We start from the raw sequence: 115,343 nt of genomic DNA on the forward strand, positions 1-115,343 counted from the left end.
TATACGACCCCATTGCGCATATGGGGTCACAATTGAATCACGCAGTCCTTCTCATTGGTCATGGCAGTCGCAATTCTGACGCGAATCGAGAGTTTGAACAACTCGTGGAGCAGGTGCGCCTTCGCTTTGAAGGTGAGCTTCCTATATTCCACGGCTATGTAGAGCTCGCAGCCCCGTCGTTTGTCAAAGCATTATCTGACCTAAGTATGCAGTACGACAAGATCACAGTAGTGCCGATTAGCCTATTTATGGCAGGCCATGTAAAGAACGACATTCCTTTGGCCATTGCCAAACTAGTTAGCTTGAACCCGAAAACTAAATATATCGTCACACCTGCACTTGGGGTCGAGCAGGAGATGGTCAACCTTTTCTACGATCGGGTGACTGAGGCTATTCAAAAGGATGATGCGGATGCAGCTGTGATTGTCGTGGGGCGTGGTTCTAGTGATCCAGACGCCAACAGCAACTTTTTCAAGCTGGTGAGATTGATTGGTGAAGGAGCGAAGCTCTATCGGGTATTCCCTTGCTTCGTGGGCATCACATCTCCTCGTCTGGCTGAGACTCTGGACTACGTTGCTCGAATGAGGCCGCGACGAGTCTTCGTGATTCCCTATTTCCTGTTTACGGGAGTCCTTATGAATCGCATCGATGCTATGATTCGGGAGGTACAAGAGAAGTCTCCTTGGATTAAGGTTTCGATGCTGTCCTATATCGGAGTCGATCGACATCTTGTGGACCTTGTTGAGAGGCGAGTACGAGAAGCTGATGAACAACGCCCGAACCTAGATTGTGTCACCTGTCACTATCGAGCGCCGCTCGGCAAATTGAGTGAGCAAGTGGGTGGATTAAAGTCTCTGCTTTGGTCTTTAAGGCACACGATCACCCACAATCAAGCCATGCCCCATAGCCATGCACACACACCGATGAAAAAGCATGTGCTGGTGTGCACCAATAATGATTGTGCTGACAAGGGCGCTTTGCGAGTGCTCCGACGCCTGCAAAGAACACTTAAAGATAAAAAAGTCTTCAAAGACTATAAAGTCACGCGGACCTCCTGTATGGGGCGCTGCGGAGAGGGACCAACAGTGGCTGTCTATCCCGACGGAATTTGGTATCGCGAGCTAGACGAGGCAAGTGCTGAACGACTTGTTTGCGAGCATCTACTCAATGATCAACTTGTCGCTGAAAAAGTCGACAATATTATGCAATAGGAGAAGCAAATGGCTTGTCATGAAATCGCTGCCCTCAGGCTGGGGATGATGAATGTTATTGGAATCGACAACGAGGCCGAAAAACAGCATGAACTTGAAGAACTAGGGCCTATAGGTCTCGATCACGGGCCCCTAAAATCCCTCACTGAAGCTGCGACCATGGGCGAGTTGCAACAATACTTTGAGAGCAGCTTAACTCTGCTAGAAGAAAAGGTGTCTCAGATGAGTGCCAACGACAAGAAACTGCCCTATTACCGATCTTTGCTGGTAATGACCAAAAAGGTCGAGCTGGATTTAAGAAATCAAATGGAAAGCGTCAAGCGACTATATGAAGACCTGGAAGAGATGCATGACTTCATGCACGAAATTTATCCAGCGAACTAGTAGTTGGCTTAAAACCTTATTAGGAGAAAACTGGTGGCAAAATCTAAATCTGCACTTGTTACGAATACAGTAAAAATAAACGATCGCTGTCAACTAGTAAACCTCAGGCTCAATAACGAAACTGAGTTTTCCTATGCAGGGGGCAAGTACATCATCGTTAATTCAGGTATCGAGATTGCTCCTGAAAAGACTGCGAAACGAGCCTACTCAATCATAAAGAAAGAGGGAGATAACGTTCTCCTCTCAGCCCTTCAGCTCAAAGATGGAGTTGGCTCTCAGTTTATTAATAAGCTAGTGGTCGGCGACGAGGTTCCTTTCTCAGGACCATGGGGCAAACTAACTTTACAGAAGGATCATAGTCACCACCAAATTATTGCGACTGACACCGGCATCTCTGCAGCACTGGGGCTCGTTACCAGCAATGAGATTCAACCTTACCTTAGTAAGAGCAAGCTTTTCTGGTTCAGGCCCGAAACAAATCAGTTTTTAAGCGATAACTTTGTCCTTGAAACTCTACCAGAAGGGCTAGGTGACGTGACGATCCAGTCGATTGCTGAAATCAATGATGAAGAGCGGCAGGGTCAAGCACAAGAGATTGCCAATCATATCCATAGGGAAGCAGGTACTCACTACTATCTAGTTGGCGATGGCCATATGGTTTTGACTATTAAAGATAAACTTATCTCATTGGGCGTCACAGAAGAGCAGATCAGTATGGAAATATTTTTCAATAAACCAGCAAAGCCTTAGGTTTCTTTCATGGCGATGCAACATGCCATCAATAAGTCTGGCCCTGACAAAGGACTACGCACTGGATACACTACTGGAGCCTGCGCAGCCGCAGCAGCCAAGGCTGCCACCCGTGCGCTTCTTTATGGTGAGAGACTAAACCATATCATAGCAACCATCCCCAATGGCGAACGCGTGGAGTTTTTACTTCACCGCTGCGAGATTGAGGGCAACATAGCCCGTTGCAGCATCATCAAGGACGGCGGTGACGACCCAGACTGCACCCATGGAGCAGAGATCATCGCTGAAGTCGAGCTTAACCAAGAACCAGGGGTCGCTTTGCAGGGAGGTATAGGAGTTGCGCAAGTGACCAAGCCTGGCTTGGGGCTTGAGGTCGGTGGCCCAGCCATCAACCCAGTACCAAGACAGAACATCACGGCTATGGTCCAAGAGGAGCTGGAGGATGGGCCATACTGTGGCGCGACTATCAAAATCACAGTCCCAGATGGTGAAGAACGAGCGAAGAAAACCATCAATGCGCGACTCGGGCTTATGGGTGGCATCAGCATACTAGGCACCACCGGCATCGTCTTGCCCTATTCAACAGCTGCCTTCATCGCTAGCGTTGTACAAAGTATCGCACTAGCTGCCAGTGAAGGAGAGCCTTCCGTCGTATTCACTACAGGGGGACGATCGGAGCAATACGCAATGAAGCTCCTACCCTCTATTGGTGAATCAGGATTTATCCAGGTGGGCGACTATATTGGAATCGGCATTCGCAATAGCATACGCCAGAAGAGAAAACGAATCTATATTGTAGGAATGATGGGTAAGCTTTCTAAGATGGCTGACGGAAGAATGATGACTCATGCTTCAGCAAGTGAAGTTAATATGCTAATGCTTGCCGAACTTGCTGCGGACATCGGTGCATCTCAGGAGATCTGTGATCAAATTCGCAAAGGTAACACGGCGCGCCACGTCCTTGAAATTTGCGAAGCCTCAGGTCTTATCCATATAACTCAGAGAATCTGCGAAGAAGTCATTCACAAGTGTCACAAATTCGCTCGGGGACTCATCACGTTTGATGTCACCATGGTGTCGTTTACCGGGGAAGTTCTGGCACGGGCCAAGCAGGAGGAACTTGATTTATGAAAGATATGAGACAGATGACTGAACTCGGTCGTAGCATCGAAACGAGTAGCTTTGGTATCATTGATGCAGAAGTTGGAGAACATAACTTTAGCCCCGACCAATGGCAGGTCGTACGTCGTGTGATCCACTCCACTGCCGACTTTGAGTTCAAAGCTTTAACCAAAATTTCAAGTGATGCCATCGATCAAGGAATCAAGGCACTACAGAATGGGTGCCCGATCATCGCCGATGTAAAGATGATTCAAGTCGGTCTCAACGAAAACCGATTGAAGCAGTATGGCTGCCAGGTTTATAGCTTTATTTCAGATGAGGATGTCATTCGCGAAGCTAAGGCGAAGAACTCCACCCGCGCCATAGAATCCATTCAGAAAGCTCATCGGCAGGGGCTACTGGACGGCGCTGTAGTTGCAGTAGGCAATGCACCTACCGCCCTTCTAGAGACAGTCCGATTGATCGAAGAGTTAAACGTACGACCAGCATTGATCATAGGAGTTCCAGTGGGCTTTGTTTCCGCAGTAGAGTCCAAGGACGAGGTGATCGAGTCTTCTGTACCCTATATTGTCACCCGAGGCCGTAAGGGTGGTTCGACCATCGCAGTTGCTATTATCCATGCCTTGCTATTCTTGGCTGCGGAGCGTGAAAATGGCTAAATTTAAAGCCATTCGACTCATCGGCATCGGTGATGATGGTTGCCTAAGTCTGAGCAGTCGTGCCTATAATGCAAGCATCGATTGCCAAATCCTGGTTGGCGGAGAGCGACAGCTAGCTTTCTTCCCCGACCATCCTGCGCGAAAAATAGTTATCAAAAAAAACCTCAAGCAGCTTGCCAGCGATATCGACGAGATGAGTCATGAGTACAACATTGGTATTCTAGCGTCTGGCGACCCTCTATTTTTTGGTATTGGCACTTTGCTGATCAAGCGAATTGGAATCGAAAATATCGACATCATTCCGTCGCCTAGTTCAGTTCAGCTGGCCTTCGCAAAAATTGGCAAACCCTGGCAGGACTGTCGGTTTCTCTCCGTCCATGGTCGCCCCTTAGATGGGTTCGTCAATAAGGTTCAAAGCCATCGAAAAGTCGCTGTTCTCACAGATCAGGACCGTTCCCCCCAGCAGATTGCACGCCGACTAATAGACTATAAAGATGAAGCTTGGGCTTTTTGGGTCTGTGAAAACCTTGGTGGAGTTGATGAAAAAGTCACCCACTTTGATCATACTAGAGCCCTTGAAATACACCCTAGCTTTAGCCCACTTAATGTATTGATCATGGAGCGCCCTCCATCGTGGCAGCCAAGACCCGGGATTTCTTTTCAAAGTGAGGAGGCATTTTCTAAACGAATGCCTAGGAAAGGCTTGATCACCAAAAGTGAAGTTAGATTGCTAACGCTCGCCAAGCTCCAGATTCAGCAAGCCGATGTGGTCTGGGACATCGGAGCCGGATCTGGCTCCGTAGCCATCGAAGCAGCCAAGTGCTGCCCTGAAGGCTTTGTCTATGCCGTAGAGTGTGATCCTCAGGGGATTCCTTTCTGCCAGGAGAATATATTTTCGCATCAAGTAGACAACGTTCACTTGCTTGAAGATCGTGCCCCAGAATGCTTCGAAAAGCTGCCTGACCCAGACGCTATATTTGTTGGAGGTAGCAAAGGTTCCTTGCAACAGATTATATCTAAAGGCATGGAGCGACTAAAACCGCAGGGGCGATTGCTTGTGAATGCAGTGACCCTCGATAATGTTGCCGAAGCTCGACAAGCATTTCAGCAACTCGGAATCCTACCTGAAATGGTCATGATTCAAGTATCAAGGGGCGTTCCATTGGCCGGCAAATACCTCAAGTACGAAGCGCTCAATCCCATTCACATGTTTTCAGTGACCAAAGGAGAGTCATAATGCAGATGCAGAAAGGCAAACTCTACGGGGTCGGAGTGGGGCCCGGTGCTCCAGACCTTCTCACCTTGCGTGCGCTTAAGGTTTTACAATCTGTTGATGTCTTAGCCATTCCCCGACCAAACCCTTGGTCAAAATCCTTGGCTTGGCGGATTGCTGAACCCAACCTAGAAGATCGAGGCGATCAGGAGAAGCTATTTCTCACTTTCCCTATGACGAAAGACCCCGATGTTCTTGTCCCAGCATGGCAAACGGCCTTCGATGAGATTGGTGAGCGCCTCGATCAGGGAAAAAATGTGGCTTTCCTAACTCAGGGCGACTGCATGGTCTATAGCACCTTTATCTACCTTTACGATCACGCCCGAGAAAACTGGCCGGAAGTTACTATTGAAGTTGTCCCTGCTGTGTCATCGATCAGTGCTGTACCTTCGGCCATCGGCACTCCCCTAGTGGATGGTCAAGAGCGAGTCGCAGTGCTACCTGCGACTTACGGAACTGAGGACTTGAAAAAAGTCTTACAGGACTTTGACTCTGTGGTGCTGATGAAGGTTGGGTCGGTGATGGACAAGGTTATAAATGTTCTCGAAGACGAACAACTCCTAGAGAAGGCAGTTTATGTGGAGCGGGCAACAAGCAATCAAGAGCGTATTGTCAGAGACCTCAGGTCGCTAAAGAACGACAAATGCGTTTACTTCTCAATGGTCGTAGTAAACAAAAAGGAAAGAGCTGGAATACTTCAGGGGAGGGTCCATTGAGCCTACGGAAGCCTTTTGCAATCTATGGAATTACAAAGCATGGCTTAAAAACCGCTGCCCGCATCAAAGCCGCCTTTCCAGAGGCAGATCTATATGTTTCGAAGAAACTGATGGGTCAAGCCCCAGCGGACAGCTTGGAACTACCACTTCCCTTCAGCCCTTTGCTTAGAGAAACTTTCCCAGCTTATGACTGCCATATTTTTGTAGTGAGCGTCGGGGCAGTGGTTCGGATGATTGCACCACTGCTTCAGAATAAAAAAACCGATCCCTCAGTTCTTTGTATTGATGACGCCAATCGTTTCACGATTTGTCTGTTATCGGGTCATGTAGGGCGAGGCAATGAGTTTACGAGTCGGGTGGCTGAGGCTCTAGGCAATCAAGCCGTGATCACTACCGCTTCGGATTCCATCGGAACCCTTACTGTTGATATTTTGGGACGTAAGCTTGGCTGGGTCTTGGAAGACGATCATCACAATGTCACCCGTGGTTGTGCTGCGGTTGTCAACGAAGAGCGGGTACTGATTGTTCAAGAAACAGGTGAACCAGATTTTTGGCCTCTCGATAAGAAGCTACCACCCGGAGTAGACTACTGTCATAGCCTAGATCATGTACCAGCACAAACGTTTGATATGCACCTCATCGTATCGGACCGGGATATCCCCAATTTATATCCATATCTCTACAGAAATGCTGTGGTCTACCGCCCTAAGAGCCTGATCCTAGGTATTGGCTGCGACAGAGGGACTCCATTTGAACTCCTAGAACGTGGTATTCATGGGATCCTCAAAGAATTTAAGCTCAGCTGGAAGTCAATAAAGGGGTTAGCTACCATCAGTATCAAAGCCGATGAGCCGGGTCTAGTCGAGCTCGGTAAACGCTACAACTGGCCTTTGATCGCCTACGAACCGAAAGCACTGGACGATATGGAAGGCGTCGAGAACCCATCAGAACTTGTTAAGAAGTATACCGGCAGCCGAACCGTAGCGGAGGGTGCAGCACTCAAGCGATCAGGTGCAACGAGTTTACTTGTCAGTAAACAAAAATATACGGAGCCAAACATCGCTAAGAACATGACTCTAGCTATCTGTAGACTCCCGTTTGATAAAAGGAATTAGCATGGAGCAAAGCAAAATGGGCAAACTCTATGTTGTGGGTATCGGACCTGGTGCTCATGAGCATATTTCGCCAGCAGCCCTAGCAGCGATCGAGGAAGCTGATCTCGTCGTCGGCTATCAAACCTACATGTTACTCGTGAGAAAGCTTATCAAAGGCAAGGATAAGGTACAAACTGGTATGACCGAAGAAATTGGTCGGGCTCGAATGGCAGTTGACGAAGCCGCGAATGGTAAGGTTGTCGCTATTATCTCATCGGGAGATGCTGGGGTATATGGCATGGCGACTCTGATGTTTGAAGTCCTTAAGGAACGAGGCTGGCAGCAGGGTGATGCACCTGACATTCAAGTGATCCCTGGCATGACAGCGCTCAATGCCTGCGCATCCCTGGTAGGAGCACCTCTAGGTCATGACTCTTGCATGATCTCGCTTAGTGATCTATTGACACCATGGGATATCATCGAGCGTCGCATCGAAGCTGCAGCTTCGTCAGATTTTGTTATCGGTCTCTATAACCCCGCAAGTGGCCGGCGCCAACGGCAAATTGTTCGCGCCCAACAGATCGTGTCTCAATACCGCGACCCTACGACTCCAGTAGCGCTTATTAAAAGCGCTTACAGACATCGTCAAAAAGTAGTTAAAACTGATCTCGAACATATGATCGACTATGAAATTGGGATGCTAACCACGGTGCTAATAGGTTCGACCCAAACCTACATGTACGAAGGCTATATGGTCACTCCCCGTGGGTATCACCATAAATACGATTTGGAAAGCGGGACTGCAAACCCTGGACAACGGCCTGGCTTCGGCCTAAACACTGAGACTTTATCATAGTAGGAGAATATTATGGCGTTGATCGGACGTATCGCTGGCGCGATCTTGCTTAGAACAGAAGAGAAGTCCTATCTTATCGGCGATCTCAAAGAACCCTGTTCTTTCGAGGATCGAGGGTTTCACCCTCCCCTTGAGCGAGATGTAATCAAACACCCCTTTGTTGAAATCCAAACCAACGGTAAGGATGTGATTTGCGATGATGACTACGAGCTAGTGGTAACTGAAGATAGCTCTCTCCCATCGAAGATCGTTGATCGCTTTTTGATATTCCGCAATGGTTCTATCAGTGAAAGACTCTGGGGGTTGGTCACAGAGTCTTCAGAGGCTGAAGGAAAAAGGGTCAACGCTGAATGGCTCATGCAAACTCCCGATGATGTTTGGGAGATCGTTAGAGATTCAGTACTGCGCTGCTAGGAGATTAAGATGAAGGTATATATTATCGGAGCCGGGCCAGGAGACCCAGAGCTAATCACGGTGAAAGGTCAGAAGCTGATCAGCACTTGCCCAGTGGTCCTCTATACAGGGTCGCTAGTTCCCCCTGAGGTTATCACCATGGCGAGTGGTGATGCAAAGGTACTCAATTCAGCTGGGATGACACTCGATGAGATCATGACCGTGATTCAAGAAGCTGCCGACAGTGGTCACGACGTCGCTCGGGTGCACACCGGTGATCCCTCAATATTTGGTTCAACAGCTGAGCAAATGCGGCGGATGGATCGACTTGGAATCAGCTATGAGATCGTTCCTGGTGTTTCTTCATTTGTCGCGGCAGCCGCAGCATTGAACAAAGAACTTACCCTACCGGAAATTTCACAAACGGTGATCATCAGTCGCGGCGAAGGACGAACCCCAGTGCCTTCAAGCGAACGTTTGGAAGTGCTTGCTCAATCAGGAGCAACCCTTGCTTTGTTCCTAAGCATCACGTTAATCCGAAAAGTGACCCGACAACTGATTCCGTTTTATGGCGAAGACTGCCCTGTGGCAGTCGTCCATAAGGCAAGCTGCCCTGAACAGATCATCGTGAAGGGCACTTTGAAAGATATTACAAAGAAAGTAACAGAAGCTAGGATCACGAGCCAATCGATGATTCTGATTGGCAAAGTCTTGGATACTCACGACTTCGCGGAGTCACGCCTCTACGCAGCCGACTTCAGTCACGGCTATCGCAAGGCTGAGGTCCAAACTGTTGAGTCTAAATCATGAGCCTTGTTTATCTAGTTGGGGGCGGCCCTGGAGACCCGCGTTTGCTGACTCTGAGAGCCAAGGACCTAATAAGTAAGGCAGACCTACTTGCTTACGATGACTTGATTCATCCCCAGATTCTTAGCTTTGCACCTCCCAGTGCCAAACTACTTGCCATTGGATATCGGGGTCTTCGTCAGCGTCATGGCTCGGCTCCATTGCTGCATCCAGAAGTGATCGAGGCTGCAAAGGCAGGCAAGACGGTTGTGCGCCTCAAATCTGGCGATCCGATGATTTTCGGGCGCGCATGGGATGAAGCGAAACTTCTAGAACAGCATAGTATCGCCGTAGAAGTAATTCCGGGAGTCACTGCGGCTGCAGGAGCGGCAGCTAGTTTCGGCTTGCCGCTGACCCTAAGAGGGATCAGCTCAGGAGTTACCATTGAAACAGGCCATCAAGGAACACAGCAGAGGGACCTCCAAGAGAACACTCGGGTCGTGTACATGCCTAGGGCAGGAATCAAAGACTATTGCCAGAAGCTATTGGCCAGCAGTCGTTTTTGTTATGATACTCCAGCGATTTATGTTACAGCTGCATCGACTCCCCTAGAAGAGCAATACCCGACAACACTTGGTCAGCTTGCTAGCACTATTCATAACTACCGCGGCGGCAGCCCAGGAATCGCGATTATTGGTGAAACTGTCAGCTACCGCTTGCGATCTCGGCAACAGGCCCCTCAAGATCGCCCTCTTAGATCAAAACGAATCCTGGTTGGGCGCTTAAGACCAGGGAATTCTCGCCTCGCAAGAAAGCTGCGAGATCTGGGGGCTGATGTGATTGAAGCGCCTCATGTGAAGTCGGCTCCATTGCAAGACTATGATTCCTTTGACAAAGCCATCCAGAATCATCACACAAACGAAGTTTGGTTTTTCGCGTCCTCAGAATGTGTGGTGATGTTTTTTCAAAGGCTAGAAAGCCTTCAACAGGACATCCGAAACTTCAAGGCTGAGTTTGCAGTTGCTGGGGAGGAGGCCAGTCGCGAACTTAGAAAATATGGAATTCAAGCCAACTCAACAAGCCATGGCCTTTGTGAAGACGATTTAGCAAAACACAAGGATACATGTTTCAATAAGTCCATCAAGATCCTTAGCTCTACAAATAGCAAGCCTCTATGGTTAGAGCATATTCGACCATGGGCCGCCGAAATCGAGACAATCCCATGTTATGAGCGCACCTTCCAAGCGACAAGGCTAGTATCTCCACCACCGCACTACCTAGCGTTGCCAAGTTCAACGGTAGTAAAGGCTCTCTGCGACTTCGACTATGGGTTTGATATAACTCAAGTGACCGCTTTTGCTATCGGCCCCAAGACTTACCAAGCAGCAAAGGCGCGAGGCATCAAAGATGTTTTTATGAGCGAGCATGATCAAATTGAAAGTCTCGTCGACTCCATTGTCAAATATCAACAAACAAGCATGAAGACTATCGAGGAAACTTATTATGAATGAAAGCCAGAAAGGGCTGCTCGTCGTATACACAGGACCAGGCAAAGGCAAGACCACAGCTGCATTTGGTATGGCATTCCGTGCTTTAGGAAGAGGATTAAAGGTTGGTATTGTTCAGTTTATCAAAGGCAAGTGGCCCACGGGAGAACGACGGTTTGCCGAAACTCTGGATGGAGTGGACATGTTCGTTATGGGCAAGGGCTTCACCTGGGAGAGTGATGACATCTCTCAAGATAAAAAAGCTGCTGCTGAAGCATGGCAACAGAGCCTCAACTTAATTAAAAATGGTCAACACCCGATCGTAATCCTCGATGAAATTACATACGCCATGAATTATGGATTTATTGATAAGAATGAGGTCAAAGACGCTCTGATGAACCGACCACCCCACGTAACCGTGGTTGTCACCGGCCGCAATGCGCCTCAGGCGATCTTAGATCACGCTGACCTCATTACAGAGATGCAAGCTGTCCGCCACCCTTTCACTCAAGGAGGCAAGGCGCTTATAGGAGTCGATTACTGATGGCTCAAATTCCAAGGTTGGTCGTTGCTGGTTTATCCAGTGGCGTCGGCAAAACAACTTGTATGGTTGGTCTAACCATTGCTTTGAGACGTCGCGGACTAAAGGTCGCGAGTTTTAAATGCGGCCCTGACTATCTTGACCCAAGTTACCATCATCGAGCCAGTCAACAGACCTGTCACAATTTAGATGGCTGGATCATGGGGCAAGATGCCATTCTCGAAACCTTTCAACGTGCTAGCCGAGACGCAGATATTGCTCTGATTGAAGGAGTGATGGGTTTATTTGATGGTGCTAGCCCTCGTAGTCCCGCTGGCTCTTCGGCGGAGATTGCACGCTGGCTACAAGCCCCTGTTCTCGTCACAGTTGACGCATCAGGCATGGCAAGAACCATTGCCGCCATCGAATCGGGTTTGTTGCATTTCGAGCCTGATTTGCCGGTGGCAGGCCTTATTACCAATTTCGTAGGTTCCCAAAGCCATAAAAATCTGCTGCAGGAAGCGCTTCGCCAACTTCCAGTGATTGGTGGTCTACCAAAGAGGCCTGACCTCGCTTTTCCGGAGCGACATCTGGGCTTGAGCACCGCTAGGGAGCAAGCCGTCCCCCAGGCACAACTGGAAGCGTGGGCAGATATGGTGGAAGAATGGTTTGATATTGAGCAAATCCTGGAGATTGCTGGAAACGCACCATCCCTCCCTACCGCAAGTGACGTCATGGAACAGCCTTCTTCTACTCGCTGCCGTATTGCCTACGCTTGGGACGAAGCCTTTCACTTCTATTACGAAGATAACCTAGCTCGCTTGCGACGCTTAGGCGTTGAACTCGTCCCATTTTCCCCAATCCATGACTCAAGAATTCCAGACGCTGATGGCCTTTATCTAGGAGGAGGTTATCCTGAACTTTTTGCCACCGAGCTGGCAAACAATAGTGCAATGCTGGCTAGCATTCACAGCTTCGCTGAACGAGGCAAGCCCATTTACGGAGAATGTGGAGGATTGATTTACCTTTGTGAAAGCCTCCAAGACCTAGATGGCAAAACCCACTCTATGCTTGGGCTTTTGCCCGGCTATGTAACGATGAAGGACAAACTACAAGCCCTTGGTTATGTTGAAGTTGAAACTCAAGACCCAAGCTTCTTAGGGGATGCAGGAACCCGATTCCGTGGCCATCAGTTTCGGTATTCCACTATTGTCATGGATGGTTCGATCACAGAAAGCTATAAGCTACGCAAACGACGAAACCAGGAGCTTAGTCGTGAAGGCTTTCGCAAGGGACAAATCCTTGGCAGCTATGTCCATGCTCATTGGGCATCAAACCCTCAGATATGCGAGAATTTCATCCAAGCCTGCGAGGCTTTTCGATGATAGCAGAATCCGAACAAACCAAAAGCTCAACTCAAGAGCACATGCAGCGGCTGCTGCACGTTCCCTTTCAAAATCCTTGCCGCGTGGCCTCCTGGGCGATCCTCAACGGCGGTCTGAAACAAGCTTCAGGAGTCGCTTGGCTAAGAGTTTGCTCCGATGACTTACAGCCTCCCGTTGATCCAGCCGCTTTCTTACACGATCAGCTCAGTTACGCTGGTCTAGGCAACTGTGTGGGCCTAATGACTAGTGCCCGTTTGGAAAACGCATGCCATCGCCAACAATCATTTGGAAACTACTGGATCAAAGCCACAGCAACAGCAGGGCTTGGCAATGCCATGAGAATCGGGGATAACCCGTCACCATCGGGCCGCATTGGAACCATCAACATTGCTGTTGAGTGTAGCCATGGACTAACGGATGAAGCCCTTATAGAAGGGCTTGCTATGATTACTGAGGCGAAGGTCGCAGCTGTCTTCGATCATCGTATCAGTAGCTACATGAGCCCTAGACAGGCTACGGGTACAGGAACTGATTGCTGCGTGATAGCTGCCCCCATCACCGAAAAACAGCACTATTACTGCGGCAAACACACAACTTTAGGCCACCTTATCGGCGAAGGTGTCTACCATGCTGTTGCCGGTAGCATTTCCAAGTGGATCAAGGACAACCCAAACCATCGCCTTCTAGGAGGATTCTGATGTCCCAGATCTTTCTCGTTAGCGGTGGTTGTCGATCCGGTAAGAGCCGCTTTGCCCTAAGCCTTGCCGAGACTTATGAGCGAGCCATATACCTGGCAACTGCTCAAGTCTATGATGATGAAATGGCTGATCGGGTTCTGCGTCATCAACAGGAAAGACCCTCTCATATGCGAACCATTGAAGAGCCTTTGAAGTTAGAGGCTCTGCTCGAAACATCTTTGGATTGCGATGTTCTCATCTGGGACTGCTTGACTCTTTGGCTATCGAACATGCTCTGTGAAGGCCACAGCATCGATCAAACCCTTGAGCAACTGCAAGGGATTTTAAGCATTCTCGGTAGCCAATCATACGATAGCATCATCGTTAGCAACGAGGTAGGTCTCGGTATCGTGCCCGAATCAGCACTGGGCAGGCAATTTAGAGACCTCGCTGGCTGGGCGCACCAAATGATTGTGCCACTTGCTAAGGAGGCCTATTTACTAGCCATGGGTGTACCGATAGGCTTAAAAGCCTTGCAAAAGAGTCAGCAGTTATGAATGATCCAAGTCTTCTGCTTACTATCTTAGCGCTTAGCCTACTTCTAGATCAAGTGATTGGTGAATACCCGAATCGCTGGCACCCAGTGGTATGGATTGGCCGAAGTATCCGTTGGATGAGACAGCTTGTTCCACATGGAGACCCCGTCATTGCCTATTTATGGGGATTGGTGATCGCCTTATTCGTACCTGCTGTCTGGGCAGGCCTCGTTGCTCTTTTGTCATACCTATTCGATCATTGGCCATGGCTATGGGTTTTGCTGGGTACCTATGTTCTCAAAGCCAGCTTTGCTCTCGAAGCCCTTGGCCTAGCCAGCAAAACTGTAGGGCACCATCTAGACCAAGGGCAACTGGAACAGGCTCGCTTTGAGCTGCGTAGTCTCTGTAGTCGCGATGCCAGCCAACTTTCAGAAGAACAGTTGATTGGAGCCTCAGTGTCTTCCATTGCTGAGAATTTATCGGATAGCTTCGTCGCACCCCTATTTTACTTTCTTATATTTGGATTACCAGGTGCTATTGCCTATCGAGCCATCAATACTTTAGATGCCATGCTTGGCTATTGGGACGAACGGCGTTGGATTGGTCACTTCTCTGCCAAACTTGACGACTTGGTGAACTATGTGCCAGCTCGTATCACCGCCCTGCTCATCACGGCAGTTGCCACCATAGAATCAAGAGACTCAAAGAGCTTTCCAATTATGATTCGCGACCATTTTTTAACACCGAGCCCCAATGGTGGTTGGCCCATGGCCGCCATGGCTGGAGCCCTAGGGATCCAACTGAGTAAGCCTGGCGCTTATAAGCTTGGAGATCCTGAGCAAGGTCTTAGCTTCCAATCCTTAGGTGAATCATGGCGGCTCGCTAAACGTGCTGGCCTACTATTTTTCGGCGTCAGTGTCATGTTACTGGGAGTACAGCTTGCAACTTGAATCTCGCATACATGGAGGCATCGCACAGTATCAGGCTTCCCATCATACTTTGGATTTTAGTGTTAACATCAACCCATACGGCCCCAGCCGTAGAATGGAACAGGTCATCAGGCAAGCAAAATATGATGAGTATCCAGATCCACATTGCTTCAAACTTAGAAAGGCTATTAGCCAGTGGCATCACTGCGATATTAATCAGATTCACATCGGTAATGGGGCTGCTGAAATTTTTTGGTCTCTAGCATCCACAAGGCAGGAGAGTGGCGGCATCGCTTTAATCTTAGAGCCCACTTTCAGCGAATTTTCTGTAGCCTGTCGTCAAAGGGGTTATGACCTTAGGGAAGTGAGAAGTCAATCTTCTCACGGATTCAAGCATGGGATCCCTTCGATTGAGCAAGCCCTGACGTCCTTCAAACCAGTATTTACCTATATCTGTAATCCCAATAGCCCCACTGGGACATATATACCAGGCCATCAGATCCGCTCTCTCGCCACTCGTTTCTCAGAAAGCATTTTTGTTCTTGATCAAGCATTTATTCATATGAGTCCCTTTAGCCAAGATGCAAGGCAAGACTACCCTGAAAATGTGGTTCAAATTTTTTCATTTACTAAGGATCATAGCATTCCTGGAATTAGGCTAGGCTACGCTAAGGGATCTCCATCAATAATTCGAAACATAAGTCACCAGACGCCAACATGGAATGTTAGCTCTCTGGCTCAAGCAGCTGGATTGCAAGCCTGCCGGGAATCAAACTTTGTCAGCCAATCCTACCTTCAGGTTCAAAGCAACCAAGACTACCTATTGCGTGTCATCGAAGACCTCGGCATTCCCTGGCACGTTGGTCATTGCCCCTTCGTTCTACTTAATGTTGGAAATGCTGATAGGCTGCAACAAAATCTGTTACACCATGAGATCTTGGTGCGATCTTGCTCCTCTTACAAGCTACCGGGCTGGATAAGAGTTTTCCCAAGACCCAAGCCGGATATCGATCAGCTAATCCACGCTTTGAAAAAGGTAGTCGAATCATGAAATGCCCTGTTTTGATGGTACAAGGAACCGCCTCATCGGTGGGTAAAAGTTTGCTAGTAACCGGCCTTTGTCGCTTATTCAAACAGAGAGGTCTTCGTGTTGCCCCATTCAAAGCGCAAAACATGGCTCTTAACTCATACGTAACTCCTGATGGCGCCGAAATCGGACGCGCTCAAGCAGTGCAAGCAGATGCAGCCGGAGTGACTCCCACCGCTACGATGAACCCCATTTTACTAAAACCAGAAGGAGACCGCTGGTCTCAGGTGGTGATCCTTGGCAAGGTTCACCAAAGCATGACAGCCCTTGATTATCACAGACTGAAGCCTGAACTTCGTCAAACAATCGGTCAGAGCCTCGATCAGCTTCGGGAAACTCATGATCTCGTCATCATTGAAGGAGCTGGCAGTCCTGCTGAAATCAATCTGAAAGCCAATGACATCGTGAATATGTTCGTCGCCAAACAAGCTCAGGCCCCGGTGCTGCTTGTGGGTGATATTGATCGCGGGGGAGTATTTGCATCTTTTGTGGGAACAATGGAGTTGCTTGATGCCGATGAACGGAACCTTGTGGCTGGTTTCGTGATCAATAAATTTCGCGGCGACAAGAGCCTGCTCGACCCTGGGCTGGACTTTCTCGATGACCGCACCGGTCGCCCTAGCCTGGGCGTGGTTCCTTATGTGAAGAATCTGCGCTTGGCTGAAGAAGATTCTATCGCCTTAAGCGAACGTCCCAACTTCTTAAGTGACTCTCCAAGGAAGATCGATATTGCTATTATCAGGCTTCCCAGAATCTCAAATTATGACGAATTCGATGCTTTGGAACATGAACTGGGAGTCCATGTTGCTTATGTGAGTGATGGCCAAAGTATTTTGGATGCCGACCTCCTTATCATCCCTGGTTCAAAGTCGACGAGTACAGATCTCGCATGGCTTTACGAAACTGAGCTGGCTGCGGCGATCCAAGAGCGAGCACGACAACAGCGCCCCATCATAGGAATCTGTGGGGGCTGTCAGATATTAGGCCAACGTGTAAGTGATCCTAATGGCATCGAATCATCAATCGCTGAAATTCAAGGCCTGGGCGTCTTACCCCATGAAACCGTGATGGAAAGACACAAGTTGACCACCCAAGCCCGAGTTAAACTGGAGCAATCGATGTTTGGCTTAGATACGGGCCAATCCTATAGAGGCTACGAAATCCATTTGGGCAAACTGATTCGTCACAATCAAGCAGGGCCCATTTTTTCCATACATGAGCGCAACCAAGAAGACTGTCTGGTGACTGATGGCAGTTATCAAGATTCTGTCATGGGCACACTGATCCATGGATTGTTTGATGAGGATCATTTCCGTCGTCCCATTCTCGCCTACCTAGCGGCACTAAAAGGACTTACATGGGCAGGCGCGGAAGCTCTTGTCAGCCGTGATATGGAATATGATCGCCTAGCAAAAACTTTGGAAGAACACCTCGATATGCATGCTATAGATGCGATTATCGAAAAACAGAGGACCACATGATCAAACCGTTGAATCGATCCTTAGAGACTGAAATTCAAAAACGAATCGATGAGAAAACCAAACCACTAGGATCTCTGGGTCAACTAGAACACCTAGCAAAGCAGATAGCTCTGATACAAGGCACCTTGAACCCGAAATTAAACATGCCCTCTCTCATCCTTTTCGCAGGAGATCACGGGCTTGTGGATGAGGGCATTAGCCCCTATCCCCAGCAAGTTACTGTGGAGATGCTAAAGAACTTTGTTGCTGGTGGTGCTGCCATCAACTGCTTCGCTAGGCAGCATGACTTGGACCTCAGCTTGATCGACTGTGGAACTAAGATTGCTTTTTCTCACCCACAAGTCATTCCCGCACGCCAAGGGCCTGGTACCAAGAACAGTTTGAAAGGCCCTGCGATGACAAATGAACAGCTCAAGTCTGCCGTTGAACACGGACGAAAGCTGGTCCTCGCCCGAAAGAAGGTTGGTAGCAACGTGATTGGCTTTGGGGAAATGGGCATCGGCAATTCTTCTGCAGCCGCCCTTATCACCAGCCGACTTTGTGATGTACCCCTAGAAGCCTGTGTCGGCCGGGGAACTGGCTGCGATGATAGGCAGCTAAGGCAGAAGAGTCAGGTTCTTCGAGCTGTTCTTGAGAACCATTCTACGGCTCAAAGCCCACTTGAAGTGATGCAAGCCTTTGGAGGCTTCGAAATGGCCACAGCTCTCGGAGCCATTCTAGCTGCTGCGGAAGAAGGCATCTTGATTCTGATGGATGGTTTCATCATGAGTGCTGTCGGCCTTGCAGCGGTTACGCTACAGCCACATGTTTTAGAGTACATGGTCTTCTGTCATCGCTCTGCCTCTCCCGGGCATCGCATCATCTTAGAAACCCTCGGTGTCGAGCCCGTTCTCGATCTAAGCATGAGACTCGGCGAAGGTACGGGCATTGCCGTTGCCTACCCCCTTTTGGAGTCTGCGGTTTGCTTCCTTAATTCCATGGCAAGCTTTAAAGAGGCAGAAGTGAGCCGATCACTATGAAATTTGGTCAAAATTCACGATGGCTGCTTGTGAGCCTTAGCTTTTTTACACGCATACCAATAGACCTTTCAGAGTTGCAAAAGGAGGACCTAGAGCGCTCCCTGCGATACTTTCCCTTAGTTGGGCTGATCCTAGGAGCCATTCTAGCCCTGAGTTATACGGCCATGATTCAGATTTGGTCTCGTGATATTGCAATCATTCTTACATTGATTCTGAGCCTCGCGTTAACAGGTGGGCTCCATGAAGACGGCCTTGCCGATTCCGCCGATGGCCTATTCGGGGCATTTGAAAAAGAAAAAGTTCTCGCTATTATGAAGGATTCTCGCCTCGGTTCGTACGGAGCCTTATCTCTCATTGCTAGCTTTATTTTGAAGTATCTTTGCTTAAAGGAGATGGCCGACCCACTAGTGCCCTGGGCTTTTGTGATCGCCCACCCTCTGAGTCGGCTCGCTGCCTGTACTCTTACTTGGTACCTGCCCTATGCTCGATCGACTCCCAGCTATGCGAAGAACCTATTAAGCCATAGCCAGAAGCAGGACCGCTGGTTTCAAGGTGTCGCAGGAACGACTCCTCTTATACTACTACCCTTTACTCAGATTGCAGCCCTACTGACACTTGGGCTTGGCCTTATCCTAGTGACTAAAATGTGGCTATCTAAACGAATTGGTGGTTACACGGGTGACTGCCTCGGGGCGACTCAGCAGTGTGCCGAAATCACAATTTTTCTCTTTTTATGTTCAAACCTTACTGGTTGGAGCGGGGTTTTTTAAAGCCTTGTTGGAAGGCTTGTGACGCCATTTTATGTTCATTTTGAGCGCTACACTGAGTTCAAGTCTTGAACAAGCAACCCCTCCATGGTAACCACACCGCATCGTAACACACAAGTTTAGGAGTCTCTGCTTATGAAAAACATCCTTCTCTCAATGATTTTAGTAGCTTCTGCAAGTGCTGCAAGTGCAGGGTCGAAGGTAGATGCTGTGAAATTCAAGCCCGGCAAAGCCCCCAAGCTCGAGGGCGCTCTGGCACCCAACCAACTGCTCAAAGACGCTGAGTATTTAGGTGCTGGCCTGCTGGATGGCCCTGAAGATATTGCTATTGGCCCCGATGGCTGGATCTACACAGGAACCGCTGATGGTTATGTGAAACGTGTTTCATTCGACGGCACAGTAGAAAATGTAACCTACACAGGTGGTCATCCCTTAGGAATGGACTTTGATGCTGAAGGCAACCTCATTGTTGCGGAGCCATATTCTGGACTTCTCAAAGTAACTCCCAACGGTGACGTATCAGTTCTTGCAGATCAAGCTGAGGGCGTCCCTTTCCGCCTTACAGATGACGTAAAGGTTGCTTCAGATGGCATGATTTACTTTACTGATGCCAGTTATAAGTTTCCTCTTGAAGACTTCGAACTCGATGTTCTTGAAGCTCGCGGCAACGGTCGTTTAATGAGCTATAACCCTGGCACAGGCCTTGTTGAGGTTCTTGTAGAGGGCCTTTACTTCGCCAATGGTGTTGCATTGAGCCAAGACGAAGACTTCATTCTTGTGAATGAAACATCACGCTACCGAATGACTCGCTACTGGCTCAAAGGTGAAAAGGCTGGAACAGCTGAAGTATTCTTGAGCAATCTACCAGGAAGCCCTGATGGACTAGCTCGGGATAGCGATGGCAACTTCTTGATTGCCTTCTTCTCGACTCGTAGCAAGTTGATCGACTTTCTTCAGATGTTTCCGAAGCTCAAAAACCTACTTTCAAATTTACCTCGAAACCTATTCCCTCAGCCTGCTGCCTATGGATTCGTGGTCGTTGTATCACCGGAGGGAGAATTCATCCGGAGCTACCACGATACCAATGGATCTGTCGCTTCTGCCGTGACTGCTGTGGAGGAGTACCAAGGACAATTGATCATGGGCACCCTAAGAGGTGAGCAAATCATGATCGTCGACAAATAATTAGAGCATCGCTGCCTCGTCCGATCTTGGGCGAGGCAGCTTTTTTACGCTGGTTTTCTGCTTATGATTTTTTATCTTCGTCATACTACAATCGAAAACCTCCAAAGTCTATGCTATGGGCAAAGCGAAATGCCGCTCGCTGACAGCTACCTGCAAGAGCTTGATCATATTGCAGAGGAACTTAGTAAGCTTAATATCGAACAGGTTTTCTCTAGTCCTTCCAAGCGATGCCTCAGGCTCGCTCATGATCTTTTTCCACAAAAGCAAGTTTGTGTTGACGACAGGCTTCGTGAGCTAAATTTTGGGCGCTGGGAACAGAAGCCCTGGGGTGAAATTGCCAAAGACCAAATCGATGTTTGGGCAAGCAACTTTGTGCATCAAAGTCCTCCAGGTGGAGAATCATTTGAAAGTTTAGTTAATCGACTACAGGATTTTCACGAGGAGCATCGACAACAATCCGTTTCACTAGCGGTTTCACATGGTGGTGTGCTACGAGCAGTTCACTGCCTCAAGCATCGTCGCGGACTTGAGAAAGCATTCGATCATACTTGCAAATATGGCTCAATTATTGGCTACGAGTCAGATCTTTCCTCAGAAGTGCAATAGCTGCAACGATCAATTGGTCAAATACTTTTGTTTTTCCTATCTGCCGGAACCCCAAAATCACCAGCAAGCAGTTGCGCAGAATTTGCTTTTTGTCACCGATCAGTAGGACCCGCTCTGGAGAGCTTGAAACTGTGATCGCCTTATGGGAAAACACTGTATACTCACGATAGAAACCTTGTATATACGAGATATTCACCTCATCAAGCTCTCCTGTGAGAGAGGTGGATGTGTGAACTTCAACCACCCCATTGAAGGATGAATAAGAACTCCAGGCAGGGCTTTGAAAAAAGGAGCTAACCTGGCTCTTTACCAAGGTCTTGAGAAATAGACCTGCATCGAGGTAGTACAAGGCTTCATCCAAAAGCTTGCGAAGCTCGGGCTGGTCGGGAAAGGCAAAACCGATCAATTCACCTTGAACATAGTGGATCGACATTGGGAGTTCAGTACTTTTGCCAAGAATATAGAGATTCGCGCGGTAGACTTTTTTTTCCAGGTAATCGATGGCGAAGCGCTTTTCATTTGATTCGATACATGTCCCGCCATTACTAACATTCACTAGTGGGAAGGATGATCCCTCTAAAACAAGGTAGAAGCCATCGATTCCTCGCAGGTGATGACGATGAAATTGTCTCTTGCTCGCCCCCGACCACATTGTATCGGGTGCTGCCTCAAATTTTCCTTTTTGCCTCAGATAGCGGCCAATATTCTTTGCAAATCGCGTGAAATTCGACATGAGTCCTCTATTATCTATTTCTTAGAATTCTATCGAATGTCGCGAAGCTTTTCTATATCAAGGCTGGTAGGAGAAATACGAACGAGCTCAGGCTTGAGCACTCAATCCTTCTAAAAATCGATCCAGCGATTGCAGGGTGCGCTGGTAAGACTCATTCAAACGCTGCAGGTTCCACTGCCTTCGGGCCATGTATAGCTGACTATCATGAAGGACCTGCTGCTCTTGGCTTTCAACCAACTCTGCAAAACGGGTCGCCCCCACATTCAACGCACTGCCTTTCATTCGATGGAGCCAATAGGATATATTCGCTCCATCGTCATCCACCTGGATGGATTTGATCGATGCCAGCCCTTCTTCGGAAGAACGACGAAACAACTTACAGATATCCAGGATTAAACTCGTGTTCTTTCGCAAATTCCAAACACGCAGCAGTACGCTCTCGTCTAGAAAGTACTCACTTGGCTGATTCACAATCTCAGGGCCCACGATAACTCCCACTAGACCAAGCTTTCATGGCAGAGTTCGCCGGAAACGAACCTTTAATCAAGCATTTTCGGTAGTTGGCAATCTAGCATGGCTTTCCTCGCTAAGCAATAGTGGCTGAATTAGTCGGCGATATCCGCTTGTTACGGACAACAGTCAACTATTTCCCATAAATTCCGAACTAAAGAAGCAACGAGAAGCTCTACAAGATAAGTGGCCGGACTGACACTATGCAGAAGAATCGCATATTATTCTATGACTCTGACAACCGAAACCGACGGGATGGCGTTCGTATTCTCGCTGCCTCAGGCAGTCAGGTTATTGCCGCTAAGTCCCTTCGGGAACTCGAAAGCCTGAGTCTCCAGTATAAATACAACCTTTACATTCTTGATATCGAAGGCCATAAGCACCTGAATTCCAAAGGGCTACTGCAACCAGAGCCTCATGCAATCATCATGGCGAAATCTGGCCTCAATTCCATCTATCCCTATTTGGAGAATATGGAAAGATTTACAAACTTCATCGCCAAAGATCGTCATAATCGCCTCAGTAGCCGCGATCTTTTAGGAACAGTGTCAAAGATCCTCCACCGCGATATTTTTGGTATGAAGAAGTACTTGGGCTGGGGTGCTCACACCATGACCTTCCACGTCCGAGACTCCGAAAATCGCCAAGAATATATTGAATGTCTGAAGGATCAATGCCGGAATATGGGCCTCAGGCGCTCGATTTTAAACGACGTTGAGACGGTTACTGAAGAGTTTCTGATGAACGCGATTTACGATGCACCAGTAGATAGGCAAAGAAATAGGCTCTTCAATCACCTGAAGCGAACGAATCGAATCCAGCTGACTCCCGAACAGGCTGCCCGCCTTGAGTTTGGCAGCGATGGGAAGCGGCTGGCGATTTCAGTTACCGATCCATTCGGCTCGATTACAAGAGACCACGTGATGAGCTACTTGAGCAAATGTTTTCAAGGAGAAAACATCACCAACCTTGACGACTCCATTAGTGGTGGTGCTGGCTTAGGGCTCTACTTCTGTTTCAACCATGTTCACAGCTTGATCATCAATGTGGACCCTTTAAATCGTACTGAATTCATTGGCATCATTGATATCGACAGCTCTGTCCGCGAATCGAAAAAGCAGAAAACCAATTTTCACTTCTTTAATACTAACAACAAATCGAGAGAGTTCCTCTTAGGCGACGACCATAACGAAGAGTCAGACACTGCAACTCACCCCGATTCAGTTGCCTAACACATCCCGTACTGCAACTCTCCGCTAGGGCCTGATAGCACCGGGAAAGCTCTTGTCACAGATCTTGATTGATGCTGTAATGGCGACTCACATTTGCAGAGGAGCCAGGGTTGAATTTTCCGAGTGAAATCAAATTGTTTCAGGATTACATCGAAGTCCAATTGCGACAGCTTGCTCAAACCCGCTACAACAGCGCGTCGCCCGTTCACGGTGCTTGTCAATACGCACTAGATGGCCGTGGCAAGCGAATACGCCCCCTTTTAACGCTCCTAGCCAGCAGCGGGCTCGAAGGCAAGCAAAGTGCTGCCTTAGGGCCAGCAATGGCGGTGGAAATGATTCACACCTACTCTTTAATTCATGATGACCTCCCATGTATGGACGATGACGACATGCGCCGGGGGCGACCCACCGTCCACAAGCAATTTGACGAGCCCACAGCCTTGCTGGCCGGAGATGCACTGCTCACAGACGCTTTTCACATAGCTCTAAACCCGGATATTCCACATAAGTTTCAGTCACAGATTATATCGAGCCTCGCTGATGCTGGGGGTGGTCGTGGAATGGTTCTCGGTCAGGACCAAGATATGTTCTGGACCGGAAAAGACTCCTTCACCATCGAGAATCTTAATTTCATCCATAGTCACAAGACAGGGAAGTTAATTGCCTGTGCTTGTAAGGTGGGAGCCCTTGCAGCCGAAGCAGATGATGATACTGCAAATCGCTTCTATGATTTCGGTCTCAATCTGGGGATTGCGTTTCAGGTCATCGACGACTTGCTCGACGACACTGAAGGCACCGGGAAGTCAAAGGGCAAGGATTTAGCTCAGGGTAAGCTCACATATCTTGCCTTGATGACTGCTGCTGATGCTCGCAAGATGGCCGAGGAATTGACCCAGAAGGCCTTTGTTAATTTAGAGCCGTTTGGGGATCGTGTGAAGCTCATCAGAGGCTTGGGAGAAGCCCTACTCAACCGCAGCTACTAAGAAGAGCTATTGAGATGTTCTGCGCTAGCTTTTCCACCTGTTATGAAGCCAGAAATAATGGTCTGGATACTTGCGGACTGCTTTCTCGACTTCCTTGTTAAACAAGACTGAGTGATCGAGAATATCTTGCTCGGTATTATCACTAGTCTCAAGGTTGATAGCCGGCATCACTTCCAGAACATGCTTGCCTACCGACTTGCGGTGCATAAAGGCAGGAACAATCGGAGCTTGTCGGCGTTGCCAAATGGCAGCAAAGCTGGTGTTCGTCTTGGCTGGAGTCCCGAAAAAAGGTAGTCTCGGCTCCCCCGGACGTGCCTGATCCATGACAAACCCAACGATCTCATTGCGATCTAAGATATCGACTATTGCCTTGAAGCCATCGCCTTTCTTTTGTCTTTTGACCCACAAGAACTCATTGTGCTCACGATTCTCCTCGACAAAACGATTCATCCCTCCACCACCAACCTTTTTGACCAGAACGTGGGCTGGAGCAATGTTTCTGGTGATGTAGGAACCCATAGCCTCCCAATTTCCAAGGTGGAAGCACAGTATGTAGACCCCCTGCCCCTGCTCTAAGGCTTGACGGAGATTCTCCTCTCCTTGAATATCTACATTGGCAGAAATGTCATGGTACTTGGATCGGATAAACTCAAAGGCTGTCAAGACGAAGTTCTTATAGGAATCACGAGCTATAGCCAAACGTTCGTGGGGTTCATAGACGTCCCCCAGTGCAATCTCTAAGTTTTTTACGACCAAAGCCCGACGCAGGCGCAAGATGTCAAAGCAAAGGGTGGCAAGGCCACCTGCGATACGATCCAGCCAAGAAGCCGGAACAGCAGAGAGGAGTGCAGCAAACAAAGACATTACAACGTACATGGAGATCCCTCTAAAGTGTTTCGTAGGCATGACGCATGTTGGTTTATTTCACGGATTAGTCAAGTCCTTGTTGAATCCATACAAAAATATGGTATTCTACCTAGCTCATAATGGAGGCGGAGTATGACACGCAAGAAGACAGGCTTCGATGATCAACTCGAAGTTAAGGGAGCTGAAGAGCACAACCTTAAGCACATCAACCTTACCATCCCCAAACAAAAGCTCGTTGTCTTTACCGGCGTTTCAGGATCTGGCAAATCTTCCATGGCCTTCGACACTATATTCGCCGAGGGGCAAAGGCGCTACGTAGAGTCTTTAAGTTCCTATGCCAGGCAGTTTTTAGGGCAAATGGACAAACCCAAATATGAAACAATCCGAGGCTTGTCTCCCACCATATCAATTGAGCAAAAAGCTGCCAGTAAAAACCCACGGTCCACTGTGGGAACTATCACTGAAGTTTATGATTATTTAAGGGTCCTCTACGCTCGCATTGGCATTCAACATTGCCATAAATGCGGTGAAGAGGTTGGCCGTGGAGACCCGGAATCCATGGCCAATCAGATTTTAGAGCTGGAACCGAAGACAAAAGTTTTACTCCTTGCTCCCATTATCGAAAATCGAAAGGGGGAGCACAAAGATTTGCTTGAGGAGCTGAAAAAGGAAGGCTATCTCCGTGTTCGCGTCAACGGTGTCGTCAGCAACATCGACGATGTACAAGCTTTAACGAAACATAAGAAGCACACCATCGAGGTCGTGGTTGATCGACTAGCCATCAAGAAGCGAGCCCCTGAGTTTCGTACCCGCCTCCGAGATTCTGTAGAAACTACTGTAAAACTTGGCAAAGGCCAGCTGGTGGTGCATGTCGTCGACGGTAAGGACATGCGCATGAGCGAGGCACGGAGCTGCTGCGGCTTTGCCTTCCCTGAACTTGATCCACCCTTGTTTTCCTTCAACTCCCCCCAAGGGATGTGCACCGACTGTAACGGGCTTGGTACGGTGATGGCCATGGACCCCGACAAATTCATTCCTGACCAGAACTTGAGTATCCGCGAAGGGGCCGTTGTACCCTGGCAGAACTACTTTACCAATGGCGGTGAAGATAAGGGCGGATCGTGGAGTAAGGAGCGCTTCCTAGCGATGGAGACACAATGGGGAATAGACTTTGACACACCTTGGAAGAGTCTACCTAAGAAGCAAAAGGATTTGATCCTCCATGGTGGCGATAAGACTCTCACCATCTCTTGGGAAGGAGAAAAGAGTGCCGGTACTTGGACGCACGAGTACGAGGGGCTGCTCCACAGCTATATGCGTCGCTACTTGAAGACTAAGTCAGACTCCATGAAAACCTGGTATCAGAAGTATATGTCTTCAAGTCCTTGCAGCAGCTGTCAGGGTATGCGATTGAAGGACGAGGTTTTGACAGTCTTTGTCGCTGAAAAATCCATCATGGATATCTGCGCTTTATCCATCGAAGACGCGCTCAAGTTCTTCAAGAGCCTGAAACTCACGGGCAATCAACAACTCATTGCTAAAGAATTGATTAAAGAGATCATCAACCGACTTGAGTTTTTGGTGAACGTTGGGCTTGGTTATTTGAATATGAATCGCCACGGGCCAACCTTATCCGGTGGCGAGGCTCAACGGATACGTCTGGCATCTCAGATAGGTTGCGAGTTGACAGGTGTCTTATACATTCTCGATGAGCCGTCTATCGGGCTTCACCAACGTGATAACCGAAAGCTGCTGCATACCCTTTGCAAGCTCCGCGATTTGGGTAATTCCTTGATCGTCGTAGAGCACGACCAGGAGACCATTGAAGAGGCTGACTACGTTGTCGATTTCGGCCCTGGGGCCGGGGTAGAAGGTGGACAGATTACAGCACACGGTACACCAGCCCAGATCAAGCGAGCACGGACTTCAGTTACAGGCAAGTATCTCAGTGGCAAGCTGAACATCGAAGTTCCTGAAGAGAGACGTCATGTGACGCCGTCTAGTCCGCGAATTAGAATCATCGGCGCCAAAGAAAACAACCTGAGAAATATTACCGTCGATATTCCCTTGGGAGTCATGACTGCAGTAACTGGAGTCTCGGGTGCAGGCAAATCGACCTTGATCAATCAAATCCTCTACCCCGCTATTGCTAAGAAGCTCCATCATAGTGAGCGAGCTGTGGGCTCCCACGATAAGATCGAGGGTATCCAGCATATCGATAAAATCATCAACATCGACCAGAAGCCCATTGGCCGAACCCCTCGAAGCAATCCAGCTACGTATACTAAGGTATTTGACTTGATTCGAGACTTCTACGCCTTGCTTCCAGAATCGAAGCTGCGAGGCTATAAAAAAGGCCGTTTCAGCTTCAATGTCAAAGGAGGCCGGTGCGAAAACTGTCAGGGAGATGGTTCTATTAAAGTCGAGATGCACTTCCTTGCAGATGTTTTCGTGCCTTGTGAAGTTTGCCAAGGCCGCCGCTTCAATGATTCGACCTGCGAGATTTTGTACAAAGGACGTTCCATTGCAGATGTGCTAGATCTTTCGGTGGCCGAAGCCTGTGACGTTTTTGCCAACCACCCTAAGATTCTCGAAGTCTTAACCACCCTTATGGATGTCGGTCTGTCCTATATCAAGTTAGGTCAATCGGCAACGACGCTTTCCGGAGGAGAGGCCCAACGAATCAAACTCGCTCGCGAGCTTGCGAAGCGCGACACAGGCCGAACCCTGTATATTCTGGACGAGCCGACCACTGGCCTTCATTTTCATGACATTGCTCAGTTGTTGAGGGTCTTACAAAGATTAGCGGACAACGGTAATACTATCGTGATTATCGAGCATAACCTTGATGTTATTAAATGCGCTGACTGGATCGTCGATATTGGCCCTGAAGGCGGACACCGTGGTGGCAAGCTGGTGGCCCAAGGGACACCTGAGAAAGTAGCAAGGTTGAAGCGATCTGTGACTGGGGAATATCTGAAAGATTATTTGTGAGCTGCTGTAGTACGACCAAGCTTGCGGAAGACCCGATCGATAATAAGCGTTCTCTGCTCCAAGGGAACTTGTTGAAAGCCACGATTAAACTCCTCTATGAGGACGTCGTACTTTCCTTTTTTTCCAGCGAGGTAGAAATCAACTCTCATATCCTGAAATGAAATGATATTGAGCTTCTTAAAGGCTTTTGGGTGGTCGAGCTTCAGAAGCTTGGCCGTTTCTAGATTCAGGGCTATGGCGGATATGCGTTTTTTCAAGAGCCTTTCCAGGTTCACCTCATGACTGCCATAAACCAGATCCACCAAGCCTTTTCTTACCTTACCCTCCAACGGCTCCGGGAAGCGGAAGCCTAGCTTTGTTCCCACTGCTTTACCATGAAGTTTGACGAGAGCGTCTTTTTGGAACTTATCCTTCTGACGAGTTATCAACCCAATATAGCTGTAGAAAATCGGTGCTGAAAACTGAAGTGATTTCCGTCGCTCCGGAGTTGAAATAATCCCAGCTACTAAACCTCGACCCAGTGTTGCTTCGGCGAGAGCTCTTTTAAACGGCAGAACTTGAAACTGCGACTTAATCCCTACCCGATCGAATGCAGCGCTGATCAAGCTTGGAATGATTCCCTCAACGGTTTCTCGACCATCAACTCCCGAGATGGGCAGATTGCCAGGATAGACATAGACGGTTTCACCTTGGACAAGCGATGCCCAGAACCCCCAAACAAAGAAACAAAGATACCTCAAAGTTTGTACCTACCACGCATAATAGTCAGGTTAAGATATTCTGAGTATAGACTATCACTAAACCTGTGAATACACGAAAGAGTCCTGTATGGGATTGCCGATGGTGTGTAGGACCAGCCCTACAGTGGGCAGACAATGACTTCGTAATTTCAATAAGTTACGTTCATGGAACGGCTGTTGCAAAATCCATAGTAGCGGGCGAGCTGCTCGCAACCCTTAGACGCAATGCAGGAGGAATCAGTATGACTAGCGAAGAACTTATCAAGAGTGTCGAGACGACGCTAGACGAAGCCAACAGTCGTGTGGCAGAACTATCAAAAAATATCGCGACTAAATTTGACGAAGCAACTGAAGCGAGCAAAACGAAAATTACCGGCACCATCGCGGATCTTAAAAGCAAACGAGACATCGCGGAAGAAAAGCTAGAAGAACTCCGAAACTCTTCAGCGAGTGCTTCTGAAGATGTCAAAATTGGGGTCAAGTTTGCATGGGACGACCTGAAGACCGCTGTAAATAGCGCAAGCGAAAGATTCTAAGTCGGATTCGTTTCGATTTTAGATCTGTATACTTTGGAACCTAAGCTAATTTCGAATAAGGAGCCTAAATTATGACTATGGCACTTAATCACTTTCAACCTAAACCATCCGATAAAATCGGTCAGGACAGCAAACGATTGGCTACGGCAAAGGTCCTCAACCAAGTGCTTGCCGATTCGTTTGCCATCTACACCAAAACGCTAAATTACCACTGGAATGTGGAGGGTGGCAAGTTTATTGGGATTCACGAACTCACCGATAAGCAGTATCATAACCTGTTTGAGGCGATCGATGAAATTGGGGAACGTATCCGAGCCCTAGGATTCTATACGCCAGGTTCGATGAAAGCATTCCTGGACCTAACCACAATTGTCGAAGCTGATGCTGGTGAGACCAATGCTCAGACCATGCTCGAAGATTTGGAACGGGATCATATGCATATTGTCTCAAAACTTCGAGAGGGCGTGGCTATTGCAGAACAAAATAATGACTCCACCACCGCCGATATGCTCAGTGAGAGGAGTGAGTTCCACGAAGAAGCAGCCTGGATGCTTCGTAGTTTAAGCAAGTAACTTTTCGAAGCTCATGGCCGTAGTTTGTACTGAGGTGACAAGATTCACCAGGTAAGTGGCATGACTTCAAGAGCGAGAGAGCTTAGAAGAGCTTGAATTAAATATATTGGCGTCAGAGTACTTCAAGCTGGAAAGCTCTCTCCCCGACTTACTAATGGAGACACAAGGATGCGGATCATCACAGTTAACCTCATATCATTATTCGTTCTAGTCGGCTGTTCTAGCCTTCCCAAGAACTCCCCGGAAGAATTCTATGAAGCTAAACAAGCTATTTCAGCAATGGAGCGCCATGACGTTGACGAGATCTTCCCGAGACTGGCCAAGGAGAGTAAAAACACTTACGAAGAATCTTTAGACCTCCTGAACCGGTACATTGCAACTGGAGCCCTGAGCACACGCGATTTGGCAATAAAAAAAGCTGATGAAGCACGGGAAATGGCAACTGAAACCAGGCTCATGACCAAGGCCGTTCAATCTTGGGATCGAGACTACGGCGAGTTTCGAAAAGCCAGTGAAGCAGCACCACGTGTATCCAAGAACTCTGACTTAGAAGACATTCAGAACCACGCCTTTGTTTCGACCATCGCATTCTTTGAGTCTGGGGATGCTACACAGGCAGTTATGAATCATAAAGAACTATCAGCACTCACGAGCTTACTCAGCATGGACAGCCGCGCCCGAGTCGAGCTTACAGGCTATGCTGATCCTAGAGGTACAATGCCTCAAAATAGACAGCTCGCCTTAGAGCGCGCCACTAAGATATCGCAGCTACTCCAGGAATCGGGAATTTCAGGTGACCAGATCCGAGTAAGTAGCGCGGGGGAAGTCACTCACTTAAGCCCTAAAGCCAGTGACGCGACCCTACAGTTGGCAAGAAAAGTAGAAGCAAAGCTCACTTTCAATAACAGTCGAAATAAATAGGAGTTGACCATGGATTTTGTCGATAGATTTATAGAACACCGCCGTGGAGCTAAGAAAACGGTGGTCCAGACTCAAAATAAATTCGAAGAGTCTAAATCTTTAAAGGAATCTATGTCAGTCAAACAAAAAGCCGAACAGAGCATAAGAGCAAAACTCCGGCCCCTATTTTTGAGGCCATTGGAGCTTTTATCATCCTAACCAGAAAGCCTGGCCCTTACCAGCCGTAGTTTGGCTTCTTAGAGAAATGATGACGGCTTGTAATTTCCCGAATGGTGCCTGACTCAGAACGCATGACGATCGAGTGGGTCGTGGCACCATAAGAGTTATAGCGAACACCCTTTAAGTAACTGCCATTGGTAACCCCAGTAGCCACGAACATAACATTACCACTAGCAAGCTCCTCATGAGAGTAAATCTGGTCGAAGTCTGTGATGCCCATCTTTCGAGCCCGCTCTTTCTCGTCTTCTTTACGGAACTTGAGGATACCCTGCATTTCGCCACCAAGACATCGTAGCGCTGCTGCTGCAATCACGCCTTCTGGAGCCCCTCCAACTCCCATGAGTAAGTCAACTCCCGTTTCACCTTGGGCCGTCGCAATTGCAGCTGAAACATCACCATCACCGATCAAGCGAATTCGCGCTCCAGCCTCTCGTACTTCTGCAATTAGATCTTCATGTCTGGGGCGGTCCAAGATGATAACCATAAGGTCTTCCACATCCCGCCCTGTAGCCTCTGCTAGCTTCTTTACATTCCAAGTCGGCGATTCGCGGATATCAATAACCCCGCGCCCTTGAGGGCCGCAGGCCAACTTTTGCATATAAGTATCGGGTGCGTGAAGAAAGTTCCCTTCTTCTGCAGCAGCAATCACAGCCAGTGCCTCACTTCGACCCTGAGCTGTGATTGAAGTTCCTTCCAAGGGGTCACATGCAATATCAATTTTGGGTCCTTGACCAGACCCCACCTTTTCCCCAATATACAGCATAGGAGCTTCGTCTCGCTCACCCTCGCCTATTTTGATGGTGCCGTCGAAACTGATTGAATCAAAAGCCTTTCGCATCGATTCAACGGCTGCATGATCCGCCGCCTTTTCATCTCCACGACCAATCCAACGACCACAAGACAACGCCGCCGCTTCCGTAACCCGAACAAATTCTAACGCTAAGTTTCTATCCATCTGCCAACCCTTTTTAAGAATTATGGAAGTTGCTCCGCAACCAGACAAAGCATGACCCTGTCACATGTCCACCTTTATCGCGAATAATGACTCAAAAGTCAACGAACGAGCCTTTTGTCAATCGCCTTGGCACGAAAGCTCTGAAAACTTACAACATTCTCACCCAAGTTCATCAAAATCTACTCCCATCAAGGGTTTTAGCTGGAAATATTACAAGTAATAGATCGTAACTCAGCGGCTTCCATTACCCTCTTCGCCAATGTATTTCCTATATCTGATCAATTCTTTTCCGAAGCTTTTCTGTGATCTTTTTTCCCTGGACGACAAACGCTTCCTTAGTTTTACCCTGATAATCTTCTCCGAAAAGGTCGTAGTAGCTTTCAAAAATCGGCATATTTTGATTCATGAGGTCTTTGTCTGTACATGAGAAGCGAAAGCTAAAAAAGTTGGTATAGTCCCCAGGATAGATGACCATTCCCTGGAGAGCCCTAGCTGTGATCGAATAAAAGTTCTCCCGAGAAGCTTTGTGGGGCCTAGAATAGTGGATCAAATCGCTTTTTAGATCTTGATCGACCTGGTAAAAGCTAATGGAATCGTAGCGCATCCTAAGGCAAACATACTTGGCGATAGCCTTCCCTTGATTTGTCACACCGATCCGCAAAAGACAGTCGTAGTGATTACCATTGCTGGTGTCTGCCTCAACGTGCTCGACCTCAACCCCCCAAAAGACACCTATTTCAGGAATATTCCGCTTCCCGAAGATAAACTCTAATTCGAAGTGTTCAGCAATCTTAAACGACTCTCCATAGCGCATGTAATAATGCTTCAAACCCTCGGATTCCGCACGGTGAGGAGCCCTTGAAGACTTAGGAATATAGGAGACGACATACCCCAAGTCTCGCCGTTCATCCTCGAAGATGACTAAGTTTTCTGCTCCTTCCACGGATGGAGAAACAAGCCGAGAAATGTAGCTGTCTAGGTACTCTGCGAAACCACGGACATAGTGAATGGGATGTTTGGTACGCTCACTATTACCACTGCCAGGGGCACCGATTCCCCAGATGATAATACCGCTATCACTGTTGGCAAAGCCCGACAGCGCTTTCGAATAGTTTTTTCGATCTTCATCTGACAACCTAACCTCTCTAGGATGAGCCTTCCTTTTGAAATCGAGATGAAGGTCTTCCCGAACACCTTCCGCAACCCAACGATTGAGAAGTGAAAGGCCTTGATCAACAAACTGGTCAAAAAGGTCCCGCGCAGCATCCATAAGCTAGATCCCAAACATCGCAATCATCGTGTGAACTTGTTTTTATTCTAGGGTATCTATAAGCAAAAGAAAGACAAAGAAACATTTATGAATGATTCAATGAACTTACAAGTAATGCTGTCTTTTATGCCCTCATCTGAATCTGGAAAAGAGCCGTGTAACCAGCCTTTTTAACACTGTAAAGTAGGAGGCACTCACTTCTTGAAGATAAATTGCCGATAAATAAGAAGGGAGGATTCCGCAATGAAAGCCACTTTGACCCATATTTTCTTGGGCCTTAGCCTAATCGCGTCTTGTCAGCCAAAGATCGAAGATCAACGAGACTCGGAGCCGAAGGCAATCCCAGTCGCAGCCGACAGTGAAGCTGCGATTGCCCCCAGTAATGTGAGCGGTGCCTACCTTTCTTGTGCAGAGCAAGAGGGCTCCTCTGAACTAACAATGAAATGCTCCTTGAGGGAAACCCAAAGTGGGCGACAGATAGCCTTTCCCGAAGCATACGACAGCTTCTACTGGGATATTCAACGACAAGATCCACGCCTTAGACTGACTCAACGAGTCGGTGTCAACAGTGGTGAGCTTACTGTAACCTTCCAGGGAGTCCCGTTAGACGAAGCTCGACAGCTCGCTCAAAATAGCCAGATCAAACTTCAGCTTTTCGGTAACCTAGGCAGCTACTTCGTGTCCGACATCATTGGCTCGGAATATGGAGTTCCCGCAAGCAAGGACTTCATTATTTTCCAACTGGGTGGCGCTGTGTTCAATCACTACGTGGAAGGCTCTACTCCTCTCAAACTACCAACGGCCTTTGCTCCTTACTCTGGTATTCAAGGTTGCTACTTAGCCTGTTACTCCAATAACAACTCAGGTGCGATATATGAGATCGATCAAGGGATTTTCGTGAAAGGTCAATACCGTGTGGAAGGGTATTATGACAGTAATATCTGCCGCCCGGTTGGCGATGAAACCCAGGAGATTTCGGAGATTCAGCTATACTCCAACTATTGCCGCGATCACGTGCCTGCTTGTGCTGATGGTGAATGTTGGGCGGGTGGTGATACTGGTGGATGGTTTGGGCTTCTGCCACCTCCTGTGACAGTAAGCTCTCGCTAAGCTAGGCCATTTAACATACTTGCCTAGACCCCTAGGCGATCATACCAACCATATCATAATCGTTTAGAGCAGCCCTAGCTTGCTCACGATCCTGACTGCGGACAGAAACGGAAAACGATTTAAAACCGGCGAATGCCATATTAAGAGAGTTGCCCATGCTTTCGTAGACTTCTGAAACACGGGCTTGCAAACCTGCTCTGACTAGGTAGGAATGGACGACTTTCGCTTTTTCCATGCTATCGGACTTAAACACGATTGTTTCCATAAGAACCTCTTTGCGGTTGCTTTGCATCAGAAACGGTCATATCACACAAATGGTTGAGGTAGCTATTTAAGAATATGAAATCATTGAATAAATACACCCAGTTTATCTTAACCAAACAGCCAATAGAATGTAAAAAGGGAGGTTTAAAAACCTCCCTCCAAACAGGAACTTAAGTGCCTAAGATCTAGGAATTTTGCTTCTTGAACTTCCTAGGGTCGATTTTGTATTTCTTAGCACGCAAGCCCATAACTCGTTCTGTCAGCCCCAGTTCTCTAGCTGCTTTCGCCATATTTCCTTTTGTTTCTTTTAGGGCATCCAAAATAAGTTCTTTTTCCATGGAATCTAAAGTTGACTGCAGGTTGCTGCCTGCGTTCTTAGAGGTGTTCTCAGCCGTCTGCAAGCTTGGGGGCAGATGGTGACCACGAATCACTCCTTCATTGCTAAGTAAGACGGCTCGCTCAATACAGTTTTCTAGTTCCCGCACATTACCAGGCCAGTGATAGCTGCTAAGCATGTCGATTGCTGGAGTTGAAATCCTGCGAATCGTTTTGTTGTGGACCTTACGATACTTTTCAACAAAGTAATCGGTGATGGGAATAATGTCTGTCTTGCGCTCCCGCAATGGTGGAATGCTAATGGGGAAAACATTCAGGCGGTAGTAAAGATCTTGACGAAAATCACCTTTGTCGATCATCACTTCCAAATTTTGATTGGTTGCTGTTATCACTCGTACATCACACTTGATCGTGCTTTCTCCCCCAAGCCTTTCGAACTCCCTTTCTTGAAGAACCCTAAGCAACTTGATTTGCGTTGTAAGAGAGATATCGCCTATCTCATCAAGGAAAATCGTACCACCGTTGGCAAGTTCAAAGCGGCCTTTCTTTTGAGCCTGCGCTCCAGTAAATGCACCTTTTTCATGACCGAACAACTCACTTTCAAGAAGGGTTTCCGGTAACGCTGCACAGTTTACTTTGATAAAGGGCTTCTCTCGCCTCGGGCTGTTCTTGTGCAAGGCATCAGCGATCAACTCCTTGCCCACTCCGCTTTCCCCTAAAATTAAAACGGACGTGTCTGTCGCAGCAACCTGCTCTAGAAGGCCAAAGACGCGCCCCATAGACTTTGAGTTGCCTATGATTGGCGACCGCTCAAAATCCCGAGGCATTGCTTGTTCATTGGCCTTTTCAGGTTCCAATTGCTGATCCGGGTAGAAGCGATTGATCATAGCGCACTGAGCAAACATTAGCGCCAGAACCGACAAAAAGTTCATCTCGGCCTTAGGATCGAATGGTCCATAGCAGACTTTGACAAAACTTAGGGTTCCCATTTTAAGCTCGCCAAGCTTGATAGGTAGACATAAGGCGTAGAGTTGAGCCTCGCGATCAACTTTGAACAAGCCTTGCTGTTTAACCTTGCTGACGGTTACGGGAACCATTTTCTGACGCCAGGTACTAAGAACTGATTTGGTTGCCACGCTCACTGTGTCCTCGATGGCAGGATCGATAGGGCTTTCCCCCTTTAATCGAATCTCCTTACCAATATCAACGACACCGTCGATGAAATTGATACGGCCGCCAATAAGGTTGCAGCGCTTTTCCAAGATGGTGAGAACGTCACGAATAGCTGCTTTGAAGCCATCGTTTCGTTCCAAGACGTGAGTTGCTAGCTTTAAGACCTCGATCTGGTTTTCTCGACCAGAAAAATCATCGAACGTACGGGCTAGCATCGAGGTCGACTCTAATTCAGGGTTCATAATAAACTCCCTTTATTTGACCTGATCTTGTTTCCGAACCATTGTTGTGGATTGGCCAACCCGTCACAAAAAATCCAACTAATTTGTTGTTGTACTTATAGCCTCAATTTCTGCCGCGATCGACCAATTTATGGAAAAAAGCAACAATTTTATATCAGATTTATCTACATTCTTGTAGGTTTTAATCTGTGAAAAGTTCAACAGTCCCGTGTTTTACAAAGATTTTCCTAAATCTACATCATTTTGCCTGGATAAATGTTGTAAATTTTCAGAATTTCCGTGCTGTAAGATGCTATATTGACTAGCTGTTTTTTTGATCTTCACCTCGTTAAGATTCAAATGCTTTTGATAACTGCGAGGTAGTAGCCAATGTCCCAAAACATGTCATTTCAAAGTAGTAATTCATACATAGCTTCAGACGAGCTAATAGAAATTGTTAATGTCGCGGTTGATTTAGAGCGCCCCCTTCTTATTCGCGGTGAACCAGGTACTGGAAAAACCCTACTAGCTAGAGCAGTGGCAGAATCCCTGCAAATGCCGCTACTAACTTGGCATGTAAAGTCCACGTCAAAGGCCCAGGATGGGCTCTACGTTTACGACACCGTGCAACGTTTGAATGACTCACGCTTCGGCAGTGGAGACGTGAGTAATATAAAGGACTACATCAAGCTAGGTCCTCTAGGCCAAGCATTTCAAGGTGATCAACGAACCATCGTTCTCATTGACGAAATCGACAAGGCTGATATTGAGTTTCCTAATGACCTGCTTCACGAATTGGATGCAATGAGCTTTCACATCCCAGAAACAGGAGAAACGATCGCTGCACAGAAAAGGCCGGTCATCATTATCACATCCAATGCTGAAAAGGAGCTTCCCGACGCATTTTTGCGGCGTTGTGTGTTTCATTACATATCGTTTCCTGATCAGGCGCAAATGGAAAAGATAGTAAAAGTACACCATCCGGACATCGAACAAAAATTGATCGATCAATGCCTAGTCAAGTTCTACTGGCTCAGGGAGCAGGATCAAATTCGCAAAAAACCTTCGACATCAGAGTTAGTCGATTGGATCGGTGCCTTGGCGCGATCAGGAATTCCCTTGAAAAGGCTCGAAAAGGACATTCCTTTCATGGGTATTCTGCTGAAGAAAGAGCAAGACTTGCAGGCACTCAACAATCGCGGTGCCCCGTCCGGCCGATCACGGTTTCTTTAACAGCACTTCCGGAAAGGCTAACTGATGTTCATTGAATTTATGTTCCACTTAAGGGACCGTGGCCTAAAGGTAGGAACAAGCGAGTGGCTTACTTTAATTGAAGCCCTTGCAAGGGGGCATGCAGATGAGTCGGTGACCAAATTCTATTTTTTAGCACGTTCGATTTGTTGCTTGTCAGAAATGGAGTTCGACAGCTTTGACCAAAGCTTTATGGAATTTTTTCACGACGTGGAAGTGACTCAATCCATCAAAGACGACTTTTACGAGTGGCTTAAAGAGGCGAAACCACCCCGCCATCTGACAGAAGAGCAAAAAGCCATGATGGAAGCGCTGAATCTGAAAGAAGTGCGCGATCTATTTGAACAGCGTCTGAAGGAGCAGCAGGAAAGACATGATGGTGGCAACCGGTGGATCGGCACTGGAGGAGCAAGCCCCTTTGGACACGGAGGCTTTAACCCTGCGGGTATCCGTGTGGGCGGTCCAGGCAAACACGGCATGGCCATGCAAATTGCTGCCCGAAGGCAGTTCAAGAATTTCCGCAAGGATTTGGTTTTAGACACACGGCAGATTGGGCTGGCCTTAAAAAAACTTCGCCAGTGGGGTCGCGAAGGCAGCCGTGAGGAGCTAGATATTGAAGCGACAATCGACGCGACTGGCAAAAATGCTGGTGAGATTGAGCTTATTTTTAAACCAGAACGCCGAAACACTGTGAAGCTTCTCCTATTGATGGACGTCGGTGGTTCCATGACCTACCATAGTCGGGTCTGTGAACTGCTATTTTCTGCCGCTTTTAACTCTGCACATTTCAAACAGTTCAAACACTACTACTTCCACAACTGTCCCTACGAGACTCTCTATAGCGATATCGAGATGGAAGAAGGCAGCCAAACTCTTGATGTCCTAAGGGAACTGGATGATTCCTGGTTTGTGTTTGTTGTGGGTGATGCAGCCATGAGCCCCTATGAACTAACGGAAGTAGGTGGTGCCATCGACTATTACCATCAAAATACCGAGCCTGGAATCCTTTGGGTCAAGCGGATCAAGGACCACTTTCCGAGGTCTGTATGGTTGAATCCTGAGCCGCGGAGCTATTGGCAAATCCCTTCCAATATGATCGTCCGCAAGGTGTTTCCCGAAATGTTTCCTATGACTATTGAAGGTATCGAGGAGGCAATTGCTGAATTAAAACGACCTCGCTAGAGAAAATTATTCGCCTGCCAGTCATTTAAAAGTTTAAGGATTGCGTCGCGGGCTATGCGATCACCACCGGGTGGCATTGGATTGACATCATCATTGACTCTACCCAAGAATCCGTTTGTTACTGGGTCAGGGTCGCTTCCAAGGGCAGCTTGTAGCGTCGCTTGAGTATCGAGTGGTAGGAAAGCTGCGGCTCCGGCACCGTTATGACACCCGACACAGGCATCCTGTATGATAGGTGCAACAACTTCGACGTAAGTTACGGTCAACACCGCATCGTTATCCACATTTTCTTGATTGCCTTCATCAGCAGTATCTGCCGAGTCTTGGTTGGTATCGGAATCTTGCTGGCCAGCTTCAGCGTCAGAGCTGAGCCCGCTAGGACGCGAACTTGATGATGGAAGAACTCTTTGGTTTTCGCCTTCTGCACAGGCGCTCGCCAAAAGCAGATAGATAAGTAATAAAGATAGCTTCATATTGGTCCCCATGTTACCTCTCGCCATTCACGTTATCGGGCAGCTAGGGCTGAAGCTTGAAAACTTCCTCTAAGAGGCTGCTATCGCTGTCTTTTTAAGACAGAATCCAAACTTTTTTTCGCGTTTTTAAATCACTGGCTAAGAGGCTTTCGAAATCCCGCTGGTAAGGCCTCTAATTGCTGGGTGCTTTCAAGAATAATAAGAACCTGGCTTCGATTCTCATACCCTTCCAACGCCAGGAAATCGGGAAGAAATAAACAGAAATCACGGCGAGTTATAAGGCTATATAGGGGGTAGAAGAGAGGTAGTGTTGATTGGATCTTGTCTTCCTGCTGACAAGCCATCGCCAAGGGGTGTTGGGACTCTACAACCAAAGTTTTTTCTTCTTCAGGGGGAGAGCTGAGAAAGTACGGACTCATTAGCAATAAAACCAAAACAACCCCCAAGCTCCGTGCGAGATTGGAGTCATTGGAAAGCCTCTTGCCAGCCCTATAAATGAGAGGTGAGATGGCAGTCGCTAAAGCTACACCTGCCAGAATAAAAAACCATCGAAAGCTGGTGCCCGCCGCTCCTTGGCGATAGTAGCCAAGAATCAATGCAATGTAGGCAACGATTGGAGACCCATGGAATAAGAAAGCAAAGCGGGGGCTTCGATCACGCCAAAAATATCTAAACCCGCGAGCGAGGGCCATGCAAAAAACAAAGAAAAGAAGGCTTGGAAACGCAATAATCACGATTTCAACAAAGGAACTCTTAGGGTTTAAGAGCAATTGAAAAAGCAGCAAAACAAAGAAAATAATCGGACTGATGAAAGTCTGCAAACACTGTACTCCCGGTTTCCTGATTGAAGCGCCAAAACCGAGACGCTACCAAAACCCTAGCCACGAAACAAGCATTTGCAGCGTGGCCCCAAAGGGGTCACGGTTATTTCCAATAAAATCAGTAATTTATTATGCAGCTAAACTAACTTTCGCGCTGGATATTGCGGTGTGCTCGATATTCGAAATGAGATGATCCCATGCGACCTGCTCATCATGGGTGAATTCAACAAACCTGACAGCATAATAGCGAGTGGCCGTATCTCGAACCCCTTCCTGATAATGGCGAACCACTTTACAAAGAGATTGCAAAGGCTGAGCGCTAAAGGTCCGATCGGTGTCGAGCCTAACCTCAAGTAACGTATTATCGATAAATGGGATTGTACCAAATGGATGAGGAGAGCAAAGAAGCATCCCCGTCTTTGAGATATCAACCCCTTCCAGTAAATAAGAGTCTGCTGAACCAAAGGTTTTTGATTGCACGTGAATCCTCGGGTTCATGATAAACCGAGCGTATTGCAAATGACTTCCCAAGCGCTCAAATTTGATTCGCCCAGAACGGGGGTCGATCTCTAAAACCCTACTGAGATCCACATCTTTGTCGACGCAAGTCAAACGATAACGATAGAGTTTCTTGTGCTGATGATGAGATTTTGCGATGACCTGAAAGAGAATTCTACCACTTCGGTGGGTTTCCATGACTACGTGGGTCCCCTCAATCATATTCTCGGGAGAGATAATACCGAGACTGAAGGTCGAAAACTCAAATGGCTCGTACTCAATCACTTCGTCAGAGATCGCTCCTCGCATATTCCCTAACGATTTGTCTAGATTTACTAAGCTCATGGACGCACTCCTCTAGTTCCAGCCTACACTTAGATTCGGCGTTCTGAGTTCCTAACTTTAATGAATTAAAATGTGGTTTTTAAAGGGAATACCAAGCATCTCGTCTAGGGTGGGGCAAAAAAAAATGCTGAAAGCTCAAGCTTTCAGCATCGGTCTTATTCGAACCTTGGATTCAGCTACGCAAGTCTAAGCTTCCTTACTTGCCTAGCAGGAACGTCATCAATGCGATGAGCGTTCGGCTTTGGATTAACATTCTTGAAAGCCTTTGGCTGAGTGCCATAAAGAGCTTTCACAGCATGCTCATCCTTTTCAATGATGGGCCGGGGAGGAAACCAGCTTGAGTAGCTGTTAAAACTTGAGAGCTGATCCCCGCCTTTCATTCGCCTGATAACGTCCGCATTCCTGTCTTTACGTAATGTTTGAACCTTGGTGAATGATGTCTTAGTCATATACGCCTCTCCTACCATAAAAGACGTAAATCTCATCGGAACTCTTACCAAAGGCTTTAGAGCTGCGATAACCCATGTGGACGAGTAAGTCAGATTCTCCCGCAACTCTCGCTAGTTAGGCGATTCATTTCATTTGAAAACATTTCGCTCAGGACCCTAAATTCCGACTCCTACCCCGAGGAGGATTCCTAAATTGTCCGAACTCTCGCTGATACCGTCCGCCTCCAGCTCGATGGTAGACTTTTCAACTTCCAGCATCAGACCCACTAAAGGGATGGGTGAATATTTTAAACCAGCGGCCAATTTCGTGCCGCTAGCATCAAGGTCCGTATCAACCGAAGCTAAGGTTCGGGTGTATTCACCAGATACAACATATGCAAGTTTTGCATATGGTTTTAGTCCTGCGATGCCAATGGGTAACCATGCTGTTACGTCGACGGAGATCTCTGAACCTTTCAAACCACTGACAAGTCCATCTTCCCCGAGATCAACATTTGCCATGGTGAGACCAAACCCAACAGGGACTAGAGGTATAGGATCAAGGTAAACGGACATTTTAGTTTCCGTACCTGAAAAATCGTAGCTAGTATCACTAAAGTCAATTGATGCGGACCGCTGCCCGACAAGTATCTGCCCTTCTATTAAACCGTAACTTTGACTCGACATGACCAGGGCAGAAACTACTGCCAAACCACGCAACATTCGCATATTTGACCTCCTTAAGAAAGTTAGTACTCCTTATTTAACATGACCCATGGATTAATATCTAGAATCTTTGGCGGTTTTTATTGAGAAAAGAGGTAGGTTAGAACCGATGGTGGCAATGAAAATAGTAACCAAGCCTGGTGATGCCAGGCTTGGTTAACTCAATGAAGAAGGTCAGGAGAACCTTTCACAATCAACGGGTCTGATAAAGTTATGCCGCACCACGGATTAAAAACTGATGAATTAATTTCGAGAGCATTGTATCTGAATCTTTTAAACTACTTAGAAAGTGCGCCTCCGTCATGATCCAAGATGAATCACTATTAAGAGTCCTTCACATCGATACAGAATCAACTTGGAGAGGCGGAGAAAACCAGATGAGACTTCTGATGGAAGGGGGCCGCAATGACGCAAAATGGTATCTGGCCACTCCACCAGATAGTGTCGCTGCAACGAAACTCAGTTCCATCGCTACTGTGCTTCCCACAGTTTTTCGAGGCCTGCAATTTCTTGCCAGCGCCCGGCGATTAGCAGGTTTCTGCCGCGAACAGAACATCCAGATCATCGACTGCCAAACCTCGAAGGCCCACTCTATCGCTCTTCTCATTCGTAAATTCAACCCACTGGTGAAAGTTGTGGTTCATCGGCGAGTAGACTTCACACCTTCTGGCTCCTGGATCAATCGGAAGAAGTATCTCAGCACAGCTATCGATCGCTACGTTTCCATTTCGGATGCGATTCATGAGATTCTTCAAAATTATGGGATCCCCGATAAGCGTCTATCAGTGGTGAAAAGCGCTGTGGATCCGAGCCCGTTTAGAGCACTGGATCATGAGACCTGCCGGAAAAAATTAGCCCATGAGCTGAATCTACCAAGCGACATTCCCTGGATTATTAACGTCGCCTACCATACCGAGCAGAAGGGCATGGAAACTCTGATCAGAGGGCTACAAAAACTCAAGACTCGCACTCCAGATTTTGTTTGCCTTCTCGCGGGTAGTGGCCACCTAACAGAGCAACTAAAAATCATGACTCATGAATACAGACTAGATTCGCAGGTTCGATTTCTCGGTATTCGCAAAGATGTTCCAGAGCTCTTAGTTGCTGGTGATATTTTTGCTTTACCCTCGAATTACGAGGGCCTTGGCACAAGTATCCTCGATGCCCTTCATAGTCGTTGCGCTGTGGCGGCGTCACGGATTGGTGGAATTCCCGAAATGATCCAGCATGATCGCACTGGCCTTCTCTCAGAGGTGGGGGATGACTCACAGTTAGCCATTAACTTGGAGCGGTTGATACGTGATCCGCTCACCCGGCGGGAGCTGGCTGCTGCTGGAGAAGCGTTCATCAGCGACAAGTTTTCAATTGCTCGCATGGTCGAAGGCAACTTAGCTGTCTATCGCGACGTCCTTGCCACCTGATGCCAAGGCAAGCATTGCCTATCAAACCATAGACTCACCCACCGAAACGCCCTACTGGGACAATGTCGGAGTTTATGTCTGTGAACGTCTTACTTATCATTGGGATTTGGCTAACCTCTGCCCTTGCACAAGGTCAGGCGAGCACGCTACTTGTCGATGAAAGGCCGATCACCTATCGAGACATGACGCCCTATATGGAGTTCTTTTGCACCCAAGATAGGCTGAACCTGCAGCAAGCTATGAGCCACCCAAACTATCAGAGCAGTCTGTCCCCAGTGCATTTTAGCTACCGCATTAAAGAAGAGTGTTGGATGAGAGTCACGGTCGACAATCAATCCGCTGTTCGCAAAACACTTCTCTTTGAGCATCAGCAGGCCCTCACCAGTGAGATTCAGCTCCTCCAAGAGCAAAGACCAATCCAAACTATTGGCTACGAACACCCCTTTGACCAGAGGCAAGTGAAGTTCTCTCGCCCAACATTCTCGGTGGACATAAAGCCAGGTTTGCAAACGATTTATTTCAAACAGCGCTCAAAAGATCAAATGTGGCTCCACTTTCATATTTGGACTCCCGAACCATTTCACGAAGCCTTAGCGCTCCGGTACTTTGTCAATGGTGGTTTCGTTTTATTAGCTCTGGGCCTAGCTTGCTATAACCTGATTCAGTTTTCTATTTACCCCAAGGTATCCCTGATCTTCTACGTCTCCTATCTCATTTTTTCTGCGATGAGCCATAGTTTTGTGAATGGCTACCTAAAGCAGTTTATATGGCAAAACCAGAATCTCTACTCCAATCACTTCGGCCTTCTTTCAGTGCAATTGGCATTCCTATCAGCCTACGGCTTTGTCTATACGTTTCTTAACCTCAAACAAAAAATGCCAAAAGCAACCTGGGGAGTTTTGCTATTTTCAAGTATTGCAATCGCTGCCATCTTTTTGAATAGCTTGGGTTACTACACCATTATTGGTGCTATCAACTTAGTCCTTCTGGTCTTCGGCTCGTTCTATCTCTTATTTCTAAGCCTCATACTGGCAATTCGTGGCGATCGTCAGGCCAAGTATTTTTCAGCATCTTGGGGCTGCATGATTGCAGGTGTCATTGTGATTTCATTGACCCTATTTGGTGTTTTGCCTTCCCATCCCTTGACAAGTCACGCGAATCTTTTGGGCGGTAGCCTGCAAATGATTCTTATGAGCTTCGGGATCGCTGACCAGGTGAAGCAGTTTCAGATTCGGATGAAACAGGAGAAAGAACATGCATTCGACCAACTGCAAAAGATGGTCTACCCTCATCAACTCAAAAAAATCAGCCAGGGGATCAACATCGAAGATACCATGCCTTGTCGGAGTGCAAGGGCTGTGGTGATATGTTTCGATATTGTCAACAGTAGCCAGCTAGATCCTAGTTGGTCCAAAGAATTTGTCTCTAAGGTGCTTGGGCGATGCCAAGAGTTGATGGAAGCCAATTTCGACAGCGATACCCTCAGTGCTCGTGCCTATAGAATTAAGGAGCTTGGTGATGGTTTCTTATGCTCCGTTGGCTTCCCTTTCCAAACTCTCGACGACAACAGTCTCGAAGACTCTGCTATAGACCTAGCCCTGGAGTTTGTAGACGCTTTCGAAGAGACAGCACAGGCCTACCAACACACCAACAATCTTTTGTGCTCCGTTGGCATCGCCCGCGGTGACATTGAAGGTTTTTTTACGGTCTCTGGAGCTTGTCACTACGAGCTTTTTGGTAAGGGTATTATCCTGGCTACGCGCTATGAGAACATTCGCAAGAAGTTTGGTATTCAGCGGAGCAAACACCTTGTTACCCTACAAGAAGAAGTCTATATGGCCCTCAGCGCAGATCGCGGAAGTGCTTTCAAGCGCTACGATTTGCACCGAGACCTGATCAGGGACGATCATGGGGCCACTTGTTTCTATTTTAGAAATATTAAGGCAGCAAATCGCTCGTTCACCCCCCTTGCACTTGCAGATGGATTCTAAGCTGGCCAAACCTCAACCCTGCAAAAAAAGGTTAACGATTCAATGACTTGAGGAACTCCTATCATCGCTCACTCAAGCTTCACCTGAAGTGGCCGATCAGAAAGAAGAGTCCCTCACTCCGAAATGGGGCCGGATATAAGACAGGAGGTCTTATGGATCTTAAGATAAAAAATAGAACCTATGTCGCGGCACTCCGAGCGCAGCGTCGTATCGCGCGCCAAACGTCTAGACCCAGTCTAGAGTATGACGATATATCCAACCTTTCTCAGTCATCTAAGACGTCAGACAAAAAAAACCAACATACCAACCATGACGCTGGAGACATCAAACAAGCCCAAAAAACTGCAGGTTTAATCCAAAAACTCAGGGATCTAGCAGAAAGCCAAGACCCCGCCAGTACAGAAGCGGATACCGAGGCTGCAAGGGAATATATGGGTCTTCAGGACGAGATCTATCGCATTGCCCACACGATCGACAAGAACGCTAAGTGGATAGAGCACAGTAACTACGAGGATAGCTTTGTGGAAATTCGCGAGGATTATGGCAACAACTCCTTTAGCTTCGAAGAGCAGCAGAGCTCCAAGGTTATTCGAATCGACCTCAATGAAGACAAAGGCTTTTCTGCAAAGGAGTTTCCGCACCAAGCTAGCAAGGAACCTCCCCAAGAGCCCATTTATCGATTGGACAACGCTCTTTTCGATCTAAACTCTTATCGTGAGTACATTGGTAACCTGAACCAAAAAGCTCGTGATGCAAAACCACAAAAACGTCAAATCGACCAGGATCTTGACTTCTCCAAAGAGTCGGCGTCGTTCATACACGAAACCCTCCGTTGCCCCGTTGAGTCACGAGATGGTAACGGCACCGAAAAGCCAACCGATCTGGCTTTAAGCCTTCTGAACAATACCTAAACCTTCTTAGATCTACCTTGAGCTATCCCGAAGAAAAGTCTATGTTGCCAAGCTAGCCAAGATTATCTTGCTGATATTTATTAACGGAACAAAAACGGGGTCGACGTTGAGCCAACTAGACTTAATGACAAAAATAGTATCACTTTGTAAACGCCGGGGATTTGTTTTTCAAAGTAGCGAAATCTATGGTGGTTTAAAATCTTCTTACGACTACGGCCCCCTTGGTGTTGAACTCAAACGCAATATAGCCGCGGAATGGTGGCGGTCCATGGTGACAGAGAGAGAAGACGTTGTCGGCTTGGATGCCTCGATCATCATGCATCCCAAGGTATGGGAAACTTCCGGCCATGTGTCTGGCTTCTCTGATCCATTAGTAGACTGCTTGAATTGTAAGGAACGTTTTCGTGCTGACAAGGCACCAAAGAAAGAGCCTGGTGAGTCTGTAAGCTTCCGCGAAGGAGGGCGATCCGATGGCAAGAAACTCGAAGCCGCGGTCACCGACAAAGGGTATGTTTGCCCCGTATGTGGTAGCCCCCATATGAGCGATGAGCGACAGTTCAACGGCATGTTTAAAACATCCCTTGGCCCTGTCGATCCACTGGATAAGTTTATCAAAGGAATTCAAGGTAAAGACTTGAGTCAGAAAGAGCTTAGGGCTCAGTTAGAAGAAGCATTGGCATCAACCAATGTCTACTTACGCCCCGAGACAGCCCAAGCGATGTTCGTTCAATTTTTGAACGTGCAACAAACATCGAGCATGAAAGTACCCTTTGGAATCGCTCAGCAAGGAAAATCGTTTCGCAACGAGATTGTAGTTGAGCACTTTATCTTCAGATCCTGCGAATTTGAACAAATGGAAATGGAGTTTTTTGTTGAGCCTGGTACTCAAAAAGAGTGGCTTGAGTATTGGACCAAGACACGACTCGATTGGTACAAGTCTTTTGCAAACTCCCCAGAAAAGTTCGTCCTTCGTCGCCACGATTCCGATGAGCTAGCCCACTACTCTGACGATTGCTATGACGTTGAATACGAGTATCCTTGGGGATTCGACGAGCTTGAAGGCGTGGCGTCCCGTACCGACTACGATTTGAGCCGTCATGCAGCTGCTACTGGAGCAAAACTGAGTTACTTCGATCAAAGCAAGCCAGACCCGGAAACCGGTAAGAACGGCTGGCGCTATACTCCTTATGTGATCGAACCTGCAGCTGGACTAACACGATCCCTCCTCGCCTTTCTTCTTGACGCTTACACAGAAGAAAAAGGAGTCGATAAGAATGGCAAGGAAAAGGTTCGAGTGGTACTCAAGCTTCATCCGAAACTTGCGCCAATTAAAGTCGCAGTTCTGCCATTGATGAAGAAGGACGGGCACCCCGAAAAGGCCCGAGAGATCGTGCAGGCATTCCGCAAGGCTGGAGTTGCTGTGAAGTATGACGAGCAGCAGGCAATTGGCAAGCGCTATGCTAAACACGATGAAATTGGAACACCGTTCTGCCTCACAGTTGATGGCGACACCATGGAAGATGGAACCATAACAATCCGCGACCGTGATACCACTGAACAAGAGCGCGTCTCAGTCGAGGAAGCGATTGCAAGAGTGGTACAACGCCTCAATTCCTGATATTATAGAACAAGTCTAGCTATTTAAATTTGTAGCGCTCACAGTGTGAGCTGCTACACCAGGTTTTTGCCTGGCAATAGGCATTTGAATAGAACGCCTCGGCTCTGCCGAGGGCGCAAAATAAGGTTAATATGAACCAGCGAAATCAGCAGCAGCGGAACAAGGACCGACCCAGCAAAGAAAAGTCGAGCAACTCTAAGGAACGAAGTTCCCGCAACAGACGACGTCGACGTCCGAATCGAGGCCGAAGTCGCGACCCACAAAGTGCTCCCAAAGCTGACCCTGCACCAAAACCAGTGAAGCACATCCCGAAACGTTACGGCGTTGTGTTTTATGATTCGTTTAACGCTGCCAAAGAAGACAGGGAAAACCTCCTCGAAAAAGCCCGAGAGGTTGATCAGCTGAATATCGTCGTGCGGGCTGAGGGACCGATGGATGATCCTGAGCTACTTCAATACGGCAAGCTATACGCTGGAGCCGCTTGGGCCTTGATCCACGATCGAAGGGTTGAGGAAGGCTGGTATAACGAACCTCACTAAACTGCAAAAAATTCTGGGCTGCTATGGCTCTTATAGCAGCCCATGAAGACTAGTATAGCAAGGAGTCCTATATCATCTAGAAATGCTTCTATATGATAATAACCAAAGTTGGCCAATTGGCCAAGCAAACTTAGTATTCCTGAACCATATCGAATTCTTGACTATCTTCAGGGACACTTTCTGACTCTTGGGAAAGGCTCTCGTACTCTTGCTCCACGGGCTCACAAGGCGGATTATCACAGGAGCTCTCAGCGCGGTTAGGAAAGGCGTCCTTCGGAACCGGTTTAAAAATATCCAAGGGCTTACGCTTGGCTTTATCTTCCAATCGCTCCCACGCTAAATTTGTTTTCACAAGAATTTCATCCGGCTCAATATCGTCTAGAGTGTTCGGTGACACAGCGACATTAGTATCCTCGGCAGGTCCTTCAAGCTGCGTGATTTGGAAGTCTTGGCTACCATCAGATACCACAATAAAGTTCCTTCCCAGCTCTACCAAACGCAGGTTTGTGTTAGGTATATAGTCGGCCCCATATAGCGTGTAGGTCTTCCGCTCCCTTTGATCCCGAAGGACTAGCACACTTCGTTCGAGCGGTTGATTTTGATCTACTATCAAACCCACAAGCTTCAGACCAGGCAAAGTTGGCGCAGAGTAAGCCCAAGCATTCGGATCACTACCAATCAACATGAAAAGAACGACGAACTTTAGCACAGCTTAACTCCTTTGGTTCCTTAAACGCGTCGGCAAAACCAGGAGAAACCTAATAGGGAAAAAGTTCCGATCGCCAAATTGAATCGTTGAAATTCACCTAAAATGAGATAAGATCCACCGCAGAATTAGTCTATTGACGGGAGCCATCGTTGGAGCAAAATACATCCACGCGGCGCTTTAAGCTGCTGGCAAATGAACACCGCTTGCAAACCATGCAACTGCTATGGACGAAGGAAATGAATGTTTCTGAGCTTGCTTTGCGGCTAAATATCGAACAAAGCCTTCTGAGTCATCATCTCAGCCTTCTGCGACAAGAAGGCCTTGTTGACACCAAGCGAGATGGCAAAGAAATTTACTACTCACTTCCCCAGGACATCCGCGGCGCTTCACCGGGTGCCCTCAATCTTGGCTGCTGTGAAATTGCCTTCGATCCAGAAAACGAGAAGGAAGCCAGTTTACCTACGCTAGAAAGTTAGGGATAATAGCATTCGATATCGCAGGCCTGATCATTACCAAGCTTGGAGTGAGAAATGCTATTTTACGAAGAGGCCGGGTTTCGCATCTATTGCTTCGTTTTACTTTGCCTCTACCTCATCACCGGGTTTTATGGTGTGCTTTGGGTTTCAGATGAATTTGACTACGAAAGATCGTTATTTTACGGCTTTTTCGCAGTGCCCTTCAGCCTACTTTTTTACGCCCAGACGTGGTATCGACCTCGTTGGTGGCAAACCCACCCCGTTAGTTTTTGGACAACCATCATCATCCTCCTGCTGAGTTTTTCTTGGGGTAATTTTCTGTGGCTCAATGGTATCAGTGGCTCAGAAAAAGCCGTTGTCAACGTCACGATCAACGATGCAGCCTACGAAATTACCCATAGGCGCGGGGGCTTGGATTGGCTCTACAAGCCCCGTTGGTAAAGTTCAACCTTCTTTACTTGCTAAAGAAGTCCTGAGTTATCTGAGACACCAAGCGCACCCCATAGCCAGTACATTCGGTTCCCACATGGGCAAGACCACCTGAGTTTTCAGAAGCTGCTAGATCTATATGAATCCATGGAATGCTGTCGTCCACAAACTCCTTCAAAAAGTAGGCCGCTTCAATGTGATCAACCCCTCCTGAAACTCGACATTGCTTGAGATCAGCAATATCAGATTTCAGACATTCACCGAAATCCTCGTCAAGGGGGAATGGCCAGACTCTTTCTCCAGACTTGCGGCCTGCTTCGATAATCAAAGAGTGCAAATCGTCTCGATTGGTGAAGGCTCCCGAATAGGTCGTGCCAATTGCTCCTACACAGGCTCCGGTCAGAGTCGCGAAATCTAGCATGAGGTCAGCCTTTTCCTTTGACGCTAGGTGCAAGGTATCAGCAAGGACCATCCGACCTTCAGCATCGGTATGCACCACTTCAATAGACTTGCCATTCAAAGCCACCACAACATCATTGGGTCGATAGGCTCGATCACCAATCGAGTTGTCTGAAATTGCCAGATAACAAGTTACGCGATAAGGCCAAGCTTCTTTCACAGCGAGCTGAAATGATGCTAAAGCAAGTGCTGAACCGCCCATATCACCGTGCATCCCGAACATCGAGCCCGCAGATTTCAGGTTGGTTCCTCCAGTGTCGTAGGTGATGCCTTTACCCACTAGAACTAAGTGCTTGCTAGCTCCGTCTGGCTCATAGCTGAGTTTCAATATGCCAGCGTCATGCTCAGGGGAGCCTTGAGCAACAGCGATAAAGGCTCCAGCCTTCATGTCCAGAAGACGATCGAAGTCGTAGAATTCAACATCAACATTCCACTCCTTCGCCATGTCTCTCACATCGTTGATGTAGGTCTCAGGAGTCAGATCATTGCCTGCTCGCAGCGAGAGATGCCGAACGAGGTTCGTGGCCTCTGCCGTGGCCTGAGCCTTTTTTACAACTGCTGATAGTGCGTCGGAATCATGCCCGACCACATCCCATTGGAAGTCTTTTTCCTGCTTACTTTCCTTCGTTCCGTACTTTTTGAATTTGTAATCTTGAACGACTAATGCCGAGGTGAAGACATCAGCGATACCCTCTGCATTCTTCACAAAACGTAAATCTAACAAAAGGTTCTTGGCCCCCCCGTCTTTCACTTTACCAAGAAGCTCTCTGGCATCGCTCAAGCTTTGGAAAGTGTTTCTTTTCTCGCTGGTAAAGACCACCCCCACACGGAGAGTAGGACTCAGATCGAAAGAAAGGGAGTCACCGGATTTACCCTTGCAGTCTGCCCGCTTTGCTACGGTCATAATTGCATCTTTTAGTTCTGCGGGTATTGGTTCAAGCACCTCATCCATAGACTGCCCAAGTTCTGGCAACGTCAGTAGTACTGCGTCATAGGACTCCAGGTCAGGATTGGATTTTTCGTCCAAGACTCTACAACTTTTCACTGTCATCAAATTCCCTTTCTCTTTATGATAAGGTTGTGTAGGTAGTCCCCAAGTGAGGCCGTTCGTATGCTGTCGGCACCCAATTTCAAGATGCGTCTCCAGGAACAGAGTGACATAATAAATCCCACGAGACTGAAGCCAAGTGAAATCTCAGGCGGCTCCTGGAAGAGCAGTTTGCCAGGGTTGACTCATCATCACAAACCATTACGTCGATAACGGTTGGAACCCATAGAATGGTTAAGTTAACAAGAAAACTCAAGCAAGAGCTGACAGAGCCAAAAAGTCAAGATCCTGACTTACTTAAGCAGTCCTACTGTGCTCTACAGCAAAAGCTTAGCTGTTGCGACGGTGTAGGCTACCGGCTCAACCTGAAGGGCGCTTACACTCAAGCAAGCCTATGCGACTGTGTCAGTTCATGCAAGTCTTGCTTTGGTCGAGTCCGTCGCATGGTGGACGGCGTTTCATGTCCCTGCCGTACTCCTAACCCATCTCGAATTGTCAATATACTCAATATGGCTGGCATCCCGTCTCGATATGGAACTGCCAAGCTTGATAAATTTAGCAATTTTACAGGCAACGGTCGTGAGATCCTACAAGCCATCGCAGTGTGGCTCAGGGAGTTTAGCTTAGAGCAACCCAAAGGTCTGCTCCTTGGTGGCCCTGTGGGCGTTGGGAAAACATTTCTTCTATCGGCTATCGCCAAGAACTTCGCTGCTCGGGGACTCACTGTCCGCTTCGTTGACTTCTTCCAGCTTCTCAACGAGCTAAAGGCGGCTTACTCTGATGCCAAGTCTGACGCCAACGTTCTCAAGCCTTTGATCAATGTGGATGTTCTTATCATTGACGAGATGGGCAAGGGCCGCAACAGCGATTGGGAGATGTCCATTCTGGATCAGGTTGTCATGGGGCGCTACAATCAAAACAAAATCGTCGTAGCCTCCACCAATTACGACTTGAAACCTCAAAAAATGGTGCCTTTGGCTCAAAAAGACCTGCTTAACGAAGGTATGAGTGGTGGCTTTAACCTTGATAGTTATGAACCATTAGAAACACGGATCGGTCAGCGGATATACTCCAGGCTTGTGGAAACCTGTATGATCATGGAGCTTTCTGGTAACGATTTCCGAAGGCAATTCATGGAAAGCCATAAGTCTATGTTAAAATCATCGCCCCAGCCAGTGGAGCGGCGAATCACGTGATTTCTCAACGGGGCTGCATTCTCAAGTCCCTCGCCAACCCAATGCTCAATGGGATCCTCTTGGGCCTTGAGTGGCGAGACTATGAACTGCTTGCAAATGACAAACTTTTACCCTGTTGTGAAGGCCGCGGCTTCACCGAAGACCCTCAACACGCGACTCAAATCCGTTGTTCCCTGGTTAAGCGAGTGCGAGCCACAGAAGCCATCCTATACCAGTATATGAAAACGTGGTCCCACTGCCGAGACCTAGCACCGCACAGCATCCACGCCAGCCATAGCGCGCGACTTCTACGACAAGTTGCAGAATCCTTGAAAGGCTATCGTCCACAAGGCTCTGTTGTCAACGGCCGGCAAGGAAAGCCTTCCGACTTTTGGGCCATGGCTCTTGCATCCACCTGGCGCTTTGGAATTCACTCCCATGTGGTTACCCTGAGCAAGGCAACCCCAAAGACCTTGCTCCCTAGCCCGGATAAAGAAAACGATACTCTAGCTATTTTTGTCGAACAGGTGGATAAACTCTGGGACGACAAACAGGCTGCAGCCTTGGAAGCAATTGTAAACTACGCTTACAACAGCAACGCCCTGCTATGGATTGAATTCTGTAAAGAGCAGAGCCACAAGGTAGAGGCCGATAGTTTCTCTTTAGAAGCTAACTTCAAACGACGGATTTCCAACGTTAAGAGCCGATCTCCTTATGAGTTCCTTGATCAGGACTGTGTCTCTAGGCTAAAAAGCCTTTGCTCATTTCCCAAGTCATTTGCTGAAGAAGGATTTGTTTATGATTGAATGGTATCGAGAAATACTTGCACTCCATGTTGTGGCGATTATCAGTTGGATGGCCGGAATTCTCTATCTCTATCGACTCTTGGTATACGCTGCCGAGAGTAGCAAGGATCATGAAAAGGTTGAAAGCCTGCTACAAATCATGTCGCGCAGGCTTTTGAAAGCGATCACCTTGCCAGCCATGGTCGTATCCTGGATCGCTGGGCTTACCATGATTAGTATCAACCCTGGTCTACTTTCGATGCCTTGGATGCATGTAAAGCTTACTAGTGTGGTTTTATTATCAGGATTCACAATGTATGCGGGCAAGCAAGTTCGCTTGTTTAATGAAGGTAAGCCTATTCTATCAGGAAAGGCTTTTCGATTTCTTAATGAAGCCCCTACCCTACTCATGATCATCATCGTAATTATGGTCATCGTCAGGCCTTGGGCTTAGGCCTGACTCTAAAAGCCAGACCTAAACAAAGATTACTTCATTGCTACACATTCTAATGCTGATTGGTTGGTATCGATCAGCTTTTTGGCTTTTTCCTGGCAGAAGGATGGATCAGAATTCGCGGACCAAAGAACATGGTCAGGCTTGTTCTCTGATGGCTTATCATAGTGAACCTCACATTTCTCGCCTTGGTCATTGGCATAGCTGATCCATATGCGGCGAACGATTTCAACCTTCTCTTTTTTGGTTTCTTGGGTGTTGGGGTCCGTTTTCTGCTCCCAGCGAAATCCACGACACTCAGTTTTCATTGTCGGTAGGCTGCCACTAGCCTCTTCTGTGCTTGCTTCGGTGCTTGTTGCCTCTTCAGAGCTTTCCTGTTCCATAGCGTTATCGTCACTCTGACCTTCTTGAGCTAAACTAAGGCTTGATAGGCTCAAGCCAAGAACTAGTGCAATTTTCCGTTTCATATCGACTTCCAACTCTCCATTGTTAAACGAGACGCCTTATTTTTGCATAAGACATAGTCACAGCGAAGGGCAAAAACTACCCAATTCTCGAACAAAGTAACGTTTGGTGGGCATTAGGGCAAGTCGAACTAGAATCGATCAGAACAAAGCCGTGTTCAATACATAGTATTAGATAGACGTCGATAAATTCCTAAAACAAGGAACCGAATTCAAACTGTTTGCCAGAAACTTCAAAATGTATTTAGAATTTTCGAAGTGAGGCTAAAAAACTCCGCAATCACTTAATTTCAATCATTTCCTTTTTATCGAACCACGAACATGTGGTGAATCAAAGCTAATCAAGAAGCACTTTTCGGTTAATTGATCAAAATTTCCAATCGCTCCTGGGCCATACTTATGTTGTTATAAGGAGAGAGTTATGGCGCCATTCAGAAGATCACATCTGTGAACAACTGTCACTAATGTTTAATTTCAAGCGATCTAGCTTGTCATACGAGGTGTCATATGGATTTTCAGTTCTATTTTAAAAAAATGGAAAGCTCCGAAGCACTCAAACTACTCGCCCGCAAGAAACTAACTGATCAACTATTTAAAATCATGGGAACCCCTTCAAAAGTTCATCTAACCTTTTTTGTTGAAGGCAATGCACAAAGCGCTCACTGTTCCATCACAACACGAAACGGCACGAAGTTATATGCAGAGGCAACAAGCGATAATATGTACAACGCCATTGACCTTCTCTGCCATAAACTCTTCGCTCAGGTTCAACGATGTAAAACCAGGGTCCTATCCAAGCAGAAGCGGCGATTTCCCCAGATCGCCCTGCTCAACACTGAATCCGCAGAAGCTACCAACGACGAGTACGCTATCGACGCTGGTGATATTATTAAAATGGAAGCTGCACTAAGGCCTTATCGCGAGAGATTTCTCAACTAGAATCGTAGTTTATCAATAAAATCCTTACATTTTTTGAGCTTTCTCCGATGACCAACAAGACACCATAGCAAAATCGGAGAAAGCTCTTACATGGGAAAGGATGCTTTAGGAAAGGCTCTTATCGTAGCGAACTCTGCTGAGAACCTGATGTGCTACAACCAGATCCTTCGTCGCACGTTTAAGACTAAAAACTCCCCTACCTTTGATAGTACTCTCGATCTGCTCGATGATTTCGAGCCTGATGTAATTATCATAGACGAGATCATTTTCAAATCTTCCGCACTAGAAATATCTCAGGCAATTCGTAGTGATACCGTAGCTAAACACTATCAAGGAATTGTAATTATCGCGGAGCCAAAGACTCCGGATTTGGAAAACCTCAAGCGAGAGAGTGGTGCTGATTATGTGATTCGGCAAAGCCATGTTAACGATATCCTAGAGATGATAGCCCTATCCGCATTACGGGTGAAAGATTTAGAAAATACAAGCCAGGCCTTAATTACCAAACTCGCGATGACTAAGGAAATGGTGAAAGAGCTTGAGGGACAAGACAGTATCACCCGGCTGTACAACCTTCCTTACATCAATCTACTCCTCGAAAAAGAATTTGTTCGCACCATTCGATTCAATGCTCCACTATCAGCGGTTATCATTAGTATCGACCAATTTATTCAGATTAGTCATACAGAAGGGCCTAAGGTGTGCATCAAGATCATTCAGCAGCTCGGAGAAGTACTCAAGAATGAGTTCCGAGACGATGATAAGTTGGGTCGAAGCTGGGGCGGAGAGTTTGTAGGAATTCTTCCGGAAACCGATCATGAAGGTGCTATGATTCTTGCTAGAAGAATCAAAAATATGGTAGCTGAGCGGCAGTATGGGCCCGAAGAAAATAAACGTACCATCACCATTTCTCAGGGCATAGGCAGCTTCAATCCAATGCGGCCAGTTATAAGCGATATTCACGACCTTCTGCTAGAGGCAGAATCGAACCTTTCCGAAGCCAAGAAGATTGGTGTGAATCTTATCTGCTATCAGAAAAATACAGCCTAGGAGCTTCTTTAAAGACGTGAAGACTCACCACCTAGACGATAAAGGATGCTGATATTTACCCCAGACCAGCTCGAAGCTCCTTCTACTTGCTTCTTGACGTTATCCCGGGCTTCTGCTGTGTTGTTGGTGTAGGCTTCATCAAGAAGAAAAGAGCGAGACATTTGTAGCAAAGAAAACTCGATTCCCCACTTATCCCAAAAGTAGGAATAGCCGAGCTTGGCGCCGAGAGTCATGCCCAAATGTGAATAGTCACTGGTCAGTGAGCTCGTGACAGAATCATCTTCCGAATCCGAGCCCTGGGGACGAATATCGCCACTCCAAGTATTCAGCTGACCACCTACTTCGTAGTAAAAGGAGCCAAAACTGGTGAAATAGTGGCGAAAGCCGAGGGATAAAGTTCGCGCCTTACTGTCTATGTAATAGCTCGTCCCCTTGCTGTCTGTGTCGGTAAATTCAAAATTTCCTCCTCCTAGGCTCGCCACCCAAATCATATTGGGGCCCTGAGACCAGGCTGCCGACAGGTTGAGAAATTGCCAGGGGTTGACGTTCCCAAAGCCAAGACTGAGCCAGGACTGAAACGACTGCCGGAGTTCGGACTGAGTATAACCGAGAATCTCATCATCATCAGTCAGCTCAACTGCTGATGCATCCACCGGACCTGACTGATCAGCATAGCAAATTGACGTAAAATCAAGCTGAAGTATTAGCAAGACAAAGACAAAAAAACGGTGCAAAATCATCCCCCTGTATGGTTGAACACCCTGATTTTAAGGGAGATAAGGGATTTTGTCCTTTTATTTTTGAAGATTAGGCGGGAGCCTTGACCTTTTGCCCCCTGATGAGTTCCCCCATCACTTCAAACGAGCGCTTATCCAGATATTCCAAAGCATTCTGCTCGATGAAACTGAGAGCCTGTTCGAACTCAACTGGCTTCTGATAAGGGCGGGGGCTAGTCAGGGCATCGAATACGTCGCAAAAAGCCACGATTTTAACTTCCTGTAGTAACTCTGAGCCTTTGATACCATGGGGGTAGCCATGTCCATCGACGCGTTCATGATGATGAAGCACGATCTCGCTGGTAACCGGGCTTAACGGCACCTCCCGAAGTAGCTCCATGCCGTGGAGAGGGTGTTGCTTGATTTCAAACCATTCCCGCTCGTTCAAGCGCTCGCTTTTTTCCAATGTTTCCTTGCTCACTTTCAGATGGCCGATGTCGTGGACCAAACACCCTAGGATGATATCGTGAAGATGCTGGCTAGTTTGACACCCTAACTTAATGGATATGACAGCTCCGTAGGCTGCTGTTCTCATGCTGTGGTGAAAGGAGTAGTAGTCATGTTCGCTCAGGGCTTGAAGCAGCTCGATGAGGGTCGGATTTTGACTGACGGTTTCCATCACCAGGGTTGTTGCTTCCTCAGCCATCTCATGCTGCTCGGGGGCCAAGTCCACATTGGAAACCCAGTCACGATAGGTTTGCAGCAGTAGAGATACACGATCCTGTTGTTCCTGCTGAACGCGATCGCTATGAAGTAGGGTTACAGGGTCCATGGACTGCTGAGCAAGCAATTGTAAAACCTTATCATCGTTAGATTTACTATAGAACAAGACGCTAAATCCATCATGATTCAACCGCTCAATCTCGCTCAAAGACCATTCGTAGGGCCCTTCGGCATAGAGAACAGGCTTGCCAGCTATATCGAGGTAGAGTTCAAAATCTGTTTTCCGCCCCTTCAGCTCGGTGACGTCTAAAGGGCAGAGATTCTCAATATTTTCATGGGTCTCACTGGGATTCATACTCTTCATCACACACCTTGTCTTTGTGAAACGACAGCAATTTCAAAACTGCTTTCTTACCATCCGCGTACAGACCCTCTATCGGATCGCGCTTTAGCTAATATTAGTGGCGTTGCCGCCACGGGAAAAACCAGCCTCAGGAGTCATCCCTTGAGACTAAGGGAAATCGGTGGAGAGCGGGAATTGTGATTGTTTTACCGTTTCAAAATAGGGGTATAGAAGGTTCTCTTGGGAGTTCCTGGAAAGTATTCTGATAGTTAGAATTTATAATTCTTACTGATAGGTATAAGTTTCAGCACACAATTTCGAGACTGAGGTAAAGTATAGGTTCTTTCGCGCTGAAAGAACCAACAAAAAAGCTTCCCTTAATAGTCACCGGCCTTTGGAATTACATGGTAATATACTTTTTATTCCTCCCGTTGATCGGATTAATAAAGTATCTTGGTATGGAAAGTCTTTACTCCGCCCACAATGTTATTGTTCAAGTGAGTGCATTCGAGCTGTCGACCAAGGAAAGAATGATCGCAGCACGGTGTTATCTGAACTATCTGATTTAGAAGCGATGTAGACGATCCAATCCCAAAAGCCCCCGAGAAAAGACGGCAGTAGCGAATAGACCTATACAACGACTATTGTGCCTCAATACATCTAATTATTGGTCAGATGTTTAATAGTCAAGCAGCACTAAAACATTTTAATCCACGACGGCTAAGTTTCTTCATCTAAAACCTTGCTCTAGAAGGTGTCATCAATTACTTTTACCCAGTCTAGAGATATGGACCACTTGGTTTGGGGTAAGGGATGTTGAAATATGTTTTGGGAACCATAATTGTACTCTTAGGGGTTGCTTGCGAGCGAGGCGAGACGGATATGCCAAGCTCCTCAAACGGATCAGCCTCCAATCAATCGCAGGGTTTGTTTACCCTAGTAGAATCGCTTCCTGAAGGAGAGATACTCCGTACCAGTAAGATTGAGGTCAAGTTCAAGAAACCCATCCAAGAGTCTTCAACGGGGACTGTAACCCCTAGCTGGGAATTCGAACCCAAGATTGATGGTACGAGTCAATGGCTAGACGGAAAAACACTTCTATTCAGCCCAGATAAACCGTTAAAACCAAGTCAAAAATATATAGGAAAGCTGAGGCTGGGGGACTCCCCTAGTCAACTCCTTAACTTCAGTTTTCAAGTTCTACGGCAGAACATAGATCTTAAATTCGAAGATCTCAAGCTGCTCCCAAATTCACAGTCTTATGTTCTTCAAGGAGAGGTGAGCACATCCCAATTCAGCGAAGACGGATTGGTGGAAGATTTCATTAAAGCTCACCAGTCGGGCACTCCCCTAGCCCTCACTTGGGATCATAGAGAAGGTGGTCGATACCACCGATTTACCATCGCTGATATCGCTCGAAAAAATGAAGTTAGTGCCCTAGAGCTAGAGTGGAACGGTGAAGCTCTGGGGGCGAAGACTTCTGGACGCAAACGAATCGAAGTTCCTCCTCTCAATATGCTCACTGTTATTTCGGCAAAAACATTTACGAGAGAGCAAAGTTATGTAGAACTGTCGTTTTCCCAAGCTGTTGACCCAAACCAGGACATGACTGGCCTCGTTCGCTTGGATGGTGTGTCTCTCAAGCCAGTGGTGGAAGGCAGCATTATCAAACTTTTCGTAGATGAAACTTTCAATGAGACGAAGACGTTGCGGGTGTCGGAAGGGCTCAAAGGGGCCGATGGCTCAACCCTTAAGGCTCCTTTTGAACAAGCTCTCACCTTCCAAGCTTTAAAGCCAGGAATCCGATTTCACGAACAAGCGAACATTATTCCTTACGCAAACCAAGCCCTTTTGCCGTTTGAGTCAGTTCAGCTTCATTCCATCCAAGTCACAGCCTTTAGAATAGACGAACGAAATATTCCACAATTTCTTCAAGTCAACAATCTCGACGATGGATATGAACTCAAGCGAGTGGGACGCTTCGTGTGGCGCAAAACAGTAACCTTGCAAGGTGATGTTTCCAGCTGGCAGAGACGGTTCATCGATGTTACAGAGGTTACACAGAAATACCCTGGCAGCTTATTCCGATTTATCTTGACAGCCAATCGAGGGAATTCCAGCTATAGCTGTCAGCCTAACGAATCTTCACCATCTACGGAACCTGGATATAAAGACAGCGATCAACAAGCTGGATATAGCGCTTGGAACTCCTATGTGCCTGTCCAAAGTTGGAACCATCGACACGATCCTTGTCATGATAGTTACTATCAAAGTAAGCAATTCCTTCGTAAAGAAAAAAATATCTTCGTTTCAGACATAGGAGTCATTGCAAAAGCTAATGAAAAAAATCAATTTGATCTAGTTGTAAACAGTTTCCGAGACTCTGAGCCAGTTTCAGGGGCTAGCTTGGCATTCTATAATTTTCAAAATCAACTGATGCATACTGGTGAAAGTGACCAGCAGGGCTTCTACAGTGTCGAGCTGCCCTCTAGGCCATTCCTCATCGTCGCTTCAAAAGGTAAGAACAAATCTTACTTGAAGGTCAATAGCCGATCCCAGTTATCGGTAGCACACTTTGACGTTAGCGGACACAAGGTCCAAAAGGGACTCAATGGCTTCATCTATGGAGAACGCGGTGTATGGCGACCAGGAGACGATATTTATCTAACTTTTATCGGCTTAGGTAAACCTCAGGGTAGCCAAGTGACCCTAGACTTCTTCAACCCATCTGGGGTCCTCGTCAACACTTACAATCCCAGTCGAGCTTTGAATGATTTTTATAGCTTCAAAATAAGTACTGATAAAGGGGCCAAAACAGGCAACTGGAAGGCTACTGTCAACTACGGTGGTGTTGCGTTCCACAAAACCATAAAAGTTGAGATGGTGAGACCGAATCGCTTGAAGATGAATCTCAGCACCGAAGACACCTTAGTATTGGGCCGTGAGACCTCGATGAAACTCGAAAGTCAGTGGCTTCACGGGGCACCCGCGAGCCAACTAAAGGCTGACGTTAAAGTTAAGCTCAAACCAAACGGCTTAGGATTTGAAAGCTTTGATAGATTTACTTTCCAAGATCCTTCGCGACGTTTTGAGCTTTCTCAAGCCAAGACAATATTCGAAGGCAAGCTCAATGAGACAGGAGCCGCTTCATTTAAGACCCGCCTTGTAAAAGTTGAAGATGCTCCAGGTCGCTTGAATGCGTCATTCGAATTACGAGTCTTTGAAAAGTCTGGTGCCTTTAGTATTGGAAGCAAATCGGTGGATGTTCACCCCTATAGCCACTATGTAGGCATTCAAGTTCCCAAAGGGGACGAAGCCCGAGGGATGTTACTCACAGATAAAGAGCACCCTCTTAGTATCGTGACTGTCGATCGATTTGGACAGCCAAGCCCCGGCAGGAAGATTTCTGTGAATCTTTTCAAGATTTCTTGGAAGTGGTGGTGGGATAAATCAAAAGACAATTGGGCAAACTTTTCCAGTTCGAGGCATGTTCAATCAATCCTAAGCGGTCAGCTCCGGTCAAAAGGTAAAAACGCACAGGCTAATTGGCCATTTCAGATCAAGTATCCAGACTGGGGACGCTATCTTATCAAAGCATGTGATGTTGAGTCGGGGCACTGCGCGGCAAAAGTTATCTATATGGACTGGCCTGGTTGGGCTGGGCGAGCAGCTGAAAAAGGCTCCGACGCTGCCACGCGACTCCAGATAAGTAGTAGTAAGAAATCGTGGACAGTGGGTGAAGACGCCGAGGTGTTTTTTCCTGCAACGACTCATGGCCGGTTTCTGCTGAGCCTGGAAAACGGTAGCGAGGTACTCGATAAAAGGTGGATCGAGGCAAAGCCAGGAAAGAATCGCGTCAGCTTTAAGATTAGTCCGGAAATGGCGCCAAATATCTTTGCTCATATCACGTTGATCCAACCCTATAGTGATCGAGAAAACGATCATCCACTGCGGATGTATGGGGTTATTCCCATCCTTGTCAATAATCCCGAAACAACTCTTTCGCCTGTGATTACTACAAGTGATGTTTGGAAACCTAATTCACCCGTTGAAATCGAAATTTCAGAAGAAAATGCCAAGGCTATGACATACACCATAGCAGTGGTAGATGAGGGGTTGCTGGGACTTACAAATTACTCAAGCCCAAATCCACATGGCCACTTCTATCAAAAAGCGGCACTGGGGGTAAAAACTTGGGATCAATTTGATCACGTAATAGGAGCCTACGGAGCAGAACTAGAACAGATCATCGGGATTGGTGGTGACGGCAACGCAAACAAAGAAGCCACTGAGAATGATGCCAATAGATTTCCCCCTTTTATAAGGTTCTTAGGCCCATTTAGTCTAGCAGCAGGCGATAAGCAAGAGCACCTTGTTGAAATCCCGAACTATATGGGAGAAGCCAGAATTATGGTCACTGCGGGGGCTGAGCGAGCATTTGGCAATCAGGAAAAGTCAGTTCCAGTTAAAGATGATGTGGTTTTATTGGTAGATGGTCCCCGAGTTCTAAGGCCGGGAGAAGTCGCCCACTTACCTGTTTCGGTATTCAACACCGCGGATGTAGATAGTCAAGTAAATCTTAAGTTTAAGTCTAACGCAAGATTAAAACTTTTGGGTCTCGCAGATATGACACTAGATATCAGAAAGGGTGAGGATAAAGTCGCATTGATTCCCGTACAAGTATCCGAGGGAACCAAACCTGGCACTCTGGAAGTGATTGCTGAAGCGAGAGGCCAAGTCTACCAACAAAAGATATCCATACCCATCGAGATACCCAATCCAGTTATACAAAGGGTTTCACAACAAGCCATAGAGAAGGGTGGCTCTTGGAATGTCGACCTTGAGCCGTTTGGAATTGAAGGAAGCAACGAACTTTTGGTTGAAGCATCCAGCATTCCTCCGTTGCAACTAGATCGACGCCTTCATTATCTCATAAAATACCCTCATGGCTGCTTGGAGCAGACCACATCAGGAGCGTTTCCTCAACTCTATGTTGATCGTCTCATGGACTTGGATGAAACCGTTAAAAAAAGTATCGAAGTTCATATTAAGTCTGCCATTGCTAAGATAGCCAGTTTTCAAACCTCATCCGGTGCGTTTACACGGTGGATGGGAGATGATGAAATTGATCCTTGGGCCAGCATCTATGCGGCCCACTTTCTTCTAGAAGCAGAAACTGCTGGATATCATGTTTCAGCAGAGCTGCGGCACCGTTGGGTTAATTTTCAAAAGGATCAAGCTAATCGTTGGACTCCTCTGCGTACCGGCCAGTCACAGCTCATCCAGGCCTATCGACTGGCAGTTCTAGCTCTCGCCAAACAAGCCGATTTAGGGGCCATGAATAGATTGCGTGAGATTATACGACCTAGGAGTGCTGCGAGCGCTCAGCTAGCGACAGCGTACGCCATCATTGGTCAGAAAGAAGTGGCTACCGACCTACTCTCCAGCGATAGCATACATCTTAGCAGCTATCGAGAACACAAAGAAACCTACGGTTCAAGACTTAGAGATCAGGCTATCCTACTAATGAGCTATGGCGCACTCAGTAATCGGACACTGGGTATGAAACTTGTAAAAGAGATGAGCGATGAACTAAATAGCGGGAGCTGGCTATCCACCCAAGAGACCGCATTTGCACTCATGGCCATTGCCAAGTTTTTGGGCCCAGAAGAGATGTCGAAGAAACTTTCTATAGCAATGAACATTGGTGAGCAAACGGAAACAATCATAAGCGATCGAGCCATATGGCAGAAACAATATCCTGACTTTAGGAAACCACTTCTAGCTGTATTCGAAAATAAGTCCACGAACCCTGTATTTCTTAACATCGTTCGTCGCGGCACTCCTCCTATGGGAGACGAACAAGCATTAAATCAAGGCCTTGAAATGACTTTAAAACTGGTCGTTGATCAAAAGGAGCTTAACGCTCTAAGTGGAGATCTCAGAGTTAGGCATGGCTCAGATCTACAGGCTAAAGTCACGATCAGGAACCCTAGCCGCAAAGATTACAAAAGCATTGCTCTAACTCATATTTTTCCATCTGGATTCGAAGTCAAGAATGAGCGGCTTCAAACTGAAAAATCCGAAACAGACCAAGCTGATTATGTCGACATCCGGGACGACCGAACTCTCACCTACTTTGATCTTCCTAGCGGTGGCCAGAAAAGTTTTAACGTGGATTTTAATGCCGCATATCCTGGGCGATTCTACTACCCTGCAATCCAGTCTGAATTGATGTATGAGGGAGAAATCAATAGCAATACAAAAGGTTTTTGGATTGATATTGAGTAACATGATAAGGACGAAATCTTGCTTTCTTTGCTTGGTGCTCGCAATGTTATGCCTGAGCTACATTTGCATAAGCCCGAGCAAGGCAAGCTACTTTGGCAAAACGGCCTACAGCAAAGTCCTCCTCTCAGACAAAGATCAACTGATTAGTGCAAGGATTGCTGCTGATGGTCAGTGGCGTATCCCTCATGTGGGGAACCTTTCCGATAAGTATAAGAAAGCAGTTCTCCTATTCGAGGATAGGAATTTTTCCTGGCACTGGGGATTCGATCCCATTGCTCTCGCCAGAGCTGCGTTTCTAAACTTAAAACATGGAACAATTGTCAGTGGTGGCTCTACAATTACTATGCAATTGGCACGCTTAGCTCGAAACAACCCTCCACGCACCTATTGGGAAAAGTTTCGTGAGGTCCTCTTGGCAGTCGACTTAGAGATCAAATTTAGCAAAGACGAGATCTTAGAACTTTATAGCAATCACGTGCCTGTAGGAGGTAATCATATTGGGGTCACCACAGGTGCTTTCTATTACTTTGGTAGGCCTCTTGACCAGTTAACCTGGGCGGAATCAGCACTTTTAGCTGTACTTCCTAATAGCCCTGGCCTTCTGCATTTATCGAAAAACCGAGATATCTTGAAGGCAAAGCGAGATCGGCTGCTAACCCGACTCCAAGATGAAGGGTACATGAGTTTGCAAGATCTGGAGCTCTCAAAACTCGAACCATTGCCTATTCGAAACTTCCCAATTTCGCAAGGTAGCCACCACCTTCTGAACACGTTGTCCGCTCAGAACTTGAAAACGAATACATTTCATAGCTATATCAATCAACCTCTACAGAATCGGCTCTATCAGATAAGTAAAAGTTTTAGCGGTGTGCTCTCTGGAAACCACATTAATAATCTAGCTATTCTTGTTCTAGATCAAAAGAGAAGGGTTATAGGATATATTGGTAATAGCCCTCTGGATGAACTGAAAGAAGGTCGTTTCGTCGACATCGTTCAACGGCCACGTAGCACAGGCAGCCTGCTTAAACCCTTTTTGTATGGCCTCATGCTTGATAGTTCGTTAATCACGCCAATGACCTTGGTACAGGACATCCCTCGCAGCTTTGGGCGTTTTAGGCCAGAGAACTTCGATCGAAGCTATCGAGGTGCTGTGCCCAGCCAAGAAGCGTTGATAAAGTCTCTTAACATCCCCTTTGCCAATATGCTCAAATCCTATGGTATTGATCGTTTTCACTACTTTTTGAAATCTAGCGGCATAACGACTCTTAACCAACCAGCATCTCACTATGGTTTATCGCTAATTTTGGGTGGTGCAGAAAGCACATTATTCCAGCTCAGTGATTTATATAGTCGTATGGCATACCAGGTTTCAAACCAAGATAAGGATACTATACCTGCGATTTCATTGCACAAAGGACAAACAGAAAAACAATCCGTAGGCTTTAAGATGAGCCTCGGAGCGTCTTTCCTAACCATTCAAGCGATGCAAGAAGTCGTACGTCCTGGAGTGGAAGCTCATTGGCAAAAGTTTCTAGGGGGGCGAAATATTGCTTGGAAAACAGGGACAAGTCATGGATTTCGCGATGCCTGGGCAATCGGTGTCAGCCCTGAATTTACCGTGGGTGTTTGGGTTGGCAATGCTGATGGCACTGGTCGTCCAGAACTCACGGGAATAAAGCAAGCTGCCCCAATTCTATTTCAGGCTCTTCATTCTCTTCCTGACCAAAAATCATTTGATATTCCTTGGTTTGACCTGAAAACAATTGCGGTATGCCGTGAGAATGGATATCGAGCAAGCCAAGGGTGCGAGGAAGCCGACGTTGAAGTACCCGCCAAAAGCAGATTTCAAAAAACTAGCCCGCACCACAAACTTGTACAATTGGATTCTAGCGGACAGTATCAGGTGCATAGTCAGTGCGAGTCGGTCTACAATATGAAACAACGTCTGATATTTAGCCTCCCACCAATAGAAGCTCACTATTTTCGTCGATATCACAGCTGGTATAAAGGCACTCCACCTTTTCGCAAAGACTGTAACGACTCGCTATCGGCTGTAGAAGTTATGAGCTTTATATACCCTTTCCCCAGCAGTAACATCTATGTGCCAAATGACTTTGGTGGAAGAAGCGCCACAGTTTTCAAAGTCGCACACAAACAGTCTAAACAAACCTTAGAATGGTATCTAGATCGAGAATATCTTGGAAAAACCAAACTCTTTCATGAAATGGCGATCGATCCCAAGCCTGGTCGCCATAGAATAACGGTAGTGGATTTGCAAGGCCGACGAATCTCTAGATTCTTTGAGATTCTAGATTGAACAACAAAACACATTTTCCGGCAGCTCGTCGACTTGCTTGTATTGTAAATTCATCGGATGTGATACTACCTATAGCAGACCTAAAGATTTCTGTATTTTAAAGGCCCTCTTTGCTACTGACTTTCGAGAATCTTCAGTATAGCTTTCTAACATGGGTTTCAGCCACCTTCTTAGCGCTGCATCATCCGCAGCCCAGTGTCCTAAAGTCTCAATTGTATTATTGATGACAATCCAATCATCACATGCCTTCAGTATCTCTTTTAGATTAGCTACAGCATCCTCCTTATTCTTAGCGCTAAGTTGTTCTTCTAACTTAAAACAAAGTAGAGAGTATGTCCAAAGAGCTGATGGTTGCTGTAGTCTCATGACTCGCTTCGAAAATTTCGGGTACCACTTCTTAAACCAATCCGGATGTGCCAGGAAAAGTCGTTTAAAAGAACTCGATATCCTAAGCCTTACGACTTCATCATCACTATTATAGCCTTGATAAAGTTCATCTATTCTTTCGGGATTTTTCAAAATCAGCTTCACAACTTCTTCCGTTCGCCCCAGGGAATTTGGATGCCCTCCTGCTAGCATCTCGCAAATGGATTCTGTCATACTTAGCCTCCCGTCAAAATTACCAATTAGCTTTTCCAATTCCCTTGAATCCTCCAGCATTCGTAACTACCCAAATGAGGATATAGGACCAATCTCATATTACCCAACTATGGTTTTGCTCGCAGAAAATTGTAGGCGATAGTAGCGTCTCTAGCTTTCTTGTGAACCGCAATGCTTCATCTCCGGTGCGTACGGATTATGAACTTTCGACATTTTCTTAGAGTTCTGAACCCATTTCATCTTAACCATGGGACAAGTGTACCCCTTGTAAGTGTTTCCGAGGTTATAGGTGTGGATCAAGTGAATTAATGTCATTGAAACTGAATGGTAGCTCATATTATTAATCTTACGGTCATTCTGAGCTTTAATGTCATTCAACTTCTGCAGTGAATACTGGAGCTTCCTCGAAATTTTGGGATCTTTGATTTGGGATAGAGATAAACTTAATTCACCGGCATATTTCTCTACCTTCCCAGCATTATAGTCAAAAAAACTAGTATGTAGATTTTCATTTATTTCTAGGGCTGCGAGTAAATACTTCTTGGTCTCGGGGTCAAGGTTTATCCTATCCGCATTTTTGGCACTCGTCGCAGAGCTTTGCTTTTTTAAGTAATGATCATGGTCATGATCATTTTGTGCGAAAGCTGTAGTGTAAGCTAATAAAGCACTGGAAAAAAAGATCCTAACCCTTGATTTCATCATGTCTACCTTCCATAGATTTCTGTTCAAAAAATGAAAATGTCACAGGAACTACAAATAATGTTATAAGTGCGATAAGCATTCCTCCTAGAGTTGGAATAGCCATTGGCTTCATAACCTCGCTACCCGCAGAAGTTGACCACATTACTGGCAATAGAGCGACTACGGTGGTGGTCGTCGTCATTACGAGAGGGCGTATCCTTCTAGTACCCGCCTCGACGATGCAAGACTTTAAAGATTCCCAGTTGTTTGGTTGATGCGCCTTAATAGCTTCTTGCAAATAGGTCATCATCACGACACCATCATCGACAGCTATTCCAAAAAGAGCGATAAACCCAACCCAAACAGCAACTGAGGTATTAAACCCACCGATCCAAAGCAGGATTAATCCACCAGCCATCGCAATAGGTACAGCACTAAATATAATTGCTGAGTTTCTAATATTTTTGATTCCGAAGTAAATAATGAAGAGATTGATCACAAGTGCTATAGGAATCAAAAAGCTAAGACGTTGATTAGCTCGAATTTGATTCTCATATTGTCCAGCCCAAACGATCGAGTAACCTTTAGGCAGCTCTACGGAACTTGCTATCAAGTCTCTGGCCTCTTCAACAAAACCAATCAAATCACGGCCTTTAACGTTAAGCAAAACCACGCTTCTCAGTAGTCCGTTTTCTGATTGAATGGCCGCAGGACCAGTAACAATTCTAATGTTCGCGAGCTGCTCTAGGGGGATATGCTGCCCAAGTGGACTAGGAACGAGAACTCGTCTCAAATCGTCGATACGGTCACGCAGTTCTTTTTTATAGCGTACCCTTATAGAGTAGCGTTCCCGTCCCTCATAGAACTGTCCAATAGGCATTCCACCGACGGCTGTTTGGAGAATTTGATTGATTGTTCCCGTGTTGATGCCAAACCTTGAGGCGGCAACCCTATCGATGTCAAACTCAATATAGGGCTTGCCAGTGATCTTCTCAGCATATACTCCATAAGCCCCATCGATCTGTTCTACCCTATCACCCACTTCCGCAGCCAGTCTCTCAAGCTGTCCTAGGTCAGTTCCAAATATCTTGATTCCGATTTGAGTTTTGATTCCAGTCGATATCATTCCAATGCGAGTTTGAATTGGAAAGTCCCATGAATTCACAAGACCAGGAATTTGTAGCTCCTGATCCAAATCTTCCATAATATCATAAATACTCTTTCCCTCTGGCCACGAATCTTCTGGCACTAACTTAACTATCGTTTCAAACATTGCCACAGGGGCCGGATCTATCGCGGAGTCAGCACGGCCAAGCTTTCCAACAGCAAACTCTACAAGGGGGTGATCGTTCAAGATCTTATCAGTATACGACAGCAACTCTCTTGCCTTCGTCATACTTACATCAGGCGTTGTTACGGGCATGTAGAGTATGTCCCCTTCGTTTAGAGACGGCATAAACTCTTTTCCCAGTTTAGTATAGGATAAAGCCCCCAGTAAAATAGCTGCTATAGGTGCAATGGTGAATAGCTTTCTATGCTCTAATACCCACTCAAGGGTTGGCTGATAGATCTTAACAACCGATGAGCTAATAACATTTTTTTCGATTGGCTTTAACTTACCCTTGAGTAAAAAAACCGAAAGAGCCGGTACGAGTAAAATGGCGACAGCAACGGAACCGAACATCGCGAGAGTTTTTGCCCAAGCCAGAGGGTGAAAGAGCTTTCCTTCCCCTCCCTCCAGAGCAAATACGGGCAAAAAGGTAACAATAGTTGTCATGACAGCTGTCAAGATTGCTGGACCTACCTCTCTAGCCGATTGGATGATAATTTCTATTCGCTCCTTGGAACGAGCATTTGGTTTGGAGGCTAAGTGAGAATATATGTTTTCAGTCATAATAATTCCCATATCGACCATTGAACCAATTGCAATGACCATCCCTGAAAGACTCATCACATTAGAGTCAATGTCGAGAATCTTCATCAGAATAAAACTGATACCTACTCCAAATGGCAGCGTAAGGGATACAAGTATCGACGCTCGAAAATGAAGTAGAAACACCAAAATAACTATCACAGTAATCAGAATTTCCTGTGATAATGCGGAATAGACTGTTCCCATCGTTTTTTGAATAAGTTCCGTACGATCATAGAAAGGAACTATTTTTACTCCACTCGGGAGCCCATTGTTAATAACTTCTAAGCGCTCTTTAACTCGATTGATGACCTCTTGAGGATTTTCACCAAAACGCATCGTAACCACGCCACCAACAGATTCCTTGCCATTTTTATCAAGAGCTCCCCTGCGAAAAGCTGGTCCTGTTCCTACAGTAGCAACATCACGAACTCGAATGGGTGAAGCATTCTTTACAGCGATGACTACATTTTTTATATCCTCAAGAGACCTAAAGAACCCCCTCCCACGGACAATAAACTCTCTATCGCCGTCTTCAATAATTTCCGCACCTACATCAATATTGCTCGACTTAACAGCCTGAAGTAGCGTGCTGAAGTGTATATCGAGGGCAAACAACTTATTCGGATCTACATCGATCTGGTATTCTTTTAGAAAACCCCCAATACTAGCAACCTCGCTGACCCCTTCTACGCCTTGGAGCAAGTATCGAACGTAAAACTCTTGGATCGACCTTAGTTCGGCCAAAGATTTTGGATGGAGAGATGAGTCCTCGTTTTCAATAGTGTACCAGTACACTTGCCCCAAGCCTGTAGCATCTGGCCCCATAGTAGGCAAGACTCCCTGTGGCACACTTCCAGACGCTGTGGAAAGCTTTTCCAGGACTCTTGAGCGACTCCAGTAGAAGTCTACATCATCCTTAAAAATAACGTAGATTATCGAAAAGCCAAAAGCAGAAATCCCTCGAACCTGCTTCACTCCTGGAATTCCCTGCAAAGAAATACTCAGGGGGTATGTGACCTGCTCTTCGATGTCTTTCGGGGAGCGACCAGGCCACTCGGTAAACACAATTTGTTGGTTCTCACCAATATCAGGGATAGCATCTATCTTCGCATTTTTTATGCTAAACACGGATACCAAGCCAATGATCAAAAAGATCATGACAACTAGTATTCGATTGCGAATAGCTTGTTCAATGAGTCTCTGGATCATAGGTCCGTTCCTTAGTGCGGATGGGCGTTTCTAGGGTTTCTTGTCATATCACTATACCCACCGAATAGTTGAGCCTGTGCATCAAGCAGAAAGTTGCCATCCATAACGACTTGATCACCAGCCTTTAGCCCCTGTTTAACTTCAACATAGCCTTCAGACTCAAATCCAGTGTGAATAATTTTTGCTTCGAACTTTTTGTTAGTAAGTTTGACCCAGACAACTTTTCTCTTTCCCGTATCGATAATTGCAGTTCTTGGGACAACCAAAGGCTTCCCATCGAAGACAACGGTAAGGCTAGCCTCAGCAATCATTCCTGGCTTCAGCGCTCCCTCTGCATTTGGAATTGTCGTTCGAACTTTCAAAGTTCTAGATTCTGAATCAAGTATGGGGTTGATAAAGTCAATTTCCCCTCGCACTGGCTTACCTGGAGCCGATGAAAACTCTAACTGAACCTCTTGACCTAATTTGACAATGGAAGAGTCATGTTCATAGACATCCATCTCAACCCATACCTCTGAAAGGTCTGATAGCTCAAAGAAATTTTGTCCCTCCTTAAAGTAGCCTCCCACTTTTGCATTATGCTTTTGAACAATTCCTGTAGAAGGTGAATAGACAACAATTTGCCTAGGCACTTTGCCATTGCGATACCACGACTCATACTGCCATCTTCTTATGCCCCAAAGTTCAAGTCGCTCTTGCGCCTTCGCTAATAATTGCTTAAAGTCGTCCTTCCCATTTTTTTCAAAGCTTCGCCGCGACACAAGATACTCTTGACCAGCTGTAATCAGTTTGGGGCTGTAGATTTCCAGGACAGGATCGCCACGCTTCACAAAACTGCCAGTTGATTTGATATAGACCTTTTCAACGCGACCTCCCACTCGCGCAGGAATAGTACTTTGCTTGTCTTCCGATTGTAGGACCGAACCAAGAAGCCTCACATTTTTGGTCATTTTCATCGTTGAGACTGGAAAGAAGCTTGGAACAAAGTGGGACATTTGCGATTTTCTAAGCTTGACCTTGGCAATCGCTTCACCAGCAGATGGTAACACAGCCTGTTTAATCATTGGAGTCCCATCGATTGGACAAGTTCCTTCAATTGCACTAGTAACATCCGGGTAGTCCCTGCACTGCCATTGCTCAGCAAGTTGACTCACAGAGTGATCCGATGTTTCGTCATCATCAAGCTCAAACTTAGTCAGTGTCATCCCACAAATAGGACATTTGCCTGGTTCGGATTGCCTAATCTCTGGATGCATCGCGCAGGTGTAATAAAAGTCTGGGTTATCTAAATGCCGATGACCTTCATGACCATCAGACTGCACCGTTTCAGCCTTGGATGAAGCTCTGCTACTTTTATCAGACTTCGTACAAGAAACGGTAAGTCCTGCGAGTAGAATCAATAGTTTCTTATTCATAGAGCTCTTCTCCAAGTGATGTCTTTAGGGCTAAATTCACTTCTCTTAAAGTTGCTGTGGAGGCCACCTCTTTCATTCTTAAGTTTTGAAGCTTTAGTTCTGATTGCAATAGCTCAAGATAGCTAGAGTCTCCCAATTGATAGGATTTTGTAGTAACCTGCCTTGCATTATCAGCAAATGCGATCGTTTCTGAACGCAGGATCTCTAATTCTGTTTCTATTCTTTTCTTCATGAGCTGTAACTTTGCCAATTTTGAGCCTTTCTCCTGCCTATAGTCTTGTAGAGCTAGCTCGGACTGTCTTTTTTCATGAAGTGATTTTCTAAAATCGGCATGTCTCACACTAGAGGTTGGCAGAGGGATTGTCGCAGCCAAGGTCACAAAATCACCATTTTCGTCAACATTAGATCGCTTGGTATAACCAAATGAGACCATTAGATCGGGAACTCTAGACTTGCTTTTGGCCGTCAATGCAAAATCTTTTGCCCTAACATTTGATTCCAACGATTTTTCTGCGGTATCAGTTTGGGGAGTTGGGCGTTTTAGTATTTCCCATGGAACTGACGATAGATCGATTTCAGAGGGCGTGCCAATGATGTACTTGATCATTTCCTTAACTTCTGAAATTTCAAAATCCTTGCTTTGCACCATACTTTTGAGCTCCGACTTACGGATTTTGAGTTCTAATATCGCCTGTTGATTTTGTTTACCGGTGGAATATAGATCTTGCGATACCTTGATAATATTTTCTAACCAAGTTAGGTTTTCTCTAAGAATTCTAACTTCATCAGATAGTTTTCTAATTGATATCAGATAGCTCCACAATGCTGACCTAAGCCCCTCTAATCTGCTTTTGGACTTCCAACGCTCAGCTTCAGAAAGGTTTTTAAATGCCAACTCAACATCACTGTACTTTGATGTTAGTGGAACCTTTTGTGAAAGAACGAAGTCAACTCCCGTCATTGGGGTTTGGTTTGGATCCAGAGTATCAACGGGATAATTCTTAGCAGAGACTTTTAAGGTTGGATCCCCCCAAGACCCCTTCATATTAGCAACTTCAGCAGTGGACCTGCTTTTAAGCTCCATTTCCGCTACTTTTTGGTGATTCTCTATGGAACTCATGGCCTCTTTAAAAGTCATACTATAGGCCGGGGAGGCAACGACTTGGAGCAAAAATACCAGCAAAGTCGACCGCATTTAAACCTCTTCTTTCTTCATCACGTCATTTCACGCCAATGGCTTTTCCACCTGACGCAAGAATAGACAACAACTCGCACACTCTCTGTTACGAAAGAGACCATATAATTGTGACAAATCCATAAATAGACACACCCACCCATTTAATATCAATATTATCGATACCTTACGATACACATCCCTGGACTAGCTAGTAATTTTGATCTCTGAGAGGCTTGGGTTTGCGCCCATAGGGCCTTTCTATCTAGGGCAGGATTCAGCCTTTATGATCAGATCGATGGGTATGGATTGGCTAGGTATGGTTTCCAGGAGACGGTTTTTTACCAGAAGGAGCCTTCAACTACCTAGAAATATTATACTTATTTCGTAGATACTGCATAAACTTCGCTCCACTGTAATTTAGAAGTCTTTGGCAAGGGGTCTTTTTCCAGGTAAATATTGCAGAAAAAACATGCCAAAGCTTTTTTTGGGAGCCACTATTTTTGAAAGAGAAACTTTTAAAGGCTGGGCTTAGTCAGAGAAAGATAAGAACTTGATAGAATGGCACTTTCTAAAGTTGATCAATCTCAGCCAGAATGCGTTTCACACCTAATCTTCTCATACCGTCAGGCTCAAGTGACAATTCTTTAAAGCAGGCCTTTCTATACATGTCCCTGACCCCATTAAAAGCATCTGATTCTTCGAGAGGAATGCTTTCTCCCTTAGGGACAGCAGCAACTATTGCTACCCTTGCCATCTCATATCTAGGAACTTTATGGGGATGATTCGGATCGAACTCTTCTTCTTCAAGATCAGAATCAAGATAGATGACAAAGTCTTGCATGAGAATCCGTGTACCGTAAAAGTCAACGTCATAGACTGGAATGACTTTCTCTTTCATAATAGCTCCGAGAATATAGTAAATTTGACAGTAGTAGTGCTATGCAGCCACAATACCGCTACCACCTACGAGGAAAATGATCAAATATTCAGCCACTGGTGAAAAACATGCTTAAAGCTCACGGCTTCTTCAAAGACAAGACAAAATCCCCTTGCGAATTCAACATTCAGCAAGATGGAATCAAAGTTCGATCAACTGAAAAAAGTATCCAGGAGCACTGGCCTTGGTCGCAAACATCCATCAAGATTGGCGGAGCTGCGGATAAACTATTGTTCTTCACTCCCAAAAACATCAAAGAAATTGAATCGATCTACACAGAACGCAATCGCCTCATAGTACAGCAATTAAAAACTATTCCGGCAGTAGAGGTTCAAAGTTTTTTAAAAGACCTCAAGATGCACCGTGTTTCATCCCTGAGTATCTTGGTGACTGCAATGGCTGTTCTTTTAGCATTGGTGGCCTTCGTCTGGATCGGCCGGGATCCGATTATAGATGCTGTAGTTGATAGAGTTCCCTACGAATGGGAACAGGAGTTAGGCTCCCGTCTTGTGGGTATTACCATCCCAGCTCAAAACCTTATATCGTCGGGCCCAGCAATTGAAACCCTCAAGCCCTATATAAAGCGCTTACAGGATGTTCTACCTCAACCCATGAATGACGTAAAAATCTATATCGCAAAAAGTTCGGACATCAATGCCTTTGCCCTCCCGGGAGGGCATGTCGTATTCAATGAGGGTTTGCTAAGAGCAGCGTCAAACATCGAGGAAATTTTAGGGGTAGCAGGCCATGAACTGGCACATGTGGAGAAACGTCACGTATTGCGGGGTATTGTTCAAGCAATTGGCCTCTATCTTGTTGTCGATCTAATTATGGGTGACATGACGGGAATTCTGGCTGTCATCAGTGAAAACAGTCAGCTACTCTTACAGAGCGGCTTTTCCAGAGAACAAGAAAGCCAAGCCGATGAGGTTGGATTCAATCTATTGGTTGCAGCGAACATCAATCCACAAGGCCTTGTGTCATTTTTCCAGATCATAGAAGAAACCCAGAAAAAGCAGAATGAAATGCTGGGAGACTTAGCCAAACCCCTTAGCTTTCTGAGCACTCACCCAGCAACAGACGAGCGAATCAACGCCATCAAAGATCGGATACGAGAAGAAAAGCTCGATATTCCGGCAATAGATTTTGACTATGAATCATTTAAAGCTAAAATCATTAGTAACTAGTGCCTAGTCAAGTTGAATTTTCGGCTAGGCGACAAGGAGCGAGCGAGGAGACAGTACGGCTGGGCACGGTGACGAGCGAGTGACAAAGTCAACAACGCCGAGGCTTCAAATCGACTAGGCAGTAGCTGCTGCAAGGAGGCAACGAAGTGATAGAAACAATCAAGGGGGGTCATGGGTTTTCTTATATCGAAGCTCCCCTTCCACCAGGCGGAGAGGTGATCACTGAGTCAGGAGCTATGGCTTCTATGGATGATGGAATCGAGATGCGGACCAAGTTGAACGGAGGATTCTTCAGTGGATTGCTGATGAAATTTCTGGGAAATGAGTCTCTGTTTATCAATCGCTTTTCTAATCCCAGCAACAGCCAAAAGACCATCATTCTGACCCAAAACACTCCTGGGCAAATCTGCATTGCGGAGTTGAAAGACGAAACTCTTTTTATCCAACCGGGTTCTTTCATAGCTGCTACTAAGACTGTTAAATTCGGTCTACGCTGGGCTGGCTTCGCCTCATGGATCGGGGGCGAAGGGCTATTTCGTATTAAGATTTCTGGCTCAGGCCTTGTCTGGTATGGAGCCTACGGAGCTGTCGTAGAAAAAGAAATCAACGGTGAATACTTAGTAGATACAGGTCATTTACTTTCATACCCCAAAACAATCGACCTCAAATTTCAACTCTCTGGAGGTATATTTTCAAGCTTCTTTGGGGGAGAAGGGTTCCTGTTAAGGCTGGAAGGTAAGGGCAAAGTCTTGTTGCAGGCGAGAAGCTTAGGTGGCTTGGCCGGTTGGTTGAATCCAAGATTTTGGGGGTAGCAATGAACGTCAGTTTAGAAATGGGGCCCACCAACACCGTGGCAAAGTTAGAGTTCTTATCGGGAGAAGCTTGGACCACCGAGGCGGGGGCTATGATTGCCATGAGTTCTGGCCTTCAAATTGAAACCTCAACCCACAAGAAAGGGAAAGGAGGGGTTCTCAAAGGACTCAAACGAATGTTCGCCGGCGAGAGCTTCTTCATGAATCATTACACCGCCCAATCAGAAGCCACACTTTGGCTCGCGCCGTCTATGCCTGGAGACATAACATTGCATGAGCTACAAGGGGATCGCATCGTGGTGCAAGCAGGATCTTTCTTGGCGTGCGACTCTGGTGTTGATATTAGTACAGGCTGGCAAGGCTTTAAGAATATTCTTTCTGGAGAAAGCCTATTTTGGATCAATCTGAGCGGTACTGGTCCCGTTCTATTTAGTGCCTATGGTGCAATCTATACCATTGATGTGGATGGTTCCTACATTGTCGATACGGGGCACATCGTCGCTTTCGAAGAAAGCCTCAATTTCAATCTATCTAAAGCTGGCTCTAGTTGGTTGCACTCCGTTATGGGGGGAGAAGGAATAGTCTGTCGATTTCAAGGGAAAGGTAAAGTTTGGTGTCAGAGTCACAACCTCTCCGCCTTTGGATGGAGCTTACGCCCGCACCTAAGGGCTAAGAAGCGTTAAGGAGTTTTTATGTCAGGTCAATACCCTTTTCAAATCGAGTGCTCGCCAGAATATGCACTATTAACGGTTCAGATTCCTGCTGATCAGATGTTAAAAGTTGAAGCTTCAGCCATGGCATCAATGGATCGTCATATTCAGATGAAGACAAAGCTTAAAGGAGGACTGAAAAGATTCTTAACAAAAGAATCGATCTTCATCAATGAGTTCACAGCCCACGATGCTGCAGGTGAGATCAAGATCGCTCCTGGTCCTTCCGGAGACATGTCTCACTTCGAAGTAAATGCCCAGAAATCGCTGTTTTTGACAGGATCGAGCTTTGTCGCATGTACTCCTGATGTCCAGCTAGATACCAAGTTCCAAGGCTTAGTCAAAGGATTCTTCTCTGGTGAATCTCTATTCCTCATGCGTTGTAGTGGTGACGGAAGCCTGTGGTTCAATACCTTTGGAGGCCTCTTCTCAGTCGATGTCAAAGGCGAGTACGTGGTCGACACAGGACATATAGTGGCTTTTACTGAAGGCTTAGAATACTCCGTGTCTAAAGTGGGAGGATACAAGAGCCTATTCTTCTCGGGAGAGGGGTTTGTATGCCGCTTTCAAGGCGAGGGCAAAGTTTGGATTCAGAGCCGCAACCCTCTGAGCCTAATTTCCTGGGCTGATGGCTTCAGACCCATAGAACGCAGCAACAACTAAGATCCACTTTTAGCTAGGGGCTGGAATTTGTGCGAATTGCCAGACTCCTACTTCCACGACGTACATTGTCAATCAATTGCCAGATGTATTAATCGATTTCTTACAAAAGGTATTGTCGTCCAGCTAGCTTTTTTAGACCGACATACCTAACTAATACTATGATTAACAATATCCTCTATGGATTTAAACAGGCACAGTGCCTCCAAGGAAACTATTCAACCTATTACACTAATGGGCTCCAAGCTGGGCACTCTTTGAAAAAGCCGCTATTTATGGGGGAACAGTTCTAAGGATCTGCCACAGACTCTATCGGTTTCCTCAAAATTTAGAGATAAACTTAAGTTAATTGGCTGCAAAAATCGCAGATTCTGGACACCTTCAAAGAAATGATTTGAACATAAGAATGTTGCAAGGATTTCTTCATCAAAAATCGATAGGGTCGATTTCGAGTTCGCCAAGCACGATGTTCGGCCTGCTGTTGCCAATTCAGTTTACCAATTATCGATAGAAAATTAGACGAGGACCCAGATGGACTGCTAGCGCTTTTTGCGAGTACCTCGAATCTAACTGAGACTGCTGCGTATCTCCGCTGTATTTGCGAAAAATTTTTTTAAGGTTCTGTGGCAAGGAAGCACAATAAATTAGCTCATATGCAATACTATTCACTATCGCTTTCAATCAATATTACACCCTATTATCATATACCGTTGAGACTATGTTCCGTTTAAAAAGAATAATATCATGATGACTCGCTCTTTTTTAGGTGAAAATATTCTTATCGGGATATAACATCACTAATAGAAATCTTAATGAAGAAGGAGAGGCACTAAAAATATCTATCCAAGCAAACCGATCGTAAATTTATAAGAGGTCCCCACAGTTGCTCGGATTTCAAGATTCCTAGTTTGCCTACTCATCAGGCGCCGATTTCTTGGTTTAATTGAGAAAATATGGGTAAGGCCTCAGATATACTTAAAGAGACATAAGTAGCTCATACTGATAGAAAAATGGAGACATTGAGGTGTCAATCTCGCTCTTTCGACTATTAACTTTTGCAATTCTGATTTTAGGAAAGTCGAAGAGCAACCTCTTTGCCGAAGTAAAGTCGCTCACGATGGTAACTCTTGATTGGTCGCCCTACTATGGTAAAAATCTAAAGAACCAAGGAGTCATAACAGATATCGTAAAGCATGCTTTCCAAGGATCTTATGCCACCTCTCTTGATTTTATGCCATGGAGTCGAGCTATGGTAATGGTCGAGACAGGAGAGTATGACATTCTAATGGGAGCTTATTACACCAAGGAGCGTGCACAGCGATACTTCGTAAGTGACTGTATCTATAGTGTCAAGGTTCGACTTGCAACCCTTAGTGACTCAAAAATCCTGTCCTACAGTGATTTAAGAGATTTAAGCGGCTATAAAATTGGTGTATCACATGGCTTCGCAAATAGTGAAGTTTTTGATAACGCAGACTACTTAACAAAAGACACTGCGAAGAACCCACTATTAAATATCCGAAAACTATTGACCCGAAGGGTCGATATGATTGTAGTAGCTGAAGAAGTTCTAAACCATCAATTTACCAAGTCTAAAAAATCAGACCGAAAAAAACTGGTTTTCATCGATCCAATTCTTAGTATCAATACACTTCACATAATGGCCAGCAAGAAGAAAGATTCTAATCTACTTATCATCAAAGACTTTAACGAAGGTTTGAGGAAAATCAGAGAAAATGGTACATACGCGAGCATCCTTAAAAAACATGACTTCCCATAGCAGGGCTTCAGTGAGAGGAGATAATGCAATTGGGCAATCCTATTCACTATATCCCCCACGCTTATGTGTATTCAGATTAGCTGCTTCTTTCAACACGCACAAAGATTAGAATTTTCTTTTTGATATAAACCATGAATTAAGCCGCCTTCGATGATTGACTGATTTCCTTTCTCGAGCAGCTTTGCTATTCGCTGGTCTCTGGTTCCAATTGATGGAGTAACGCACAAGCATTCCAGCTGAGGTGTTATCTGTGTCCCAAAAATCCAAACAACTTATCTGCTTGCCATCAACCAAATTGAGTAAATAGAAGTCAACAATTATTACAGCATCGGGATCGGAGAAAAAATTTCCATTTTCAGCAGCCGAAGGGCTGTCTCCCTTGAGACAAAAAAAACCATTTCCATCTTTGCTAATATTGGGGTTTCGGCACAACTTGGCAATTCTGTTTGACAATGGCCTACCAACCGATATCTCATATGGCTTTAATACACCAATTCCGCTCATATTTAAGGGTATTTCCACCTCACTCAGACCTTTCAAAGTTGTTTTATGACAATCAGGTTTAACATGCATGCTTAGTTGTTCGATAAGTATTGGCGTTATCGCTTTTTCTAGAATCACAGCATCATCAGTAGCATTCATAGCCCTCAGGGTCATATGTCTACTTTTTGAAAAGCTAACAAAGGCAGTTAATCCTATTGACAATAGTCCAAGTGATATTAAGATTCCAAGGAGGGAGAATCCTTCTTCGCTTTTCAAATTAAATATCAATCTTCGCATCATCGTCTCTCCTCAAAGCTTTTTCTACCGCTAGATTTATATACGACTTGGATAGAATATTTTTTTTGGGGATCAAGCTTACCGATAAGATCTCTAGCTTCCCACCCCCCATCCACAGTATCAGGTATTTCAGCAAGTGCTTTTCCATTGACTTTCACTTCTATGATACTTTGGGGAAGATAATTGAGTTGGATACGCCTCGAACTCATAGAAACACTATTATCAGCCATATTTCTGAAAAAATCCTGATAGTTGAAGTCACAGATATCGTGCTTTGTACCACCGCTGGGTGATATCCAATTCTGATAGGATTCACCATATAAGTTCTCTCCTGTGCACCTTTCCTCCCAGGGCACGAGACCGTGGAATTTTATCCCAGATATGGATGGGCTATTTGAATAGACTATCGAGCGAATGCTTGAGTAACCTGTATATGCCCAATCAACTTTCCTACCAGGTTCGTGGGTATCAGATATGAAAATCACATTCACGACAGCATGCTTCCGAAATAGCGGCCCGTCCTGAAGCCTCATAAGTTGACTAAATGCCTTCATACCTGCTTCAATGCCAATTGGTGAAAAATTTGCTTGTAAAGCACGTGTCATACAAAACGAATCTTGAATTTTTTCCATTGGATGGAACCAACTAGAACAAAGCTCTTCTCTGTAGCTTCCACGAGCTTGAGGGAATACCTCAATATACCTTTCTACACTTGTTTGGGAAACAAGCCTTAAGAATCCTGGATCAAACCTCAGCTTGTACCTATTGATTCCATTAATTCTAGGATCTGGTTCTCGCGATCTTGGTGTTTTAGTAGCAGCCAAAGTGTGCAGGACTGCCATTCTCGAATCCAAAGGGAAGGGGTTCTCCTGCAATACTTTCTCAAGAGAATAGCTGACTCGTTCTAAGATTCTCTTCATGGAGGAAGAAGTGTCGAAAACTATAAGATAGTCAACAGGACGATTTAGGTCGACTGGTTGGATATTGAAGACTTCTTCTAGCCGTTGGCCAGATGCTCCATCACTGAACGGCATAGAGATAACTGCATTGGTCTTAACAGACAGCCCTTTAATTCTAGGAGAGAAAGCTTCAATGGTTAAACGACCATTACCAGAGTTAGGACTCCCAATAGCTTTGATAGTTACATAGTCGTCAAACCTTGGTCGTCCGACTTGCTCCTCGATATCTGCCAGGAACTGCTCAGTTGAAATTTCAAGCTGAGGAATCTTAACGAGCATACCCTCGTGAGGTATATTAGCTTCCCCGGGCTTAATCCTTTTCTTATCAAGCCATGCTTGAAGCCGGGTTATAGCTGAAAGATTTGCTCTTTCAAGGCGTTGATAAAGGATATCTCTCGCTTGAACGGTTTGCTTATTCTGCAATGCAGAATGGCTCATTTGAATGCTTACAGTTGTAACAACGCTACCAAAAATTGCCAGAATGATACTGATACGTCCCTCCTCAGAGAAAATCCTCATGACTAACTCCTTAAGTGACTGATTATACTTGATTTTCCATGGTGTTGATTGGAGTGTCCACATTTTCCTGAAAGGAAAGTTATCCCGCCTAATATGATGCCAACCAAAACAAAAACAGAATTGGTTCGCAATTCGCTTATACGATTTTTCAATGTTTGCTCCTCGAATAGCCTATGTAAGAACTTTATCGGAATTTACAGGTATGCGTTCGAGGCATGTTGTCGATGTCTAATGTTCGCCTGAGCTAACAAATTAATATCACAATTCTTAAATGGATCTCCAAAAGCAGCGATCGCTAGTAAATTGCCGCTTTAATTTTTGACATCACGAATAATTGACCTTAGGAATCACACTTTTTTTTCTTGGAGCGAAATGAAATGTACTAATGGAATAGGTAGAGTTGGGCAGGCCGCAAAATTAAGCCCTGGTCTAATCACTTCGCTTGAAAGCTTTGGATTACCATGTAAGCTAGATAGTCGTTCATATATTACAGTTATTGAAATAGGCTTTTATCGTATCAGATCATGCAAATCAAAAAGCCTCAGCTAAGCTGAGGCATACTTTAAGAGCTACAAATCTACTTTGAAAACACCTACGATTGTTCCTATTGAGGTTGGTGTGTTTTAGGACAATATGTTGCAATTATGTTCTTCAAAGTAGTCGATGCGGGCCCAACTCTCCTAACAAAGTCCTCTCCGCAGCCACCAGTAGAAAAGATATTCACATCGTTACTGATTTCATCAGCCGCTGTTTGGTGCAAAATAACACTTGTTGAAGGGGCATCGCATAATAAATTCTCTTTTCGCACTTCACGTTCATTTGCAGCGTCTCTAAATAGGCTTATAAGAGATCCCTTAAGCCGAATTCTCTTTGTTTCAACCAACTTGTAACCGCTAGCAAAGGTATTTGTGATTACTACTCTATTCTGATACAGCTCACATTTCGTTTGTTGCATATGCTCGATCGGTACGTATCCAGTGCTGTTTAACTTGGTAATCATCGGGGACGCATTGCTGGCAGAAGCATTAAAAGACGATATTAAAAGCGTAGCTGTCGCAAGAACCTTAATCATTCAAGAACTCCATGGAAATATTTGGGATTTACTTCCCATATTACTTCTAATAATTGGTATCCATATCAAACCTACTAATGTAGAATCTACATTCTTCACTCTCCTTGATTCGAAAAGATGCTAGACTAAACCCACTGCAATGATGTGTGTACACACCTTACTGACTATTGAAAACTCGCAAATACGTGTTTTCAACTTGAAAAAGTAATATCTTACTAATCTGATTTAGATCTATGACTATTTTTTCATGATACTTATTCTGAATTGGAACAAATATAGGGGAAGATGGTCTTTTCAGACAGAGATCAAGGGAATCACTCTGAATCATCTAAGCAAATCGAAACATTGTGGCTCTCCCCCTGCATTCGAGTAACTCTACAAGAGTTCTTGCAAAAGATAGAGGACTTCGATGCTAGGTGTCTTCATCATCAAGAAAGTCAGCAATTAGGCCGACTGAAATCATAATTTCATCATCCGGCGACGTATCTTTACCTCCTTCCTGTTCCAAAACCTCGATAAAATCCTTTGCTGCCCCGCGAACTATATCCATACTATCTCCAGGTATTGAGCCAGAAAAGTAGTCAAAGAATGCACCCTCACCAAGGTGACTGGTATCAAAGTTTTTCGCAACAGCTTGAATTTTATGCAACGAGCTTTTCGGACTGGGATCGACTTCAAATTCATTACTAATAAAGTAGTTGCCGTTTTCAAGTCTAAGAAAGCCATTTTCTAGCAGGTATGACAAACGAGGAGCACCTATAAGTTTACCATACCGAATGCAGATCGACTCGAAACTAACTCCCTGTGACCGCCTGGCTTCAAGTAAGATTCGATGATCGACATTTTCCCAGTCGATAGAGTGAGATTGTTGGAAAGTACGGTTTTCATCCCAAACTGAGATTAATGAGCTATTCCCATATTCCGCAATAAGATCTGCAACATCTTTGCTCGACATAAAGACGCTAAGAATGGGGATCACTGTATTCTCTATCGAAGGCTGCGCAACATCGTGTTGCATCAATCGGCGAATGGTTGCATAGCTCACGCCGCTTCGTCTGGCGAGACTACTTAAACTGCGACTAGAATGTCCATTTAGATATTTCTCTATAGCTCTTACAACAGCGTCGACAAGCATTTTCAGACCCTTTCTTTATATGTAAACCATCGACGAACTATACACTCCCACTTTGGCGAGGAGGGACTTGCTAAACACTCTACACCTAATCTTCAAATCCAAGGCTAGTGAGAATAACTCATACCAAGACCTCCACTCGCGCAAAAACAGTTGATATGAAAGGTTATCCAGCACCACACCCTTTTTTACCTGAAAACACCTTTCAAATACTCAAAATAAAGGATCACCAACATCACAAATCCTAGTGCTGACTAAAAGACTTCCCTAACCACTTCGCAAAGACCTTTTCCATTTCAAAGTCTCCTCATCTTTCCTTAAGAAGGCAATAACTGAATCAATCACATTGACTTGACCTACAACAATTGACTTTGAAAAGCTTATATAAGTGCCCCTAATAAACAACTCTATTGGCTCATCACTGTCTGAATTTTCCTTATTAATTAGTGCCCAGCAACTCTGCTGGTCTTGAGCATATATCACGATAAAGTGATCTGGCCCACCCATAATGTGCATACGGTATTTGTCATCTCGTTCGAGACTGACTCTTGTATGCCCCTTACCATCAATCTTAAGAATATAGTTGATCACCATTTCTTCGTTACAATTTAGATATTCGGTATCACTAACCAAATTTTTCTTCCGATTATCGATACTAAGCTTCATAAGTTGTACCCCTAATTATCTTACTTAACTCATATCTGGACCGTGCTAGCCGATTTACAAACAATACCTCTTAAAAACATGGACACACTATCACACCTCTCCACCTTCCTGTTGATTTGATTTCTGTAGAGAAAGGATAATCCTCCATTCGTCTTAGCTATTAAGGTCCTCTTAGGGCTTCAATGAACGAACACTAGATTAGCCCTCTAAAAAACCTATCAGTCTTTGAAAGACATCTTCTCAACTCCGCAATGCCGCATATTATTGATCTCTAAATCACATATATTTGCACCTATCTACTCGGGATAGTCAGACATCTAGAAAATATATAGGTAAGAAATCTCTTACCTATATACGCTGACGCTACTACAAAAACTACCCCTATCACCTCTAGTTAATGACTTCAAAATACAACCTTTACTATCAATCACATCCCTATGCATTGTTTTGCAGTCATTGACACCTTTTACCCTTACAAGGATTCCCTATGGTAGTATCTGTGTCATTAGACGAAACCTCAATGTAGAACGAAGCAAAAAACAATTGCCTCTCACACATTACCTGTTGGTTGAGTTGCTATTATTAACGAGTTCGTCATAGTTCGACAAAACTAAAGCTATACCAGATTATCGTTTTTGAACTAGAAAGTTAAATACCATAGAATTTTTTGAGGCGAAGGCAGTACACTCGTATTTCTAGCAGTATTTAATTCTATAGCAAGATGGGAGCGTTCTATTGGAGGCCAGCGAGATCAGCATTGTCTACATGGACCTTTAGTTGTTGGTACAATTTCTCTCGTTATATGTAATGGACGCTTCAAATCAGAGCTCAAGCATTCTTGCTATACAAAACATGGTTTGAAAATTTTGCAGTTCCATCATCACCATATTAAACACTCATGCCTTCAATAGGAACGTTCTTCTCGTGAATCAGGCCTCTTGACCCATTTGTTCGCTCGTTCTTCCTCTAGAAAGACTTCTTAGTATTTGTACAGAAAAGCAAACGACTCATCATAGTTGGTGCCCAATAGCGAAGTCTGCCGCAGACTAGAACTGTCCAATCAATTTGCCCCTCGCTGAGAAGCTTATTATCAGCGTCGCACTACAATCTACCTGGAACAAGGCTTGAATAGTGAAAGCTGTACGAAAATAGAAGAACTCTTAACGTTTTGATCACAGCCAGAAGCTTCTTCATAACTATTGCTATCTCTGCAGTTAAAGGATTTGGATGACAAAAATGCATTAGCAATACTGTTTATATTCGTCAACTAAAATATAAGAAAATAGTTTTCAACTATCGAATAGTATTTGATAAAAGCACTAACACACATTTTGACGTATAAACACGAATGCTCCCACTAGCAATAAGAGCCAACCTCCTGAAAAGTTTAACTTTGATGCAGATAAGTCGGAAGGAATATTTGTGCGAGGAACTGTGATCAATTGAAAGGTGGTAGCCTAGCCCCAACTGAGGTTACTATTGCTTAACCAATTCCCACTGGTAGCCTTCCTTGATTTTTGACGCCTTACCTTACTTCTTAGTGACTTTACACGGTCTAATGACCCTTTCTTCCATGATTGCTTCTATAATTCTCTGGACAATAGGATACCCTTGTTTGACAAAGTCCAAGACTGGACCGATGAGTAGGCATGAATGGAATCAACCTTGCTGTTAAAAGGAGCTTAAATACTTTTTCTCAGTCATATCTATTCCAGTCACGATATTTTCCTCATAGCTATACCTAAGCTCTTGAAGCCTAGTGAACCCTTTATCTTCCTGTGTCCCAATAAAATAAAGGATACTGCATAAACCACTAGGATTAGCATTTGCTCATTATGAGCACACTCGATTAGTTGCGGTATTAAAGTAATTTTAGGAATCGAGAGATTCCAATTCAATAATTCACAAAATGTGTGTTACTTTCGCGCCACCAGAACAAGCTGACTGACCAGCCAGTTATCTTGGTCCAACGAAAGGATACTTATGAGAATTAGATATTACCTGTTGTTATCACTAGTATCACTAAGCAGCAAAGAGTCCGCCGCAGCCGAAGGTCGTTTCGGGGAGACGTCCTCAGTGAATGATAAGACAAGGCCATGGTCAATCGCTATCACTTCCTCATACAGCGAGACTCCTATCAGTGAAAGCGATTCCGCTCACGTGCGAGGCTATGCTCTTCGACTACTAGGGACTTACAAGCTCACTCTACCTAAACTTTCATGGCTTTCAGATCAGCCAACCATTAGTGCATCGCTAACGTATGCAGACGAAATAGGGTACGAAGATAACGAGTCGAACCTACAGAACTCAACCGTAACCCTTTCAGCCATTGAATACCTCATTAATAGTCAGATCAGATTCTCAGCGCCTATCAATTTAACTTTAGGTACTAATTCTAGTTCCCGTAACTATGATAGCTTGCTAGGTGCAATGGCAATAAGTCCAGGAGTTACATACGAGTCTCCACTTAATAGGCTAAATCTCGCTTTTCAGACTATTCTAGGACGCTACCTTCATAAATATGATAGCAATGAGGGTGGGCTCTACAACCCAAAATCTGTCTATAGAATCAAAATTAGCGGCATTTATACGCTCGGCAAATTTTCATTCGGCTTGTCTGGTAGTAATACCACACGTTACTTAAACGACAACTCAAAGGAAGATGATTTCTACACAGGATCCGCTTCTTTATCATACTCAATGAGCCTCCCTATTAGCTATTCACTGGCTATCAGCAAGAACAAAGATCGCACGTTTGACTATAATGGCACCACCCCGAACATAAATTTTAAGTACGCTGAACATAGCTTAGTAACCGTGTCTATCACGTACAAGCTGTAGATTATTTAAGTTGCAAAGGAGTTTTTATGACTAGATTTCTATCTTCTAAACCAGTAGCCTTAGCATTGATGCTTGTCGTCACTGCCTTGCCAGCTTGCCAGAAAAAGAGATCTCCAGAGTTCGTTCAGGGTGATGGCGATGGACTTTATTCAATTGAAAGCCTGGTAAATCAAACTTTTGAAATAGAGACTGGTACTAAGATCAAAGATGGTCTTGCAAACGTTACAACAGCTACCAACCTCATTGTTAATGGTGAAAAACAAGTTCTTAACCATGTTGATATCGTCGAATTCTTTCTCAATGACCCCAGGTTCAATGTCAATTCCTCAAACGTACTATATGACTTTTTTGGCAAGGCCAACACCAAGTATGAAGCAAGATATTCACTTACAGAAAACCACCTTATTGTGAATAAAGTTGCTGCCGAAGATGAGATTCCTTCCAGTGAGAAAACATACGCCCAGGTACTTGCCGATGGACGCTATGCAGTACCCATGTTTGGGTTTCCAATCTCGAAGTATCGCATAGAGAACGTTCAGGACTCCCGTGGTAAGAGCACGAATCAAAAAACTAAGATCGCGGAGGATTTTCTATCTCAATCGACCCACGTAACTGTAGATGTAGGAAGAGTAGAGATCTTTGAATCCCTTGACAAGCGAGACCTGTTCCCTGCTGACTTCTTTAAAGAGGGTGAAGCTTGGTTCTATGAAAAGACTCTCGTTGATCGCCCATCAGGAGTTCTTCGAGATGTTGATGGAGACGGTAGAACATACGAAAGTGAGCTTGGGCATCAATACTCTTCAGGGAAAATTGGATTTAAGCTCACTCAAAGCTCAATCATTGCCTTCGACCTAAATATTGCAGAAGAAATCCCAGAAGAGCGGAGTAAAAAAATTCTATTCGAACTTCCAGTAGAATGGCTGGATTTCCGTTTAAAACAAAGCAAACTGGCAGAAGTTGAGCTAAAAGATGGCGTGATTGGCTCTCGACCATGGCAAGAGCGATCTTTCGCGAGACTTTCCCTAAAACGTGCTGATCGCCTAGATGCTGCAAACGAAGATAGCCAAAAAATTGAGCTTCTGGAGATTGATGATGACTATTTTGGTTTCAAAATTTTCAATTCGGAAACACAGAATACCATCATGTTTTCTTTTGCAAAACAAACAGACCCTAAAAAACCCAGAGTATACCCACTGACAGACTTTCAAAACTTTGGCTATTTTGAAACTACCAAAGCTACTATCAAAGGTGACGTCAACAACAATCGGATTGACGAGCAAAATGCTGGTCGTTTCCTCAACAGAATCTATCCTAAGAAGGGTGAGAATACTGTTAAGATCTACCTTACGAAAGACTCAGCAAAGCACCCCGATGGTGATTATGCTAAGGCTGTAGAAGCTGCGGTTGCATCTTGGAACAAGGCTTTCTCAGCTGCCAATGCTGGATTCACCTTGGAATTTGCTGGATCAGAAGACAAGGATCGCGTTGAAAATGGTGATGTTCGCTATCACAAAGTAGCTATCTATGCCGAAGACAGAATTTCAAAGTTGCTTGGTTTCGGACCTTCCTTGCAAGACTCTACGACAGGAGAAACTTTCTCTTCAACAAACCATATCTACCTACGCAACTATAAAAATGAATTAAAAAGATCAATTCAGCAGTTCATTTACTGGCAACTGGGTGCCTATGATGGACTTGCAATCGATTCTATAGAATCTCTAATCGGAACTCAAGCTCTAGCATCCGAAGCTAGATCTAACTTTGACCGAGGTCTAGCCTTTACGAGCATGAGTAGTCAATTTTCAAGACTTATAGATGAAGACTCAACAGTAAATGTTGATTATGACACAGACACCCCACTCACCTTAGGGATGTCGAAACCAAACCTTGATGGCAGAATGTGTGAATTCCTAGAAAACAGCCTTCCTATAACTGTGAAGAAAATCAAGGAGAAATGCTATCAACTTAAAGATGGTAAACCAACACTTTTTGCAACGTACCTGGAACTAATTAAATCTGAAAGAGATGCTGGCAACCCCAAGTATTCACTCACGCTCACTAGTAATGGACAAGAAATAGATGAAAAATCAGCACTAGAGGACTGCGCCTCCAGACTGATTGGCGACAAGCTACGAGCGACTATGGTTCATGAATTTGGTCACAACTACGGCTTGCGCCATAACTTTGCCGGTTCATCCGATGCTAAGAACTTTAGTAAGGACGAAGACACCCAAGAAAATCAGACGTCTACTTCAGTTATGGACTACGCTCATTCAGACGCTGATCGAATTGTTAATCTCGGCTCCTACGACTTTGCCGCTGTAAAGTATGCATATGGCAACAAAGTAGACTTAATCAACAGTACTGGTGAACTTCTTGAAGTGTCTATACTAGATGGTGAGTCACTTAAAGAAGTTGAGGAGAGACATCCTGGATACTTTGTTAAGCCATATAAGTTTTGTACTGACGATCATCTCGTCACCGGCGATGTCTATCGCTTCCAAATTAGCGATTACGATCCAATGTGTCGAAAATGGGATGAAGGCGGCACACCAAAACAGGTTGTTGAAGATGTCGCAAGACGTTTCCAAGCAAGAGTCCTAACGAACAGCCGCCTCCTCGATCGCGTAGAATCGCAGAGTCCATCTAGCTTCGAAAACTATGCAACTCGCTCCTATTTCTCGCATATGAAGCAGATCTATGATTACTTCCGATGGCTACTAGTGGAAAAAGACCCGACAGCTGTTTTTTCGGATCTCTGGGACCTTGAGGACATGTCTGTTTCTACCTATGAAAGGATGGTAGCCAAGAAGGTAGTCTTAGATAAGAATCTAGAAGAATATTATGAGGGTGCCGAACTCGTAAAAGAAATACTGTTGGATATCGTTAGGACAAACAACAAGTACTGCTTACTATCAGACGAAAATGACCCTCAATCAGTCCCGCTTGCATTAGGATTTGGAGCGATTAGAAACCAGCTTGCTAGAACGGGCAATTTGGTCAACAACTGTGCTCAAGTTTCAATTCCAGAAGAATGGTATACCGATTTTCAAAAGTCGATCCGGTCAGACTTTGATGAAGGCCAACCTGTTAGTTTAGTCACGACTCAGTTTGGCCTCGTGCACGAAGATCTTATCTCCCCGGATCCACAGGATGATCGAGGATTAGTTAAAAGTGAAATTGGCTTTGGAGCAACCAAGAAGGCTGCACTTGCCACCATTTTCGCTGACCAGTATAAACTGGTAAAAGGCAGCAAAACTTATAATGTCCAGGCTACTATCGATATATGGGATGCCAAATTCGCCCCTAGGATTGCTCAGGACCCTAGAATAAAGAGTGAGCTTCTTACATTCGTACTCGACCGATCCATGTACGGAATTAGAATGACTGGAGATGGTAGCAACGAAAAACATTTACTCTTTGGAACAGTGGATAGAGACTACTACCCGGTTTTCAAAGACGACTCTGAATATCTTAAAAAAATGATATCCGGTCTGAAAGGAGTTCTTTCCGACAATGAAAAGAAGCCCTTTAAGGAGGATGATGTTAGACGATCAGATGATTCCGAAACATACAAGTCCAGCCAGGGATACGACCCTGCCGCATACAGTGTACTTGTTAAGGGCTTCGCTCATACATTCTACAACAAGAGAATCAACCCCCATAGCTTCGTCATAGCCCAAAAATTAAATCTCCTCTACGCTGCTAGGGAGGCTCACTTAGAGAACCTAGATTTAAGCGACAGTGATAAAGTGCGAAAAGACAGGCAAGCAGTTGTCCAGAAGATTATTGACAATCGACTTTATCCAGAAATGAGCCGAGCCAATCTTCGAACACGATCAGCAGATTTTTATGTTCAAGAATATAATAAACTTGCTCAACTAGGCCAGTACTTCGATAACCAGTCCTCGGAGGTCCAAGCCCAGATAGAGCTTCTCGAAGCGCTCATTAACCTTCCCAAATAGATCTAGTCATTACATAGAACACAGATACTTAGCTTTCGGCTAAGTATCTGTTAGGTGTCTTTGGTTGAAGCTGTGATATCATATAAATAGAAACGAAAGATGACATGATCTGAAATATGTTTATCGCACCAACATATCATATCAGCTACTTATTTGTTAAGACGTTCGAAGTATTCATAGTTTCTGATGGGTTTTTGTGCATCCTTAAGATAGTTAAGAAAGATCCGCGTCCTTTTTGGTAGGAAAGAGCTATCTCGAAAAACAGCATAAACAGCTGAATCGTTAATAATTTCCTCGTGTATATCTATCAGGGTTAGCTTTTTTTCCTTTATATATCTCTCTATGTCCCATATAGATCGGATAGCAATACCAAAGTTTTGTAAGCACATTTCATTGATTGTTTGACCCGAATTTGTAGTTATTCTCGGCTTTGGAAAAAATTGCTTTAAAGTCTTATCTTTAGAACTCAATACGGCCTGACCATGAGATTCTAAAAAAAAGACTGGGTAATCCAGTAGGTCGGAAGATGTCTCTATTGGAGGTCTATTTTCCAAGAATGATGGAGTCGAACAAACCACAAGCTTATTATCTTCGATTTTGAATGCCTTCATACTTGAGTCGGAAGGTTTATAGATCCTTATCGCCAGATCAAGCCCCTCTTCAACCAAATTGAGAAAGCTATTTGTCAGAACAAGATCGAATTCTATTTTTGGATAAATAGAATTAAATTCCTTTATAACAGGAATCAACCGTGCGTTCGCATAGGTTTCCGAAGATGAAATTTTTATGGTGCCACTGATATCTTCAACATTGGTATCTCTATCATCAAATAAAACATCAATCTCTCTTAGGCCATCAAGCAATGGCTCAGTCTTCAATAGTAAGTGTTGACCTTCTTCTGTAAGTGAGATCTGCCTCGTAGTTCTATGAAAAAGACTAACACCCAATAGATTCTCGAGTTGGCTAATTTTCTTTGATACGACTGACGAGGTTACACCTAAGGACTGAGCTGCCTTGGAGAAACTTCGAAAATGGTGAGCTTTATTGAATACTTCAAATAGAAAGAGATCTTGTACCTTCATAAATTCCATTCTGGAAAATGTTTTATTCCAAATCAATTATTTATTTCAACCCGTTTTTATACGACTATGGCAATGGAAGTCAAAACAGGAGTGAAAATTTGAGCAGTTTGATATTTAGCGAAATAGAACTGGGAAGGCTAGTACTAAGGAACCGATTCGTCATGGCCCCGATGACACGATGTAGATCCTCCCAACCTGGAGATATTCCGAATGAGTTGATGGCCAAATACTACTCTCAAAGAGCAGACCATACTGGATTGATCATAAGCGAGGCCAGTCAAATATCTGCCCAGGGCAAAGGCTATTCTAGAACACCCGGAATCTTCACGAAAGAGCAAACCGAAGGTTGGAAGAAGACAACTGAACTTGTTCATAAGAAAGGAAGTAAGATCTTTCTGCAGCTTTGGCATGTTGGACGCATGTCTCACGAAAGCTTTCATGAAGATAGGCAGACTGTAGGACCCTCCTCAATCAAACCTAATGCGCGAGTATGGGTTATTGGGGAAGATGGTGTTGGAAAAATGATCGAATGCCCAATACCTTTAGAGCTCACTAAAAGGCAGATTCGAGATATTATAAGCAACTTTAGATTGGCCGCAAGGAACGCTATAGAAGCAGGATTCGATGGAGTAGAAATTCACGGAGCCAATGGCTATCTAATCGACCAGTTCCTTCGTCGCTCGTCAAACCTGAGACGTGATGACTATGGAGGATCTATTGAAAACAGAACTCGTTTCGCCTATGAAGTAGCAGAAGCTGTTTCTGATGAGGTAGGAAATCATCGCACCGGTATCCGATTATCACCCTTCATAAAGCAGCGTGGAATGGATGATGAAGAGGCCATTGATACGATACTTAGTCTATCAAAACGTTTGGATCAATTAGGCTTGATATATATTCATTTGGCTGAGGCAGACTGGGATGATGCCCCTGATATTGATATTAGCTTTCGTCAAAAAATCCGCCAAGTCTATAGAGGAAGGATCATTGTAGCTGGGAATTATTCAACTGAAAGAGGAGAAAGACTCATAAATAGCGGCCTCGTAGATCTGATCGCCTTTGGTCGGCCGTACATCGCGAACCCAGACTTTCCGATAAGAATAAAGAATGGCTGGGGATTGGCTGACTACGACCCGAACACATTGTTCGGAGGTGCAGGTGAGGGGTACACGAGTTATCAGGGCTATACTCAAAAGTCGGATCAAGTTAATCCAACTCACTTCTAAATAAGATAATCAATTGGATGGATCGCTTACAAATGGAGCCTCTATTTTATGACAGATGAATAGTCGAAAGATCTAAGCAGAGGGTTCATGGAGCTCCCAAGACATCTCTGATCTTCAAATGTACACTCTGAGCACATGAAGCTGTATGTCATAGAATTCAAATATTCCCAATTAGGCTAAGCTCCCTTTTTAAACCTCTCCAGATCTGATACCTTTCAATAACAGCTGAGTATCTAAGCAAGAGTACTGGGCGTAGTAAAAAGAAGCTGCAAAAATACCCAAGGCCTGACTTCCGGCAAGACGTCTTCTGGTGGTCTGTCTGCTCATTTAAAGGCAGACTGTATCATTGATTGGGTAGTCCAAAATCCTAGCATTTTTCATTACAATTTCCTTTTTGCGAATTTAATAGAACCCTGAAGCTATAGTCTTTAAAGGGTTCTTTATATATTCATATAAGATTATAATGTAAAACCTAACTAACCTCATATTCTAATGATTGACTTATAATACCCTTTGATTTAGAAGTATTTCAGATATCACACTAATACTTTATTAAAAGAATTTGAAATTGGAGGCAGTATGGCCATTGGTATCATCGCAGCAACATTGCTCGCGGGACTCACAGCTGCAGACTTTACAATCACAATTGGGGAGATGGCTACGCAAGGATCATTCATTGACCCTCATATTGATGACCGAATACAGGTTCTAAATATGAAGCATTTAGAAGCCACTTCCTTGCAAACGGAATTCATTGACACTCTTCGCAAGGTTCAGAGCCAAGCTCAATCTGCTTCGATCTCCATCAACTTTAACCGCCAATCTCTTCAAAATGTTGAGAAACTATTTTCATATATCCCAGAGTTGCCTGATGAACATCAGGGCTTGCCGGACTTCTCAACTAACAATGAAGCCCTTAACTATATATTAGGCTCACAGAATACTCTCTTGCGTTCATTTCCGAAGGATGAACTTGTGAAGTATTTTCGCAAGGCAAAATCATTCGCACAAAGGCTAAACCAGATAACGTTAGAGTACTTAGGCCTAGATGAGTTAAGTCTCCAGGGAAAACAAGTGCTGACAGTTGCAGGCGCTCTGAAGCAACCAACAAACATCAAGAACCTGAAAGTTCTAAAAGCTAGCCTTAAAACAAGAATGAATGCCGCTCTCTCTGTAGCTAGTATCACGAGTCAAGTCTATGACTCAGTACAAAGAAGGAAAGAGATTGAAGCACGGATAAAAGGCTTACAGAACATCATTGATCTGCTGCATGGGCGGCTTCTACCCAAAAATGAAAGCTATAAGGAAGACGTTGATGAAAGTATCCAAGAGGCTGTGATCAGCCTACCTGAACTAAGGAAGTATCAAGATCAGCTCCGAGAGATTAAGGACTGGGATCTTCGAGTATATAGAAACATGGCAGAGTATTTCTTTAACTCATATCAAAGCGATGACGACAAATTGCAGATTTTGCAGAGTAGCGAGAATGAACTTCGAAGAAACTCTTTTCACGAAATCTATCTATACGTATCTGAAAGTGGAGATTTGTCATCTGCAGATCAGATTACATGGGATCGCATGAGAGGCCAGCAAGTAAAACTTGTTCCTTTCCTGATAAATGCAAACCTAGATGTGATCACTTTGTCGGTGACTCTACCTGAAGATTTCATCAGTGAAAGGAACCGTAATCGAATTCATGAAATGTGTCGCTTGTTTGGCTCCTTGGGATTAGAAACTGTCTACGAGCAATTGACTGACACATTTGATATCTCAGAGGAAATGGCATCCAAAGTGATACAGAACGACTTAAATGACCACTGTGGCTAAAGAATAAGGGGTTTATAATGAATACAAGAGCCGTAATCCTTGCTTCCGCAACTTTTATCGTAGTTTTTGCTATTCTCCATCAACCAGAAAACAGCACTATGAACCAAGCGAGTGACAACGTAGAGAACGGCCCAGTTCCATCGGTGAAATCGAAACCTGATAGAAACAATAGTCGAACTAATATATCACCGGCAAATAATGCCAAAGAGAAATTGAAGCATAAGGCTTTTCTCCTAGATTCGCCGACATTTAGAGATTATGCAGAATCTTCAAACTTCTTTGAGCGTTTCGATGGATTAAGAGCCTCAATGAACCTTACGCTTTCGTCTGTAGTTTCACGAATGAACCTCAATGAAAGTCAAAAAGATGAACTTCGCTCAAAAGTAGACGAGATGATTCAATCTAATCGGCTTAAGGAACAGTTGCTAGTAGAAATGGAACGCAGTTTTTCAAAGGATGAACTAAGGAGTCTTGCAGAGATTTATAGAAATTCTACTGTGATTGACGTGACTACAAGAGAACGTGAGTTGTTGGCTCAGGGGCCTGATGCAATACAAGATTTCCTATCTAATTTTCCAAACAAGTATGAGGCTAAGGCCTTAAGAAGCATCGCAAGGAAGCGAGTTGAGGATCTTGATCTCTGGGAGGATACCAGGATCTTGTACGATGGTATGATGAGGCAACTAGAGAAATCGATGGAACTTGAAAAACACAATGTTTCTTCAAAGATGCTACAGCAAGTTTCTCAAATGATGTTGCATTCTCAGAAAGAAAGCTTTGATCTTGCGGTTCTATACCTTTATCAAGACATTGATGCCGAGCATTGGCCAAAGTTCGTAAAGCTATACAAAGGCGCAGAACTTACGAAAGAAAGACAGTTGATGCATGCGGTACTAGGAAAATTTATGGAAGATATAGCATCGACTATGGGAACCTATACTTCGAATGTTGCAAGGGAACGAACTCAGAAAAACCTATAGCAGGAGATAAAAAATGCCGTTTTTCATTCCTTTTATTGTGGGTGCGATCGCAGCGGGATCACTAGGAACAAGTATCGCTAACTCAGCGATGGATGGTGCTCTATTTGCACCCGAGATTAATCGCTACAAAGACGAGATCGAGTCAGCGAAGAAGGTAAATCAAAATTTAATTTCAGAGATTGAAGCTATCGATAGTGTGTATAATCGCAGCGTAGCTGGCCTTAATGCTTATCTTGACATCTCAAACCAGCTTCAAGAGGAGTTTCTCTCTGCAGAGTCAAGGGCTGCCGAACAAGCAACCAAGAAAATTCTTGAGGCATCAACAGTCTATAACCATTCTAGCACCCAAGTTCAGGGCGAAATGTCAATGATTGCTTCGTCAGCGATAACCACTATAGGCTCAGTCCAGCTGCAGCAAGTTCTGAGCGACGCTATGAAAAATACTCGCAATGGCAAGTCAGCTGCAAATAGTACAAAAAACTTCCTAAAGGCAGGGGGAAAGATCGCTAAGCAATCTGCATATCGGGCTATGGTCAAAGCCAAAACTGTTCTCCGTTTGACTAAAGCAGTTAAAATAGCGACTCCAGCAGCGAAGGCAAGTGCTAGGTTATTGGCCGCCGGCTTCAAAGCAAGTTCCTCGGCGATTTCGAGATTAGCAACTAAAGCAGCTGGACCATTTGGTGCGGCCTTAGACATACTTCTTATTGGCTGGGATATAAGCTCATCAAAAGGCAGAGCAAGTGAATATAGAGCATATCGCGACGAAATAATCGAGTCTAATCAACAACTGGAAGATCTAAAGAAAGAAGCCAACCACCAGTTAGCGGCTCTGGCTCTAGATGAAGCGATGTTACGAAAAGAAGTTGTCAACTTCATTAAGTATGCAGCTCGGATCCTATTATTTAGTATGGATTCAGATATAGGCCTTCCAGAAAGCCTACAAAGCTTTGACTCGATTCAAAGTATGACGAAGGTTAGTAAGGAAGAGCTAGAACAGATGCTCAACTTCATCCAAACTAACTTCGACGAATTCTACGAAGCTCGTGCCTATACATATATTAGTATGATTGCGAAATATAAGGGTTACTTCATAAGGTGTAATGTTCAACCTGAGTATCTGCTCGATCACGTTCCTGTTCTGGGAGCCTTCGGTCTGGAATTCACAGAGTTTATCTATGAAAGTGACTTCACTGACGATTTCATAGATTCTTTTGTGCCAGAAACATGTGACCTCAATCTTCACGAGGACCAAGTTGTTGATGGATTGAACGTAGCATCAGTGGATCTTGAGTCATCAATTCTTTCCAATATCTCTGCTACTTATTGGGTATACAAAGACAGCAAGGGCTCTTTTCAACCCTATAAGGAAATCATTCGAAAAGAAGCGAGTATCTCGTTTCAGTCGATGAGGCTCGAAAACAAATGGCTATTTCTAGACCTAGCCAGAAAGAAGCTGTTCGAAATCAATCAGCATGATAGTACGGAAAGTTTAGCGGAACAGGCAGACCTAGTACCGATAGACACAGTAAAGATGTCCTACATACATAAACAGAAGGTTTTTGAAGCGATGACTGCTATTCCCTTCGAACGAGATATTGTTCGTATTGGATACGACTATCGCAATCTTATTACCGAAGATGCTATAGCTTGCAGTCGAGAGTGTGCAGGTGATGGAGTTTGCCATGCTTTCACCTGGAGGCCATCAGATAAAATGTGCTGGCTAAAAGATCAGGTTCCCGATAGAGCCCTCCATCACTTCTCTAATGCTCGATCCGGAGTGAAGCTCGGAAAGGAAAATCTAAAACCGTCGCTCGATGTAAAGTGTAGCCAGAATAAGGACCAACAGGAAAGACTTGCATTCATTTTGTTTCAAAGTGGCACCAAACAGCTTGGATATAACGCTAGCAACACTATTGATCGAAGCCTAAATTTCAGCGAGGTTCCGAAGCGAGTCACTGTAGATCTTTCTCTTCGATCTACTGACACAAGCTCTTGGTGCGAGGATATCGTAGAGGTAACAGGAACTTCTTTTGATGACGATTTAGTTGGTAATGAGCGCGATAATATCTTAGATCCAGGTGCGACTGGTGATAAAGGGTTTGACATGCTACGGGGTGAGAATGGAAGTGACATTTACAAGCTTCACAGTAGCAACAGAATTATGATCGATAACTATGCTATCGATCAAAAGACAGATACCATAATTATTCCTGCCCGATTTAAGGACCTTTCGATTCAAGACTTAGGCTTCCTATTTTCTGAGTCTCTCGTACTCTCAGGGCCTAATATAATGGTTATAGTCAAAAATTGGTTCTCTGATGAACTCTACCGTCATGCAGTCTTTCAGAGTAGTGATGGAATAAGGTTCACAGCACCGAATAGCAAAGGAGAAATGAAGCTTAGTCAGGATACCTAAATTATATGATACTGATAAAATGACCCGGTAAGATTCGAAACCCGCTCTCAACTAAAGTAACTAGGAAAGGGTAAATTATGTTAGTAGGTGCAATTTTAACTACAGCGATTTTTGCAGGTCTTGGTGCTGCAGATTTAACCATAACGATTGGAGAAATGGCCACAAACGGGTCATTCATCAATCCAGAAATTAGCGAGAGGCGTGAACTTCTTCAATCAAAATACAACGATGCTGTCGCATTAGATGAGTCATTAAAAGAAAAAGTAAAGGAGCTATCAGAACTTACGAATAGGACAAATCTTTCATATACTACCAATCAGCAGATTATGGCAAACCTTAGTTCCCACTTCTCAAGGATTTCAGAAATTTATGTTGAGAATTTAGAAAATGGAACCTTTGATGCAATCTTGGACGGATCTTTACCCCCATCAGAGATTGATCCAAAGCTATTCAACGTTAGTAACTACTTGGCTGGCACAGCTTCCTTAGTGGCATCTGGGTCAGCTACATACAATGCTTTTACCTACTTTAAACAGGGAAGAAGCTACTTTGATGATATTAAGCTTCACAAGGCAAACGTGGACGCTTTGAAAGGCTTGAACTTTAAAAGCAAGACCATCACGCTTCCTGATGGCACGACTAGATTGTATTCAAAGGCGCAACTTAAACAAAAGATTTTTAAAGGCAAGTTTGGTATAGGAAAGCTCGCGGCAAGACGGCCTAGGCTCTACGCAAGGTTTAAATTGATGTCCGCTCGTTTCTCAAGCCCGCTTCTAGGTGCAGTCTCTGTAGCCAGTATCGTTACTCAGAAGTTGCAGTCTGATAGTACATTGGCTGAGATCAATGCCCAGATCTACGGCTTGGATCAATTCATCCGAACTATCAACGGACTCGAAGTAATTGAGGATGAAAATTTTCTGTCAGGTGAGATCAATGATAAGGAAGAACATGGAATTCGTTCCATTCCCGATGTAGAAGCCTATATTCAAACTATGAAAGAATATCGAGATTGGGACTATAGACAGTTTCTTGAAGTCATAAGGATATTCGATATCGCATACGGCAACTACAAGGAAGAGCTTTTCAACTTGCTTGATGATCCCGCAGTCAGGGGAGTTGATCAAGCTTTCCTAGGAGAATTAGTTGCCGAACTATACAAGCCGGGTCAACGATACCCCGATGCAAACCCAAGGTGCCGTTTAGATATTCCTAATGCTGAGTCCTACTTGATATCAGATATGTATTGTGTGCAGCACACATTTCGAGACTTCATTACACAGGAGGGTCTCGAATTGATCGCAGCATTGGTGGTTAAAGAAACTGAAAAACTTCTTGATAAAGATATAAATGCAATTCGAAGAACTTGCACAAACCCTATGTTTGGGGTCTTTGAGGACAAAGTACTTTTTTGCATCATGGTAGACTTCAACATCCCATTGTTTGCAATAGAAACGACCATACTGGATGAGTTCGAAGAGGAGCTTTGTAACGGAAAAGATTTTTTCAATCGAGATGGAGATCATGCTAAAAGCTTGAAGTTTTCAGAGGATAGCTGTTAATTAGAGACTTGGAGGGGAGGCTATTGCTAGCCTCGTCTTCGTTTTTTCCTTAGCGACCATAAAGTAATGTTGTAGTAGTCATAGCTAACTTGTTAGAATTTAAAATGAAACCAACAAGAGCCGGCTGGTAAGACGATTCCACTTTTATCTTATCTTTAAGTGCATAAACAGAGACTACATACCGATGTGGATGATCTTCTTTAGGGGGACACGGCCCTCCATACCCCGGCTGACCAAAGGATGTCAATGATTCAACAGCTCCCGCGGCAACTACTTTTTTGTAATTATCATTGTTGATTCTTTTGAAGGTATCAACGGGGATATTTGAAATCGCCCAATGCCACCAACCACCACCTGTAGGAGCGTCAGGGTCATAAATAGTTATCGAAACATATTTTGCATCCTGTGGAAGTTCTGACCAGCTGATATCGGGAACTTGGTTTAAACCGGTACAACCAAACCCGTCATAAGTGTGTCGATGTTGAAGGTAAGAGCCTTTTGTGCCTTTCGTAGTGACATTTATTGACTTGCCAGTAGTGCAAATAGATAGCATCGCGAGTATAGATAGAATCTTCATGGAAACTCCAATTTAGTTAGTATTACTAACTATATGGTTGTTTAACTATTAATGCAAGTATGATAGAGGAAGATATGAAGAAAAATATCTATGAAACATTTAGCCCAGGGTTCTTACTAACAAAGTCATCGCGAATGATTATGAAACGATATGAGGAAGGCCTTGGTCAAACTGGGATATCCCCACTGCAAAGTGGAGTACTCTATGTGATTTCATTTCACAGAAGCCCATCGCAAAAAGAAATTTCTGAGATTCTTTTTATAGACAAGGTGACACTTTCAAAAATTATTTTCAATTTGCAGCAAAACAAGCTGATTTCACATATTACCTCTAATAATGACCGCCGAGAGAAAAGGTGGACCCTAACTGCAAAGGGAGAGGAGAAACTCAGGCAAGTTGAGGAAATTGATCACGAGATAGAGAAGTATATGAGGCACATAGTCAGTAAGAACGAATGTGACACTCTTAGTAAAGTACTCAAGAAGCTTCTGATTAAAGGGTCAAGCTAGCGCCTGTTTGATCTTCCATCTGTGATTGGTATCAATGAGCATAGCCTTCGCAAACGTAAATACCAATCAGTGGACTATGTAACAGTGATCGTTGATCACAAAACAAAAGACTTTATGAAGTGATTGACGGCCGCAATAAAGCTGACTTAGAAGATATTGCCGTTGACTTTAAGAGGCCAGAAAACGTAAAAGTTGTCACCTTAGGCCTGTCCAATACCTTTAAAAGCTTTGCTAAAGAGGCTTTCCCTATTTCATGTTCAATGTTGCTTTGGAAAACTTGTGAATAGGTTTCGAAAAAGAAGAACAGGAGATGATAGGAAAACTCGAATTCGTCGACTTCTACTGCGTGATGGTCGAAAGCTAGAGCCCTATGAAAGAAAAGCCATCAGACGTTTTCTAAAAGATAAGGAAGACCTGAGGGAGGTCTACAGTTTCAAGGAGAGTGTTCATCGCCTGTACAGAACTAAGGGTAAAAAGCGTGCTCGCAAGGCTTTGATAAAGAACCTAGATCTAATGACGCAGTCAACACTCCCAGAGGAAGTCTTTGCGGAAGACGATCTTAGCCTGGCGAAATGAGATAGTGGAGTACTTTGATGGAAGATACACCAATGGTCGTGTCGAGGGTTTCAATCGTAAAGCAAAGCTCGTCCAGAGAAGGGCTTTCGGGTTTAGAAAGCTTGAAAAACTATCGGTTGCAGTTGTTAAATGCTTGTCGGGGGAGGGCTTGACGGGTTTACCCACCACGTGAACAGACCCGTTCTTTTGCTGCATTCAAGCCTTCAGCAAGTAAAGTTGAGTTCGGTATTTTCCTTCGTGCCACAACTGATACCCCTAGATTTAAGTTTATCGACAGCACAATGCAATGATCCTAAAATTAATTACATTAATGCTTGTATTAGGCCATTGAATAAAAGTTTTTTCTTTAATATCAATACTATATTGATAATTCTTATCTCCTAAATAATTTACTTTAATTCTCCTATATAATCAAAATTTATTATCCTAATTTTTCCTAAATAACTCTCATAGATAATCTATATTGTATGATATCAGCTGGTTGAAGGCTAAGATCTCCGTCATTTGATTGGACTATGAATGAAGTAGCTCGTCTGTAATGTAAAAGAAGGCTCACTAAGAGCCATATCAGCGTCAAACGATAGCTTGGTGGCTTCAAAGTTTCCCAGAGCACGAAAGGTCTACGAACTGAAGGAAAGCATGCACCGGTTCTATAGGATTCGAGGCTTGAAGTTTATCAAAACGGCGCTGACTAAAATTTTAGGCATGATGGGTAGATCAGAACTTGGAGAAGTTGTAAGCAAGCAGGGCCTAAAATCATTGCTTGAACCTGGCAAGAACTCAAGACCAGGGAACTAACTAGAATAACTCAGAAATTCTTATCGCACCATAGTGACCGGAGGCGGACTTGAACCGGCACGACCTTGCGGTAGGGAGATTTTAAGTCTTCTGTGTCTACCAATACTCAAATTGCCAGCGGGTAAATGGTTCCTTGTAAGAATCATCGGATTTCACTCCTCGATTTCTCTTCACCCTACCCTAAGTAGTATATTCTTTAGTTACAGTGAGTTAAATGAGTCGGCGGGCGATACTCACTCAGTTCTTGTGGGTGTGACCCGTTGACTTTTGTGATAGAACTGAGATAATAATCCATTGTGACTGGATTATTTCGCCAATTAGAGACTAGGATTTTCCATGTGGATTCAACGTAAATACCAAGATTTGATTGCGGAGTCAGTATCAACTCGGCCTGCTGTCCTAGTCACTGGAGCCCGACAGACTGGAAAGACTTCTATTCTCTCTCACATGTTCCCAGATTACTCTTTTGTGAGCCTTGATCTACCGTCAATGGCCGAGTTAGCAGAGAACGAGCCAGAACGGTTCCTTAGAGAGTTCCCGCCACCTGTTATCATTGATGAGGCTCAGTATGCTCCCCGGTTGTTTCGCCATCTGAAAAGGTTCATCGATGAGTCTCGAAGCATAAACGGTCAGTTCTTATTAACTGGATCTCAGAAGTTTCAGTTGATGAATTCGGTTGGAGATTCTCTCGCAGGTAGAATCGATATCATTGAATTCGAAACACTATCGCAACAAGAGATTCTGAGCACTCAAAGCAGTTTGTCTTTGGAATCTCTTCTTTTTCGGGGAGGCTATCCCGAGCTTCATAATAACGTTGAACTAAGAGAATCAAGATTCTTTAGTGGATATATTGCTTCTTATCTAGAGCGTGATGTAAAAGGCGTATTAAATGTCCAGAATCTTCGAGATTTCGAGAGCTTTATTAGAGCTCTTGCCTTAAGGTCTGGACAGTTACTAAACAAGGCAGAGGTTGCAAAAGATATAGGGATTAGTCCCACGACAGCAAACTCCTGGATCTCGGTTCTTGAAGCTTCTGGGCAGATTACCCTTCTAGAGCCATGGTTTGGTAACAAGACTAAACAAATGGTCAAGAGTCCTAAACTTTACTTTAATGATACGGGTCTCCTAATCTTCCTGCTAGGAATAAGGTCTGAAGAGGCTATGTTAGATTCACCTTACTTAGGAGCCATTTGGGAGACGTTTGTCTTTTCCGAGATTCGTAAGAGAGATCTTCACCGAGATGGTTCATGGAACTGGAACTTCTATCGAGATAAGACTAGAGAGATTGATTTTATTAAGGATGAAGGCGGAGTCTTTACTTTGCTAGAGTGTAAATGGACTGAGAGTCCTTCTAAGAAAGATATCAAACATCTGGAGTATTTTAGAGAGAATATTGCTAAAGGTAGGGTAGCTAAAAGTTTTGTTGTATCAAGACCTAGTAATCGATTTCCGCTTTCCGAGTTTGTTGATGCGGCTAATCTTCAGGATTTGTGGTGATCTTGGCAGCGCTTAGCCGAGAGATTTTTTCGTTGATAGTTCGAGTCGTGGTGCCCGGGGCCGGACTTGAACCTTACTGAAGGTATAGGTTATGCCAAGGGTTTGGTCCAGTGGAAAGCTGGGACAGAATTCCCAAGTGTCGTTATCTCAAGACTTGATCCATGTTTTCTGCAATAATTTCAGTGTTGTAAATAAAGGATTTAGCCGTAAGGTGTATTTTACAAAGCACTTAATCGGCTGAAGCTTCAAGTAATAGCTATTGATTCTAGTTGATTAGTGGTTGGTGTCGCTGTAGTTCTACGAATTTCAATGGCGAGAACGGAGAACTCCCAGAAATCTACGCTGATGTTAGATTTCTAATCGCGTTCTCAACCTAGCCTTCTCAAGAACAACCCGGAATAAATCTGAGGTGGCTTCTTGAAGAAGCCAGGTTGGGGAAGTTACTCTACGAAAGCTCTTGTACCACAGCAGGTGGAACCCTTATTCGATATTGGCAGATAAACAGCTAATTCCGCGATGACTGGTATTGAAAGACTAGTCGAGCTGCAACAACGAAATTTTGAGAGAGCCACCAAATAGGATGCTTAAAAACCATGTCCAATAAACACAATTCCTATCAATATCCGTCACATTCCGCGCAAAAAATAGGACTAGCAAGTAAGCTAGCTCTGCTTGGTATATTCGTCTCCATGAGCCTCATCTTAGCTTCGTCTGCCTTGGCTACGATCACTCCTGTCGATCAAAGGTTTACCGTCAATAGATACGTGAATCTTCAACGTCAAGTGCGGAGTCTCATTACTAGGGGGTCAACTTTCGCGATAACGGGCATCCCCACAGGCACAAACACTAGTTACGTGGTCAGTCTTACTTATATATTGGCTCTCGACTATGGCGATTGAAACCTACAAATATTCTACCAAATAAATAGATTAACATTGACAGTAGCTTACAGAGATATGAGCGTCGAGGCTATTTCTCGCTCCTGATGGCTAACGGTCTGCTTGGGACTTGGTCTAGGATCTTACACTGGTATGAGTACGCCCAGACTGAACTTTATGAGTTCCAGTCTTGGATCTAAACTCAGTCGAAAAGCATGTCTATAAAAGGGCCTATTTATGATTCTTAAAAAGCTTAACGTTCACCTTGTGACTTTGAAGAAAGGCCGGCTGACAGAGCTAGATCGATTTCGCTTCGGTCTGCTCTACACCGGGCAACTCCTGCTCGTGGGATTTATGGTGTTTGACTCCGACCCCTACAGCTATGAGGCAGATCTCAGACTTATAGTGAAACTGGTTCTTCCTAGCCTGGTGCTGCTAAGCTTTGTTTCTTGTTTTGCGATCAATGGCGCGAATCGGGGAACTGACTTTTTGATCCGTTACGTGGTAGTTGCGAGCATCGCCATCCTTAATTTAGGGATGCTGCTATCACCATTGGTTCTACTTATTGGGGGGGTGGGAGATCAGTTTTCAGATTTAAGTTTTTGGTCTTTGGATCGCTATAGCTTTCTTCTGGGTATTCTTGCAGCCCTGCTATATCTTGTTATGACGATTCGTACCTTTAAATGGCTTAATCAGTAGTTAAAGGAAAAGGAGCACCAAAGGCGCAATGCCTTTGATGCTCGTAAGGAGAAAGGGACCCCAACGTACCCATGTTTTTGAACTAACGAACTAGGTTTTGAAAAGCTCCTGTTCAGACCTTGAACGCGAGGCCATCGCCAGACGGATCGGTAAAGAAGATTGTCGTGTACTCTCCTACTACTTTTAGCAATTCGAGTATTCTACCAGCTGCTATCTTGTTATGTCCCTTTACTACTCCTGGTCTTTCTTCTGTGGTACTCACTTCCAAAATCACTGGACCCTTTAATTTGCGTTTTACCAGTGTTGGCGTCCCACATATAGTGAACAACTTTGCTTCCTTCGATAACCCGCCAGTTGTATTGAATCCTTATTTTCTTTCCCATTTTGGAACTGTCATCATCTTTAATTATGTTCCCTCCATTTGCAGCTCGTGCCATCGCACCTTTGCAACCAGTGCAGGGTGCCTGTACCCCATCGAACACTACTAAGTCGTTCTCCTCCAGGCGGTCTTTTACTGAGAGAAGGCCAATTTTTTCAGTATGGACGAGTGATCGATTAAAGCCACTGGATATTTTCTCAACTCCTTCTTTGTCTTTGTATGTTTTTCCTGGTTTTAAGTAGGGTTCAAGGACAGCCTCGTTAGTCTCTTTTCCACTTGTAAGACTCAGACTTTTCACTACTTGGTCCCCGCGGATTACGACCATTTCGGCATAGTGTGTAGTATCTTCGGTTTTGGGTAGTATATAATCTTCGCCTTCACTGTCGCTTTCCCCTTCGAGCCCAGTAGGATCCACAAAGTTAACAGGATCGAACCCAACATAGCTATAGAGATCACATTCCTTAATTCGCCCCAAACATCGAGCCGGCTGCATCAAAAAGCTGGGGTCAGGACTCATAAACTGCCCTAAGCCAGGCAAGAAATGACGATGCTGCATCTGATAGGAGGCTGATTCCCAATCTCCCATGGCTCCTGCATAGCCATCGCGGTGAAAGTCCCAGCTCTCACCCAGCCTGATCACCTGGCCGTAAGGGTCGTAGTCATGATAGTCAAGAATCTCCCCAGCGGCGCTCACCGTCCCCAAGACACTGCCTAGATGATCATTGATTACATAGCGCAAGTCCTCATCACCAGTTCGGGTGGCAATGGCAGTAGAACCCAACTTATAGTGATAGGTACTCTCATCGTTCCTCTCATCGTAGCTAACAAGATCATCCCAGTGAAAAACCCGGCCCAAGCTGGTGCCATCAGTTTTCTTGGTCGTTTCTGAAAAACGCATCTTATTGGGCAGATACTGGTAATGAATCTCCTCGTCATTGCCAATAGTCTTTGAGCGCAGCTGGTTATCTGGTGACCAAGACAGTAGCTCCTGCATGCCATCAGCGAGTAATATAGCTTTCAGCCGGCCAGCCGGATCAAAGCTATGAACCTGGTCATCGACTGCGATGGATGATAGGTAGGTATCGAAGGTACTGGCCTTGGAGTAGTTATAGGAAAGAGCCTTACCAGCAAAGTTGCTCATCCGGCCCTGGCTATCAAAGCCATAGTTGTACTCTTTGGAAACACCCTCGCTCTGATCTTGGAACAGCTGGTAGGTAGCCTTACTCAATCGACCCAGCTGGTCATAGCTAAAGTCTTTTTGAAAGCTCTTGTACCAAAGCATGCCACCCTTTATCTCAGTGATGCGATCAAGCGCATTGTAGATGTAGCTATGCTCGCTTCTTACCGCTCCTAGCGTATCGATGCGCGTTTTTAGGCGCATCAGGTTCTTGTAGTAGTTATAGGATCGCTTCACACTATCTGTGAAAGCCATCTCAAGGAGACGACCCAGACGATCGATCTTGATCTCTTTGATCAAGTTAGATACAGACGTGACCTGGCCGTCGTGAGGTGAGTATTGGAGAGCTGTGGTCTCTAGATTAGGATAGATGATCTTACTCAGACGGGCGTACTGATCATACTCGAATCCTAGACTATGCTCGCTGCTATGACGAGGGTTTGCGATGCGCAGGGTTTTTCTAGCGGTCATTCCTAGGGGATGATAGTCATAGTCGAGGCACGATCCATCAGCCATGCAGAGGCTAGCGATGCGGCCCTTCGTGTAGGTACTGGTATTTGCGCTGCCTGGCCTTTGATCATAGAACCACTCAAACTCCTTTGCTTTATTTTGATCAGCATCCTGACGATAGCGAATCGTAGGTCTTGCTAGGGAATCATAGATAGTCTCATAGGAGCCCAGAAGTTGGTTCTGCGAGTCATAATAGTTTTGAAGGGTCAGATCGCCGCGCTGATTGTAGGTCAGCGTCTGGCGACCAAACTCCGACTGAGCTGAGAGCATGCGGCCGAGTTCGTCCCAGCTATAGCTTCTTGTTATACCTTGGTGGGTGATAAGCTGCTCCACCCGATCCTGACGATCAAAGAAGACCTTCACAGCTTGTCGAGGCTGACCATCTTCGGAACCACCAATTTCAGTACGATAAACACGGCCGAAATGATCATAGAAGGTGTCCCGCCTTTCTCCTAGTTCTAGATGAGCCGAAACTTGGCCGATTCTATAGCTATAGGTGGTTTCGTTTTTAGCTGCCATGTCGCTAGAAGAGGGTGTTAGAAGCCTCTCGGCCCGTCCTTGGTAGTCCCAGCTTAAGACCTTAGCTATGCTAAGGTCTGGCTTCCAAGTCTCGATAGAATCATTGGCGCTAAGAGCTTCTCTGCTGACCTTAAGCCTTGGGAGGCCCCGTTGATCAAAGCTTTGCCAATCTGTAATGATCCAGTCCTGACTCCCCACAGGAATAAGATTTCCGACGGGTCGTCCCAAACCATCGATATAGCCGATGCTGGGTCGTGTGCTGCTAGAAGCTTGAATGCTGGCAAAGCCAAAGCTTGTCTTGGTCCCAAACTGGTAGCTACGGGTCTCAACGGGTTCTGATTGACCAGGATTAGTGGTTGAGATCTGCCGGCTGAGTCCGTCATACGCGAAGCTAATTCTCTGACCGTTTTCGTCGATGGTCGCTAGCAAGAGATCGCCCAGCTCGGACCATTCCATGGAGCGGATGAGCTTGGTTTTACCAGCGCTCTTAGTAATCGAGGTGAGGTTAAAGGCACCAGGATCATCATAGGTCATGGTGGTTTTATAACCTAATGGATCAGTCGATTCGATAAGGTTGCCGTAGGCATCATAAACGAGACTTTCTTGAGCTTCCATGAGTCCACCGCGCAGTCGCTCCGTTCTAAGCAATGACAGCTTGTCATCGACAAAATTATCAGTGCGTGCCAGGACTTGACCCGAGGCACCGATCAGCCTCGTTGATTTTACGAGACCAGGGGACCAGCGTCCCAACTCGGAAGTTGTAAAGTACTCGTCGACCTTGCTCCGGTAGATCTCACCACTTGGACTTAGTTCTTCCGTAACGACCACGCTGACAAGCCCCTCGTCGCTGACGGTATAAGCCATATTTCTAGTGTTTGTACGGGACTCCTCGCCCTCCCTCATGGTTTGGCTTTGGGACTTGAGCACGGTCCTGTGCACATCATCATCTTTGACAAGGTCGAGCACTTGCCACTGGTAGCTGTCTTCCTCATAGCTATCGACGTTTGATGAAGGGTTTTCCAGGTCAACATAGGAGATTTGGCGGGACTTTAGGTGACCCTTCATCAAAGAGTCTGATTCATCGGTAAGGAAATCTAAGTCCTCGCGGGTAAATCGTTTGGCACTGGCATCATGAAAAAGTTTTACCTGAACCTTCTGGAAACCTAAAAATTCTTTTCTTTTGACGTCATAGCGCGGATTATCATAGTCAAACTCGTTATGGTTAACCTGTTTAAAGGCTAGACCTTGATCATCTGTCATAACAGTAGCCCACTCTCGCACGCTCGTCACCACCTGGGTGATCATGGGAAACCAGCTAGCCCCATAGACCTTGGCGATCTTGCCTAGATTTGAACTGCGGTAGGTGAAAGAACTTTCATGGCCGCTTTCGTTGATGTACCTACTCATCATGTAGGGTGCAGAATTGCTGTCATCACTGTAGTGATCGACCACGTGAATACCGCTATTATCCTGGCTAAGAAGGACCAGGTCTTGCGACCCGTTGCCGTTCATGTCAGCAATTTCGAGGCGAAATGGATCTTTTATCAGATCCGGGAAGGGGAAGACTCTTGTTTCTTGAAACTCTTTACCTGTCCCGTAAAAGATTCTTAAGGTCTTGGGGCCGTAGTATACAAGGTCCAGGAATCCGTCACTATTAAGATCGGCCAAGCGGCTGTTGACATTGAGCTGAACGCGGGCTCTGAAGGGGCGATTGTTGCCGGTTTTAATGCCATAGACCTTGCGACTCAGGCTTACATTTTGCGCTCCTGAAGTGGGAAATATCAATTGTCCAGACGATAAATAGGCAAGTATCCGCGATCCACTGGAGCTATCAAGGGTATGGTAAATATCCTCCAAGCCGTCGCCATTGAAGTCGGCCCAGTTCAATTGATCAGGAGATACCGTAATGCGGCTGCCTAAGTTCAGAATCTGGGGGCTGGCAAAAGAAAGCTCGTCGCCATTCGATGTGTTGCGGTAAACCCAAAGCCTAAGATTCGAACCCGATCGCTGGTAGCGCACGAAGTCCACGGCGCGATCGTTATCATAGTCAACCCAATCTGCAGCGGTGGCTCCGAGAGCCAACTTTGGAAGCCCAGAGACCTCTTTCTTCTCGCTGCTCCAAAGACCACTCTCGCGGCTGCTAAGCCGGGCACCTTGAGTCCGGCTCGCGGCATCCCAAGTTACCAGGTCAGGGCTAAAGTCCTTGTTGATGTCCACAAAGCTGTCAATACCATTATCGAGCTGAAGAGAGCCGATGGGTAAGGTCTCTGCCGCGCTAAAACCCTGATCACGTCCTAGATTGTACCAGACGTTCCACTCCGTACCATTTAGGGCAAAGATATCCACCAGCCCGTCACGGTTGAAGTCATGCCAGCGAATCCGTGAGAATAATGGCAAACCGGAGGCCTGAACCTGATATTGGTTGAAATCTCCGACTCGGTAGGTGTCGGCCGTGTATTGATAACTGTGGTTGGGCGTTATGTCAGTATCTTGACTGCCAAAGTACTCTGTTTTCGTTAGAATCGAACGCCTGGAGGGTCCCTGCTCCTCGTAGCTAAAGACCATCTTAGCGATTCGAGTCTTGTTTAAGGTGCTTTCTTCGTCTAGACCGGTGACACCGTAAGAGCTCACAGAGCTGAGGCGTTTGTAGTAGCCCTGAATCAAACCCGAGCCATAAGAAACCCAGGTGTCATTGCGGTCTTCATAAACAAGGTCAACCACATAAGAGGTGGACTCGTCCTCGCGCCCTTGGCCATTCACCATAGCGATGGACTCGAGGTAAGCGACGTTACGATCTTTGAAGTATTTAAACACCACTGCATTATCATAGGGATCTATGATTTTGCTAAGCATCCATGTAGTGGTCAAAGAATCGCTTTCCTCCCGCGAGTTGCTATCCTCACCGAATATATACCTATTGCCTCCGGTCATCTGAACTTCAAAGTATCGTCTACCGTCCTTATTATGCTCGAGGTATAGGTTGCCTGAGTTATCGATTCGCGGCCGGTAAAGCTTTTTATCCGTGTCTAGCACCTGATTATTGGATAGGGGTCTAAGACGTCCATCCAAATCGCTGACTAGAGTTGAGCCGTTGTTGGGTAGTCCTAGACGGCGATCCAAAGATATACTTGGTATGGGCATGCTCCAGCCATAACCTAGCTCCGAGTGACCCCCTTGAGAGCTGTAGGAAAAAGAAAGCTCTGGAAAGAGGTTTCGCCAAGTCGGGAGGGGAAAGCTGCGACTGACGCTCAGGGCTCCAAGGTTTCCTGACGTCTTAGCCTCCCCATTGACACTTAGTAAACTGCCCTCATTATCAGGACTAGATACGGCCGACGATTCGGCGGCGGCCTGAGCTAGGGCGAGGTCCCCTTGCCCTAGCGTAAATAAGCCCAGACCTAGGGCGACTTTCTTAAGAGTTTTGTATTGCATTTTAGGATCCCTTTTTGAAGCCCCCGAAGGGGCTTTGATAGTTAGTTAACAGCCTGTGGGGTGCGGAAGTAGAAGTGGAGTTTCATGCCGCTCACCTTCTGCCGGAAATTGTACCAATGACCTTGCGTGACCGTTGGATCAAAGCTGTCTCCTACATTGAAGTCCGACTGCGCTGGCTCCTCTACGTAAGGTAAGTAGATATACCAGTGGCCGCCTAGATAGGAGTTGTAGAAGGTCTTACTAGGAACGATGGTCCTAGATTCAGTCTTAAAGGCATCGCCAAGTAGGTTTTGGAAGCAGGCAGAGCCATTGCCGGTATGCCGTCCAAGCCAATCGGCATTGCCATTACGATCGCGGCAGAAGTCGACACTATCCACGTCTTCATTGCTAAAGTTGATGGATCGGGACTCTATGTTCTCTAAGAAGTCTCCTACTCCCAGGTCGGTAAGGCTAGTGTAGTCGATTCGTCTGAAGATCTCAGTATCATCGCCGCGGTAGGCATGCATCACAGGATCATGGCGCATCTGGACGGAGCCTAGTAGGTTACCGCTAAGGACACTGCTAAAGCCGTCATCGAAGCCGTCATCGAAGCCGTCATCGAAGCCTCCTTCATCGAAACCGTCATCGCCGAAGGAATCGTCATCGCTAGTAAGATCGTCCGTCTTTTGAAACGTGACGGCGACACCTAGAATTTTAGAGAAGCCTTTAGGTTCTTGGTTGCTACAGCGCATGATTGGTGCACCGGTACTCAACCTGATGGGGCCCAGAGACTGGTTGATGTAGGGTCGAATGTTGCCATAGAACGGATCAGCAATTACTGGCAGTCTCAGGTAGCTAGTGTACTCATGAAACAAGGAGCGAGCAATACTGCGCGAGTAGTTGGGATCTTGTTCCGTGACAAGATAGGGATTGTTGCTGTAGCTAGCTGCTTCAGTTGTTAGCTCATCCTGATTACGGAAAGCTAGATCGAAGTCAATCACCTCTCCAAGATCCATGTAGCAGTGCTGCAGCGAATCATCGATGGAGATGTCGGTCATCCAAAGCTTGTCAGCCTCTTCATCAAGGATGACGGTCAGGTTGAGTGCCGACATCATGTCATTGATATCTTGTTGGATTTCGTCCACGTCGCTATCCTGGTCGTCCATGGAAGCCAGGGCCTCGTCGATGGATTGCTTGAGATCCTTGTCGAGAAACTTGAGGCTGTCGTTGCTTCGGTTGAAGTGGTACAGAATCGAATCGTTGTATAGTTTGATCCAATGACGCAGGCGCTCGAAATAGTGATCCACATACATGCGACCTACTGTGACCCTAGCATCGGCGATTCTTTGGATCGCTGCATAACCTATATCGGGGTTGGCATAAAGTTGCTCAAGATCATCGGCAATGGTCATGACGTTGTCAACATATTGCATGGACCTTAAAGCAGTGCCAATGCGGTTATCCAGCTTGCGCAGCTCATGAGCTATGCGAACGAGTTCTTTTTTATCCAATTCATAGGAGATGCGATGATCGATTACAGGTTTGAATTTATCGATAAGCTCATTGGTCACCAGTGGTGGGTTATCCTGACCCTCCTCTAGGGCGAGCACCTCCTCGCGAAAAATTTTGAAGGCGGTATCATAGGGGTTTGCGCTATAGGCTGCATTTTGAGCGATCTTTTCAAACAGTGTTTGTGTGATCTGAGTGGTTTGGCCATCGCGTTCCACTTCTTTGACAAGCTCTTTCTCCAAGATCTCGACAATGGAATCGTAGACCGGTTGGAGGGATGTGAAGAACGATACTTCGATGGGAATCTCTACGCTGTCCGAAGCGCAGGCATAGGACTGACCTTGATCTTGACAAGTACCGTCTCTTCGCTCGGCGTCGTTGACAAGAAACACGAGCTGAAGCTGCTCACCGGTAGAACAATCATGATCATCGGGAGAGATGGAAATATAGTTGCCAGATCCGATTGCATAATGCTTTTCCTGCCGCCGTCTCTGCCCACCTGCGACACAGTACAGCTCGCCCATGAGCATGCCGACTCTTTGATCGCGGTAGCGAGCCTTAGGATGCATAAAGCCTAGAGCCAGACTAAAATCTGCTGACTTGCCGACATTGGCACCAACGCTTTCTCCTGAAGAGATACTTGCATCAAGCCCACCGCTGGCTCCGACAGAGCCGCCAATACCAAAAGCGCCAATATTGACATCAGCGGAGACCCCAACATTGATCCCCATGCTTTGGTCAAAACTCGCCGAGTTGTCGACTCCCGTGCTAACCCCTTCGCTAGTCGAGGTGATATAACCGTTCACATCAGTGATCTGCTGTCTCACATGGATTGGCATCTTAGGTTGAGGGATGGTATCCAGTTGACCGCAAAGGTCTTCCATTAGCCCATGAGCCGAGCCAGGGTAGGGAGGCATACTCGTCTGGATGAAGTCGTTGGCTGCATCGGCGAGACCAGCAACTCCTAGTCCTGCAAGAGCACCACCAGGGCCGGCGATAGCAAATAGTGGGGCGATGTCGCCACCGATCATGGAGGTCATATCGCTCACAACATTATCT

At 45.5% G+C, this 115,343-nt stretch carries 95 protein-coding genes and 1 pseudogene (1 of these 96 only partly in view); 63 read left to right on the plus strand and 33 right to left on the minus strand.

The genetic code is table 11. The annotated features are described in order from the left end of the window. The first annotated feature begins 32 nt into the window (after positions 1–32). From B9N89_RS16195 to B9N89_RS16305, 23 genes are all read left to right on the plus strand, one after another. Positions 33–1,211 (plus strand): CbiX/SirB N-terminal domain-containing protein, encoded by a 1,179-nt coding sequence (locus B9N89_RS16195; protein WP_132320380.1) that lies wholly within the window; start codon positions 33–35, stop codon positions 1,209–1,211. A gap of 9 nt (positions 1,212–1,220) precedes the next feature. After that, entirely contained in the window at positions 1,221–1,595 is a 375-nt protein-coding gene (locus B9N89_RS16200; RefSeq protein ID WP_132320382.1) for a DUF3209 family protein, read from the plus strand. 33 nt (positions 1,596–1,628) lie between these two features. After that, positions 1,629–2,345 (plus strand): FAD-dependent oxidoreductase, encoded by a 717-nt coding sequence (locus B9N89_RS16205; RefSeq protein WP_159455418.1) that lies wholly within the window; start codon positions 1,629–1,631, stop codon positions 2,343–2,345. A 15-nt stretch (positions 2,346–2,360) separates the two neighbouring features. Further along, a complete protein-coding gene (locus B9N89_RS16210) occupies positions 2,361–3,476 on the plus strand; it encodes a cobalt-precorrin-5B (C(1))-methyltransferase (protein WP_132320639.1) in 1,116 nt (371 codons plus the stop codon). Further along, positions 3,473–4,126: a precorrin-8X methylmutase gene (locus B9N89_RS16215; protein WP_132320386.1), complete on the plus strand. Its 654-nt coding sequence runs from the start codon at positions 3,473–3,475 to the stop codon at positions 4,124–4,126. Before B9N89_RS16210 ends, B9N89_RS16215 begins: the two co-directional genes overlap by 4 nt. Continuing rightward, positions 4,119–5,363 carry a precorrin-6y C5,15-methyltransferase (decarboxylating) subunit CbiE gene (cbiE, locus tag B9N89_RS16220; RefSeq protein WP_132320388.1) on the plus strand — a complete coding sequence of 415 codons (1,245 nt, stop codon included), beginning with the start codon at positions 4,119–4,121 and terminating at the stop codon, positions 5,361–5,363. The genes B9N89_RS16215 and cbiE overlap by 8 nt, the downstream gene beginning before the upstream one ends. After that, the gene (gene cobI / locus B9N89_RS16225) at positions 5,363–6,115 is read left to right on the plus strand and encodes a precorrin-2 C(20)-methyltransferase (protein WP_132320390.1); all 753 of its coding nucleotides are present in this window, start codon (positions 5,363–5,365) and stop codon (positions 6,113–6,115) included. The genes cbiE and cobI overlap by 1 nt, the downstream gene beginning before the upstream one ends. Beyond that, positions 6,112–7,230 carry a cobalt-precorrin 5A hydrolase gene (locus B9N89_RS16230; RefSeq protein ID WP_200820732.1) on the plus strand — a complete coding sequence of 373 codons (1,119 nt, stop codon included), beginning with the start codon at positions 6,112–6,114 and terminating at the stop codon, positions 7,228–7,230. The genes cobI and B9N89_RS16230 overlap by 4 nt, the downstream gene beginning before the upstream one ends. Before the next feature lies 1 nt (position 7,231). Continuing rightward, positions 7,232–8,065, plus strand: coding sequence for a precorrin-3B C(17)-methyltransferase (cobJ, locus tag B9N89_RS16235; protein WP_132320394.1), 834 nt, complete (start codon positions 7,232–7,234; stop codon positions 8,063–8,065). Between the two features lie 12 nt (positions 8,066–8,077). After that, complete coding sequence (locus B9N89_RS16240) at positions 8,078–8,479, plus strand: precorrin-3B C(17)-methyltransferase (protein WP_132320396.1); 402 nt, start codon at positions 8,078–8,080, stop codon at positions 8,477–8,479. A 9-nt stretch (positions 8,480–8,488) separates the two neighbouring features. Next, a complete protein-coding gene (gene cobM, locus B9N89_RS16245) occupies positions 8,489–9,268 on the plus strand; it encodes a precorrin-4 C(11)-methyltransferase (protein ID WP_132320398.1) in 780 nt (259 codons plus the stop codon). Then, positions 9,265–10,755 carry a uroporphyrinogen-III C-methyltransferase gene (gene cobA, locus B9N89_RS16250; protein WP_132320400.1) on the plus strand — a complete coding sequence of 497 codons (1,491 nt, stop codon included), beginning with the start codon at positions 9,265–9,267 and terminating at the stop codon, positions 10,753–10,755. The genes cobM and cobA overlap by 4 nt, the downstream gene beginning before the upstream one ends. Next, positions 10,748–11,275, plus strand: a complete 528-nt coding sequence (gene cobO, locus B9N89_RS16255) for a cob(I)yrinic acid a,c-diamide adenosyltransferase (protein ID WP_132320402.1) — start codon at positions 10,748–10,750, stop codon at positions 11,273–11,275. Before cobA ends, cobO begins: the two co-directional genes overlap by 8 nt. Further along, on the plus strand, positions 11,275–12,636 hold the full coding sequence (locus B9N89_RS16260; protein ID WP_132320404.1) for a cobyrinic acid a,c-diamide synthase CobB: 1,362 nt from the start codon (positions 11,275–11,277) through the stop codon (positions 12,634–12,636). The genes cobO and B9N89_RS16260 overlap by 1 nt, the downstream gene beginning before the upstream one ends. Continuing rightward, entirely contained in the window at positions 12,633–13,334 is a 702-nt protein-coding gene (locus tag B9N89_RS16265) for an adenosylcobinamide amidohydrolase (RefSeq protein WP_159455419.1), read from the plus strand. Before B9N89_RS16260 ends, B9N89_RS16265 begins: the two co-directional genes overlap by 4 nt. Next, positions 13,334–13,870: a bifunctional adenosylcobinamide kinase/adenosylcobinamide-phosphate guanylyltransferase gene (cobU, locus tag B9N89_RS16270; RefSeq protein WP_132320408.1), complete on the plus strand. Its 537-nt coding sequence runs from the start codon at positions 13,334–13,336 to the stop codon at positions 13,868–13,870. The genes B9N89_RS16265 and cobU overlap by 1 nt, the downstream gene beginning before the upstream one ends. After that, the gene (locus B9N89_RS16275) at positions 13,867–14,799 is read left to right on the plus strand and encodes a cobalamin biosynthesis protein (protein ID WP_132320410.1); all 933 of its coding nucleotides are present in this window, start codon (positions 13,867–13,869) and stop codon (positions 14,797–14,799) included. Before cobU ends, B9N89_RS16275 begins: the two co-directional genes overlap by 4 nt. Further along, the gene (locus tag B9N89_RS16280; RefSeq protein ID WP_132320412.1) at positions 14,789–15,829 is read left to right on the plus strand and encodes a pyridoxal phosphate-dependent aminotransferase; all 1,041 of its coding nucleotides are present in this window, start codon (positions 14,789–14,791) and stop codon (positions 15,827–15,829) included. The genes B9N89_RS16275 and B9N89_RS16280 overlap by 11 nt, the downstream gene beginning before the upstream one ends. Next, positions 15,826–17,346, plus strand: coding sequence for a cobyric acid synthase (locus B9N89_RS16285; protein WP_132320414.1), 1,521 nt, complete (start codon positions 15,826–15,828; stop codon positions 17,344–17,346). The genes B9N89_RS16280 and B9N89_RS16285 overlap by 4 nt, the downstream gene beginning before the upstream one ends. Then, positions 17,343–18,365 (plus strand): nicotinate-nucleotide--dimethylbenzimidazole phosphoribosyltransferase, encoded by a 1,023-nt coding sequence (gene cobT, locus B9N89_RS16290; RefSeq protein WP_132320416.1) that lies wholly within the window; start codon positions 17,343–17,345, stop codon positions 18,363–18,365. Before B9N89_RS16285 ends, cobT begins: the two co-directional genes overlap by 4 nt. Then, a complete protein-coding gene (gene cobS / locus B9N89_RS16295) occupies positions 18,362–19,135 on the plus strand; it encodes an adenosylcobinamide-GDP ribazoletransferase (protein WP_132320418.1) in 774 nt (257 codons plus the stop codon). Before cobT ends, cobS begins: the two co-directional genes overlap by 4 nt. Positions 19,136–19,267: 132 nt before the next feature. Continuing rightward, complete coding sequence (locus tag B9N89_RS16300) at positions 19,268–20,317, plus strand: SMP-30/gluconolactonase/LRE family protein (RefSeq protein ID WP_132320420.1); 1,050 nt, start codon at positions 19,268–19,270, stop codon at positions 20,315–20,317. Positions 20,318–20,380: 63 nt separating this feature from the next. Next, a complete protein-coding gene (locus B9N89_RS16305; protein ID WP_132320422.1) occupies positions 20,381–20,923 on the plus strand; it encodes a histidine phosphatase family protein in 543 nt (180 codons plus the stop codon). Here the strand turns inward: B9N89_RS16305 and B9N89_RS16310 are convergent. After that, positions 20,883–21,656 carry a hypothetical protein gene (locus tag B9N89_RS16310; RefSeq protein ID WP_132320424.1) on the minus strand — a complete coding sequence of 258 codons (774 nt, stop codon included), beginning with the start codon at positions 21,654–21,656 and terminating at the stop codon, positions 20,883–20,885. The genes B9N89_RS16305 and B9N89_RS16310 overlap by 41 nt on opposite strands. An 87-nt stretch (positions 21,657–21,743) precedes the next feature. Then, the gene (locus tag B9N89_RS16315; protein WP_159455420.1) at positions 21,744–22,142 is read right to left on the minus strand and encodes an Hpt domain-containing protein; all 399 of its coding nucleotides are present in this window, start codon (positions 22,140–22,142) and stop codon (positions 21,744–21,746) included. A 227-nt stretch (positions 22,143–22,369) separates the two neighbouring features. Here B9N89_RS16315 and B9N89_RS16320 point away from each other — a divergent pair, with 227 nt between their 5' ends. Continuing rightward, entirely contained in the window at positions 22,370–23,398 is a 1,029-nt protein-coding gene (locus tag B9N89_RS16320) for a hypothetical protein (protein WP_132320428.1), read from the plus strand. 110 nt (positions 23,399–23,508) lie between these two features. Beyond that, positions 23,509–24,381: a polyprenyl synthetase family protein gene (locus tag B9N89_RS16325; RefSeq protein ID WP_132320430.1), complete on the plus strand. Its 873-nt coding sequence runs from the start codon at positions 23,509–23,511 to the stop codon at positions 24,379–24,381. 24 nt (positions 24,382–24,405) lie between these two features. Here B9N89_RS16325 and B9N89_RS16330 read toward each other — a convergent pair whose 3' ends face one another. Continuing rightward, positions 24,406–25,257, minus strand: a complete 852-nt coding sequence (locus B9N89_RS16330) for a lysophospholipid acyltransferase family protein (protein ID WP_159455421.1) — start codon at positions 25,255–25,257, stop codon at positions 24,406–24,408. Between the two features lie 123 nt (positions 25,258–25,380). Between B9N89_RS16330 and uvrA the strand changes: the two genes are divergently transcribed. Then, positions 25,381–28,242 (plus strand): excinuclease ABC subunit UvrA, encoded by a 2,862-nt coding sequence (gene uvrA, locus B9N89_RS16335; protein ID WP_132320434.1) that lies wholly within the window; start codon positions 25,381–25,383, stop codon positions 28,240–28,242. Here the strand turns inward: uvrA and B9N89_RS16340 are convergent. Next, positions 28,233–28,982: a substrate-binding periplasmic protein gene (locus tag B9N89_RS16340; protein ID WP_132320436.1), complete on the minus strand. Its 750-nt coding sequence runs from the start codon at positions 28,980–28,982 to the stop codon at positions 28,233–28,235. The genes uvrA and B9N89_RS16340 overlap by 10 nt on opposite strands. Before the next feature lie 242 nt (positions 28,983–29,224). Between B9N89_RS16340 and B9N89_RS16345 the strand changes: the two genes are divergently transcribed. From B9N89_RS16345 to B9N89_RS16355, 3 genes are all read left to right on the plus strand, one after another. Beyond that, on the plus strand, positions 29,225–29,518 hold the full coding sequence (locus B9N89_RS16345) for a sll1863 family stress response protein (RefSeq protein ID WP_143478205.1): 294 nt from the start codon (positions 29,225–29,227) through the stop codon (positions 29,516–29,518). Positions 29,519–29,589: 71 nt separating this feature from the next. After that, entirely contained in the window at positions 29,590–30,090 is a 501-nt protein-coding gene (locus B9N89_RS16350; protein ID WP_132320440.1) for a Dps family protein, read from the plus strand. A 168-nt stretch (positions 30,091–30,258) separates the two neighbouring features. After that, on the plus strand, positions 30,259–31,011 hold the full coding sequence (locus B9N89_RS16355) for an OmpA family protein (protein ID WP_132320442.1): 753 nt from the start codon (positions 30,259–30,261) through the stop codon (positions 31,009–31,011). 214 nt (positions 31,012–31,225) lie between these two features. Here B9N89_RS16355 and glpX read toward each other — a convergent pair whose 3' ends face one another. Continuing rightward, a complete protein-coding gene (gene glpX / locus B9N89_RS16360; RefSeq protein WP_132320444.1) occupies positions 31,226–32,185 on the minus strand; it encodes a class II fructose-bisphosphatase in 960 nt (319 codons plus the stop codon). Positions 32,186–32,453: 268 nt separating this feature from the next. Beyond that, positions 32,454–33,455, minus strand: coding sequence for an AlbA family DNA-binding domain-containing protein (locus B9N89_RS16365; RefSeq protein ID WP_132320446.1), 1,002 nt, complete (start codon positions 33,453–33,455; stop codon positions 32,454–32,456). A 243-nt stretch (positions 33,456–33,698) separates the two neighbouring features. Between B9N89_RS16365 and B9N89_RS16370 the strand changes: the two genes are divergently transcribed. Continuing rightward, positions 33,699–34,565, plus strand: a complete 867-nt coding sequence (locus B9N89_RS16370; RefSeq protein WP_132320448.1) for a hypothetical protein — start codon at positions 33,699–33,701, stop codon at positions 34,563–34,565. 31 nt (positions 34,566–34,596) lie between these two features. Here the strand turns inward: B9N89_RS16370 and B9N89_RS16375 are convergent, their stop codons facing one another. Both B9N89_RS16375 and B9N89_RS16380 read right to left on the minus strand, forming a co-directional pair. Next, positions 34,597–34,830: a hypothetical protein gene (locus tag B9N89_RS16375; RefSeq protein WP_132320450.1), complete on the minus strand. Its 234-nt coding sequence runs from the start codon at positions 34,828–34,830 to the stop codon at positions 34,597–34,599. A 184-nt stretch (positions 34,831–35,014) separates the two neighbouring features. Next, positions 35,015–36,580, minus strand: a complete 1,566-nt coding sequence (locus tag B9N89_RS16380; protein WP_132320452.1) for a sigma-54 interaction domain-containing protein — start codon at positions 36,578–36,580, stop codon at positions 35,015–35,017. A 369-nt stretch (positions 36,581–36,949) separates the two neighbouring features. On the opposite strand from B9N89_RS16380, the gene B9N89_RS16385 reads away from it, so the two are divergent. Both B9N89_RS16385 and B9N89_RS16390 read left to right on the plus strand, forming a co-directional pair. Then, entirely contained in the window at positions 36,950–37,792 is an 843-nt protein-coding gene (locus tag B9N89_RS16385; protein ID WP_132320454.1) for an AAA family ATPase, read from the plus strand. A 210-nt stretch (positions 37,793–38,002) separates the two neighbouring features. Continuing rightward, on the plus strand, positions 38,003–38,992 hold the full coding sequence (locus B9N89_RS16390; protein ID WP_207912297.1) for a VWA domain-containing protein: 990 nt from the start codon (positions 38,003–38,005) through the stop codon (positions 38,990–38,992). Here the strand turns inward: B9N89_RS16390 and B9N89_RS16395 are convergent. The 5 genes from B9N89_RS16395 to B9N89_RS16415 form a co-directional block, all read right to left on the minus strand. Then, positions 38,989–39,465, minus strand: coding sequence for a hypothetical protein (locus B9N89_RS16395; protein WP_132320458.1), 477 nt, complete (start codon positions 39,463–39,465; stop codon positions 38,989–38,991). The genes B9N89_RS16390 and B9N89_RS16395 overlap by 4 nt on opposite strands. Positions 39,466–39,596: 131 nt before the next feature. After that, positions 39,597–40,286, minus strand: coding sequence for a hypothetical protein (locus B9N89_RS16400; protein ID WP_132320460.1), 690 nt, complete (start codon positions 40,284–40,286; stop codon positions 39,597–39,599). Between the two features lie 129 nt (positions 40,287–40,415). Then, a complete protein-coding gene (locus tag B9N89_RS16405; protein WP_132320462.1) occupies positions 40,416–41,129 on the minus strand; it encodes a PilZ domain-containing protein in 714 nt (237 codons plus the stop codon). 176 nt (positions 41,130–41,305) lie between these two features. Further along, a complete protein-coding gene (locus tag B9N89_RS16410) occupies positions 41,306–41,578 on the minus strand; it encodes a hypothetical protein (RefSeq protein ID WP_132320464.1) in 273 nt (90 codons plus the stop codon). A gap of 156 nt (positions 41,579–41,734) precedes the next feature. After that, on the minus strand, positions 41,735–42,286 hold the full coding sequence (locus B9N89_RS16415) for a hypothetical protein (protein WP_132320473.1): 552 nt from the start codon (positions 42,284–42,286) through the stop codon (positions 41,735–41,737). Between the two features lie 374 nt (positions 42,287–42,660). Between B9N89_RS16415 and B9N89_RS16420 the strand changes: the two genes are divergently transcribed. From B9N89_RS16420 to B9N89_RS16440, 5 genes are all read left to right on the plus strand, one after another. After that, on the plus strand, positions 42,661–43,704 hold the full coding sequence (locus B9N89_RS16420) for a glycosyltransferase family 4 protein (protein ID WP_159455422.1): 1,044 nt from the start codon (positions 42,661–42,663) through the stop codon (positions 43,702–43,704). Positions 43,705–43,784: 80 nt separating this feature from the next. Next, positions 43,785–45,695, plus strand: coding sequence for a 7TM diverse intracellular signaling domain-containing protein (locus B9N89_RS16425; protein WP_159455423.1), 1,911 nt, complete (start codon positions 43,785–43,787; stop codon positions 45,693–45,695). Positions 45,696–45,847: 152 nt separating this feature from the next. Continuing rightward, positions 45,848–46,606 carry a hypothetical protein gene (locus tag B9N89_RS16430; protein WP_132320479.1) on the plus strand — a complete coding sequence of 253 codons (759 nt, stop codon included), beginning with the start codon at positions 45,848–45,850 and terminating at the stop codon, positions 46,604–46,606. Between the two features lie 124 nt (positions 46,607–46,730). Continuing rightward, a complete protein-coding gene (locus B9N89_RS16435; RefSeq protein ID WP_132320481.1) occupies positions 46,731–48,224 on the plus strand; it encodes a glycine--tRNA ligase in 1,494 nt (497 codons plus the stop codon). A 131-nt stretch (positions 48,225–48,355) separates the two neighbouring features. Further along, complete coding sequence (locus B9N89_RS16440; protein ID WP_132320483.1) at positions 48,356–48,763, plus strand: hypothetical protein; 408 nt, start codon at positions 48,356–48,358, stop codon at positions 48,761–48,763. 130 nt (positions 48,764–48,893) lie between these two features. Here the strand turns inward: B9N89_RS16440 and B9N89_RS16445 are convergent, their stop codons facing one another. After that, positions 48,894–49,472, minus strand: a complete 579-nt coding sequence (locus B9N89_RS16445) for a hypothetical protein (protein WP_132320485.1) — start codon at positions 49,470–49,472, stop codon at positions 48,894–48,896. Between the two features lie 149 nt (positions 49,473–49,621). On the opposite strand from B9N89_RS16445, the gene B9N89_RS16450 reads away from it, so the two are divergent. Next, positions 49,622–49,948 (plus strand): metalloregulator ArsR/SmtB family transcription factor, encoded by a 327-nt coding sequence (locus tag B9N89_RS16450; RefSeq protein WP_132320487.1) that lies wholly within the window; start codon positions 49,622–49,624, stop codon positions 49,946–49,948. Between the two features lie 54 nt (positions 49,949–50,002). Continuing rightward, entirely contained in the window at positions 50,003–50,389 is a 387-nt protein-coding gene (locus tag B9N89_RS16455; protein ID WP_132320489.1) for a hypothetical protein, read from the plus strand. A gap of 13 nt (positions 50,390–50,402) precedes the next feature. On the opposite strand, the gene B9N89_RS16460 is transcribed toward B9N89_RS16455, so the two are convergent. Further along, on the minus strand, positions 50,403–51,887 hold the full coding sequence (locus B9N89_RS16460; RefSeq protein WP_132320491.1) for a M17 family metallopeptidase: 1,485 nt from the start codon (positions 51,885–51,887) through the stop codon (positions 50,403–50,405). A 227-nt stretch (positions 51,888–52,114) separates the two neighbouring features. Here B9N89_RS16460 and B9N89_RS16465 point away from each other — a divergent pair, with 227 nt between their 5' ends. From B9N89_RS16465 to hemJ, 3 genes are read left to right on the plus strand one after another with little or no spacing between them, the layout of a single operon-like run. Beyond that, the gene (locus B9N89_RS16465; RefSeq protein WP_132320493.1) at positions 52,115–53,080 is read left to right on the plus strand and encodes an ATP-binding protein; all 966 of its coding nucleotides are present in this window, start codon (positions 52,115–52,117) and stop codon (positions 53,078–53,080) included. Then, entirely contained in the window at positions 53,077–53,865 is a 789-nt protein-coding gene (locus B9N89_RS16470; RefSeq protein WP_132320495.1) for a hypothetical protein, read from the plus strand. Before B9N89_RS16465 ends, B9N89_RS16470 begins: the two co-directional genes overlap by 4 nt. Continuing rightward, positions 53,858–54,298, plus strand: coding sequence for a protoporphyrinogen oxidase HemJ (gene hemJ / locus B9N89_RS16475; RefSeq protein WP_132320497.1), 441 nt, complete (start codon positions 53,858–53,860; stop codon positions 54,296–54,298). Before B9N89_RS16470 ends, hemJ begins: the two co-directional genes overlap by 8 nt. Positions 54,299–54,330: 32 nt before the next feature. On the opposite strand, the gene B9N89_RS16480 is transcribed toward hemJ, so the two are convergent. After that, positions 54,331–54,765 (minus strand): hypothetical protein, encoded by a 435-nt coding sequence (locus tag B9N89_RS16480; RefSeq protein WP_132320499.1) that lies wholly within the window; start codon positions 54,763–54,765, stop codon positions 54,331–54,333. 504 nt (positions 54,766–55,269) lie between these two features. On the opposite strand from B9N89_RS16480, the gene hpf reads away from it, so the two are divergent. Next, complete coding sequence (gene hpf / locus B9N89_RS16485) at positions 55,270–55,701, plus strand: ribosome hibernation-promoting factor, HPF/YfiA family (RefSeq protein ID WP_132320501.1); 432 nt, start codon at positions 55,270–55,272, stop codon at positions 55,699–55,701. A gap of 90 nt (positions 55,702–55,791) precedes the next feature. After that, positions 55,792–56,751 carry a GGDEF domain-containing protein gene (locus tag B9N89_RS16490; RefSeq protein ID WP_132320503.1) on the plus strand — a complete coding sequence of 320 codons (960 nt, stop codon included), beginning with the start codon at positions 55,792–55,794 and terminating at the stop codon, positions 56,749–56,751. A gap of 8 nt (positions 56,752–56,759) precedes the next feature. On the opposite strand, the gene B9N89_RS16495 is transcribed toward B9N89_RS16490, so the two are convergent. Together B9N89_RS16495 and B9N89_RS16500 are read right to left on the minus strand one after the other, a co-directional pair. Further along, the gene (locus B9N89_RS16495; RefSeq protein ID WP_132320505.1) at positions 56,760–57,485 is read right to left on the minus strand and encodes a hypothetical protein; all 726 of its coding nucleotides are present in this window, start codon (positions 57,483–57,485) and stop codon (positions 56,760–56,762) included. A gap of 73 nt (positions 57,486–57,558) precedes the next feature. After that, positions 57,559–58,554, minus strand: coding sequence for an HD-GYP domain-containing protein (locus B9N89_RS16500; RefSeq protein ID WP_132320507.1), 996 nt, complete (start codon positions 58,552–58,554; stop codon positions 57,559–57,561). Between the two features lie 792 nt (positions 58,555–59,346). On the opposite strand from B9N89_RS16500, the gene B9N89_RS16505 reads away from it, so the two are divergent. Together B9N89_RS16505 and pbpC are read left to right on the plus strand one after the other, a co-directional pair. Then, positions 59,347–64,824, plus strand: coding sequence for an alpha-2-macroglobulin family protein (locus B9N89_RS16505; RefSeq protein WP_132320509.1), 5,478 nt, complete (start codon positions 59,347–59,349; stop codon positions 64,822–64,824). Position 64,825: 1 nt separating this feature from the next. Then, a complete protein-coding gene (gene pbpC, locus B9N89_RS16510) occupies positions 64,826–67,141 on the plus strand; it encodes a penicillin-binding protein 1C (protein WP_165931714.1) in 2,316 nt (771 codons plus the stop codon). Between the two features lie 69 nt (positions 67,142–67,210). On the opposite strand, the gene B9N89_RS16515 is transcribed toward pbpC, so the two are convergent. The 6 genes from B9N89_RS16515 to B9N89_RS16540 all read right to left on the minus strand — a co-directional run bounded on the left by B9N89_RS16515 (position 67,211) and on the right by B9N89_RS16540 (position 75,036). After that, positions 67,211–67,741, minus strand: a complete 531-nt coding sequence (locus B9N89_RS16515; protein ID WP_132320513.1) for a hypothetical protein — start codon at positions 67,739–67,741, stop codon at positions 67,211–67,213. A 150-nt stretch (positions 67,742–67,891) separates the two neighbouring features. Continuing rightward, positions 67,892–68,443, minus strand: a complete 552-nt coding sequence (locus B9N89_RS16520) for a DUF3347 domain-containing protein (RefSeq protein WP_132320515.1) — start codon at positions 68,441–68,443, stop codon at positions 67,892–67,894. Next, complete coding sequence (locus B9N89_RS16525; RefSeq protein ID WP_132320517.1) at positions 68,424–71,546, minus strand: efflux RND transporter permease subunit; 3,123 nt, start codon at positions 71,544–71,546, stop codon at positions 68,424–68,426. The genes B9N89_RS16520 and B9N89_RS16525 overlap by 20 nt, the downstream gene beginning before the upstream one ends. An 11-nt stretch (positions 71,547–71,557) precedes the next feature. Continuing rightward, on the minus strand, positions 71,558–72,961 hold the full coding sequence (locus B9N89_RS16530) for an efflux RND transporter periplasmic adaptor subunit (RefSeq protein ID WP_132320519.1): 1,404 nt from the start codon (positions 72,959–72,961) through the stop codon (positions 71,558–71,560). Beyond that, complete coding sequence (locus B9N89_RS16535) at positions 72,954–74,156, minus strand: TolC family protein (protein ID WP_132320521.1); 1,203 nt, start codon at positions 74,154–74,156, stop codon at positions 72,954–72,956. The genes B9N89_RS16530 and B9N89_RS16535 overlap by 8 nt, the downstream gene beginning before the upstream one ends. Positions 74,157–74,706: 550 nt before the next feature. Next, positions 74,707–75,036, minus strand: coding sequence for a hypothetical protein (locus tag B9N89_RS16540; RefSeq protein ID WP_132320523.1), 330 nt, complete (start codon positions 75,034–75,036; stop codon positions 74,707–74,709). Between the two features lie 107 nt (positions 75,037–75,143). Here B9N89_RS16540 and B9N89_RS16545 point away from each other — a divergent pair, with 107 nt between their 5' ends. The 5 genes from B9N89_RS16545 to B9N89_RS16565 all read left to right on the plus strand — a co-directional run bounded on the left by B9N89_RS16545 (position 75,144) and on the right by B9N89_RS16565 (position 80,224). Further along, the gene (locus B9N89_RS16545) at positions 75,144–76,262 is read left to right on the plus strand and encodes a M48 family metallopeptidase (RefSeq protein WP_132320525.1); all 1,119 of its coding nucleotides are present in this window, start codon (positions 75,144–75,146) and stop codon (positions 76,260–76,262) included. A 146-nt stretch (positions 76,263–76,408) separates the two neighbouring features. Next, a complete protein-coding gene (locus tag B9N89_RS16550) occupies positions 76,409–77,074 on the plus strand; it encodes a TIGR00266 family protein (protein WP_132320527.1) in 666 nt (221 codons plus the stop codon). Positions 77,075–77,076: 2 nt separating this feature from the next. Then, positions 77,077–77,757, plus strand: a complete 681-nt coding sequence (locus B9N89_RS16555) for a TIGR00266 family protein (protein ID WP_132320529.1) — start codon at positions 77,077–77,079, stop codon at positions 77,755–77,757. A 9-nt stretch (positions 77,758–77,766) separates the two neighbouring features. Next, positions 77,767–78,447: a TIGR00266 family protein gene (locus B9N89_RS16560; protein ID WP_132320531.1), complete on the plus strand. Its 681-nt coding sequence runs from the start codon at positions 77,767–77,769 to the stop codon at positions 78,445–78,447. 1,021 nt (positions 78,448–79,468) lie between these two features. After that, the gene (locus tag B9N89_RS16565; RefSeq protein ID WP_132320533.1) at positions 79,469–80,224 is read left to right on the plus strand and encodes a substrate-binding periplasmic protein; all 756 of its coding nucleotides are present in this window, start codon (positions 79,469–79,471) and stop codon (positions 80,222–80,224) included. Positions 80,225–80,329: 105 nt separating this feature from the next. On the opposite strand, the gene B9N89_RS16570 is transcribed toward B9N89_RS16565, so the two are convergent. The 5 genes from B9N89_RS16570 to B9N89_RS16590 all read right to left on the minus strand — a co-directional run bounded on the left by B9N89_RS16570 (position 80,330) and on the right by B9N89_RS16590 (position 85,352). After that, entirely contained in the window at positions 80,330–80,983 is a 654-nt protein-coding gene (locus B9N89_RS16570) for a hypothetical protein (protein WP_159455425.1), read from the minus strand. Positions 80,984–81,003: 20 nt separating this feature from the next. Next, positions 81,004–82,482: a hypothetical protein gene (locus tag B9N89_RS16575; protein ID WP_132320537.1), complete on the minus strand. Its 1,479-nt coding sequence runs from the start codon at positions 82,480–82,482 to the stop codon at positions 81,004–81,006. A gap of 604 nt (positions 82,483–83,086) precedes the next feature. Further along, positions 83,087–83,554 carry a hypothetical protein gene (locus B9N89_RS16580; RefSeq protein WP_132320539.1) on the minus strand — a complete coding sequence of 156 codons (468 nt, stop codon included), beginning with the start codon at positions 83,552–83,554 and terminating at the stop codon, positions 83,087–83,089. Between the two features lie 412 nt (positions 83,555–83,966). Further along, positions 83,967–84,689, minus strand: a complete 723-nt coding sequence (locus B9N89_RS16585; protein WP_132320541.1) for a hypothetical protein — start codon at positions 84,687–84,689, stop codon at positions 83,967–83,969. A gap of 264 nt (positions 84,690–84,953) precedes the next feature. Continuing rightward, on the minus strand, positions 84,954–85,352 hold the full coding sequence (locus tag B9N89_RS16590; RefSeq protein WP_132320543.1) for a hypothetical protein: 399 nt from the start codon (positions 85,350–85,352) through the stop codon (positions 84,954–84,956). A gap of 1,983 nt (positions 85,353–87,335) precedes the next feature. Here B9N89_RS16590 and B9N89_RS16595 point away from each other — a divergent pair. Then, positions 87,336–88,193 carry a hypothetical protein gene (locus B9N89_RS16595; RefSeq protein ID WP_132320545.1) on the plus strand — a complete coding sequence of 286 codons (858 nt, stop codon included), beginning with the start codon at positions 87,336–87,338 and terminating at the stop codon, positions 88,191–88,193. A gap of 26 nt (positions 88,194–88,219) precedes the next feature. Beyond that, the gene (locus tag B9N89_RS16600) at positions 88,220–92,158 is read left to right on the plus strand and encodes a zinc-dependent metalloprotease (RefSeq protein WP_132320547.1); all 3,939 of its coding nucleotides are present in this window, start codon (positions 88,220–88,222) and stop codon (positions 92,156–92,158) included. A 149-nt stretch (positions 92,159–92,307) separates the two neighbouring features. On the opposite strand, the gene B9N89_RS16605 is transcribed toward B9N89_RS16600, so the two are convergent. Then, positions 92,308–93,240, minus strand: a complete 933-nt coding sequence (locus tag B9N89_RS16605) for a LysR family transcriptional regulator (RefSeq protein ID WP_159455426.1) — start codon at positions 93,238–93,240, stop codon at positions 92,308–92,310. Positions 93,241–93,338: 98 nt separating this feature from the next. On the opposite strand from B9N89_RS16605, the gene B9N89_RS16610 reads away from it, so the two are divergent. The 5 genes from B9N89_RS16610 (at position 93,339) to B9N89_RS16630 (ending at position 101,248) form a co-directional block, all read left to right on the plus strand. Then, positions 93,339–94,466, plus strand: coding sequence for an alkene reductase (locus B9N89_RS16610; protein ID WP_200820734.1), 1,128 nt, complete (start codon positions 93,339–93,341; stop codon positions 94,464–94,466). 579 nt (positions 94,467–95,045) lie between these two features. Continuing rightward, complete coding sequence (locus B9N89_RS16615; RefSeq protein WP_132320553.1) at positions 95,046–96,293, plus strand: hypothetical protein; 1,248 nt, start codon at positions 95,046–95,048, stop codon at positions 96,291–96,293. Positions 96,294–96,310: 17 nt separating this feature from the next. Next, positions 96,311–97,273 carry a hypothetical protein gene (locus tag B9N89_RS16620; RefSeq protein ID WP_132320555.1) on the plus strand — a complete coding sequence of 321 codons (963 nt, stop codon included), beginning with the start codon at positions 96,311–96,313 and terminating at the stop codon, positions 97,271–97,273. 13 nt (positions 97,274–97,286) lie between these two features. Continuing rightward, positions 97,287–99,689 carry a PAN/Apple domain-containing protein gene (locus B9N89_RS16625; RefSeq protein WP_132320557.1) on the plus strand — a complete coding sequence of 801 codons (2,403 nt, stop codon included), beginning with the start codon at positions 97,287–97,289 and terminating at the stop codon, positions 99,687–99,689. Between the two features lie 77 nt (positions 99,690–99,766). Next, positions 99,767–101,248: a hypothetical protein gene (locus B9N89_RS16630; RefSeq protein WP_132320559.1), complete on the plus strand. Its 1,482-nt coding sequence runs from the start codon at positions 99,767–99,769 to the stop codon at positions 101,246–101,248. 49 nt (positions 101,249–101,297) lie between these two features. Here the strand turns inward: B9N89_RS16630 and B9N89_RS16635 are convergent, their stop codons facing one another. Further along, positions 101,298–101,825 (minus strand): YbhB/YbcL family Raf kinase inhibitor-like protein, encoded by a 528-nt coding sequence (locus tag B9N89_RS16635; RefSeq protein ID WP_132320561.1) that lies wholly within the window; start codon positions 101,823–101,825, stop codon positions 101,298–101,300. A gap of 74 nt (positions 101,826–101,899) precedes the next feature. Here B9N89_RS16635 and B9N89_RS16640 point away from each other — a divergent pair, with 74 nt between their 5' ends. From B9N89_RS16640 to B9N89_RS16665, 5 genes and pseudogenes are all read left to right on the plus strand, one after another. Then, positions 101,900–102,334, plus strand: coding sequence for a MarR family winged helix-turn-helix transcriptional regulator (locus B9N89_RS16640; protein ID WP_159455427.1), 435 nt, complete (start codon positions 101,900–101,902; stop codon positions 102,332–102,334). A gap of 228 nt (positions 102,335–102,562) precedes the next feature. Further along, a pseudogene (locus B9N89_RS32445) lies at positions 102,563–103,082 on the plus strand (ISL3 family transposase). A 962-nt stretch (positions 103,083–104,044) separates the two neighbouring features. After that, complete coding sequence (locus B9N89_RS16660) at positions 104,045–105,205, plus strand: ATP-binding protein (protein WP_132320571.1); 1,161 nt, start codon at positions 104,045–104,047, stop codon at positions 105,203–105,205. Positions 105,206–105,798: 593 nt separating this feature from the next. After that, positions 105,799–106,104 (plus strand): hypothetical protein, encoded by a 306-nt coding sequence (locus B9N89_RS31385; protein ID WP_159455429.1) that lies wholly within the window; start codon positions 105,799–105,801, stop codon positions 106,102–106,104. Between the two features lie 216 nt (positions 106,105–106,320). Beyond that, positions 106,321–106,782 carry a hypothetical protein gene (locus tag B9N89_RS16665; RefSeq protein WP_132320573.1) on the plus strand — a complete coding sequence of 154 codons (462 nt, stop codon included), beginning with the start codon at positions 106,321–106,323 and terminating at the stop codon, positions 106,780–106,782. A 218-nt stretch (positions 106,783–107,000) separates the two neighbouring features. Here the strand turns inward: B9N89_RS16665 and B9N89_RS16670 are convergent, their stop codons facing one another. Both B9N89_RS16670 and B9N89_RS16675 read right to left on the minus strand, forming a co-directional pair. Continuing rightward, positions 107,001–112,796, minus strand: a complete 5,796-nt coding sequence (locus B9N89_RS16670) for an FG-GAP-like repeat-containing protein (protein WP_132320575.1) — start codon at positions 112,794–112,796, stop codon at positions 107,001–107,003. A gap of 41 nt (positions 112,797–112,837) precedes the next feature. Continuing rightward, positions 112,838–115,343 carry the 3' portion of a hypothetical protein gene (locus B9N89_RS16675; RefSeq protein WP_132320577.1) on the minus strand. The gene runs 1,469 nt beyond the window's last position, so the window shows 2,506 of its 3,975 coding nt (coding positions 1,470–3,975); its start codon lies beyond the right edge, outside the window — the gene reads right to left on this strand; the stop codon is at positions 112,838–112,840.

Origin of the sequence: Pseudobacteriovorax antillogorgiicola (assembly GCF_900177345.1) — a bacterium.
Taxonomy (GTDB): domain Bacteria; phylum Bdellovibrionota_B; class Oligoflexia; order Oligoflexales; family Oligoflexaceae; genus Pseudobacteriovorax; species Pseudobacteriovorax antillogorgiicola.

Excerpts from the sequence above, each read along its gene's own strand:
- B9N89_RS16200 (WP_132320382.1), top strand. The coding sequence starts at position 1,221 with ATGGCTTGTCATGAAATCGCTGCCCTCAGGCTGGGGATGATGAATGTT.
- B9N89_RS16210 (WP_132320639.1), top strand. The coding sequence starts at position 2,361 with ATGCAACATGCCATCAATAAGTCTGGCCCTGACAAAGGACTACGCACT.
- B9N89_RS16215 (WP_132320386.1), top strand. The coding sequence starts at position 3,473 with ATGAAAGATATGAGACAGATGACTGAACTCGGTCGTAGCATCGAAACG.
- cbiE (WP_132320388.1), top strand. The coding sequence starts at position 4,119 with ATGGCTAAATTTAAAGCCATTCGACTCATCGGCATCGGTGATGATGGT.
- cobI (WP_132320390.1), top strand. The coding sequence starts at position 5,363 with ATGCAGATGCAGAAAGGCAAACTCTACGGGGTCGGAGTGGGGCCCGGT.
- cobJ (WP_132320394.1), top strand. The coding sequence starts at position 7,232 with ATGGAGCAAAGCAAAATGGGCAAACTCTATGTTGTGGGTATCGGACCT.
- B9N89_RS16240 (WP_132320396.1), top strand. The coding sequence starts at position 8,078 with ATGGCGTTGATCGGACGTATCGCTGGCGCGATCTTGCTTAGAACAGAA.
- cobM (WP_132320398.1), top strand. The coding sequence starts at position 8,489 with ATGAAGGTATATATTATCGGAGCCGGGCCAGGAGACCCAGAGCTAATC.
- cobA (WP_132320400.1), top strand. The coding sequence starts at position 9,265 with ATGAGCCTTGTTTATCTAGTTGGGGGCGGCCCTGGAGACCCGCGTTTG.
- cobO (WP_132320402.1), top strand. The coding sequence starts at position 10,748 with ATGAATGAAAGCCAGAAAGGGCTGCTCGTCGTATACACAGGACCAGGC.
- B9N89_RS16260 (WP_132320404.1), top strand. The coding sequence starts at position 11,275 with ATGGCTCAAATTCCAAGGTTGGTCGTTGCTGGTTTATCCAGTGGCGTC.
- B9N89_RS16265 (WP_159455419.1), top strand. The coding sequence starts at position 12,633 with ATGATAGCAGAATCCGAACAAACCAAAAGCTCAACTCAAGAGCACATG.
- cobU (WP_132320408.1), top strand. The coding sequence starts at position 13,334 with ATGTCCCAGATCTTTCTCGTTAGCGGTGGTTGTCGATCCGGTAAGAGC.
- B9N89_RS16275 (WP_132320410.1), top strand. The coding sequence starts at position 13,867 with ATGAATGATCCAAGTCTTCTGCTTACTATCTTAGCGCTTAGCCTACTT.
- B9N89_RS16285 (WP_132320414.1), top strand. The coding sequence starts at position 15,826 with ATGAAATGCCCTGTTTTGATGGTACAAGGAACCGCCTCATCGGTGGGT.
- cobT (WP_132320416.1), top strand. The coding sequence starts at position 17,343 with ATGATCAAACCGTTGAATCGATCCTTAGAGACTGAAATTCAAAAACGA.
- cobS (WP_132320418.1), top strand. The coding sequence starts at position 18,362 with ATGAAATTTGGTCAAAATTCACGATGGCTGCTTGTGAGCCTTAGCTTT.
- B9N89_RS16300 (WP_132320420.1), top strand. The coding sequence starts at position 19,268 with ATGAAAAACATCCTTCTCTCAATGATTTTAGTAGCTTCTGCAAGTGCT.
- B9N89_RS16305 (WP_132320422.1), top strand. The coding sequence starts at position 20,381 with ATGATTTTTTATCTTCGTCATACTACAATCGAAAACCTCCAAAGTCTA.
- B9N89_RS16310 (WP_132320424.1), bottom strand. The coding sequence starts at position 21,656 with ATGTCGAATTTCACGCGATTTGCAAAGAATATTGGCCGCTATCTGAGG.
- B9N89_RS16320 (WP_132320428.1), top strand. The coding sequence starts at position 22,370 with ATGCAGAAGAATCGCATATTATTCTATGACTCTGACAACCGAAACCGA.
- B9N89_RS16330 (WP_159455421.1), bottom strand. The coding sequence starts at position 25,257 with ATGTACGTTGTAATGTCTTTGTTTGCTGCACTCCTCTCTGCTGTTCCG.
- uvrA (WP_132320434.1), top strand. The coding sequence starts at position 25,381 with ATGACACGCAAGAAGACAGGCTTCGATGATCAACTCGAAGTTAAGGGA.
- B9N89_RS16345 (WP_143478205.1), top strand. The coding sequence starts at position 29,225 with ATGACTAGCGAAGAACTTATCAAGAGTGTCGAGACGACGCTAGACGAA.
- B9N89_RS16350 (WP_132320440.1), top strand. The coding sequence starts at position 29,590 with ATGACTATGGCACTTAATCACTTTCAACCTAAACCATCCGATAAAATC.
- B9N89_RS16355 (WP_132320442.1), top strand. The coding sequence starts at position 30,259 with ATGCGGATCATCACAGTTAACCTCATATCATTATTCGTTCTAGTCGGC.
- glpX (WP_132320444.1), bottom strand. The coding sequence starts at position 32,185 with ATGGATAGAAACTTAGCGTTAGAATTTGTTCGGGTTACGGAAGCGGCG.
- B9N89_RS16365 (WP_132320446.1), bottom strand. The coding sequence starts at position 33,455 with ATGGATGCTGCGCGGGACCTTTTTGACCAGTTTGTTGATCAAGGCCTT.
- B9N89_RS16370 (WP_132320448.1), top strand. The coding sequence starts at position 33,699 with ATGAAAGCCACTTTGACCCATATTTTCTTGGGCCTTAGCCTAATCGCG.
- B9N89_RS16375 (WP_132320450.1), bottom strand. The coding sequence starts at position 34,830 with ATGGAAACAATCGTGTTTAAGTCCGATAGCATGGAAAAAGCGAAAGTC.
- B9N89_RS16380 (WP_132320452.1), bottom strand. The coding sequence starts at position 36,580 with ATGAACCCTGAATTAGAGTCGACCTCGATGCTAGCCCGTACGTTCGAT.
- B9N89_RS16385 (WP_132320454.1), top strand. The coding sequence starts at position 36,950 with ATGTCCCAAAACATGTCATTTCAAAGTAGTAATTCATACATAGCTTCA.
- B9N89_RS16390 (WP_207912297.1), top strand. The coding sequence starts at position 38,003 with ATGGAATTTTTTCACGACGTGGAAGTGACTCAATCCATCAAAGACGAC.
- B9N89_RS16395 (WP_132320458.1), bottom strand. The coding sequence starts at position 39,465 with ATGAAGCTATCTTTATTACTTATCTATCTGCTTTTGGCGAGCGCCTGT.
- B9N89_RS16405 (WP_132320462.1), bottom strand. The coding sequence starts at position 41,129 with ATGAGCTTAGTAAATCTAGACAAATCGTTAGGGAATATGCGAGGAGCG.
- B9N89_RS16410 (WP_132320464.1), bottom strand. The coding sequence starts at position 41,578 with ATGACTAAGACATCATTCACCAAGGTTCAAACATTACGTAAAGACAGG.
- B9N89_RS16415 (WP_132320473.1), bottom strand. The coding sequence starts at position 42,286 with ATGCGAATGTTGCGTGGTTTGGCAGTAGTTTCTGCCCTGGTCATGTCG.
- B9N89_RS16420 (WP_159455422.1), top strand. The coding sequence starts at position 42,661 with ATGAGACTTCTGATGGAAGGGGGCCGCAATGACGCAAAATGGTATCTG.
- B9N89_RS16430 (WP_132320479.1), top strand. The coding sequence starts at position 45,848 with ATGGATCTTAAGATAAAAAATAGAACCTATGTCGCGGCACTCCGAGCG.
- B9N89_RS16435 (WP_132320481.1), top strand. The coding sequence starts at position 46,731 with ATGACAAAAATAGTATCACTTTGTAAACGCCGGGGATTTGTTTTTCAA.
- B9N89_RS16440 (WP_132320483.1), top strand. The coding sequence starts at position 48,356 with ATGAACCAGCGAAATCAGCAGCAGCGGAACAAGGACCGACCCAGCAAA.
- B9N89_RS16455 (WP_132320489.1), top strand. The coding sequence starts at position 50,003 with ATGCTATTTTACGAAGAGGCCGGGTTTCGCATCTATTGCTTCGTTTTA.
- B9N89_RS16460 (WP_132320491.1), bottom strand. The coding sequence starts at position 51,887 with ATGACAGTGAAAAGTTGTAGAGTCTTGGACGAAAAATCCAATCCTGAC.
- B9N89_RS16465 (WP_132320493.1), top strand. The coding sequence starts at position 52,115 with ATGGTTAAGTTAACAAGAAAACTCAAGCAAGAGCTGACAGAGCCAAAA.
- hemJ (WP_132320497.1), top strand. The coding sequence starts at position 53,858 with ATGATTGAATGGTATCGAGAAATACTTGCACTCCATGTTGTGGCGATT.
- B9N89_RS16480 (WP_132320499.1), bottom strand. The coding sequence starts at position 54,765 with ATGAAACGGAAAATTGCACTAGTTCTTGGCTTGAGCCTATCAAGCCTT.
- hpf (WP_132320501.1), top strand. The coding sequence starts at position 55,270 with ATGGATTTTCAGTTCTATTTTAAAAAAATGGAAAGCTCCGAAGCACTC.
- B9N89_RS16490 (WP_132320503.1), top strand. The coding sequence starts at position 55,792 with ATGGGAAAGGATGCTTTAGGAAAGGCTCTTATCGTAGCGAACTCTGCT.
- B9N89_RS16500 (WP_132320507.1), bottom strand. The coding sequence starts at position 58,554 with ATGAAGAGTATGAATCCCAGTGAGACCCATGAAAATATTGAGAATCTC.
- B9N89_RS16505 (WP_132320509.1), top strand. The coding sequence starts at position 59,347 with ATGTTGAAATATGTTTTGGGAACCATAATTGTACTCTTAGGGGTTGCT.
- pbpC (WP_165931714.1), top strand. The coding sequence starts at position 64,826 with ATGATAAGGACGAAATCTTGCTTTCTTTGCTTGGTGCTCGCAATGTTA.
- B9N89_RS16515 (WP_132320513.1), bottom strand. The coding sequence starts at position 67,741 with ATGACAGAATCCATTTGCGAGATGCTAGCAGGAGGGCATCCAAATTCC.
- B9N89_RS16520 (WP_132320515.1), bottom strand. The coding sequence starts at position 68,443 with ATGATGAAATCAAGGGTTAGGATCTTTTTTTCCAGTGCTTTATTAGCT.
- B9N89_RS16525 (WP_132320517.1), bottom strand. The coding sequence starts at position 71,546 with ATGATCCAGAGACTCATTGAACAAGCTATTCGCAATCGAATACTAGTT.
- B9N89_RS16530 (WP_132320519.1), bottom strand. The coding sequence starts at position 72,961 with ATGAATAAGAAACTATTGATTCTACTCGCAGGACTTACCGTTTCTTGT.
- B9N89_RS16535 (WP_132320521.1), bottom strand. The coding sequence starts at position 74,156 with ATGCGGTCGACTTTGCTGGTATTTTTGCTCCAAGTCGTTGCCTCCCCG.
- B9N89_RS16540 (WP_132320523.1), bottom strand. The coding sequence starts at position 75,036 with ATGAAAGAGAAAGTCATTCCAGTCTATGACGTTGACTTTTACGGTACA.
- B9N89_RS16545 (WP_132320525.1), top strand. The coding sequence starts at position 75,144 with ATGCTTAAAGCTCACGGCTTCTTCAAAGACAAGACAAAATCCCCTTGC.
- B9N89_RS16555 (WP_132320529.1), top strand. The coding sequence starts at position 77,077 with ATGAACGTCAGTTTAGAAATGGGGCCCACCAACACCGTGGCAAAGTTA.
- B9N89_RS16560 (WP_132320531.1), top strand. The coding sequence starts at position 77,767 with ATGTCAGGTCAATACCCTTTTCAAATCGAGTGCTCGCCAGAATATGCA.
- B9N89_RS16575 (WP_132320537.1), bottom strand. The coding sequence starts at position 82,482 with ATGAGGATTTTCTCTGAGGAGGGACGTATCAGTATCATTCTGGCAATT.
- B9N89_RS16580 (WP_132320539.1), bottom strand. The coding sequence starts at position 83,554 with ATGATTAAGGTTCTTGCGACAGCTACGCTTTTAATATCGTCTTTTAAT.
- B9N89_RS16585 (WP_132320541.1), bottom strand. The coding sequence starts at position 84,689 with ATGCTTGTCGACGCTGTTGTAAGAGCTATAGAGAAATATCTAAATGGA.
- B9N89_RS16590 (WP_132320543.1), bottom strand. The coding sequence starts at position 85,352 with ATGAAGCTTAGTATCGATAATCGGAAGAAAAATTTGGTTAGTGATACC.
- B9N89_RS16595 (WP_132320545.1), top strand. The coding sequence starts at position 87,336 with ATGAGAATTAGATATTACCTGTTGTTATCACTAGTATCACTAAGCAGC.
- B9N89_RS16600 (WP_132320547.1), top strand. The coding sequence starts at position 88,220 with ATGACTAGATTTCTATCTTCTAAACCAGTAGCCTTAGCATTGATGCTT.
- B9N89_RS16605 (WP_159455426.1), bottom strand. The coding sequence starts at position 93,240 with ATGAAGGTACAAGATCTCTTTCTATTTGAAGTATTCAATAAAGCTCAC.
- B9N89_RS16615 (WP_132320553.1), top strand. The coding sequence starts at position 95,046 with ATGGCCATTGGTATCATCGCAGCAACATTGCTCGCGGGACTCACAGCT.
- B9N89_RS16620 (WP_132320555.1), top strand. The coding sequence starts at position 96,311 with ATGAATACAAGAGCCGTAATCCTTGCTTCCGCAACTTTTATCGTAGTT.
- B9N89_RS16625 (WP_132320557.1), top strand. The coding sequence starts at position 97,287 with ATGCCGTTTTTCATTCCTTTTATTGTGGGTGCGATCGCAGCGGGATCA.
- B9N89_RS16630 (WP_132320559.1), top strand. The coding sequence starts at position 99,767 with ATGTTAGTAGGTGCAATTTTAACTACAGCGATTTTTGCAGGTCTTGGT.
- B9N89_RS16635 (WP_132320561.1), bottom strand. The coding sequence starts at position 101,825 with ATGAAGATTCTATCTATACTCGCGATGCTATCTATTTGCACTACTGGC.
- B9N89_RS16640 (WP_159455427.1), top strand. The coding sequence starts at position 101,900 with ATGAAGAAAAATATCTATGAAACATTTAGCCCAGGGTTCTTACTAACA.
- B9N89_RS16660 (WP_132320571.1), top strand. The coding sequence starts at position 104,045 with ATGTGGATTCAACGTAAATACCAAGATTTGATTGCGGAGTCAGTATCA.
- B9N89_RS31385 (WP_159455429.1), top strand. The coding sequence starts at position 105,799 with ATGTCCAATAAACACAATTCCTATCAATATCCGTCACATTCCGCGCAA.
- B9N89_RS16665 (WP_132320573.1), top strand. The coding sequence starts at position 106,321 with ATGATTCTTAAAAAGCTTAACGTTCACCTTGTGACTTTGAAGAAAGGC.
- B9N89_RS16670 (WP_132320575.1), bottom strand. The coding sequence starts at position 112,796 with ATGCAATACAAAACTCTTAAGAAAGTCGCCCTAGGTCTGGGCTTATTT.